This window comes from Bowmanella yangjiangensis (assembly GCF_017255015.1).
Taxonomy (GTDB): Bacteria; Pseudomonadota; Gammaproteobacteria; order Enterobacterales; family Alteromonadaceae; genus Bowmanella; species Bowmanella yangjiangensis.
In genome coordinates this window covers 537-115,879 of record NZ_JAFKCS010000010.1, presented here as the reverse complement: position 1 = coordinate 115,879, position 115,343 = coordinate 537, and the positions used below count along the sequence as shown (strand labels likewise).

Annotated in this window: 109 protein-coding genes and 1 pseudogene (1 of these 110 only partly in view); 43 read left to right on the top strand and 67 right to left on the bottom strand. The window is 49.3% G+C overall.

What is annotated here, in order from left to right; genetic code table 11:
• From J0A65_RS12005 to J0A65_RS11975, 7 genes are all read right to left on the bottom strand, one after another.
• Positions 1 to 1,789 carry the 5' portion of an efflux RND transporter permease subunit gene (locus J0A65_RS12005; RefSeq protein ID WP_206594427.1) on the bottom strand. The gene continues 1,316 nt to the left of window position 1, outside the view, so only the first 1,789 of its 3,105 coding nucleotides appear in the window; it begins with the start codon at positions 1,787 to 1,789; its stop codon lies off the left edge, out of view.
• 9 nt (positions 1,790 to 1,798) lie between these two features.
• The gene (locus J0A65_RS12000; RefSeq protein WP_232849912.1) at positions 1,799 to 2,962 is read right to left on the bottom strand and encodes an efflux RND transporter periplasmic adaptor subunit; all 1,164 of its coding nucleotides are present in this window, start codon (positions 2,960 to 2,962) and stop codon (positions 1,799 to 1,801) included.
• A 139-nt stretch (positions 2,963 to 3,101) separates the two neighbouring features.
• A complete protein-coding gene (locus J0A65_RS11995) occupies positions 3,102 to 4,091 on the bottom strand; it encodes a DUF3080 family protein (RefSeq protein WP_206594425.1) in 990 nt (329 codons plus the stop codon).
• Between the two features lie 6 nt (positions 4,092 to 4,097).
• Positions 4,098 to 4,298: a CPXCG motif-containing cysteine-rich protein gene (locus tag J0A65_RS11990; RefSeq protein WP_206594424.1), complete on the bottom strand. Its 201-nt coding sequence runs from the start codon at positions 4,296 to 4,298 to the stop codon at positions 4,098 to 4,100.
• Positions 4,299 to 4,319: 21 nt separating this feature from the next.
• Positions 4,320 to 5,045, bottom strand: a complete 726-nt coding sequence (locus J0A65_RS11985; protein ID WP_206594469.1) for a pteridine reductase — start codon at positions 5,043 to 5,045, stop codon at positions 4,320 to 4,322.
• Positions 5,046 to 5,101: 56 nt separating this feature from the next.
• Positions 5,102 to 5,962: a fructosamine kinase family protein gene (locus J0A65_RS11980; protein WP_206594423.1), complete on the bottom strand. Its 861-nt coding sequence runs from the start codon at positions 5,960 to 5,962 to the stop codon at positions 5,102 to 5,104.
• A gap of 56 nt (positions 5,963 to 6,018) precedes the next feature.
• The gene (locus J0A65_RS11975) at positions 6,019 to 6,702 is read right to left on the bottom strand and encodes an START domain-containing protein (RefSeq protein ID WP_206594422.1); all 684 of its coding nucleotides are present in this window, start codon (positions 6,700 to 6,702) and stop codon (positions 6,019 to 6,021) included.
• A 145-nt stretch (positions 6,703 to 6,847) separates the two neighbouring features.
• On the opposite strand from J0A65_RS11975, the gene thrS reads away from it, so the two are divergent.
• The 8 genes from thrS (at position 6,848) to J0A65_RS11935 (ending at position 16,547) form a co-directional block, all read left to right on the top strand.
• Positions 6,848 to 8,764 carry a threonine--tRNA ligase gene (gene thrS, locus J0A65_RS11970; RefSeq protein WP_206594421.1) on the top strand — a complete coding sequence of 639 codons (1,917 nt, stop codon included), beginning with the start codon at positions 6,848 to 6,850 and terminating at the stop codon, positions 8,762 to 8,764.
• A 17-nt stretch (positions 8,765 to 8,781) separates the two neighbouring features.
• The gene (infC, locus tag J0A65_RS11965; RefSeq protein ID WP_206594468.1) at positions 8,782 to 9,324 is read left to right on the top strand and encodes a translation initiation factor IF-3; all 543 of its coding nucleotides are present in this window, start codon (positions 8,782 to 8,784) and stop codon (positions 9,322 to 9,324) included.
• Between the two features lie 85 nt (positions 9,325 to 9,409).
• The gene (gene rpmI, locus J0A65_RS11960; RefSeq protein ID WP_102795353.1) at positions 9,410 to 9,607 is read left to right on the top strand and encodes a 50S ribosomal protein L35; all 198 of its coding nucleotides are present in this window, start codon (positions 9,410 to 9,412) and stop codon (positions 9,605 to 9,607) included.
• Between the two features lie 19 nt (positions 9,608 to 9,626).
• Positions 9,627 to 9,983 carry a 50S ribosomal protein L20 gene (gene rplT / locus J0A65_RS11955; RefSeq protein ID WP_102795354.1) on the top strand — a complete coding sequence of 119 codons (357 nt, stop codon included), beginning with the start codon at positions 9,627 to 9,629 and terminating at the stop codon, positions 9,981 to 9,983.
• A gap of 191 nt (positions 9,984 to 10,174) precedes the next feature.
• Complete coding sequence (locus J0A65_RS11950) at positions 10,175 to 10,681, top strand: sigma-70 family RNA polymerase sigma factor (protein WP_206594420.1); 507 nt, start codon at positions 10,175 to 10,177, stop codon at positions 10,679 to 10,681.
• Entirely contained in the window at positions 10,674 to 11,648 is a 975-nt protein-coding gene (locus J0A65_RS11945) for a FecR family protein (protein ID WP_206594419.1), read from the top strand. The genes J0A65_RS11950 and J0A65_RS11945 overlap by 8 nt, the downstream gene beginning before the upstream one ends.
• 90 nt (positions 11,649 to 11,738) lie before the next feature.
• The gene (locus J0A65_RS11940) at positions 11,739 to 14,045 is read left to right on the top strand and encodes a TonB-dependent siderophore receptor (RefSeq protein WP_206594418.1); all 2,307 of its coding nucleotides are present in this window, start codon (positions 11,739 to 11,741) and stop codon (positions 14,043 to 14,045) included.
• A gap of 126 nt (positions 14,046 to 14,171) precedes the next feature.
• Positions 14,172 to 16,547: a PKD domain-containing protein gene (locus tag J0A65_RS11935; RefSeq protein ID WP_206594417.1), complete on the top strand. Its 2,376-nt coding sequence runs from the start codon at positions 14,172 to 14,174 to the stop codon at positions 16,545 to 16,547.
• Positions 16,548 to 16,645: 98 nt separating this feature from the next.
• On the opposite strand, the gene J0A65_RS11930 is transcribed toward J0A65_RS11935, so the two are convergent.
• On the bottom strand, positions 16,646 to 17,803 hold the full coding sequence (locus J0A65_RS11930; protein WP_206594416.1) for a DcaP family trimeric outer membrane transporter: 1,158 nt from the start codon (positions 17,801 to 17,803) through the stop codon (positions 16,646 to 16,648).
• A 239-nt stretch (positions 17,804 to 18,042) separates the two neighbouring features.
• Between J0A65_RS11930 and acs the strand changes: the two genes are divergently transcribed.
• Both acs and J0A65_RS11920 read left to right on the top strand, forming a co-directional pair.
• A complete protein-coding gene (gene acs, locus J0A65_RS11925) occupies positions 18,043 to 19,986 on the top strand; it encodes an acetate--CoA ligase (protein WP_206594415.1) in 1,944 nt (647 codons plus the stop codon).
• Positions 19,987 to 20,073: 87 nt separating this feature from the next.
• Entirely contained in the window at positions 20,074 to 20,751 is a 678-nt protein-coding gene (locus J0A65_RS11920; RefSeq protein WP_206594414.1) for a response regulator, read from the top strand.
• On the opposite strand, the gene J0A65_RS28075 is transcribed toward J0A65_RS11920, so the two are convergent.
• The gene (locus tag J0A65_RS28075) at positions 20,701 to 21,138 is read right to left on the bottom strand and encodes a hypothetical protein (protein WP_232849910.1); all 438 of its coding nucleotides are present in this window, start codon (positions 21,136 to 21,138) and stop codon (positions 20,701 to 20,703) included. The two genes, J0A65_RS11920 and J0A65_RS28075, sit on opposite strands and share 51 nt — an antisense overlap.
• Here J0A65_RS28075 and J0A65_RS11910 point away from each other — a divergent pair.
• From J0A65_RS11910 to rmf, 22 genes are all read left to right on the top strand, one after another.
• Positions 21,137 to 21,817 (top strand): SIMPL domain-containing protein, encoded by a 681-nt coding sequence (locus tag J0A65_RS11910; RefSeq protein WP_206594412.1) that lies wholly within the window; start codon positions 21,137 to 21,139, stop codon positions 21,815 to 21,817. The two genes, J0A65_RS28075 and J0A65_RS11910, sit on opposite strands and share 2 nt — an antisense overlap.
• Before the next feature lie 130 nt (positions 21,818 to 21,947).
• Complete coding sequence (locus J0A65_RS11905; protein WP_206594411.1) at positions 21,948 to 22,412, top strand: GAF domain-containing protein; 465 nt, start codon at positions 21,948 to 21,950, stop codon at positions 22,410 to 22,412.
• Between the two features lie 5 nt (positions 22,413 to 22,417).
• Positions 22,418 to 22,702, top strand: a complete 285-nt coding sequence (locus J0A65_RS11900) for a hypothetical protein (protein WP_232849909.1) — start codon at positions 22,418 to 22,420, stop codon at positions 22,700 to 22,702.
• Between the two features lie 17 nt (positions 22,703 to 22,719).
• A complete protein-coding gene (gene proQ / locus J0A65_RS11895) occupies positions 22,720 to 23,415 on the top strand; it encodes an RNA chaperone ProQ (RefSeq protein WP_206594409.1) in 696 nt (231 codons plus the stop codon).
• 3 nt (positions 23,416 to 23,418) lie between these two features.
• The gene (gene prc / locus J0A65_RS11890) at positions 23,419 to 25,461 is read left to right on the top strand and encodes a carboxy terminal-processing peptidase (protein WP_206594408.1); all 2,043 of its coding nucleotides are present in this window, start codon (positions 23,419 to 23,421) and stop codon (positions 25,459 to 25,461) included.
• A gap of 163 nt (positions 25,462 to 25,624) precedes the next feature.
• Entirely contained in the window at positions 25,625 to 26,959 is a 1,335-nt protein-coding gene (locus J0A65_RS11885; protein ID WP_206594407.1) for a sodium-dependent transporter, read from the top strand.
• A gap of 108 nt (positions 26,960 to 27,067) precedes the next feature.
• Positions 27,068 to 28,522, top strand: coding sequence for a Na+/H+ antiporter NhaC (gene nhaC, locus J0A65_RS11880; protein WP_206594406.1), 1,455 nt, complete (start codon positions 27,068 to 27,070; stop codon positions 28,520 to 28,522).
• A 96-nt stretch (positions 28,523 to 28,618) separates the two neighbouring features.
• Positions 28,619 to 31,213: an aminopeptidase N gene (gene pepN, locus J0A65_RS11875; protein ID WP_206594405.1), complete on the top strand. Its 2,595-nt coding sequence runs from the start codon at positions 28,619 to 28,621 to the stop codon at positions 31,211 to 31,213.
• Positions 31,210 to 31,431 carry a DUF2835 family protein gene (locus J0A65_RS11870; protein ID WP_206594404.1) on the top strand — a complete coding sequence of 74 codons (222 nt, stop codon included), beginning with the start codon at positions 31,210 to 31,212 and terminating at the stop codon, positions 31,429 to 31,431. Before pepN ends, J0A65_RS11870 begins: the two co-directional genes overlap by 4 nt.
• A gap of 195 nt (positions 31,432 to 31,626) precedes the next feature.
• A complete protein-coding gene (locus tag J0A65_RS11865) occupies positions 31,627 to 33,711 on the top strand; it encodes a DUF1302 domain-containing protein (RefSeq protein WP_206594403.1) in 2,085 nt (694 codons plus the stop codon).
• Between the two features lie 13 nt (positions 33,712 to 33,724).
• Positions 33,725 to 35,089, top strand: a complete 1,365-nt coding sequence (locus J0A65_RS11860) for a DUF1329 domain-containing protein (RefSeq protein WP_206594402.1) — start codon at positions 33,725 to 33,727, stop codon at positions 35,087 to 35,089.
• Positions 35,090 to 35,202: 113 nt separating this feature from the next.
• Positions 35,203 to 36,183 (top strand): YCF48-related protein, encoded by a 981-nt coding sequence (locus J0A65_RS11855; RefSeq protein WP_206594401.1) that lies wholly within the window; start codon positions 35,203 to 35,205, stop codon positions 36,181 to 36,183.
• Between the two features lie 8 nt (positions 36,184 to 36,191).
• Entirely contained in the window at positions 36,192 to 38,507 is a 2,316-nt protein-coding gene (locus tag J0A65_RS11850) for an efflux RND transporter permease subunit (protein WP_206594400.1), read from the top strand.
• Between the two features lie 390 nt (positions 38,508 to 38,897).
• Positions 38,898 to 43,742 carry an NAD-glutamate dehydrogenase gene (locus tag J0A65_RS11845; RefSeq protein WP_206594399.1) on the top strand — a complete coding sequence of 1,615 codons (4,845 nt, stop codon included), beginning with the start codon at positions 38,898 to 38,900 and terminating at the stop codon, positions 43,740 to 43,742.
• Positions 43,743 to 43,873: 131 nt separating this feature from the next.
• Positions 43,874 to 44,881, top strand: coding sequence for a quinone-dependent dihydroorotate dehydrogenase (pyrD, locus tag J0A65_RS11840; RefSeq protein ID WP_206594398.1), 1,008 nt, complete (start codon positions 43,874 to 43,876; stop codon positions 44,879 to 44,881).
• Between the two features lie 131 nt (positions 44,882 to 45,012).
• Positions 45,013 to 45,540 (top strand): cell division protein ZapC domain-containing protein, encoded by a 528-nt coding sequence (locus J0A65_RS11835; RefSeq protein WP_206594397.1) that lies wholly within the window; start codon positions 45,013 to 45,015, stop codon positions 45,538 to 45,540.
• A 23-nt stretch (positions 45,541 to 45,563) separates the two neighbouring features.
• Positions 45,564 to 46,046: a GNAT family N-acetyltransferase gene (locus J0A65_RS11830; protein ID WP_206594396.1), complete on the top strand. Its 483-nt coding sequence runs from the start codon at positions 45,564 to 45,566 to the stop codon at positions 46,044 to 46,046.
• 113 nt (positions 46,047 to 46,159) lie between these two features.
• Positions 46,160 to 48,268, top strand: coding sequence for a bifunctional 23S rRNA (guanine(2069)-N(7))-methyltransferase RlmK/23S rRNA (guanine(2445)-N(2))-methyltransferase RlmL (gene rlmKL / locus J0A65_RS11825; RefSeq protein ID WP_206594395.1), 2,109 nt, complete (start codon positions 46,160 to 46,162; stop codon positions 48,266 to 48,268).
• Positions 48,258 to 48,488 carry a glutaredoxin family protein gene (locus J0A65_RS11820; RefSeq protein ID WP_206594394.1) on the top strand — a complete coding sequence of 77 codons (231 nt, stop codon included), beginning with the start codon at positions 48,258 to 48,260 and terminating at the stop codon, positions 48,486 to 48,488. Before rlmKL ends, J0A65_RS11820 begins: the two co-directional genes overlap by 11 nt.
• Positions 48,485 to 50,380: an ATP-binding cassette ATPase Uup gene (gene uup / locus J0A65_RS11815; protein ID WP_206594393.1), complete on the top strand. Its 1,896-nt coding sequence runs from the start codon at positions 48,485 to 48,487 to the stop codon at positions 50,378 to 50,380. Before J0A65_RS11820 ends, uup begins: the two co-directional genes overlap by 4 nt.
• Before the next feature lie 38 nt (positions 50,381 to 50,418).
• Positions 50,419 to 52,113 carry a DUF3466 family protein gene (locus tag J0A65_RS11810; protein ID WP_206594392.1) on the top strand — a complete coding sequence of 565 codons (1,695 nt, stop codon included), beginning with the start codon at positions 50,419 to 50,421 and terminating at the stop codon, positions 52,111 to 52,113.
• A 423-nt stretch (positions 52,114 to 52,536) separates the two neighbouring features.
• Positions 52,537 to 52,713: a ribosome modulation factor gene (gene rmf / locus J0A65_RS11805; protein ID WP_188694402.1), complete on the top strand. Its 177-nt coding sequence runs from the start codon at positions 52,537 to 52,539 to the stop codon at positions 52,711 to 52,713.
• A gap of 83 nt (positions 52,714 to 52,796) precedes the next feature.
• Here the strand turns inward: rmf and fabA are convergent, their stop codons facing one another.
• A complete protein-coding gene (fabA, locus tag J0A65_RS11800; RefSeq protein ID WP_206594391.1) occupies positions 52,797 to 53,315 on the bottom strand; it encodes a 3-hydroxyacyl-[acyl-carrier-protein] dehydratase FabA in 519 nt (172 codons plus the stop codon).
• A gap of 217 nt (positions 53,316 to 53,532) precedes the next feature.
• Between fabA and J0A65_RS11795 the strand changes: the two genes are divergently transcribed.
• Positions 53,533 to 53,778, top strand: a complete 246-nt coding sequence (locus J0A65_RS11795; protein ID WP_206594390.1) for a hypothetical protein — start codon at positions 53,533 to 53,535, stop codon at positions 53,776 to 53,778.
• A gap of 33 nt (positions 53,779 to 53,811) precedes the next feature.
• Here J0A65_RS11795 and J0A65_RS11790 read toward each other — a convergent pair whose 3' ends face one another.
• The 4 genes from J0A65_RS11790 to J0A65_RS11775 form a co-directional block, all read right to left on the bottom strand.
• Positions 53,812 to 55,338 carry a Na/Pi symporter gene (locus J0A65_RS11790; protein WP_206594389.1) on the bottom strand — a complete coding sequence of 509 codons (1,527 nt, stop codon included), beginning with the start codon at positions 55,336 to 55,338 and terminating at the stop codon, positions 53,812 to 53,814.
• Positions 55,339 to 55,347: 9 nt separating this feature from the next.
• Complete coding sequence (locus tag J0A65_RS11785; protein ID WP_206594388.1) at positions 55,348 to 56,751, bottom strand: MBL fold metallo-hydrolase RNA specificity domain-containing protein; 1,404 nt, start codon at positions 56,749 to 56,751, stop codon at positions 55,348 to 55,350.
• 144 nt (positions 56,752 to 56,895) lie between these two features.
• Positions 56,896 to 57,981: a rhomboid family intramembrane serine protease gene (locus J0A65_RS27825; protein ID WP_206594387.1), complete on the bottom strand. Its 1,086-nt coding sequence runs from the start codon at positions 57,979 to 57,981 to the stop codon at positions 56,896 to 56,898.
• On the bottom strand, positions 57,971 to 58,603 hold the full coding sequence (locus J0A65_RS11775; protein WP_232849908.1) for a hypothetical protein: 633 nt from the start codon (positions 58,601 to 58,603) through the stop codon (positions 57,971 to 57,973). Before J0A65_RS11775 ends, J0A65_RS27825 begins: the two co-directional genes overlap by 11 nt.
• A gap of 288 nt (positions 58,604 to 58,891) precedes the next feature.
• Between J0A65_RS11775 and hemN the strand changes: the two genes are divergently transcribed.
• Positions 58,892 to 60,247, top strand: a complete 1,356-nt coding sequence (gene hemN / locus J0A65_RS11770) for an oxygen-independent coproporphyrinogen III oxidase (RefSeq protein ID WP_206594386.1) — start codon at positions 58,892 to 58,894, stop codon at positions 60,245 to 60,247.
• A gap of 65 nt (positions 60,248 to 60,312) precedes the next feature.
• On the opposite strand, the gene moeA is transcribed toward hemN, so the two are convergent.
• The 7 genes from moeA to J0A65_RS11735 all read right to left on the bottom strand — a co-directional run bounded on the left by moeA (position 60,313) and on the right by J0A65_RS11735 (position 67,580).
• Positions 60,313 to 61,554 carry a molybdopterin molybdotransferase MoeA gene (gene moeA / locus J0A65_RS11765; RefSeq protein WP_206594385.1) on the bottom strand — a complete coding sequence of 414 codons (1,242 nt, stop codon included), beginning with the start codon at positions 61,552 to 61,554 and terminating at the stop codon, positions 60,313 to 60,315.
• A gap of 155 nt (positions 61,555 to 61,709) precedes the next feature.
• Positions 61,710 to 63,743 (bottom strand): TonB-dependent copper receptor, encoded by a 2,034-nt coding sequence (locus J0A65_RS11760; protein WP_206594384.1) that lies wholly within the window; start codon positions 63,741 to 63,743, stop codon positions 61,710 to 61,712.
• A gap of 78 nt (positions 63,744 to 63,821) precedes the next feature.
• Positions 63,822 to 64,235, bottom strand: coding sequence for a hypothetical protein (locus J0A65_RS11755; protein WP_206594383.1), 414 nt, complete (start codon positions 64,233 to 64,235; stop codon positions 63,822 to 63,824).
• A gap of 89 nt (positions 64,236 to 64,324) precedes the next feature.
• Complete coding sequence (gene cdd, locus J0A65_RS11750; protein WP_232849907.1) at positions 64,325 to 64,741, bottom strand: cytidine deaminase; 417 nt, start codon at positions 64,739 to 64,741, stop codon at positions 64,325 to 64,327.
• Positions 64,738 to 65,808: an MBL fold metallo-hydrolase gene (locus J0A65_RS11745; RefSeq protein WP_206594382.1), complete on the bottom strand. Its 1,071-nt coding sequence runs from the start codon at positions 65,806 to 65,808 to the stop codon at positions 64,738 to 64,740. The genes cdd and J0A65_RS11745 overlap by 4 nt, the downstream gene beginning before the upstream one ends.
• 112 nt (positions 65,809 to 65,920) lie before the next feature.
• Entirely contained in the window at positions 65,921 to 66,457 is a 537-nt protein-coding gene (gene mog, locus J0A65_RS11740; protein WP_206594381.1) for a molybdopterin adenylyltransferase, read from the bottom strand.
• 67 nt (positions 66,458 to 66,524) lie between these two features.
• Positions 66,525 to 67,580 (bottom strand): serine hydrolase domain-containing protein, encoded by a 1,056-nt coding sequence (locus tag J0A65_RS11735; RefSeq protein ID WP_206594380.1) that lies wholly within the window; start codon positions 67,578 to 67,580, stop codon positions 66,525 to 66,527.
• A 181-nt stretch (positions 67,581 to 67,761) separates the two neighbouring features.
• Here J0A65_RS11735 and J0A65_RS11730 point away from each other — a divergent pair, with 181 nt between their 5' ends.
• Entirely contained in the window at positions 67,762 to 70,086 is a 2,325-nt protein-coding gene (locus J0A65_RS11730; RefSeq protein ID WP_206594379.1) for an FdhF/YdeP family oxidoreductase, read from the top strand.
• A gap of 105 nt (positions 70,087 to 70,191) precedes the next feature.
• Here the strand turns inward: J0A65_RS11730 and J0A65_RS11725 are convergent, their stop codons facing one another.
• The 3 genes from J0A65_RS11725 to mobA all read right to left on the bottom strand — a co-directional run bounded on the left by J0A65_RS11725 (position 70,192) and on the right by mobA (position 72,202).
• On the bottom strand, positions 70,192 to 70,581 hold the full coding sequence (locus tag J0A65_RS11725; RefSeq protein WP_206594378.1) for a hypothetical protein: 390 nt from the start codon (positions 70,579 to 70,581) through the stop codon (positions 70,192 to 70,194).
• Between the two features lie 201 nt (positions 70,582 to 70,782).
• On the bottom strand, positions 70,783 to 71,598 hold the full coding sequence (gene fdhD / locus J0A65_RS11720) for a formate dehydrogenase accessory sulfurtransferase FdhD (protein ID WP_206594377.1): 816 nt from the start codon (positions 71,596 to 71,598) through the stop codon (positions 70,783 to 70,785).
• A 52-nt stretch (positions 71,599 to 71,650) separates the two neighbouring features.
• Positions 71,651 to 72,202, bottom strand: a complete 552-nt coding sequence (mobA, locus tag J0A65_RS11715) for a molybdenum cofactor guanylyltransferase (protein WP_206594376.1) — start codon at positions 72,200 to 72,202, stop codon at positions 71,651 to 71,653.
• Positions 72,203 to 72,872: 670 nt separating this feature from the next.
• Between mobA and J0A65_RS11710 the strand changes: the two genes are divergently transcribed.
• Positions 72,873 to 73,421 (top strand): DUF3653 domain-containing protein, encoded by a 549-nt coding sequence (locus tag J0A65_RS11710; protein WP_206594375.1) that lies wholly within the window; start codon positions 72,873 to 72,875, stop codon positions 73,419 to 73,421.
• Positions 73,422 to 73,502: 81 nt separating this feature from the next.
• A complete protein-coding gene (locus tag J0A65_RS11705) occupies positions 73,503 to 74,312 on the top strand; it encodes a hypothetical protein (protein WP_206594374.1) in 810 nt (269 codons plus the stop codon).
• Here J0A65_RS11705 and J0A65_RS11700 read toward each other — a convergent pair.
• The 22 genes from J0A65_RS11700 to J0A65_RS11600 form a co-directional block, all read right to left on the bottom strand.
• Complete coding sequence (locus tag J0A65_RS11700; RefSeq protein WP_206594373.1) at positions 74,301 to 74,549, bottom strand: hypothetical protein; 249 nt, start codon at positions 74,547 to 74,549, stop codon at positions 74,301 to 74,303. The two genes, J0A65_RS11705 and J0A65_RS11700, sit on opposite strands and share 12 nt — an antisense overlap.
• A 260-nt stretch (positions 74,550 to 74,809) precedes the next feature.
• Complete coding sequence (locus J0A65_RS11695; protein WP_206594372.1) at positions 74,810 to 75,199, bottom strand: hypothetical protein; 390 nt, start codon at positions 75,197 to 75,199, stop codon at positions 74,810 to 74,812.
• Positions 75,200 to 75,202: 3 nt separating this feature from the next.
• Positions 75,203 to 75,607 carry a hypothetical protein gene (locus J0A65_RS11690; RefSeq protein ID WP_206594371.1) on the bottom strand — a complete coding sequence of 135 codons (405 nt, stop codon included), beginning with the start codon at positions 75,605 to 75,607 and terminating at the stop codon, positions 75,203 to 75,205.
• Complete coding sequence (locus J0A65_RS11685) at positions 75,594 to 76,109, bottom strand: virion protein (RefSeq protein WP_206594370.1); 516 nt, start codon at positions 76,107 to 76,109, stop codon at positions 75,594 to 75,596. Before J0A65_RS11685 ends, J0A65_RS11690 begins: the two co-directional genes overlap by 14 nt.
• Positions 76,106 to 76,477, bottom strand: a complete 372-nt coding sequence (locus J0A65_RS11680; protein ID WP_206594369.1) for a hypothetical protein — start codon at positions 76,475 to 76,477, stop codon at positions 76,106 to 76,108. Before J0A65_RS11680 ends, J0A65_RS11685 begins: the two co-directional genes overlap by 4 nt.
• Positions 76,474 to 77,148 (bottom strand): hypothetical protein, encoded by a 675-nt coding sequence (locus J0A65_RS11675; protein ID WP_206594368.1) that lies wholly within the window; start codon positions 77,146 to 77,148, stop codon positions 76,474 to 76,476. Before J0A65_RS11675 ends, J0A65_RS11680 begins: the two co-directional genes overlap by 4 nt.
• Entirely contained in the window at positions 77,148 to 77,780 is a 633-nt protein-coding gene (locus J0A65_RS11670; RefSeq protein WP_206594367.1) for a hypothetical protein, read from the bottom strand. The genes J0A65_RS11675 and J0A65_RS11670 overlap by 1 nt, the downstream gene beginning before the upstream one ends.
• Positions 77,777 to 78,469 (bottom strand): hypothetical protein, encoded by a 693-nt coding sequence (locus J0A65_RS11665; protein WP_206594366.1) that lies wholly within the window; start codon positions 78,467 to 78,469, stop codon positions 77,777 to 77,779. The genes J0A65_RS11670 and J0A65_RS11665 overlap by 4 nt, the downstream gene beginning before the upstream one ends.
• Positions 78,459 to 78,851, bottom strand: coding sequence for a hypothetical protein (locus J0A65_RS11660; protein ID WP_206594365.1), 393 nt, complete (start codon positions 78,849 to 78,851; stop codon positions 78,459 to 78,461). The genes J0A65_RS11665 and J0A65_RS11660 overlap by 11 nt, the downstream gene beginning before the upstream one ends.
• Positions 78,826 to 79,035 (bottom strand): LPXTG cell wall anchor domain-containing protein, encoded by a 210-nt coding sequence (locus tag J0A65_RS11655; protein ID WP_206594364.1) that lies wholly within the window; start codon positions 79,033 to 79,035, stop codon positions 78,826 to 78,828. Before J0A65_RS11655 ends, J0A65_RS11660 begins: the two co-directional genes overlap by 26 nt.
• 157 nt (positions 79,036 to 79,192) lie before the next feature.
• A complete protein-coding gene (locus J0A65_RS11650) occupies positions 79,193 to 79,531 on the bottom strand; it encodes a hypothetical protein (RefSeq protein ID WP_206594363.1) in 339 nt (112 codons plus the stop codon).
• A gap of 39 nt (positions 79,532 to 79,570) precedes the next feature.
• A complete protein-coding gene (locus tag J0A65_RS11645) occupies positions 79,571 to 80,410 on the bottom strand; it encodes a major capsid protein P2 (protein ID WP_206594362.1) in 840 nt (279 codons plus the stop codon).
• A 12-nt stretch (positions 80,411 to 80,422) separates the two neighbouring features.
• The gene (locus J0A65_RS27660) at positions 80,423 to 80,554 is read right to left on the bottom strand and encodes a hypothetical protein (protein WP_269814660.1); all 132 of its coding nucleotides are present in this window, start codon (positions 80,552 to 80,554) and stop codon (positions 80,423 to 80,425) included.
• A gap of 149 nt (positions 80,555 to 80,703) precedes the next feature.
• Entirely contained in the window at positions 80,704 to 81,513 is an 810-nt protein-coding gene (locus J0A65_RS11640; protein WP_206594361.1) for an ATP-binding protein, read from the bottom strand.
• Complete coding sequence (locus J0A65_RS11635) at positions 81,497 to 82,027, bottom strand: hypothetical protein (protein WP_206594360.1); 531 nt, start codon at positions 82,025 to 82,027, stop codon at positions 81,497 to 81,499. Before J0A65_RS11635 ends, J0A65_RS11640 begins: the two co-directional genes overlap by 17 nt.
• An 18-nt stretch (positions 82,028 to 82,045) precedes the next feature.
• Positions 82,046 to 82,477, bottom strand: a complete 432-nt coding sequence (locus J0A65_RS11630; RefSeq protein WP_206594359.1) for a hypothetical protein — start codon at positions 82,475 to 82,477, stop codon at positions 82,046 to 82,048.
• Positions 82,470 to 82,637: a hypothetical protein gene (locus J0A65_RS11625; protein WP_206594358.1), complete on the bottom strand. Its 168-nt coding sequence runs from the start codon at positions 82,635 to 82,637 to the stop codon at positions 82,470 to 82,472. Before J0A65_RS11625 ends, J0A65_RS11630 begins: the two co-directional genes overlap by 8 nt.
• Positions 82,634 to 82,978, bottom strand: coding sequence for a hypothetical protein (locus tag J0A65_RS11620; protein ID WP_206594357.1), 345 nt, complete (start codon positions 82,976 to 82,978; stop codon positions 82,634 to 82,636). The genes J0A65_RS11625 and J0A65_RS11620 overlap by 4 nt, the downstream gene beginning before the upstream one ends.
• On the bottom strand, positions 82,978 to 83,169 hold the full coding sequence (locus J0A65_RS11615) for a hypothetical protein (protein WP_206594356.1): 192 nt from the start codon (positions 83,167 to 83,169) through the stop codon (positions 82,978 to 82,980). The genes J0A65_RS11620 and J0A65_RS11615 overlap by 1 nt, the downstream gene beginning before the upstream one ends.
• A 4-nt stretch (positions 83,170 to 83,173) precedes the next feature.
• Positions 83,174 to 83,473 (bottom strand): helix-turn-helix transcriptional regulator, encoded by a 300-nt coding sequence (locus J0A65_RS11610; protein WP_206594355.1) that lies wholly within the window; start codon positions 83,471 to 83,473, stop codon positions 83,174 to 83,176.
• Positions 83,474 to 84,593: 1,120 nt separating this feature from the next.
• Complete coding sequence (locus J0A65_RS11605) at positions 84,594 to 84,782, bottom strand: hypothetical protein (protein ID WP_206594354.1); 189 nt, start codon at positions 84,780 to 84,782, stop codon at positions 84,594 to 84,596.
• Entirely contained in the window at positions 84,779 to 84,994 is a 216-nt protein-coding gene (locus tag J0A65_RS11600) for a hypothetical protein (RefSeq protein WP_206594353.1), read from the bottom strand. The genes J0A65_RS11605 and J0A65_RS11600 overlap by 4 nt, the downstream gene beginning before the upstream one ends.
• A 249-nt stretch (positions 84,995 to 85,243) precedes the next feature.
• Between J0A65_RS11600 and J0A65_RS11595 the strand changes: the two genes are divergently transcribed.
• Positions 85,244 to 85,513, top strand: a complete 270-nt coding sequence (locus J0A65_RS11595; RefSeq protein ID WP_206594352.1) for an XRE family transcriptional regulator — start codon at positions 85,244 to 85,246, stop codon at positions 85,511 to 85,513.
• Positions 85,514 to 85,968: 455 nt separating this feature from the next.
• Here J0A65_RS11595 and J0A65_RS11590 read toward each other — a convergent pair whose 3' ends face one another.
• The 12 genes from J0A65_RS11590 to J0A65_RS11535 all read right to left on the bottom strand — a co-directional run bounded on the left by J0A65_RS11590 (position 85,969) and on the right by J0A65_RS11535 (position 97,441).
• Positions 85,969 to 86,586, bottom strand: coding sequence for a hypothetical protein (locus J0A65_RS11590; RefSeq protein WP_206594351.1), 618 nt, complete (start codon positions 86,584 to 86,586; stop codon positions 85,969 to 85,971).
• A 102-nt stretch (positions 86,587 to 86,688) separates the two neighbouring features.
• The gene (locus J0A65_RS11585) at positions 86,689 to 86,976 is read right to left on the bottom strand and encodes a type II toxin-antitoxin system RelE/ParE family toxin (protein WP_206594350.1); all 288 of its coding nucleotides are present in this window, start codon (positions 86,974 to 86,976) and stop codon (positions 86,689 to 86,691) included.
• The gene (locus J0A65_RS11580) at positions 86,969 to 87,259 is read right to left on the bottom strand and encodes a type II toxin-antitoxin system RelB/DinJ family antitoxin (protein WP_206594349.1); all 291 of its coding nucleotides are present in this window, start codon (positions 87,257 to 87,259) and stop codon (positions 86,969 to 86,971) included. The genes J0A65_RS11585 and J0A65_RS11580 overlap by 8 nt, the downstream gene beginning before the upstream one ends.
• Before the next feature lie 27 nt (positions 87,260 to 87,286).
• Positions 87,287 to 87,457, bottom strand: coding sequence for a hypothetical protein (locus J0A65_RS11575; protein WP_206594348.1), 171 nt, complete (start codon positions 87,455 to 87,457; stop codon positions 87,287 to 87,289).
• 48 nt (positions 87,458 to 87,505) lie between these two features.
• The gene (locus tag J0A65_RS11570) at positions 87,506 to 88,294 is read right to left on the bottom strand and encodes a M48 family metallopeptidase (protein ID WP_232849906.1); all 789 of its coding nucleotides are present in this window, start codon (positions 88,292 to 88,294) and stop codon (positions 87,506 to 87,508) included.
• Positions 88,291 to 91,653, bottom strand: a complete 3,363-nt coding sequence (locus J0A65_RS11565) for a type I restriction endonuclease subunit R (RefSeq protein WP_206594347.1) — start codon at positions 91,651 to 91,653, stop codon at positions 88,291 to 88,293. The genes J0A65_RS11570 and J0A65_RS11565 overlap by 4 nt, the downstream gene beginning before the upstream one ends.
• 124 nt (positions 91,654 to 91,777) lie before the next feature.
• Positions 91,778 to 92,665, bottom strand: coding sequence for a GIY-YIG nuclease family protein (locus J0A65_RS11560; protein WP_206594346.1), 888 nt, complete (start codon positions 92,663 to 92,665; stop codon positions 91,778 to 91,780).
• 263 nt (positions 92,666 to 92,928) lie between these two features.
• Entirely contained in the window at positions 92,929 to 94,134 is a 1,206-nt protein-coding gene (locus J0A65_RS11555; protein WP_206594345.1) for a restriction endonuclease subunit S, read from the bottom strand.
• Positions 94,124 to 95,674 (bottom strand): type I restriction-modification system subunit M, encoded by a 1,551-nt coding sequence (locus J0A65_RS11550; RefSeq protein WP_206594344.1) that lies wholly within the window; start codon positions 95,672 to 95,674, stop codon positions 94,124 to 94,126. The genes J0A65_RS11555 and J0A65_RS11550 overlap by 11 nt, the downstream gene beginning before the upstream one ends.
• Positions 95,675 to 95,699: 25 nt before the next feature.
• The gene (locus tag J0A65_RS11545; RefSeq protein ID WP_206594343.1) at positions 95,700 to 95,876 is read right to left on the bottom strand and encodes a hypothetical protein; all 177 of its coding nucleotides are present in this window, start codon (positions 95,874 to 95,876) and stop codon (positions 95,700 to 95,702) included.
• 20 nt (positions 95,877 to 95,896) lie between these two features.
• On the bottom strand, positions 95,897 to 96,547 hold the full coding sequence (locus tag J0A65_RS11540) for a peptidase M15 (protein ID WP_206594342.1): 651 nt from the start codon (positions 96,545 to 96,547) through the stop codon (positions 95,897 to 95,899).
• Positions 96,548 to 96,568: 21 nt separating this feature from the next.
• Complete coding sequence (locus tag J0A65_RS11535) at positions 96,569 to 97,441, bottom strand: helix-turn-helix transcriptional regulator (protein ID WP_206594341.1); 873 nt, start codon at positions 97,439 to 97,441, stop codon at positions 96,569 to 96,571.
• 236 nt (positions 97,442 to 97,677) lie between these two features.
• Here J0A65_RS11535 and J0A65_RS11530 point away from each other — a divergent pair, with 236 nt between their 5' ends.
• Positions 97,678 to 99,195 carry a phage tail sheath family protein gene (locus J0A65_RS11530; protein ID WP_206594340.1) on the top strand — a complete coding sequence of 506 codons (1,518 nt, stop codon included), beginning with the start codon at positions 97,678 to 97,680 and terminating at the stop codon, positions 99,193 to 99,195.
• Between the two features lie 18 nt (positions 99,196 to 99,213).
• Here J0A65_RS11530 and putA read toward each other — a convergent pair whose 3' ends face one another.
• Positions 99,214 to 102,951, bottom strand: a complete 3,738-nt coding sequence (gene putA, locus J0A65_RS11525; RefSeq protein WP_206594339.1) for a bifunctional proline dehydrogenase/L-glutamate gamma-semialdehyde dehydrogenase PutA — start codon at positions 102,949 to 102,951, stop codon at positions 99,214 to 99,216.
• Between the two features lie 23 nt (positions 102,952 to 102,974).
• Positions 102,975 to 104,312 (bottom strand): M64 family metallopeptidase, encoded by a 1,338-nt coding sequence (locus J0A65_RS11520; protein ID WP_206594338.1) that lies wholly within the window; start codon positions 104,310 to 104,312, stop codon positions 102,975 to 102,977.
• A 338-nt stretch (positions 104,313 to 104,650) separates the two neighbouring features.
• Here J0A65_RS11520 and J0A65_RS11515 point away from each other — a divergent pair, with 338 nt between their 5' ends.
• The 4 genes from J0A65_RS11515 to J0A65_RS11500 are packed head-to-tail and all read left to right on the top strand — an operon-like array spanning position 104,651 to position 110,241.
• Positions 104,651 to 107,500: a TonB-dependent receptor plug domain-containing protein gene (locus J0A65_RS11515; RefSeq protein ID WP_206594337.1), complete on the top strand. Its 2,850-nt coding sequence runs from the start codon at positions 104,651 to 104,653 to the stop codon at positions 107,498 to 107,500.
• A gap of 50 nt (positions 107,501 to 107,550) precedes the next feature.
• Positions 107,551 to 108,627, top strand: coding sequence for a sensor histidine kinase (locus J0A65_RS11510; RefSeq protein WP_206594336.1), 1,077 nt, complete (start codon positions 107,551 to 107,553; stop codon positions 108,625 to 108,627).
• The gene (locus tag J0A65_RS11505; RefSeq protein ID WP_206594335.1) at positions 108,620 to 109,369 is read left to right on the top strand and encodes a LytR/AlgR family response regulator transcription factor; all 750 of its coding nucleotides are present in this window, start codon (positions 108,620 to 108,622) and stop codon (positions 109,367 to 109,369) included. The genes J0A65_RS11510 and J0A65_RS11505 overlap by 8 nt, the downstream gene beginning before the upstream one ends.
• Complete coding sequence (locus tag J0A65_RS11500; protein WP_206594334.1) at positions 109,369 to 110,241, top strand: putative zinc-binding metallopeptidase; 873 nt, start codon at positions 109,369 to 109,371, stop codon at positions 110,239 to 110,241. Before J0A65_RS11505 ends, J0A65_RS11500 begins: the two co-directional genes overlap by 1 nt.
• A gap of 286 nt (positions 110,242 to 110,527) precedes the next feature.
• Here the strand turns inward: J0A65_RS11500 and J0A65_RS11495 are convergent, their stop codons facing one another.
• The 7 genes and pseudogenes from J0A65_RS11495 to acnA all read right to left on the bottom strand — a co-directional run.
• Positions 110,528 to 110,797 carry a hypothetical protein gene (locus J0A65_RS11495; RefSeq protein WP_206594333.1) on the bottom strand — a complete coding sequence of 90 codons (270 nt, stop codon included), beginning with the start codon at positions 110,795 to 110,797 and terminating at the stop codon, positions 110,528 to 110,530.
• Between the two features lie 143 nt (positions 110,798 to 110,940).
• Positions 110,941 to 111,462, bottom strand: a complete 522-nt coding sequence (locus J0A65_RS11490; RefSeq protein ID WP_206594332.1) for a hypothetical protein — start codon at positions 111,460 to 111,462, stop codon at positions 110,941 to 110,943.
• A pseudogene (locus tag J0A65_RS11485) lies at positions 111,431 to 112,015 on the bottom strand (serine hydrolase domain-containing protein); the annotation flags it as partial. The pseudogene J0A65_RS11485 and the gene J0A65_RS11490, both read right to left, overlap by 32 nt.
• Positions 112,016 to 112,083: 68 nt before the next feature.
• Positions 112,084 to 112,377, bottom strand: a complete 294-nt coding sequence (locus tag J0A65_RS27655; RefSeq protein ID WP_206594331.1) for a serine hydrolase family protein — start codon at positions 112,375 to 112,377, stop codon at positions 112,084 to 112,086.
• A gap of 90 nt (positions 112,378 to 112,467) precedes the next feature.
• Entirely contained in the window at positions 112,468 to 113,649 is a 1,182-nt protein-coding gene (prpF, locus tag J0A65_RS11475) for a 2-methylaconitate cis-trans isomerase PrpF (RefSeq protein ID WP_206594330.1), read from the bottom strand.
• A 25-nt stretch (positions 113,650 to 113,674) separates the two neighbouring features.
• Positions 113,675 to 113,854: a hypothetical protein gene (locus J0A65_RS11470; protein WP_206594329.1), complete on the bottom strand. Its 180-nt coding sequence runs from the start codon at positions 113,852 to 113,854 to the stop codon at positions 113,675 to 113,677.
• A 99-nt stretch (positions 113,855 to 113,953) separates the two neighbouring features.
• Positions 113,954 to 115,343 (bottom strand): aconitate hydratase AcnA (gene acnA, locus J0A65_RS11465; RefSeq protein ID WP_232849905.1); only part of this gene is annotated, 1,390 nt, incomplete at its 5' end.

Genomic DNA, 115,343 nt, shown 5'->3' with positions numbered 1-115,343 from the left:
CCTTACGTACAATGCCATCAATTTTACCCATCACATCCAGGGTGCGTTTGCTCGCAGCGGCATCGGGTAGTTGAACGTCAACAAACACAAAACCCTGATCCTCACCAGGAACAAAGGCAGTGGGAACTGTCTTTACCAGCCACAATGTCGTACCAAACAATAGCAAGGCAAACAGACCCATACGTCCAGCCCGTCTTAGGATCTGTTGTACCATCCCTTGGTAATGGTGGGTGCTAAATAAAATGCCGCGTTCAAAAAATGCCAGCCAGCGTACTGGATGCATGTCCTTATTTAGTAATAGGGTGCACAACGCTGGGCTGAGGGTCAGGGCATTGATAGAGGAAATCAGCACTGCGCAGGAAATAGTGACAGAAAACTGTTTATACAGCTCGCCAGTGATACCTGGCATAAAACCCACTGGCACAAATACAGCCAGCAACACCAGGGTGGTCGCAATTATTGGCCCTGTGACCTGCTGCATGGCTTTAGTTACGGCGTCTTTCACCGGCAACTGTTCTTCTTTTAAAATACGCTCAACATTTTCAATTACGATAATGGCATCATCGACCACGATGCCGATAGCCAGTACCAAGCCAAACAAGGTAATGGTGTTAATGCTGTAGCCCAGTGCCAGCATGCAGGCGAATGTACCAATTAGCGAGACGGGAATGGCAATAGAGGGAATAATGGTGGCCCGCCAGTTTTGCAGGAACAGGAACACGACCAGAATAACCAGGGCCACAGCTTCAAATAAAGTGGCTACCACTTCGTCAATAGAGCGTTCAATAAAGGCTGTACTGTCAAATGGTATGGAGTAGTGCAAACCTTCAGGAAAAGCTTTGCTGAGTTCGGTCATTTTTGCCTTAACCAGTGCAGCGACTTCAGTCGCATTGGCTTCTGACAGCTGATATATCACCAGAAATGCAGTGTCTTGCTGGTTAAGTTTGGCTTCAATGGCATAGTCTTTAGAGCCCAACTCAATTCTGGCAATATCACGCAGACGCACAAAATTTCCATTCGGGTTTGCTCTGATGATCGTCTGGCCAAACTCTTCCGGGCTTTGCAATCTGCCTCTGGCCTGAATAGCGTATTCAAATTGCTGTCCGGTGGTGGCGGGAGCAGCCCCTAGCTTACCGGCGGCGACTATGGTGTTTTGTTCACCCAGCGCCTGGCGAATGTCGCTAACGGTAATACCTAATGTTGTCATCTTGTCTGGGTTTAGCCAAATCCGCATGGAATAGGTTTTTTCACCCATCACGGTTGCAGCCGCTACACCTTTTAAACGGCCCAAGGGCTCGGTTAAATAGTTGGTGGCGTAATTGGAGAGAAATATCGCATCCAAGTCTTGGTTATCTGAATATAAGGTCACACCCATCAACATATTGCTGGATTGCTTTTTAACTGACACCCCTTGGCGTTTAACTTCTTCAGGTAAACCAGCTTCAGCCAGCGCCACCCGGTTTTGCACATTCACCTGAGCAATATCGGTATCAGTGCCAACCTTGAAGTAAATGGTGATATTTGCTGTGCCGTTGTTGGACGCTGTAGACTCCATGTACATCATGTTTTCCACGCCATTGACCTTTTCCTCAATCGGCCTAATAACGGACTCTTCAACAATTTGCGCTGATGCACCGGGATAGACAGCACTAATTTGCACCTGGGGAGGGGTGATTTGCGGGTACATGTTGACCGGCAATTGGGTTAGGGCAATTAAACCGGCCAAAGTAATAACAATGGATATAACCAGCGCAAACTTGGGCCGGTGGATAAAGGTTTTACTGATCATAGGCCAGCCTCATGGTTTATCGCTGACAACACCCGTGACGGGGTCGACGTGTTTCACCACACTTTGCACCAAGATGCCGGGCCTGACTTTTTGCAGCCCTTCAATGATCACTTGGTCGCCGGCATTTAGGCCCGATTCCACCGCCCACATGGCGTGAATACGGCGGCCGAGACTGACCGAGCGACGGCTGACTTCCTGATTACTATTAACCACTAACACAAACTTGCCTTGCTGGCTTTCTTGTACTGCAGCCTGAGGCACCATTGCTAACTGGCTTTTGTCTTTACTTTCCACCATCAGGGTGACAAACAGACCAGGCATCACGATCTGTTCCGGGTTAGCAAAGAACGCCCTTAATTCAACAGTACCCGTACTTTGGTCAATTTTAGTATCGGCAAAATCCAGGGTGCCGGTTTGGCCATACTCGGTATTATTCGGCAGTCGCAGTTTTAGTTCGAAAGGTGCTTGTGCCGGACTTTGCTGGGTTTGACTGTTACGCTGGCGGTAGCTGATATAATCCGCTTCTTCGACTTGAAAGCTAACGTAAATAGGGTCAATAGCAGTGAGAGTGGCAAGGGGGCCACTTTGTGGCCCAACCACATTACCTGTGCTGTAGGTTACCTTACCGATCAGGCCGGAAAATGGCGCACGAATTTCGGTGTAACTTAGGTTGAGTTTGGCTTTATCTAAGGCGGCCTTGGCAGCTTCTACGCCGGCTCTTGCTTGGGAGGCCATAGTGGTTAGCTTGTCCAGGTCAGATTGGGATATGTAACCCTGCTTTGCGACATCCTTGCCACGTTTCAGATCGCGCTCTGCACCTTCCGCCGCGGCAACTTTACTGTTCAGGTCTGCCTCTGCCTGAGCGACGCCCGACTGGTACTCGGCTGGATCAATACGCAACAACAAGCGGTCTCGTTCAACAAAGCTGCCTTCATCGAAGTTGCGTTCGATCAGTTCTCCTGCAACCCGGGCTAAAAGGTCAACCTCCTGATAGGCTTCAGTACGTGCGACAAACTCGCGATAGTTACCTACATCCTGTACTTCAATGGCATACACGGTGACCGAAGGTAAGGGGGAGGTTGCAGGAGCTGATGGTTGCTTGTCACAAGCGCTGAGTAGCAAAGTCAGCAGAATGACGAAAGGATAGGATGTGCGAAACCTCAAACACCTCATGGCAATCTCCCCGATAAACATAATCTACGGCTTGTTGTTATTGTTGCTGCCGTCATGCCATGACGGGAACAGTACAATACTAGAAGTGATTATGAAAAAGTGAAAGAAACCAACGTATTGGCTGAGTAGCAGAGTAATTTTAAGGGGTATGGCGGTGAGACGGTAAGCTTAATTTACATTGCTTGAACAGTGCTTGCCACCAACTTACATGGGACTGCAATGCCAATGCGAAGGCCCTTTGTTCAGCGTTCCGTTCGGCCAGCCAGTCTTGCATTGACTTTGGGCCATGGGCATATAACTGTTGTAGACGCGGGGCCAATTCATATTGATAGTGCGCAAGCTGACCGGCAATAGGTTGAATTTTTTCAATGAAAAACAGGGCGAATACATTACGCAGGTATTCACTGGTTTCAGTTCGGTGACAACTGATTGGTTGTGACTCCAGCCAGGGTGTCAGCGTTTGCAGGTAAGCAGTCAGTATGCGTCGAGTCTGAAACCACCTGGCTGGTAATTGGCCCTGATGCAGAACCTGTAAGTGTTGCTCTAGTTGTTCACTTTGAATGCCGTTGGATTGCGGCGCAATGCTTATCAGGTAGTCTAGTGCTGTGCGGCTACTATCCAGTAAAGCGGTTTCCGGAATCTGTTGCTGCCGGGTTCCTGCCAGGCTGCTGCGAAGCTCATTGGCATCCAGCAAGGCCGACCATAAAGGAATAACCCCTTGATATTTAGCTGCTTGCCATTCGCTAAGCCGGGTTATCAAATCTGGGTCACTGGTGTTGATCAGACACTCTTGTATAGCACTTAGCAGCTTTTGTTCATAAATATAACGTTGTGATAATCCCTGTAGTTTGCCAAGAGCGGTGTTTCGCTCTGCCACTAAGCTGTATAAACGGCAATGTCGCAGGGCATAGAATTCACTTAGGTTGATGCTCACTTCAACTGGCTGATAAGACTGTTTGGCAGGTAAACTCAGTGGCGGAGGCGATTCGAAAGCAGGTGGGCGTTGCTGGATTATGTTGCCGAGACGACTGGCGTATTCATCCAGCTCCCGTTGCAATACAGGTTGACAGGCCATAAGTAAAAACAAACCGACAAACAACCCGGGCACACGCAAACATCCCAGTCTCATGAAAATTCAGTAATATTGTTCGTCGTCTGCATCAACGTTATACGACAGCGTCTGATTAGCTTCATCCAACCGCATTCTAATATGAATGGGATTGCAGCAGTTACTGCAATCTTCAAAGTAATCCTGATCACCTTGGCTGTAATCCAAGGTTAGATGCATTAAGTGCCCGCAATGGGGACACTGGATGTTCACTGTTTTAATTTTCATACTACCTCCGATTGAACCGCGTCACGTCAAACTTCGTCCACCATCCACTTTGAGAATTTGCCCGGTGATATAACCGGCATCAAGTAAAAACTCGACAGCATGCGTAATGTCATGCTCTAGACCCAGGCGCCCCAACGGTATCTGGCTAAGGATCTGCTGCTTTTGCTGTTCTTCTATCTCCTCGGGCCACAGAATGGCGCCAGGGGCAATGGCATTGACTCTTACCTCGGGTGCCAGTTCGATGGCCAGAGATTCTGTCATACTGACTAATCCGGCTTTGGCCATACAATACAGGCTATAACCAGCGAGTGGTCGCAAGGCATGAATATCTACCATATTGATAATAGTGCCTTTGCACCGTTTCAGCTCATCGGCCAGATAATGACTTAAAAACAGCGGCGCTTGCATATTGCTGCCAATCAGGGCTTGCCAAGCTTGAAGGCTGATGTCGCTCACCGGTGTAGGGAAAAAGCTGGAGGCATTGTTGATAACTGCATCCAAACGGCCGAACTTAGCGAGAATGTTGCAGGCTAATCCCTCCAGTTCGGTGATCTCAGTCAGGTCACCTTGCACCAACTCTGCACTGTTTGGGCGAGCGAGGTTTAATGCTTGATAAAGCGCTATTGCCTCGGGGTAAGAGCCAAAACAGTGCAGTACCACGTTATAGCCACGCAGATGTAATGCTCGAGCAATGGCCGCTCCCAGGCGTTTGGCACTGCCGCTGATAAAAACTACCTTCTCCATCAGAATTCCGGACCGTAATAGAAGTATCAGTATGCCGGTGTCTTTAGTTTAGCTCCAGCCTAGTTGTCCAGATGTTGCAAGTGCAGTTTTGCCGTTTGGATGTACTGCCCACCAAACAACAGAGCATGATTAAGCAGGTGATACAGCTGATAAACGGGCTTGCGATATTGATAGTCGGGACTCAGTGGCCAGATTTCTTGGTAGCCCTGATAAAAAGGCTCAGGAAACCGCCCGAATAATTCCGTCATAGCGATATCTGTCTCTCTGTCACCAAAATAAAAGGCCGGGTCGAACATCACCGGTTGTGTTTTCCAGAAACCCGTATTGCCCTGCCAGAGATCGCCATGCAGTGGTGAAGCAGGAGGGCAGTGGCCAGCAAGTAACTGCTTAATGGAGGTTACCACTTTATCAATGGGTACCTTGAGAACGTCTTTTTCACAAAGCAACTGTAGCAGATAGCCAATTCGTTGTTCGGCGAAAAACTGACACCACTTTTTTTGCCAGGTATTGGGCTGGGTAGTTGCGCCTATATAGTTGTCTTCATCCCAGCCATACTGTTCTTGCATATTGGCGCGGTGCAACTTGGCCAGACCCTGGCCAAACTGAAACCACAAATCAACCGAACCCTCTGACATATTGAGGTATTCAAGTACCAGAAAACTGTATTGTGATACCCGACCTGAGCAAATCACGTGAGGCAGCTTGATGCTTTCCTCAATGCGCAGCCGGTCTAAGCCTTGTGCTTCGCATTCCAGTCGAGGTAGAGCGATGGCGTCAGCCACCTTGATAAAGTAACGCTGACGACCATCCGTTACACGAAAACTGCGGGTATGAAATTGTTGATGAATTTGGCGTATATCATCACAGACAAAATCCTGCCCCAATCTTTCGCTAATCTGTTCACTGATAAAATGCCACATGCTCGGATAACCGGTTGTCTGACACTTTCCTTAGTATGGAACAGCCCGAAGAATTGTTAAGTGTCGGTTGGGATTTTTTCTGAGGGTTCGCGGATATCTCTCAATGGCTTATTTTGGTAGGCGGGAGTGACAAGTATTTTGCGTAGCGCTACAAAGGTCTTAAAGGTACCCTCCAGTAGCATGCGATTGGCCAGCCAATGGGGGACATTGCCCGCTGCATCGGCACTTCCCTGATAACAGATCGCCAGTTGACCTGCTGGTAAGGGCGTCAGCGTCCAGCGAGCCCATACCCCTTGTAGCCTGACTATGCCCAGGATTCCTGGCAGCGCATCGGAGGCGTCTTCTACGGTAAGGGTCAGCACCAGGGTATCAGGGTCTTGTTCGTAGTGGGATAGGGTTACCAAATCCCGGTCATGTACTGGCCAAGGGGCATTAAAAACGCTATGCACCAGGTCCTGGTTTGATTGTGGGCGTTCCAGCAAGGTGATTTGTGTGGCGTTGGCTATCCAGTTTGGGCCTTGTTCAGTGTCCCGTAATAGCAGAATAAATGCACTTAAATCACTGCTGATTATCGTCTTTGCCATTACATCATTCACCGCCGAGTCAGTTTTACGGCGGTATAACTCAACCTGTTGTTTTGACTTTACTTGTTGCCAACTGCTATCCGAAAATTCGCAATCGGCGCGCAACGGCACGCTGAGAAAAAACAAACAGGCCAACAAAGGGATTGAAAATTGCATCCGGGGTATGAAATAGATATAGTTGCCACTGGTCTGATGGTAGCAGACCCTAAGCCTGAATAGACAGCACCCATCGAGGGTGTTTTTTTGTTTTTTTGACCAACAAGTGGCGCTTGGTTTGTGTCACCACTGTTAAGGAAATTTCATGCCTGTAATTACACTTCCTGATGGCAGCCAACGCCAATTTGATAATCCTGTGTCCGTGATGGATGTCGCCAATGACATCGGTCCTGGTCTTGCCAAAGCCACCATCGCCGGTCGCATTAATGGCCGTTTGGTTGATGCTTGTGAGCTTATCAGCACCGACGCGACCCTGCAGATTATCACTGCCAAGGATGATGAAGGCCTGGAAATTCTGCGCCATTCTTGTGCGCACTTGTTGGGACATGCGATTAAACAGTTGTGGCCGAACACGAAGATGGCTATCGGCCCGGTTATTGATAACGGCTTTTACTACGATGTGGATATGGAGCATGCGCTGAGCCAGGACGACCTGGATAAATTGGAAAAGCGTATGCAGGAACTGGCGAACACCAGCTACGACGTGGTTAAGAAAGTGGTGAGTTGGCAGGAAGCGCGCGATGCCTTTGCTGCGCGCGGCGAGTCATACAAAATTGAAATCCTGGATGAGAACATCAGCCGTGATGATACTCCTGGCCTCTATCACCATGAAGAGTATGTGGATATGTGCCGTGGCCCGCATGTACCTAACATGCGTTTTTGCCAGCACTTTAAAATTATGAAGGTGGCCGGTGCCTATTGGCGCGGAAACAGCGACAACAAGATGTTGCAACGTATTTATGGCACGGCCTGGGCGGATAAAAAACAGCTCAAAGCTTATTTACAGCGTTTGGAAGAAGCCGAAAAGCGCGACCACCGTAAAATTGGTAAGGCACTGGATTTGTTCCATTGGCAGGAAGAAGCACCGGGTATGGTGTTCTGGCACAACGATGGCTGGACTATCTACACTGAGCTGGAAAAGTTTGTGCGCGAAAAATTACGCACTTACAGCTACGGCGAAGTAAAAGGCCCATTGATGATGGACCGTACGCTGTGGGAAAAATCCGGTCACTGGGACAAATACGCGGAAAACATGTTTATTACCGAGTCGGAAAAACGTATTTATGCGATTAAGCCCATGAACTGTCCTGGTCACGTACAGATCTTTAATCAGGGATTAAAGTCTTACCGCGACCTGCCGCTACGTATGGCGGAATTCGGTTGCTGTCACCGTAACGAGCCGTCAGGCGCCTTACATGGTCTGATGCGTGTGCGCGGCTTTACCCAGGACGATGCACATATCTTCTGTACTGAAGAGCAGGTGCTGAGTGAAGTGGGTGGCTGTATCGACATGATTTACGAAACTTACCAAACCTTTGGTTTTGAAAAGATCGTAGTCAAACTGTCCACTCGCCCTGAAAAACGGGTGGGGTCTGAGGAAGCCTGGGATAAAGCCGAGAAAGCGCTGGCCGAAGCACTGGACAGTAAAGGCATTGAGTTCCAGTATCTGCCCGGTGAAGGGGCGTTCTATGGTCCGAAAATTGAGTTTACTTTGCACGATTGCTTAGATCGTGCCTGGCAGTGCGGTACCGTGCAGCTGGATTTCTCTATGCCGGGTCGTTTGGGTAGTACTTATGTAGCCGAAGACGGCGAGCGTAAAGTGCCGGTGATGATTCACCGTGCGGTATTGGGATCGCTCGAGCGTTTCATCGGTATACTTACCGAAGAATACGCCGGATACTTCCCGTTGTGGCTTGCTCCCATGCAAATGGTGGTAATGAATATTACCGATAATCAGGCAGAATATGCCGCCGATGTGGCAAAAAGGTTACAAGAAGTTGGCTTTAGAGCAAAGTCTGACTTGAGAAACGAGAAGATTGGCTTTAAAATCCGCGAGCACACTCTAAGGCGTGTTCCTTATATGTTGGTTGTCGGCGACAAAGAAATGGAAGCTGGCGAGGTGGCAGTAAGGACTCGGAAAGGCGAAGACCTGGGCAAATTCTCCCTTGAGGAGTTTATTAACAAGGCCCAACAACAGGTCACTAGCAAGATTATCGAATAATTTCGGAGGAAGAACATATTAAAGGCGCTAACACTCGGGGCCAAGATTCAGCGAAAGCCCGCATTAACGAAGATATAAGAGAAAAAGAAGTTCGTTTGATTGGCGTGGAGGGTGAACAACTTGGTGTTGTCCCACTTGCCCAGGCACTGGAGTCAGCTGCTGCGGTAGAGTTGGATCTGGTTGAGATTAGCCCTAATGCTGAGCCGCCGGTCTGTAAAATTATGGACTACGGCAAGTTCATCTTCGAAAAGAGTAAAGCTCAGAAAGAGCAGAAGAAAAAGCAGAAGCAAATTCAGGTCAAGGAGGTTAAATTCCGCCCTGGCACTGATGAAGGCGATTACCAGGTCAAACTGCGCAACCTGCGTCGCTTTCTTGAAGGGGGTGATAAAGCCAAAGTCACGGTTCGTTTCCGCGGACGTGAAATGGCTCACCAAGAGATTGGCATCGAACTTCTGAATCGTATCAAAAGTGATTTAGAGGACCTTGCCAACTGCGAGTCTTTCCCTAACCGGGTGGAAGGCAGACAGATGATCATGGTGATGGCCCCCACTAAACGGTAAGTAAGGCTCATCAAGTGCTTTGATGACTGCGCGTCAAAGTCGCCTTACTACTTGGTTGTAACTTAAACAATGCGGAGTTTTAGCAATGCCTAAAATGAAAAGCAACAGCGGTGCCGCGAAGCGTTTTAAAAAATCTGCTTCCGGTCGCTTTAAAAGCAAGCAGTCTCACTTGCGTCACATCCTGACCAAGAAGAGCTCTAAGCGTAAGCGCCACCTGCGTGGCAAGAAACTGGCCCATGACTCGGATACTGCGTTGATCCAACGCATGTTGCCGTACGCTTAAGCTTTAAGGAGACTGAAACATGGCAAGAGTAAAACGTGGTGTTATTGCACGTGCCCGTCATAAAAAGGTACTGAAGCAAGCCAAAGGTTACTACGGAGCCCGTTCACGGGTGTATCGCGTTGCCGTACAGGCGGTTACCAAAGCCGGCCAGTACGCGTACCGTGACCGTCGTCAGCGTAAGCGTCAATTCCGTCAACTGTGGATTGCACGTATCAACGCTGCGGCCCGTCAGAATGGTTTGTCATACAGCCGTTTCATCAACGGTCTGAAGAAGGCGTCTGTCGAAATCGATCGTAAGATCCTGGCTGACATCGCTGTACATGACAAAGCCGCTTTCAGCGCACTGGTAAATGCTGCCAAAGGCGCATTGGCTTAATATTTAACTATTAAGCTTGAGTTCTTTCAGGAAAACGGGAAGCCGGATGCTTCCCGTTTTTTTTATTTGCTTACATATCTCTCGTTAACTGGTGCTTTGACGCCTTGTCTTCATTTGCTGAACCAGCGCATAATACGGCGCAAATCAAATAGTGAAAGTCTCTGAAAGCAGGAAGGCCGGAGAAAAGGAAATTGAATCGTCCAGACATTCAGCAACTTTATCGTGCTCACCACGGTTGGATGAAAAATCTACTGGTTCGCAAACTACGTTGCCCTGAAGACGCGGCCGATCTGGCGCAAGATGCATTTGAACGTTTGCTGCGAAAGCCCCTTAGCTTCGATAACGTGATGGGTGGTCGCCACTACTTAAGCCGCATCGCCCACTCCCTTTGCATTGATTTATGGCGCCGCCGTCAAATTGAACAGGCCTACATGGAAAGCTTAGCGCTGTTGGCACCTGAGTGCATCCCTGATGTAGCTGAACAGCAAGTTATCATTGATGTGATAGTGAAAGTGGATCAGTTGCTGTCGCGTTTACCTCGAAAAATAAAACGTACCTTTATTGCTGTACAGATTGAGGGCCTTACTTACCAGCAAGTAGCCGAGCGGGACAAGATTTCTATTGGCAGCGTTAAAAATTATCTGGCTCAGGCCATAGTGCGACTAACCAGTTTCAGGGAAGAACATCATCTTGACTAATACATCGTCGATGCCAAAGCAAAGTCTGGAAGCAGCTGCGTACTGGTTTGTTGAACTGCGCGAACAGCAGCCAGACGCCGAAACCAGATTACAGTTTGAAGACTGGTTGTCGGACCCTGAACATCAATCTGCCTGGCAGAAAGTGCTGGATATGCACAGCACCTTTGAGCAGTTTAATCAGCATCAGCAGCAAAATCCGGCTTTGCACAGTGTTTTACAGCAACCTTTAGTGTCAAGGCGCGCAGTGCTCAAGTGTGTAGCGCTATTTGGCGTGTCATTTATGACCTACCTGGCCGCCAGAACACCTTTTGCTAAGTCTACCTGGTATCAGATGGCTGCCGATTATAGCGTACCGGTGGGACAATCTGCCCAGTTCCCGTTAGCCCAACACATTCAGCTGTGGCTAAACACCAACTCGGCAGTAGACGTCAATCTTGCCGATACGCGCAATCAAATTGTGCTGTTACAGGGGGAGGTGTTTGTTGAACATGCTGGTCGCGTTGGTGAAGGCGCCTTACAAGTTAGTACAAATTGGCAGGATCAGCCATTGGCCGTTGAGTCCGGTCACTGCCAGTTCAATCTGTATCAACACCAAGAGGGGTGTGAGCTGTCTGTTTATCAGGGAGAGGCGATTTTCCACGGGCGAACTACATCAAAAACCCTGCAGGCTGGCCAGCAAATAAGCTGGGGAGAAAACGGTTTTTCAGCTCTTGGCACGGTGAAGCATTTGCCCGGTTGGCGAGACGGTAAACTTATCGCACAAGGCATGTCGCTACAGGCTTTTGCATCAGAGCTTAATCGCTACAGACAGGGGTTTATCCGGGTTGAACCTGATGCGCAGGCGCTTAACATCGACGGTGTATTTCCGGCTTTTGATAGTGATAAGGCTTTGGAAATGCTGGCGAGCAGCTTGCCAGTGAAGGTGAGTAAAGTGGGGCCATGGTGGGTTCAAATCGCCCTGGCATAATGCAGCAAACCAAGTCTATCTATTGTGCGCCCTCATTCATCTAAGCCCGGACTTATACTTAGGCTGCTACCTGCGGCCTTAGCGTTTATTATGGCCAGCAAGGTCAGGGCTGAGCCGTATTATGCATTTGAGTTAAAAAAAGGCGATCTTAGACAGTGCCTGACTGCTATTGCACAAAGAGCGAACGTCTTTATCTCAGCGGATAGTCGTTTGATTGCGGATAAATCCTGTAGTGGTTTCACCTTAAGGCTGAGCGCCGAACAGGCGCTGGCAAAAGTGGTCACAGAAGCCGGTCTTCGTTATCAACAAGTGGGGGAGGCGCACTTTGTCATTCAGAGTGACAAGATCTCAACTGGCGAGCCTGGGGCTCCAACCGAAATCCGTTTGACCTTTTCGCTGCCAGATAAACATACCGCCCTTTTTACCCCGTTACCTGACTGGCAGGAAGCCACAAGCCAATCCTCAGGCATAACGCAAAGCCTTAAACAGACCCCACAAACGGTATCTTTGGTAGACCCCAGGGCATTTCAATCCTTTAGCCAAACTGATCTGGGTGAAGTGCTGCGCGCATCGCCGGGCATATACAGTACCTCCAATGCCATTACTGGCAACCGGGAGTTCCGCGCTCGCGGTAACTTGTTGAATCCTTTTTTGGTTGATGGGCAGCCTTTCGCGGAGTCCAACTTTGCGGTGTCAGAGCTGGATGCGGTGTATTTTGATTTGTTTGAAATCAACCGTGGCACCAACGGCATCCAGCAGGACAACGGGGTGAATTCTGCGTCGGTGAATTTACTACCAAAACCGGCCAGTGACAGCCGCTTTTTAGACCTATCTGCCGGGTATGGAGAGTTACTGTCGCGCAGATTAAGCGCCGACCTTGGCGGAACCTTGTTAGCCCCTAGCGGACTGACGGGGCGACTGGTGATGGTAGATCAAAAGCAACAGGATGCTGCAGAGTACTCTCGGAATATACGCAGTGGTGGCTATGGGCGGCTGACTTGGCAGCTCAGTGATGCCACCACGTTGGATTTTTATCATATTGAGCAACATGACAAGCAGCAGGAGCGGTCAAAGATAAGGCCTTTACTATATGCTGATCTCAGTCCTTACGATGGACCACTGTCGACCAATTTCTGGCCAAGCTGGTCGGGCGGGGCGCAGCGCTTGGCTTTCTCTCATCTATTGCTGGAACATCAACTGAATCTAGTCTGGCGGGTGAGGTTAAGCCTGAGTAAGGCAAGACAAAAATCAGATATATTGTTTCAGGAGTTTGATAGCTTTCCTGACCGTCAGAGCCTGTCACTAAGCTATTGGGCTTATCAGCAAAAGCTTCATTACAAAGCGGATAAGAGTGTACTGAGTTTGGATGGCGAGTTGGAGCTTTACTCGCTACCTGTGAGTATCAGCCTGACCGCCAGTAGTACCTACAGTCGCAGTCTGCAGCATTTAAATGAAATGGATTATCAGGGACAGCTTGTGATGCAGCCTGGCAGCTTTAAGGTTCTCAACCGTGACCAGCCTGTCCCTGATAGCGTCTTGGCGAGCTATATCAATGACCTGCGCGTTAAGGTGGATAGCATCAAACTGGCCAGTCTTATCAGGCTCAGCGAGTCCACCCAAATATCCGTGTCTGTGCGGCGTAATCACAGCCAATATGCAGCTGACAGCAGCATTTTTTTTGGTGAGACAGACAAAGACAAAAGCCAGTACAACAACCTGTATCTGGGTATCAGTCAGGCCATAGGTGATATACAACTTTATGCCAGCTATACCGATATCGTGGATTTTCGCAGTGGTTACCTGTCCATGTTAAATATTGGCTTGTTGCCGACCCGGCATATTTCTTCTGAATTGGGGATGAAAGCTGATTTATGGCAGCGTAAGGGCCAGTTTAGTCTGAGTGCGTATCAGAGCCGGCCGCAGAAGTTTGGCCTGGCCCCTGACCTCACTTACGCCAACCAGGCTGGGTGGGAAGCGGAATTTCGCTATCAAGGCCAGGCTGTGCAAGTCAATATGGCTTACGCGCGTCGACATTCACAGCAGCCGATGGACAATTTCAGCGTACAATTTCCTGATACCTTGTATCGTGCCAATTTGGCCTACGCCTTACCCTGGACAAGGCTGAATCTGGCGCTGGGCGCAGCCATTGAAGGGGAGTCCAGGCAACATTATCTGCTCAGAACCTTTATTGACAGCAATAGGGTCGAAGTTACTCAGCCTGCCAGTTGGCGGCTCAATGCTTATTGCACATGGCAGATCAACGGAGACAGTGCACTGACCCTGAGTGTTAAAAATGTGCTGGATAAGGGCTACTTTGATGGTGTGGATCTCGTTCGTGGCTGGGCTGCCTACGGCGCACCGCGGCAAGTCGCTATCACCTTTGATCAACATTTTTAAAAAAAATTTGGCTGCTTAACCACACTCACTCGTTTCCTTATTAACAGCAATGTCGCTGTCAATTTATTCGCACGGCCCGATTATTCAGAGGCGAAGTGTGAAATTGAAGCTAATAAGGAAGTCCAATTGAATACCCAGCTTAAGGTGCTTGCCACCTCCATTTTTGTTTTACTCTCTGGTTGTGGTGGAAGTGGTGGTGACGCGCCAGCGATAGAGGTGCGTCCTAATCAGCCGCCGGTAGCCAATCTGGTGACTAGTCATACTCGTGTGGAAGTGGGCGAATTGGCGCGTTTTGATGCAAGTGCTAGCCAGGATCCTGAACAGTCCACTCTGCGCTACCACTGGAAAATTCAGGATGCAGGTGGTCAGGATTGGAGCCCGGCAGACGCCAGCCAGGCAGTGCTTGAGTTTAATCCTCAGCAGGCGGGTTCATACCATATCACGCTGACAGTGACAGACAGTCAGGGCGCCACCAATAGTCAAAAAGTGCTATTGGAGGTGAGCCAAAGTCAGCGCCACAGCTTGTCCATCAAAACTACCAAAGCCGCGAAGGTAGGCGACGTCGTCGAGCTGGAGGCGGTTTTCACGCATATGCTCAGCGACCAGGTGACCCCAAAATACAACTGGACCCTGGTTGCCAAACCAGCGGGCAGTCTGGCCAGTATACAAAAGCGTCAGCAGATCCAGAGCCAATTTCTGGCCGATGTGGTAGGTGACTATGACATTATGTTGTCGATGCAACTGGGCAACATTATTAAACGCGAGGTTAAACAGCGGATCAGTATCCATAAAGCAGGCGATGTGCCGCCGCAGGCAAAGATTGATACCCGCAATCTTTCCCAGCTTTGGGTGGGGGACAGTTTAACCCTGACAAGCCTGAGTACTGATGCTGATAATGATGTCCTAAGTTATCAGTGGCAGGTAAAAGGGGCAAAGGCTCAGCCTCACCCTGCTAACTTGCCCAGCTTTTCGTTTGAACCTGATGCCCTGGCAATCTACCAGGTGTGCCTGACCGTAAATGACGGTAAACACCAGGATACGGATTGCGTAGATATTAAAGTAACAAATGAGAATCGCGCACCAGTGGCTTCATTTGATCTTGCCCCTGGTAACGGCGGCGGTGCCCTGAAACCTAACCAGAATATCGCGCTGATAAGCCAGGCCAGCGATCCTGACGGGGATAATCTGGAATATGAATGGCGTGTGTTAAGTAGTCCGGCAGAGAGTGTATGGAGCCTGGACAGCTCGAATGCCGATGCGCCGGTATTTAATGCCAATATGGCCGGAGAATACCAGCTGCAACTGCGGGTTTATGACCAAAAACAATACTCAGCAGCCTTTATAAAAGTGCTCAAGTTACACCAAAGCAGTTTGCCGACGGTACGTATTTCGACCACTGCGCCCTCTGTCACTGTAAATCAATGGGCCAGCCTGCATGCCTTTAGCGACGTGGAAGATGAATCGGTACGTTTTACCTGGCATCTGTTGAAACAGCCCGAGGGTGCCAATGCGCAATTGGACGGAAAAAGCCTGCGCACCTTGAACATTAAGACCGATTTGGTCGGGGAATATTTGCTCCAAGTCATGGCCACCACCAATCAGGGGCAATCGGCCCCTGCTACGATTTTACTGGTTGCGGATAACAATTTGCCGCCTGTTGCGCGTATGGCTGGGCAAAATGAGCGCAATGTCTTGGTGGGTGAGCTTTTGAGCTTTGACGCTGCTATCAGTTACGACCCCGAAGGGCAGTCACTCAGCTACAACTGGCGTGTATTCGAGGAAGCGACACAGCAAATTATTGAGAGTCAGCTAGACGGTGAAAACTTTCACTTCAGTCCCAAACATGTCGGCAGTTACCGTGTGTTTCTGACAGTGAGTGATGGGCTGAAAACTACCGAAACGGCCTTTGTTGTAAGGGCCGTTGAGACATTACCTGATCAGCTAGAGTTAACAGGTATTTTGCTGGACGAAGCGAATCAGCCGGTTAGCGGGGTAAGTGTGGCAACCAATTACATTAAAATTCGCCAGGGCTATACCGGTTTTTACCAAACCTATACCGACAAGTCTGGTCAGTATCGTCTGTCCTTTGATCGCCCCTCTGAAGGCGATTGGGAACCTGGTGTGCGGGTCGGGTTCAGCTTGGTAAATGGATATCAAGACTTTCCAGTGACCTTGGATTCCAGCAATGTGGTTAATTTAGGCGTAAAGAAGGTGGCGGTTTTTCAAGAGGTGATTTTCCAAGCGCGCTTTTGTGATAACGCTACATCAGATAATTATCAGACCTTACTCAGGGGCCGTGGCAGCGACAGCACTGACTTTGCGGTTAAATCCCAAATGATCCTGTCCGTTAGCCGTGATGCGCCAAATATTAAAACTAAACTGTTGGCACCGGCCATATTTAGATCACTGAATAGTCGCTTTACCTTCAATGGCAGCACCGAGTTTGAACATCTGTATGATGGTAACGGCACAAAAACCCTGTTCGTGGATATTTGCGAATAGTACTAAGGCACAAAGCAAGAGCCGGGCTCTGTGCCCGGCTTAAATTGAATAGAAAATGCCGGCTTTCGCCGGCAAAAGGCGTTTAGGCCAGAGAGCGCCTAGAACGCGTACTTAGCTGAAAACTGCAATCTGTCCATATCGCCGTCCAGACCATTTTCCAGCTCACGGGTGGAGTGAGAGTATTCCAGTCCAAAACTCAGTGCTTTAGTGGGTGCATAGATTGCATTGACCGCCATTCTGTTGGTGGTTTCTGTTACCCCTGTACCGGTCAGCGCTAGATCATTGTCAGCGTCGAAGAAGGAGTAGCTCAGCGTTGAACGCCATTGATCATTCCACCAGTGGCGATAGGCGACAAAACCACCGCTGGAATCGATAGCTTCTAGTTCGTTGTTAGCATTCAACACAGCGCCGTTGGCGGCGTTGATACCCAAATAGCGCCCCATGCCTGAACCTAGGTTATACATCACCTTTATGTCATCTTTACCAAGATTGAACTTGGCAGAGACACTAAATGCAGTGGCTGTCTCGGTTGTGTCAATATTAGTGCCATTGTCATAGGCTAACTGCCTGATAAGGGCGGCACCAGACACATGACCCCAATCGGCTTTATGAGTGTAGCGTAACACCAAATCAGGTACTGAGTTATCGTCAGTGACTATACGTCCACCACCACCATAGGGTGTTACTGTGGTTTCAGGGTTTTCAATAGCCACTTGAAAACCGCCGTGGCTATATCTAATCATGGCTTGACGCACGAAGATCGTACCGTCAGTGGTGCCGATGAAGTCAAGACTCTCTGGCAATACGGATACGTCCTGGAAGGTACTCCAGGTCTGACCAAACAACCATCCATCATACTCTATAGTGGCGATACGCAAGCGAGGGCTGTAAGAGTTGCTGACCCTTTCGTCACCATTAGGTGTGGCCATGAAATCCAACTCGATCTTGGTTGATAGTGTCTTGCCGTTTTCCAGGGCAGTTTTGGATGAGAAATTAAAGCGGGTTTGACGGGCGTGCATGTCAAAGGCGGTACCTTCATCATTGCCGCCAACAGGTGTGAGGCCTGGGATATAAAAATCACGTCCAAGGTTACCAGATGGCAAACTACCGTCAGAATACTGGCTCGCTATGGCATCAAGTTTAACGTAGCCACCAAAGGTGAATTTGGTGTCTTCTAATACTGACGCCTGAGCGGCAGTTGTACAAAGTAGGGCACTCATTAAGTAGGCAAGGGGACTCTTCGTTATGCTTTTCATTGCAGTTCCTCGTGTTCAAAGTCTGCTTAACAATTGTTCAGTCGGACAAAGTGCTCAATCAGACCATGGTCTAAGCGACTAAGGTCGAAGAATTACGGATAACGCCGAGAATCTTATTGTTAAAGGGGTGTAAAGCCTGTTTTAATTCAGTGTTAATCATATGTTTTACGACTATGGTCTAATACTTTAGCCGGGCCGGCTCCTTAGTATTGCAACGAAAATTACATGGAGATCTGACAATGTCGCATGCTACTTATCCTGTTTCATCCTATCCACATCGGGCCACCCATGCCGACAATGCAGAGTATCTGCGGTTGTACAAATGGTCAGTGGAAGATCCCGAAGGGTTTTGGGCTGAACAGGGCAAAAGACTGGATTGGATCAAACCATACAGTCAGGTCAAGGCGACTAGCTTTGCCCGCGGAAATGTTAATATTAATTGGTATGCCGATGGGCAATTGAACGCAAGCTACAACTGTATTGACCGCCATCTGAAAACCAACCCAGACGCTACTGCTATTATCTGGGAAGGTGACGACCCTGCCTCTGATAAAACCATCAGCTACCAGCAAATGCATGATGAAGTATGCAAACTGGCTAACGCTATGAAGGCTAAAGGCGTTAACAAAGGCGATCGCGTTATTATTTACATGCCGATGATTCCTGAAGCGGCCTATGCCATGTTGGCATGTGCGCGCATTGGTGCCGTGCATTCGGTTATCTTCGGTGGATTCTCACCTAACGCTATCGCTGACCGAATTGAGGATTGCCAGGCCAAGTTGGTGATTACAGCTAACTATGGTCGCCGCGGAGGGAACAAGGTTCCGCTTAAAGCCAATGTCGATAAAGCGCTGGAAAAAGACGGTACATCCAGCATCCAAAGCGTCATCGTTTGCCAATTGCTGCAGGAAGATACCTTGATGCAAGAAGGCCGTGACGTTTGGTGGCATGATGCCGTTGCTGGCTGTGCGGCAAGCTGCGAGCCAGAGGCCATGAACGCTGAAGACCCGCTGTTCGTATTGTATACCTCTGGTTCAACTGGCAAGCCTAAGGGCGTGGTACATACTACGGGCGGTTATCTGGTCTATGCATCCATGACCCATGAGTATGTGTTTGACTACAAACCCGGCGATGTTTACTGGTGTGCAGCCGATGTGGGTTGGATTACCGGACACAGCTATATCGTTTACGGTCCATTTGCCAATGGCGCCATTTCTCTGATGTTTGAAGGTGTGCCGACTTATCCTGATGTGCGTCGTATGGCGCAGGTGGTGGATAAGCATAAGGTTAATATTCTTTACACCGCACCAACGGCTATTCGTGCACTGATGGCGAAAGGGGATTTCCCTGCCGAAGGCACCAGCCGCGAATCCCTGCGTTTGCTCGGCAGTGTGGGTGAGCCTATTAACCCTGAAGCCTGGGAGTGGTACCACGACAAGATTGGCGACAAACGCTGCCCAATCGTAGATACCTGGTGGCAGACCGAAACCGGCGGCATAATGATCACACCTCTACCGGGTGCAACAGATCTTAAACCTGGTTCAGCCACACGTCCTTTCTTTGGTGTTCAGCCCGCTTTGGTTGATGCCGAAGGTAAGTTCCTGGATGGTGCAACAGAAGGTAACCTGGTGATTAAGGACTCCTGGCCAGGACAAGCAAGAACCGTATGGGGCGACCATGACCGCTTTGAGCAGACCTACTTCAGCACCTATGACAACCTGTACTTTACCGGTGACGGCGCGCGTCGGGATGAAGATGGTTATTACTGGATTACCGGACGTGTTGACGACGTGTTGAACGTTTCTGGTCATCGTCTCGGTACCGCTGAGATTGAAAGCTCGTTGGTTGGCCATCCGGCTGTTGCAGAAGCTGCAGTAGTGGGTTATCCCCATGACATCAAAGGGCAGGGCATCTATGTGTATCTGCTGCCTACCGATGGGGTGGAAATTACTGAGGAACTGACCAAGCAAGTACGTCAATGGGTAAGAGACGACCTCAGTCCCATTGCAACGCCTGATTTTATTCAATGGACACATGGTCTGCCGAAGACTCGTTCTGGCAAAATTATGCGTCGTATTTTGCGTAAAATCGCCGCCAATGAGTTTGAAAACCTGGGAGATACTTCGACCCTGGCAGACCCATCAGTGGTGGACTCACTGATTGATAAGCGTTTGAATCGCTGATTCAACTGGTGTCTGCAGCAAAAATAGCGGACACTGTCAAAGGCCGCCGCCAGGCGGCCTTTTGTTACTTGTCATAATGGAGTCACCATGGCTAAGTTTTTGATTGCTGATGACCACCCTTTGTTCAGAGAAGCTTTGGGGAGTGCACTGCAACTGAAATTTCCTGCATTATCGCTGGTTCAATCCGATTCATTGGATTCCACGTTGAAAGCACTTAGTGAACACGACGATGTGGACTTAGTGTTGCTGGATTTGCATATGCCGGGTTCCGGTGATCTGTACGGCCTTATTCGGGTCAGACAGGATTTTCCAACTGTTCCTGTGGCGGTGATATCCGGTAGTGAAAGTCTTGAAGTGGTGTCTAAAGTGATGGGCTTCGGCGCCTTGGGCTTTATCCCTAAATCATCTTCATCAGAACAAATCGCTGCAGCCATAAACAGCATTTTGGAAGGCGACAATTGGGTTCCGGAAGCCTTACGCGACAAGATCCAAAAAATTAGTGATGAAGATCGCGACTTGGCGCAGAAAGTCGCGGATTTAACCCCGCAGCAATACAAAGTATTGTATTTAATTCACAATGGCCTGTTGAATAAACAAATTGCCTACGAGCTTGGTATCACTGAGGCTACGGTCAAGGCGCATGTAACAGCAATTTTCCGTAAATTAGATGTATACAGCCGGATTCAAGCGGTACTGTTGGCCGAAAAACTGCAATTAGAACCACCAGGTAAAGGCACACAGGAAGAGGTAAGCAAGAACGGTTAATTCCCACTTAGTCTTTGAATTTTGTGCTATATGAATGGATACAACAGCACAAAAGGAAAGCCTATGAAACGGGTTATCGCGCTTTTCACACTCCTGGCGCTTAGCGCCTGCTCCAAGCTCACTATGTCCAACTACGACCAATTGAAAGCTGGCATGAGTTACCGTGATGTCGTGGAAATACTCGGCAATGCCGATCGCTGTGAGGACCTGGTTGCCAATCGGGAATGTATCTGGGGCAATAAAGATGGCCGCCACATACAGGTTAATTTTGTAGCGGGCGCGGCTGTCTATTTCAATCAAAGTAGTCTTTAGCCAGATTAAGTTCATACCTGGTTCAGGCTGACAGCGGATACTGACGTCAATTTCATACACCAAGGAAATTTGCATGAAAAAATTGATCGCTGTATTGCTGTTGGCTGGTGCGTCTCTGTCTGCTGTGGCCCAAGAGCCGGAAAATGCTATTAGTGTGGTGGGGCAGGCAAATGTCAGTGCGGTACCTGATTTATTTCAGTTCAGTCTATACGTTGAAGAAAAGGGGCCGGTTGTCTCCAAACTCAACGCCGAGGTAAGTGAAAAAACCAGTAAGTTGGTGAACTTTTTGCTAAAGCAGGGAGTGAAAGAGCGGGATATCCAGTCTTTACATGTTCAGCTTTATCCTTGGTACGAACATACCGAGAAAGGCTCAGAGCAAAAAGGTTTTGTATTGGCCAGACAGATCCGTGTCAGTCTGCGGGAACTTAATTTATATGACAAAGTACTCGATGGGGTGCTTAAACTGGGCGCCACCCGTATTGACGGCTTTCAGCATAATGTTGAAAACCAGCAAGCCCTTTATTTAAGTGCCTTGGAATTAGCGGTTAAAAATGCTGAGCTGCGCGCCGAAAAGCTAGCCAAAAGTTTGGGCGCTAAGGTGGGGAAGGTGTTGTCTGTTAGCGAAGCGTCTAATTATCAACCTGCTCCTATGATGCTGGAGTCACGTATGATGATGAAAGACAGTAGCGGAAGTATGGCCGGTGAGATGAATATTGACGCACAAGTTCAGGTTAAGTTTGAATTAATTCAATAACCTGCGATTAATCAAGCAAGGGGGCCTTAATGGCCCCTTTATTGTTCTTGGCAAACTGATACAACAAAGGGGTTTTATTTTTAGGTATTTAGCAGTACCTTGTGCGGCCTTGTATAAGAGTTTCGTTAACATGCCAAAGATAAAATCAGAGCTCTACCGGGAAGTAGTTCAGCAGGCGTCAGCGCTGATGGACGGCGAAAGGGATTTGATTGCCAACCTTGCAAACCTCAGCGCACTTTTATGGATGCAATTACCTGATATCAATTGGGCTGGTTTTTACCTGCTCAAAGAGGATGAATTGGTATTGGGGCCGTTTCAGGGCAAGCCCGCTTGTGTTCGAATCCCCATGGGGCGCGGCGTATGTGGCACGGCTGCCAAACTTGAACAACCACAGTTAGTTGAGGATGTTCACCAGTTTGAAGGGCACATTGCCTGCGATGCTGCATCTAACTCCGAAGTGGTTTTGCCTTTTTATCTGAACGGACAGCTAGCCGGCGTGTTGGATATTGACAGCCCCAGTCTGGCAAGGTTTGATCAGGACGATTTGCAAGGCTTACAGAAACTGGTTTTAGCCTTACAGGATGCGATGGGGTGAAGTCGATGATAGACATCCATGTGGTGTTGGCAACCCCAGCCGACATGGAGTTTTGGGAAGATTTGGCCGAAGAGGCAGCCGATAGGCTAAACGAGTTGCTGCATTATTTGTACGCTCAGGTTGATGAGGATATAGATACACATCAACTTGAACTGATGATGCAACATATCTGGGAAACCTGGCATCAGGACCAGTATTTATTAGATATAGACGAGCAGGAGCTCTACGACTGGGTTGACCAACTTGTGGCAACTTGGGATGATGAGCACCCTGGCGCACACTTAGATTAACCGTTAGAAATAAGCGAATGGATAGCCCACAGAAGTTTTCAAACAGCAAAGAAGTGATTAGTTTCTTGGCTGACACCTTTCCCGCCTGCTTCAGCCTAGAAGGCCAGGCTAAACCCCTTAAAGTTGGTATTTTTCAAGACCTGGTTGAGCGTCTGGAAAGTGACGAAAGGGTAAGTAAAACCTTGTTACGTGCGTCTTTGCGCCACTACACCAGCAGTTGGCGTTATCTGCATGCTGTCGTTGAAGGAGCGCATAGAGTTGACCTTGACGGTAATCAGGATGCGATTATCGAAAAGCAACATGCAGAACATGCGCAGCAACAGCTCGCTGAAAGTAAACAGCGTGTAGCAGATAAACGTAAAGAGCAGGCTAAGCATCGTCAGGATGCAAAACCTCGTTACAAAAAGTCTTCTGCTGGCAAAAGCGAGCAAAACCCCGATAAAACAGGGGGGGAGCAGAGTAAACCAGCTGGAAAAAACAGCCACCAGGGAACTAATTCCTCTCAGAGCAAACCAATTAAGCGACCACCACCAGAAAAATTGAGCGATACTGATCTGGTAGCTGGCACGCAAGTAACGGTTAAAATTGGTAAAACTCCTATGCCAGGGACCATTAATGAGGTCGGCAAAGATGGGGTACATGTCCAGTTGAACTCAGGTATGGTAGTAAAAGTACCTGTCGACAGCCTGAGATTGGCGCGTTCTAAGAGGTAAATTATGAAAAATGCGATTCACGTTTCAGTTGCCGCTGCATTATTGGCAGCAAGTTATGGTGCCGGTGCTGTAGCCACTACTCCCAGTGCCCATGATTTACCCAATTTGGAGCAGGAATCGCAACATGCGGTGGCGACGAAGCGAATTTCGTCGTTATTCACCCGCGCACATTACAAAGAGATTGAACTCAATGATGCGCTTTCCGAACGGGTTTATGACCGTTTTTTGAAAGCGCTCGACCCGAACAAGAACGTTTTCACTGCCGCAGACATTGCTGAATTGGAAAAGTATCGAGCAAGTTTTGATGATGCGCTCGAACGAGGCCAGTTGGCAGGGGTGTACGACATCTACCAACAGAACCTTAAACGTCGTGTTGAGCGATACGAATACGCGCTGTCCTTGCTGGATAGTAGCTTTGATTTCGAAAAGGCGGGCGACGCACTCGAGTTTAATCGTGAAGATGCCAGTTGGCCTAAAGATGTGGCTGAGCTGAATGAATTATGGCGCCAGCGCGTTAAATACGACGCTCTTAACCTGAAAATGGCAGGGAAAGACGAGGCTGGCGTTAAAGACTTACTGAGTAAGCGTTACGAGCGGGCCATCAAGCGTCTTCAGCAAACTGAAAGTGAAGATGTCTTCCAGACCTTAATGAATTCCTTTGCCCGAACTATCGAGGCGCATACCAGTTATCTTTCTCCGCGCAATGCTGAGCGCTTCCAAATGGACATGAACTTGTCTTTTGAGGGGATCGGGGCGGTACTGCAGTCTTTGGATGATCATACCGTGATTCGTTCCATTGTGCCTGGTGGGCCAGCTGATTTGTCTAAACAGATTAAGCCTGAAGACCGCATTGTTGGTGTGGCTCAGGAAGATGACGAATTTGTTGATGTCGTCGGCTGGCGTTTAGATGAGGTTGTTGATCTGATTAAAGGGCCAAAGGGCAGCGTGGTCAGACTGCAACTGCTTAAAGGTGCAGCCTCGGATTCAGCTACGCCTGAGGTGGTCAGCCTGACTCGCGATAAGATTAAGTTAGAAGATCGTGCGGCCAAGTCGGAAGTTTATGTGCCTGACACAGGTCCTAATAGGGGCCAGAAACTAGGTGTAATTTCTATACCCTCTTTTTACAACAACTTACATGAAGATGTTCGAAAAGAGTTGGATTCGCTAAAAAGTGAAAATGTTGAAGGTGTCATTGTTGATTTACGTGGCAATGGTGGTGGTTCTTTAACCGAAGCGACACAGCTCACCGGCTTGTTTATCGACAAAGGACCTGTAGTACAGATTCGTGACAGTGCCGGTCGTATCCGTGAAGAGCGTGATAATGACGGCATCGTTTACTACGATGGTCCGTTAACGGTGTTGGTAGATCGCTATAGTGCCTCAGCTTCGGAGATTTTTGCCGCCGCTATGCAGGATTATGGTCGGGCATTGATTGTTGGTGAGCAGACCTTCGGTAAAGGTACAGTACAGCAGCATCGTGGTCTGGGACGTATTTATGACCTGTATGACAATCCTCTGGGTAGTGTTCAGATCACAATAGCTAAATTCTATCGGATTAATGGCGGTAGCACTCAGCATAAAGGTGTGGTGCCGGATATCCTGTTCCCTTCCGCCATTGAACCCTCTGAGTGGGGCGAAAGCCGTGAAGAGAATGCCTTGCCATGGGATAGCATTCAGCGTGCGAACTACACCACTTTTGGTGAAACCGGCTCGACAGTCAGAGAAGTGTCGGAAAAGCACATGGCGCGTATTCAGCAGGATCCTGAGTTCGCTTATATCCTCGAAGACATCAACGAGTATCGCGCCCGTAAAGATGATAAAACGATCTCTTTAGTAGAATCTGAACGACGTAAAGAGAAACAAGAGAATGAACAGAAAGCCTTGGCCAGGGCGAATGAGCGTTTAACGCGCATGGGGCTGGCTAAGGTTGAGAATTTGGATGACCTTCCTGAAGCGCTGGAAGAACTTGATCCCATTCTCGATGAAGCGGCTGCGATAACCTACGATGTGGTGGGTACGGGCAAATACGCCATTCGTAGCAAGTAATACAACAAACGCGATTCACTAACAGGGCTATGTCATCATAGCCCTGTTTTTATCTAGGTGATACACAGGACTTGCCAGCCAGGCAAGGTCAGCAGACGATAGGGAATCCTGGGTCTGACTGACGATGACAGAAAAGACAATAACAATAACGAAGGTTTGAAAGATGAGTGTAAGAGGGGAGTTTTCTTCCAGGCTTGGATTTATCCTGGCTGCGGCAGGATCTGCTGTAGGGCTTGGAAATATCTGGGGTTTTCCAACCCAGGTAGCCAGCAACGGCGGTGCGGCTTTTGTACTGGTTTATATGATTCTGGCCTTTGTACTGGCATATCCGGTGCTGATGGCTGAATTATTGATAGGGCGTTCCACACGTTCAAATATGGTTGATGCGCTCGGACGCATTTCTGGCCACTGGTTGGGGCGTGCGACAGGAATCTGGGGCATAATAACCGTATCGTTGATCCTGGCTTTTTATGCCATCGTCGGCGGTTGGATGCTGGCCTACGGTTTTGAGTCTCTGGCGACTATTGCCGGTTTTGATGATTTTGCCGCCTGGCTGACTGAGTTTTCTACCCCTAGAAATATAATCTGTTGCGGCTTATTTATGCTGTTGACCGCTGGAATTGTGACCGGGGGGGTGAGTAAAGGTATCGAAAAATGGTCGGTACGTTTGATGCCAACCTTGTTCATTATTATCACCTTACTGATTGTTTACGTCATGACGCTGGATGGGGCAATGCAAGGCCTGAAAGTCTATCTGGTACCGGACTTTTCCAAAGTCTGGAGTCCTGACTTGTTAATCAGTGCCATGGGACAAGCTTTTTTCTCCATGTCATTGGGGGTCGGTACCATGTTGGTGTATGGCTCTTATGTTGGACGTCAGGAAAAATTGCCCAGCCTGGGCGCCTCGGTTGCCTTGGTTGATATTGGTGTCGCTATTTTAGCCGGATTACTGATTATCCCGGCGATGTATGTGGCTTTACACAATGGTGTCCAGATTTTTTCTGAAGCTGGTGAGCTGATTGATGGTGACACTCTGATTTTTACCGTGTTGCCCGCATTGTTTGACACCATGGGCGCAGCCGGCAATGTCGTAGCCTTGGCGTTCTTTGCGCTGATGATTATTGCTGCACTGACATCGTCCATTTCCATGCTTGAGGTACCTGTTGCCTACGTAGTTGAAAACAAGGGAATAGAGCGTCGCCGTGCGGTTTGGCTAATCGCTGCTGTTATCTTTATCTGCAGTATTGTTATTGCCCTTAACTTCAGCACTTTATTTGGCTTGGTCATTTCCCTAACCACTGAGTACAGCCAGCCTTTGCTTGGTATGGTGCTGTGTATTTTTGCTGGGTGGGTATGGAAGCGAAATGAAATACTCAAGGAGTTACAGGCCAGCGATCCTCAAGCACATCAAGGGCTTTTCTGGAAGATTTGGCCCTGGTATGTGCGCTTTGTCTGTCCGGTAATCATTATTTTGATGTTCTATCGGTCAGTACAATAGAATCACCCTCTCTATAAATGTTGAACGGCGGCTACCAAGTCGCCTGTTTATCCGGTTGCAGCATGTTCATGTCACTGTCTGTAAAGGATACTTGGAGTAATTATTAAAATGTCAAACCCAAGACAACCCTCATTGCTAGACGCCATGATCCCTATTGTGGTTTTGGTTGGTCTGCTGGCCTCGTCAGTCATTCTGTTTTCTGACAACTCATCCTACGGCCCTAATCAGATTGCATTGTTGATCGCCATGGGCATCGCTGCCTTGATTGGGATCAAAAATGGTTATTCCTGGCGTGAAATTGAAGCCGGTATCGTGCATGGTATTTCCCTGTCACTTGGGGCAGTGTTGATTTTGCTCGCGGTAGGTTCCTTGATTGGCACCTGGCTGTTGGCTGGTACTGTGCCATCCTTGATTTACTACGGTCTGGAATTGTTAAGTCCGTCGGTCTTCTACGCGGCAACCTGTTTAATCTGTGCCATAGTTGCCATGAGTATAGGTAGCTCTTGGACCACAGCGGCGACTGTTGGTGTAGCATTAATGGGAGTGTCCAATGGGATGGGAATGTCGGAAGCCGTTACCGCCGGTGCCGTCGTTTCAGGTGCTTATTTTGGCGACAAGATTTCACCACTTTCTGAGACGACCAACCTGGCACCCGCAGTCGCCGGGACCGAGTTGTTTGAACATATTCGCTATATGCTTTGGACCACTATCCCCAGTTTTGTTATCGCTTTGATCTTATTTTTACTTATCGGCTTGAATGCCACTGAGCAAGCATCGATGGCGAAAATCCAGGAAATGCAGACGATGTTGGCCGAAAACTTTAACGTTGGCCCCTTGATGCTCGTTCCTTTGATTGTGCTGTTAGTCTTGGCGATGCGTAAAATGCCGGCATTTCCTGCCGTATCTATTGGGGCCTTGTTAGGCGGGCTTTGGGCGGTGATTTTCCAACCCGATCTTATTGCTAAGCTCGCCAGCGAAGGTCGTGAAGGCTGGCTGGCCAATGTTACTGTAGTATGGCAAGCGCTCTATGATGGAGTGAGTCTGGATACCGGCAACCCTGATATGAATGATTTGCTAAGCGGTGGTGGTATGTCCAGTATGCTGAATACCATCTGGTTGATTGTCTGTGCATTATCATTTGGTGCCGTACTGGAAAAAACTGGCTTACTGAAGCGTGCTGTCGCAACCTTACTGCACGGTGCAAAAACAGCCGGTGGTATGGTGTCCCGCACGATTCTGACTTGTTTTGGCACTAACCTGATTTCTGCCGACCAGTACATGTCTATCGTTATGCCTGGGCGCATGTATAAGGATGAGTTTGCCAAGCGTGGTTTGCACCAATTGAATTTATCCAGAAGCCTGGAAGATGGTGGCACTATTACATCGCCGCTTATCCCATGGAACACCTGCGGTGCATACATGCACAGTGTATTGAAGGTGGATCCACTTAATTATGTGTTTTACGCGTTTTTCAATCTTATCAGCCCAGTCTTAGCCATTATTTATGCTTATCTGGGGATTAAGATTCTGCGTATCCCTGTGCCACAAGAAAGCAAAGCCTAATCTTCGTATTTAGATCAGTACGTCTTAACAAAACCTCCACCGATTTCGTGGAGGTTTTGCTATCCTCTGTTGCAAATTTAACGTTTAGGAGTCGTTATGTCCGCAGCCAGCCCTCAAGCCATGAAACTAGCCGATTATCGTCAGCCTGACTTTCTCATCCCAGAGTTGTATCTGGAGTTTGAACTGCACGAGACGCAGACCCTGGTTACCGCTGTCAGTAAAGTCTCTCGGCAGGGGGAGCATAATCAGCCTTTAGTGCTTGATGGTGAAAAGCTTGAACTGGTGCAAATACAGATTGATGGTCACAACGTACCTGCCAAAGACGATGATAAGGGCATAAGTATTGATAATGTGCCGAATGAATTTGAGCTTCGTGTTGTCACTCGCATAGATCCAAAAAACAATACGTCTTTGGAAGGGCTGTATAAGTCGGGTCAGGCATTTTGTACACAATGCGAGGCCGAAGGCTTTCGTAAAATCACTTACTTTTTAGACCGTCCTGATGTGATGGCAAAGTACAAGGTTAAGATTACTGCTGATAAGCAGGCCTATCCCCATTTGTTGTCCAATGGAAACAAAGTGGATCAGGGGGATCTGGCCGATGGCAGGCATTGGGTACTTTGGGAGGATCCATTCTTTAAACCTTGCTACTTATTTGCACTAGTCGCGGGTGACTTTGATCTGCTAGAAGACCTATTTACCACCGCAAGTGGCCGCCAGGTGGCACTGCAACTATTTGTCGATAAAGGTAATCTTGGTCGGGCAGGACATGCCATGGATTCTCTAAAAAAAGCCATGCTCTGGGACGAACAGCGCTATGGTCTGGAGTATGACCTGGATATCTATATGATTGTCGCAGTCGACTTTTTCAACATGGGTGCCATGGAAAATAAGGGCCTGAATGTATTTAACAGCAAGTTTGTGTTAGCCGATCCGGCCTCTGCGACGGATGAAGATTTCTTCAATATCGAGTCAGTGATCGCCCATGAATATTTCCATAACTGGACGGGGAACAGAATAACCTGCAGAGATTGGTTTCAGCTCAGCCTCAAAGAGGGGTTGACGGTATTTCGTGACCAGCAGTTCAGTGCTGATATGGCAGACCCGGCCATTGTCAGAATTAAACAGGTGCAAGTGATAAGGGAACACCAGTTTGCCGAAGATGCAGGCCCTATGGCACATCCTATTCGGCCAGACGAGGTCATGGAAATGAACAATTTCTACTCAGTGACAGTGTATGACAAAGGCGCAGAAGTGATACGCATGTTACATACTCTGCTTGGTGAAGAAGGGTTCCGCCGTGGTATGGATTTGTATGTGAGTCGCCACGACGGGCAGGCGGTTACCTGTGACGATTTCGTGCAGGCCATGCAGGATGCCAATAGCACAGATCTGAGCTTATTTCGTCGCTGGTACAGCCAGTCAGGTACACCAACCGTTAAGATCCAAGAGACTTACCACGAGGAAAGCGGCGAATATTCAATAGAATTAAGCCAATACACCGCGCCCACTGCCGATCAAAAAGACAAACTTCCTTTGCATTTGCCCATTGCTATCGAGTTAATTGACGGAAAAGGTGGTCAACAGCAGGTGTTATCGCTGACCCGAGAATCTGAAAGTTTTAACTTGGGTTACTTTAGCCAGAAGCCGACCTTGGGTGTCCTGGCTGGATTCAGTGCGCCGGTGAAGATCACTTTCTCACATGACAATGAAGCGCTGCTACAGATAGCACTTAATGGGCAGGATGATTTTCTGCGTTGGGATGCATGTCAGCAATTGTTAAGTGAAGCAATTCACCAGGCCGCGGGACAGCCTGGCTTAGGCCTTCCAGATATTCTTTCAAAGCTATTTGCCGGCATTTTGCTGTTGGCTGAACAGCGGCCAGCCCTTGTGGCTGAAATGCTGGCACTACCCAGCTTTGAAACCCTGGCACAGCAGCGCAGTCAGATTGATGTTGATGCCTTGCTGTCTGCTCGCAAGCAATTAAAAAAACAATTAGCGGTTGCATTTCAGACGCCACTGAAGGACTTAGTGACCGGCGCATTGGCCGATACTTATCGTTATGAGCAAGAGCAAGTACAGAGCCGCCGAATCAAAGCCGTCAGCCTGACTTACTTGGCAGAGCTGGCAGATACTGAGCAACTGTTACAAACGGCTTATCAGCACAGTGATAATATGAGTGATACTTTGGCGGTACTGAAAGCCTGTCAGGAGGCTAATCACGCTTTGTTCGTTCCACTCATGCAAGAGTTCGAGGCGCATTGGAGCAATGATTCGCTTGTCATGGACAAGTGGTTTGCGCTACATGGAAGCCGTCAGCATCGCGATAGTATCGCAACACTTGAGCTGCTTAGCGGCCATGCCATGTACAGCATCAATAATCCCAACAAGGTGCGCGCCTTGATTGGCAGCTTTGCCTTCTACAATACCGCAGGTTTTCATGCTGCAGATGGCAGTGGCTACCGCTTTGTTGCAGACTATTTACTGAAACTGGATGCAGTTAATCCTCAGGTGGCCTCACGTTTGATAACACCAATGCTGGGCTTTACTCATTTGGATAACGCGAGGCAGGACTTAATTGTCAAGCAACTGGCGCGACTACTAAATCACAAGTCGTTGAGCAGAGACCTTTTCGAAAAGGTAACGAAAGCGCTACATTTAGCTGCGTCAACGGATAAGGCGTTGAGTTGAAGACCTTTTTTTTTAATCTTCGGCTAAGCTACGAAGAGTGCCGTCCTCTTTATTTGGGGACGGTACAAAATTTAATTGTGCGCACAGACACTGGTGAAAGGGTTCAGTTGCCGGTAGTAAATTTGCGGCCTTTTGTTGAAATGCAAGGGCTTAAGGGACGCTTCCGGCTCATTGTCAATGAGTACAACAAAATCCATTCACTTGAACGTGTAAGTTGAGTTTTTATTCGATTTAAAAGTGTCAACATGATGATTTATATAGACATATTGATGGAATTCAACTGGTACGATTAGTTCTTGATAATAAGCTAAAATGATGTAATCATTTTGTAAAAATGCCAGTGAGATCACTGGTTACCTGCTTACATCTGCGGACCCTCACACACACTGCGGATACAGAGGAGAATAAAAACGATGAATAACGGGCCTCGTATTTTTAAAAAGTCAGCCTTGGCCATAGGCATGACTGCAATGCTTGGTGGCGTATGCAACCCGGCACTTGCGGTAAATTGGGAAGAGGGTGATTGGTCAATCAGCTTCGATTCCAGTTTTTCTCTTGGTACCAGCTATCGTATTGAAGATCGGGATTGGGCGCTGATTGGTAACAGTAATGACCCTCGTTTTAACTGGACTGGTTATAACGGAAATACCAATCTTGTCTATTCATCCGCCGATGTATGGGCACAGGGACAAGGGGCATATTCAACCAATAATGATAACGGTGATCTTAATTTTGATCCCGGTAAAGCTTTTTCAACGCAATTCAAAGGTACCCATGATCTTGATATAAAATACAAAAACATGGGTTTCTTCGCCCGTGGCATGTATTTCTATGATTTTGAGATGATGGATGGCGATCGTGCCTGGCGTAATCCTGTTTCAGCGTCCAATTATTCCCAGTTAGACAAGCCGTTTGACCCCTGTAAAGACAAGTATGCCAAAGAAGAACTGTGTGCTGATGTTCGTTTGTTGGATGCCTTCTTCTATGCTGATTTTGATTTAGGCAATGTGCCGGTATCTATTCGTATCGGTGATCAAGTGGTCAGTTGGGGGGAAAGTACCTTTATTCAGCATGGTATCAATACCACTAACCCTATTGATGTGACTCGTGCCCAGGCGCCAGGTGCAGAACTTAAAGAAGTCTTTATCCCTGTTGGTATGGTCTACGCCCAGTTTGGTTTGACCGACTCCTTGGGGCTGGCCGTGTATTATCAATACGAATGGGAAAAGAGCCGTCTGCCGCAAAATGGTAGCTATTTCGCCACCAACGATTTTGCTGGTGAAGGCGGACAAGATGCCAATATTCAGTTGGGCTTTACCGGCAACCCAGATATTGATCTGGATTTCTTAATGCTTAAGCTTAATGAGTTGCGTGGCATGTTGTTGAGTGGCGCGAATCCGACAACAGTCACACAGCTTTATATGGGCTATCCCACTAAAGTTGCGGTTCGAGCATACAGCGACGAAGCGCACAAGGACGCAGACGATCAAGGGCAATATGGTATCCGGCTGTCTTATTTCTCTGAAGAGCTGAATGATACTGAGTTTGGCTTCTATCATATTAACTATCATAGCCAACGTCCGCTGATATCTGGTATCGCCTCTGACTTTACCGGAGCCGGTTTAGCGGCAGATTTGGCTTATCTGGCAGCAAATGAAATTACCCGCGATAACATCACTGATCTGCGAGCCTTTACTAAGGCTGAGTTTGGTTACCCGGAAGACATTAAACTCTATGGTTTGAGTTTCAATACCAACGTAGGCGAAACGGCGCTAGCCGGTGAGATTGCTTATCGTCAAGACGAGCCCCTGCAGATTGATGACGTGGAACTACTCTATGCAGGTATGCCTCAGCAGCTCGCTGCGATGGGCGTACCTGGACCAATCTCCAGGCCCGATTTGGCTGGTATTTCGCAATTGGACAATTACCTGGGGTATACCGTAGGGCCGGGTGAAACAGCGGTTGGTTATGTCTTGTCTGACACAGTGCAGGCACAGTTTACCGCAACGCATTTGTTCGGTCCCACCTGGGGTACAGATAACCTAACCGTGTTGGGTGAGGTCGGCTATATAAAAATAAATGACATGCCCGATCCCAGTCTCCTACGTTTGAACGGTCCAGGTACCTCACGAAGTGGTCCTATTCCAGGTAAGGAAGGGTTGCATACAGGTATTTCAAATGGACCTGAAACCAATCCATTTCCAACCGATGATGCCTGGGGATACCGTTTGTTAGCTAAAGCCGATTTTAACAACGTATTTGCCGGCATTAATATGTCTGTACGCGCCACTTTTGCGCACGACGTAGATGGTATTACGCCCGATCCATTATTCCTGTTTATTGAAGATCGTAAGTCATCCAGCCTGTCATTAGACTTTGACTACCTGAGCAAATGGTCTGCGAGTGTCTCGCTGAACTCTTTCTGGGGTGGTGTGGGTAGCACTAATGCGTTGTCTGACAGGGACTTCGTCTCATTTAACATCAAGTATTCAATCTAGGGAGTAGTCATAGATGAAGAAATTAACCCTAGTCGCAGCAGCGATTGGTTTAAGTTTGGCCACAGCCTTTGTTCACGCAAAAGTGTCCGAAGCTGAAGCCGCTAAGTTAGGCACTGAACTTACTCCCCTTGGCGGATTAAAAGCGGCAAATGCTGATGGCAGTATTCCTGCGTGGGACGGCGGTATCACGACCCCTCCCGCTGGTTACAAGGTAGGCGATCACCATCCTGATCCTTTTCCTCAGGATAAAGTGGAGTTTGTAATTACGGCTGCCAACGTGAGTCAGTATGCTGATCTGTTGTCGGACGGCCAGAAGAAGCTGTTTGAAACCTATCCTGACACGTTCAAGATCCCGGTATATCAAACCCGTCGTACAGCATCCAACCCGCAGTTTGTCTATGACGCAACCAAGGCAAACGCTACACGGGCTGAATTAGTCGAAGGTGGCAATGGGATTAAAAATGCCGCAATGGGTGTTCCGTTCCCAATCCCGCAAAATGGTCTTGAAGCTATTTGGAACCATATCTTGCGCTATCGCGGACAGGCTATTCAGCGCTACGGTGGTCAAGCTGCCCCCACGGCTTCAGGTGATTATAACGTCATAGGCTTTGATGACATTCTGATGATCAAATATGCCGAAGATGGGGTAACACCCGAGAAGCTTGAACAAGAAAACGTGCTGATGAAGTTCAAGCAGAGCATCACTGAGCCAGCTCGTTTGGCGGGTACCGCATTGTTGGTGCATGAAACCATGGACCAGGTAAGGGAGCCTCGCCAGGCCTGGACCTATAACACGGGCCAACGCCGCGTTCGCAAAGCACCAAACATTGCTTATGATGCGCCCGGTACCGCAGCAGATGGCCTGCGTACTACTGACGATTTCGATATGTTCAATGGTGCACCAGATCGTTACAACTGGACGTTGAAAGGCAAACAGGAAATGTATGTGCCTTACAACAACTATACCTTGCACAGCGATAAGGTGAAGTATGCCGATATTCTTCAACCTGGTCATATCAACCCCGAGTTGACACGCTTTGAGAAACACAGAGTGTGGGTTGTTGAGGCTAACCTGAAGTCTGAATACCGCCATATTTATCAGAAGCGCGTGTTCTATATTGATGAAGACAGCTGGCAAATTCTGGTTGCTGATATGTATGACAACCGTAATGAGTTGTATCGCGTCGCCATGGCCTATGCTATCAACTATTATGATGTGCCGACCTTGTGGTCAACACTGGATGTTTACTATGATCTGAACTCCAGGCGTTATCTGGCGTTAGGCTTAGATAACGAAACTAGAATGTATGACTTTACAATTAAGCCAAGCGACAGTGAATTTACTTCACAGGCCCTGAGACGAGAAGGGTTGAGGTAATCGCAGTAAAACGGTTGGCACTGCCAACCGTTTTTATTTGTGCAAAGAGGCAAGGACATGCCGCAAGGTATAAGGACAACATCGTGCAGCAAACTTCCTGAGAAATTATCCACATGAAGCTTCGTTTTTCCCTGGCCCTGGCTGCCTTATTTATTCTGCCTGCACAGGCACAGACTACGCCGGCTTTTGTGGCCCCGCTGGCGAAAGAGTCCCTTTTATTGGATGTGGCGACAACCACAAATGGCTTGATTGCCGTTGGTGAACGTGGACACATTTTGTTATCTGAGGACGGTATAGATTGGCAACAACAACAAGTGCCTGTGAATGCCACCTTAACGTCGGTTGCCGTGCAAGGGCAGCGAATCTGGTCAGTTGGTCATGACGCTCTGGTCATTGCCAGTCAGGATGGTGGTCATTCCTGGCAAGTTCAACATTATCTCCCCGAGCTCGAAAAGCCCTTGATGGACGTGTTGTTCCTGGACGAGCAGCACGGCATGGCAATTGGCGCCTATGGTTTGTTTTTGCGCACCGAAGATGGTGGTGCGAGCTGGCTGCGTGAACCCCATATTGAACTGTTGGATGAAGAAGATATTCAATATCTGCAAGAGCTTAAAGAAGAAGATGAAGCCCTTTACGAGCAAGAGTTAGGCTCAATCCTGCCGCATTTTAATCGCCTGGCCCGGGTAAACAATATCCTTTATCTGGCAGGTGAAGCGGGGCTGTTGGCGGTGAGTGAAGATTTTGGCAAAAGCTGGCAGCGAATGGACGTGGATTACTATGGTTCGTTCTTTGATATTCGACAGGCAGCAGATGGGCGCTTGCTCGCCGCAGGGCTGCGAGGCAACCTGTTTGTATATGATGAGGCTGACGGCTGGTCACCTTTGCCCACAGGTATGAAATCTTCACTGAACAGCATTGTGCCTTTAGAAGGCAATCAAACGCTGGTTGTGGGTAATAACGGTTATCTTGTGTGGTTGGACGGCGAACTTAATGTGACCCAAACCAAAGAAGAAAAGGCCATTCTTAATGCGGTACGTTTTAAAGGCAACACGGTTGCCGTAACCGAAGCCGGCGTCAGGTTTATTCAGAGGTAGCCGCTGTGATGACCAAATTAATAGATTTTTTTGAACTCGTGATTTTTCGCCATCGTGCATGGGTAATGGTGTTGTTTGGTTTACTGAGTGGCTTTTTGCTATGGCAAGCGACGCAGTTAAAACTGGATGCGGCATTTACAAAAAATATCCCGCTGAATCACCCTTACATGCAGAATTACATGAAGCACCAGAAAAACTTCGGCGGTGCCAACAGTATTCTGGTGTCGGTCTGTGGTCGTAACGACACCATTTTTAACCAGACCTTCTTTACACGGCTTAAAGATGTTCATGATCAGCTGTTTTTTATCCCTGGAGTAGATAGGTCTCAGGTCAAATCCTTATACAGTGCTTCTACACGCTTTACCGAAGTGGTGGAGGAAGGGTTTTCCGGTGGTCCGGTTATCCCGGCAGACTTTAATCCAGCCAATCCTGCTGGTTTGAAATTAGTATCGGAAAATATTGTTAAGGCCGGCATTGTTGGGCGCATGGTGTCTGACGATTTTAAATGTGCCATGGTCACCGCCCAGCTTCTCGAACTGGACCCGCAAACGGGAGAAAAACTAGATACCCTGGCGTTTGCAGACAATTTGGAACAGCAACTGCGTGGTAAGTTTGAAGACGATGAAATCAGTATTCATATTATCGGCTTCTCCAAAATGGTGGGGGATGTGGCAAAAGGGGCGAAGGATGTGCTGCTGTTTTTCGCCATTGCTATCGCCATTACCGCGGTCATGGTTTACTTGTTCTGTAAGTCATTCCTGCTGACATTATTACCGCTGCTCTGCTCGATTATTGCCGTGATCTGGCAAATGGGGTTGCTTACCTTACTTGGCTTTGGCATGGATCCCATGTCTATTCTGGTGCCGTTTTTGGTCTTTGCCATTGGTGTCAGCCACGGCGTACAGATGATCAATTCCGTAGGTAAGGAAGTTATTGCCGGACAAACGGCCAAGCAAGGCGCGCAAAAGGCCTTTCGTACCTTGCTGATCCCAGGCGGTGTCGCTCTGTTGTCCGATACAATAGGATTTATGACGCTGCTGGTTATTGATATCGGCATTATCCGCGAACTGGCTATTACTGCCAGTATGGGGGTTGCCGTGATTATCCTGACCAACCTGATCTTGCTGCCAGTACTGATGTCCTATGTGAAACTGGGTGAAAAGTACAAGGCGCGATTTGCTAATAAAGAACAGCGTTCCGATCGCTTCTGGAATTATGTCGCCCACTGTTCAAATGCCGGCGTGGCTAAGATTATCCTGATCGTGGTGGCGCTGCTGTTCGCATTTGGCTGGTATCAGTCTGAACAGATGAAGATTGGTGATTTGCATGCAGGAGCGCCTGCTTTGCATGAGGATTCCCGCTATAACCAGGATACCTTCCTGATTACCGATAAATACGCCATCAGCGTTGACTATATGTCTGTGCTGGTAGAAACCACGCCATCGGCCTGTACCTCGTTTGACATTATGAATGCTATTGACGAATTCCAATGGAAGATGGAAAACGTGGAAGGCGTGCAATCTGCGGTCAGTCTGGCGTCGGTGGCTAAGCTTATCAATGCTGGCTACAACGAAGGCAACCCTAAATGGCGGGTGTTACCACGCAATCAACAATCCCTGGTGCAGGATATCTCCAGGGTAGATACCTCATCTGGTTTGCTCAACGGTGATTGCTCCGTGATGCCGGTTATTTTGTTTATGGCCGATCATAAAGCCGAAACCATCGACCGTGTTGTAAATGCGGTTAAAGAGTATCGCCAGCAATATGAGCGTGAAGACCTGCAATTTAAGCTGGCCTCTGGTCCGGTTGGGGTGATGGCGGCAACTAATGAAGCGGTGAAAGCGGCGCAAGCTCCGATGATGCTGTACGTATTCGGTGCGGTGATTGTTTTGTGTCTACTGAGTTTCCGCTCATTGCGGGCGACCTTGGCGGTCGTACTGCCGTTGTATGTGGTATCTATATTGGCACAGGCGCTGATGACTAAGTTGCAAATCGGTCTAACGGTTTCAACTTTACCTGTTATTGCCTTGGGTGTGGGGATTGGTGTCGATTACGGCATTTATATTCTGTCTACCATGAGTTTAAAACTGAAGTCGGGCATGGCAGTGCGTCAGGCTTATTTCGATGCCTTGAAAGAGCGGGGCAGTGCGGTACTCTTTACCGGTATCACCTTAGCTATTGGCGTCAGTACCTGGGTCTTCTCCAGTCTGAAGTTCCAGATGGATATGGGCATCCTGCTGACCTTTATGTTTGTAGTAAACATGTTAGGGGCTGTGGTGGTGTTACCTGCCTTAGCATCAGTGTTTTGGTACAAGCAAAAATAATTTCTTGCATAACTAATAGCCCCAGTGCATGAAAGTGAGCCGTGAACCTTACAAAGTGGGTTTCACGGCTTTTTCATTTATACATGGCAATCGACACCTTTTAGCGGGTTTTCACGCTTATTCACTCCACATTCGTGCAGGTTCAAATTTCCTCTCTGAACCACAGAATTTTCAGATTAGAAATTTTTATTAACTCCGTATGAATATGTATCCCGAAGCCGGGTCATATCAGGCAATTTAGCCCTTTCAAAGGCTTAGGGAATAGGGGACAATACTCAGAATTTGTATAGATCTCAGTTCTTTATTACTGATTCCGCTGAGCGAAAATTACTGAAAGTGAATTGGTATACTAAAATTCGCCCTACAAAGCCCGCATGACAAGGTATAAAAATGACGGTTGCAAATAGCCAGCACTCTGTACTCCTCGAAAATGTGTATTCATTGATCCGCAAGAAAGTCGACAAGGCACAGTCGCCACTGGTGGAGCAGTTCGCGCAAATTCTGTTTAAAAACATCTCAAAGGATGATTTACAAAACAGGGTGGACAGCGATCTGTATGGTGCCACGCTGAGTTTGTGGAATGAGTTTGTTGACTACCACGATAAAGAACCCTTTATTCGTGTATTTAATCCGGAAATTGCTAAGCACGGTTGGCAGTCTTCCCACACTATTATTGAAATCATCGTTGATGATATGCCGTTTCTGGTGGATTCGGTGCGTATGGCAATTAACCGCCTGAGCATCACCGCCCACTTGATGCTGCATACGCCAATTGGTGTAAAACGCGCTAAAGACCATAAACTGGAAGCCCTGCAAGACGCCAAGAGTAAAGGTGTTACCAAGCAGACCGTGTTCCTGATGGAAATTGACCGTCAGACCAGTAAGAAAGCGCTGCAAGATATTGAAAAAGAACTGCATTCCGTATTGGATGAAGTGCAGTTGGCGGTGTCTGACTGGATGCCGATGAATGAACGAATAGATGCTGTGATTGCAGATTACGCCAAGCAGCCCTGCCCAGCGGGCAGCGCGGCGCAAAAGGAGGTGCATACCTTCCTGAAGTGGATCCGCAATAACAACTTCACCTTTATGGGGTATCGCCATTATCAGGCAAAAGCCGTGGAAGGTGATCATCGCTGGATTGCTGACAACGACAGCAGCTTGGGTTTGATGAAAAACTCGGTTAGCAACCGTGACCGTTTATTGTCGCGTTTGCCGGTGTCGGCCAGGGAAGAAACCCTGAGTCAGAATCCGTTGATTCTGACCAAGACCAACACCAAATCCAGGGTTCATCGCCCTGCCTACATGGATTACATCGGAATCAAAGAATTTGATAACGAAGGTAATGTAGTGGGCGAGCACCGCTTTATCGGTTTGTATTCGTCGGCCTTCTACAACGCTGGCGCCAGTGATGTGCCCGTGTTGAAAGAAAAGATTTCCCGTATGTGCGATAACTCTGCATTCGACAAGTCGTCGCACGCCTACAAAGCCTTCCTGAATATTCTCGAAACCTACCCACGTGATGAATTGCTGCAGGCCAATGAAGATGAGCTTGGCAAGATTGCCCTGGGTATTTTCCAGATGCAGGAACGTGGTATTTCCCGTTTATTTGTGCGTCGTGATGTATTTGGGCGTTTCTACTCGTGCATGGTGTTTGTGCCCAGAGAGCGTTACAACACCCAACTGCGTAAAGACACCCAGGCTTTATTGAAAAAATCCTTCGGTAGCGAGCAGGATGTGGAATTCACTACCTTCTTCTCCGAGTCCGTTTATGCCCGCACTCACTATATGGTGCGCGTGAAGAACAACAACGTGGAAATAGACGTGAAGGAAATTGAAAAGAATATTATCGAGCTGTCTAAGAGCTGGAATGACAAGCTAAGCAGTGCGCTGCGTGCCAGCTATGGCGAAGCCAAAGGCAAGAAGCTTGATCAGAAGTACGATAATGCCTTTCCCCGCAGCTATACCGAACAAAATCTACCGACCACTACGGTAGTGGATATCGAGAAGCTGGAAAGCCTGGATGACGAGCGTACATTGGATATGCTGTTCTACCGTCCACAGGAAGAGTCGGACGATAGTGCGGTAGTTAAACTGAAGTTGTTCCACCGCAAGCAGCCCATTCACTTGTCTGCCGTATTGCCGATGTTAGAGCATTTCGGGTTACGCGTAATCGACGAGAGCCCTTATCAGGTCAAGGCTAGCGACGGTACAGTCAACTGGATCATGGATTTCTCCATGTTGCACAGTTCCAGCAATAAAATGAGCCTGGAGCAGGCTCAGGAACTGTTCCAGGATGCCTTCTCGAAAGTCTGGTACATGCAGCTAGAGGATGACTCCTTTAACCGTTTAGTTTTGGGTGCCGGCTTGCCTGGTCGTAAAGTGACTATTCTGCGCGCCTACGCCAAGTATATGCGTCAGACCGGTAGCTCTTTCAGCCAGGACTATATCGCCAGAGCGCTGGACAAGTATCCGCACATCGCCATTTTGTTAGTGCAATTGTTTGAACAGCGTTTTGACCCGGCGGTAAAACGTTCGGAGAAGAAAGAAGAAGCGCTGCTGTCTCAAGTGAAAGAAAGCCTGGATAACGTATCGAATCTGGATGACGACCGTATTATTCGTCGTTATCTGGATATGGTCATGGCTACGCTGCGTACTAACTTCTACCAGAAAGATGAGCAGGGTAACGACAAGCCTTATATCTCCTTTAAGATGCTGCCAGAGCTTATCCCTGATATGCCACTGCCGCTGCCTAAGTTCGAGATTTTTGTTTACTCACCGCGTGTTGAAGGTGTGCACCTGCGTGGTGGACGCGTTGCCCGTGGTGGTTTGCGCTGGTCTGACCGTCAGGAAGACTTCCGTACTGAAGTCTTGGGCCTGGTAAAAGCACAGCAGGTAAAGAACACCGTAATTGTTCCGGTTGGTGCAAAAGGTGGTTTTATCTGTAAGAACCTGCCAACTACAGGTGGCCGTCAGGCATTTTTGGAAGAAGGTAAGGAATGCTACCGCATCTTTATCCGCTCTTTGCTGGATATCACTGACAACATAGTGCAGGGCGAAATTGTTCCGCCCAAAGATGTGGTGCGTTTAGACGAAGATGATCCTTATTTGGTGGTTGCCGCAGATAAAGGCACCGCTACTTTCTCAGATATCGCGAACGGCATTTCTGAAGAGTATAACTTCTGGATGGGTGATGCCTTTGCCTCTGGTGGTAGCGTTGGTTACGACCACAAAGGTATGGGTATTACCGCACGTGGCGGCTGGGAGTCGGTTAAACGTCATTTCCGTGAAATCGGCGTGGATTGTCAAACCACTGACTTCACCTGTATAGGTATAGGTGATATGGCCGGTGACGTATTTGGTAACGGCATGCTGCTGTCCAAGCATACTCGCCTGGTGGCTGCATTTAACCATATGCATATTTTCTTCGACCCTGACCCAGACGCGGCCAAGACATACGAAGAACGTCAGCGTTTGTTTAATGACCCGTCGTTGAACTGGGCCGATTACAACAAAGATCTGATTTCCAAGGGCGGTGGCATTTTCTCCCGCGCTGACAAAGCCATTAAGCTGACGGCCGAAATGAAGAAATGGCTGGGAACCAAGCAATTGAGCATGACCCCCAGTGAGTTGATTCATAATATTCTGAAAATGCCGGTTGACCTGATTTGGAATGGCGGCATAGGTACCTATGTGAAAGGCTCCAAGGAAACCCATGCGGATGTGGGTGACCGCGCCAACGATGATTTGCGTGTAAACGGTAAAGACATCAAAGCCAAGATTATTGGTGAAGGCGGCAACCTGGGCTGTACTCAGCTCGGCCGGGTGGAATACTGTGCTGCCGGCGGACGCATGAACACCGACTTTATCGATAACGTTGGTGGTGTGGATTGTTCGGATAACGAAGTTAACATCAAGATCCTGCTTAATACCTTAGTGCAAAACGGTGATATGACCATCAAGCAGCGTAATAAGCTGCTGTACGATATGACCGATGATGTGGCGCAAATTGTATTGCAGGACTGTTATCGTCAAACCCAGTCCATCTCTATTACCGAAATTGGCGGTGGCTCGCGTCTTAAAGAACAACTGCGTTTCATCCATGGCTTGGAGCGCGAAGGTCGTTTGAACCGTGAGTTGGAATTTATTCCGAGTGATGATGAGTTGTCTGAGCGTCAAGCCTCTGATCGCGGTCTGACACGCCCTGAACTGGCCGTGCTGATGGCGTATGGCAAGATGGTGCTGAAAGACAAACTGAATATTCCTGAAGTCACGGAAAACCCGTATCACGCCAGATTACTGATTACGGCTTTCCCGAAAATGCTGCAGGACAAGTTTGCCGAGCAAATGACCTTGCACCCACTGAAAGGGGAAATCATAGCCACTAAGTTGACCAACAATATGATCAACGACATGGGCCTGAACTTTATGCATCGTTTGCAGGAAGAAACCGGCGCCAGTGTCTCTGAAGTGGTCAATGCCTATTCCGTGGTTAAAGGTATCTTTGGCATGGAATCCGTGTGGCGTGAGATTGAGAAGCTCGACAATAAGATCGACGCCAACATGCAACTGGCAATGCTGGATGATATGCGCCGTTCATTACGTCGCGCGTCTCGCTGGTATTTGCGCCATGGCAATAAAGGCTTGTCTATTGATGATGCGATTGCCTTCTATCTGCCTACCATGCAGGATCTGAGCAAGAATCTGCAGGACTATTTGGTCGAGACTGAATACAAGGAACTGGAAGAGAAGTGCCGCGTGATGACCGAAGCTGGCGTGCCTAAGGATATCGCCTATAAAGTTGCGAGCCTAAGCAACCTGTTCTCCTGTCTGGATTTGGCCCAGATTGCTTGTCTGGAAGGTAAGAAAGTGGCGCTGGTTGCCAGCTTGTATTACAAGCTGGGTAACAAGTTGCAACTGCACTGGTTCCTGGATCAAATCAACCGTCAGTCGGTCAGCAACCACTGGCAGGCACTGGCCAGGGCCTCCTACCGTGAGGAACTGGATTGGCAGCAACGCTCACTGACCTCGGTATTGCTGAAGTTTGATCCCAAGAGCAAAGACGCTCAGGCGTTGCTGGACAGCTGGATTGATACCCATCATGAATTGCTGGAACGCTGGTATCACATGATGTCTGAGTTCAAAACCAGCAGCACTCACGAGTTTGCCAAGTTCTCAGTGGCGCTGCGTGAACTGATGTTGCTGAGCCTGAACTGCAGTAATTCATCAGCTCACTAAGGGCTGCACCCGCCAAGGGCGGGACAGTCGCTTGAGCATACTCTATAATGCCCCGGTTTAGCCGGGGCTTTTTTTGTCCGTGGGTAGGCGATTGCCTGTTTTTAAGCCGCTATTAAGGAAACCACGCCATTATGTATTCTGTGTTAAGAGATCTGCTGTTTAGTTTAGATGCCGAACGTTCTCACGATTTTAGTTTGGCGTTTCTAAAGGCCAGCCAGCGTAATCTGCTGAATCGCATCTATGCGCAGCACGTACCGGAAAAGCCTGTGGAATTGCTTGGGCTGACTTTTCGCAATCCCTTAGGCTTGGCCGCCGGCCTGGATAAAAACGGCGAGTGTATTGATGCGTTTGCCGCCATGGGCTTTGGTTTTATTGAGGTTGGTACCGTAACGCCACGGCCACAACTGGGCAACGACAAGCCTCGCTTGTTTCGCTTGCCCCAGTCCCAGGCCATCATCAACCGAATGGGCTTTAACAATAAAGGCGTGGATTATCTGGTCGAGCAGGTCAAAAGGGCAGAGTACAAAGGGGTGCTTGGCATTAACATCGGCAAGAATAAGGTAACACCGGAAGAACAGGCTCTGGACGATTATCTGCACTGCCTGGACAAGGTTTATGCTCATGCCAGCTATGTAACAATCAATATCTCATCACCGAATACGCCAGGGTTACGGAACCTGCAATATGGCGAAGCGCTGGACAATTTATTGAATGGCTTAAAACAGCGTCAACAACAACTTAGCGATCAGCACGGTAAATATGTACCTGTGCTGGTAAAAATTGCTCCTGATCTCAGCGATGAAGAGATTATTGATATTGCCCGCTCATTAGTACAAACCGGCATGGATGGGGTAATAGCAACGAATACCACCTTGGATCGCAAGTTGGTGGAAGGGCAGGAGCATGCCAATGAAGCCGGGGGGTTAAGTGGTTCACCGCTCACTCAGGTCAGCTTGCAGGTTACACAAAAACTCAGCAAGGCATTAGATGGTGCCATGCCGATTATCGGGGTAGGGGGGATAGATTCTCCGCACGCAGCTAAAGCGCGGATCGCGGCGGGATCAGATCTGATCCAGATATACTCCTCACTGATCTATCAAGGGCCGGATTTGATCAAAGAGATCCTCGAATCCTTATAAAGATCCAGCGCGGATCCCACGCGTCTATGCGGATAAATTATTAATAAAATTAACCGCTTGGATGTAGGTTATTAATATAAGGCGGCGTCATTTGGCCGCCTTTGTTAACTAACCAAAAAGGGACCTTTCTGATGCTGCAACCTGATAGCAACTGGCGCTGGTATTACGACCATCAGCACGACCGCCTGGCGCTGTTGCTGGGCGACATGCTGTTCCTGACCCCTTATCGTACTAAGCATCTGGCCTATGCATTGGACGAGCAAGAATCCTTTGACCTTCAGGATCTGGAAGTCTACAGCCAGGTGGCCAATCAGCTTGAGCATTGCCCGCTTAGGCTCAGCGCCGCTCAACAAACACAACTCGCCATAAATGTCTGTGCTACGCAGCGCTTCCATAAACCCTTAATGCCAAAAAGTTGGTTCTTCGATCGCCACCAGCAGGGCGGACATCATCATCGACTGGCCTGGCTAACTTGCGGTGAGCAGCGCGCCAAAGTGTGGGTAGTCGAGGATAACCAAAGTAGTTGCCTGTGTTTATTGCTTGATGACCAGTTACCACTGACTAATGGCAAAGCACTGGGACAGTTTGAAGCGATTCGGGTTATGTTGGATTGTCTTGAACCTTGTTTTGAGCAGCAGCCCCTGCGTAAGCTCGCCTGATCAGCACGACAGGGGCGAATAAATTGCTTCCTACTTTGGGCGGGCACCGTCTTTATCTTCGCCATATCATTCCTTCTGACGTTGATGCACTGCTTGGTGTTTATGCTGACCCTAAGACAATGCGTTTTGCCGCTGATCCCGTATTTACCGATACCACTATGATGCAAAAGATGCTGCAAAGCGTTGCTTGTTTGTATGCTAGCGGCGAGTCTTTTGAATGGGCGATAGTGTTAAAAGAATCCGGGTTGCTAATAGGCACCTGCGGATTGCACAGTTTTAATACGGCACGTAATCAGTGTGAAGTAGGGTGTCTGTTAGGATCGGCATATTGGGGAAAAGGATTGATGCAAGAGGCCCTGAGCACGCTTATACCCTATGCCAGGGAAATAGGTATTCAGCGTTTACTGGCCGATATTGATCAACAGAATCTTCAGGCCCGACGCTTTTTCATCAAGCAAGGCTTTCAACTGCAGGGCGATAACGGCTTCTGGCTTGCGCTTGTGTAACACCACATTCGCTTATTGACCGGCAGAACCTTATTGTTAAACGGACAAATTGATCCATACAAAGTCTGACTTTTCCCTTATAATCCCAGCCTTTAATTTTACTCTGGTCCGGCATGTACGCATTTGTCATCACCACTTCCAAGGGCTTAGACGATCTCCTGGCGCAGGAAATTGCTCAGCTCTGTCCGCATTTGTCACTTAAAAATAAACCAGGTCAGATCCTGTTTGATGGTGAATTGAACGATGCCTATCGCATTTGCCTGTGGTCACGTCTGGCCAATCGCGTGCTGGTTAGGTTGGCAGAAGGTGATTGTCAGGACGCAGAGCAGCTGTATAAAGTCGCATCCAGTGTGAATTGGTCTGCACAATTTAATGTCACCGATAGTTTTGTGGTGGATTTCGTCGGTACCAGCAAGGCCATCAATAATAGTCAGTTTGGCGCGCTAAAAGTCAAAGACGCGGTGGTGGATCAGTTCCAGGAGCTGTTTGAGCGGCGTCCCAACGTCAGTAAAGACAGCCCGGCTATTCGTATTCACTGCCGTTTATGGCGCGACAAAATCGGGGTTTATCTGGATTTAAGCGGCGCCAGTTTGCACCAGCGCCATTATCGTTTAAAAGCGGGCAGCGCGCCGGTTAAGGAACATATCGCGGCGGCTATGCTGTATCGCAGTGGCTGGGCGGCAAATCGCCAGGCACCTCTGGCTGATCCCATGTGTGGGGCAGGCACTATTGTGATTGAAGCGGCCTTGATGGCGGCCAATCAAGCCGCGGGTCTGCTGCGCAATCAATGGGGATTCACTTACTGGAAAAAGCACCAGGCGGACGTCTGGCAAGGCTTGTTTGATGAAGCTGAGCGGGCAGTGACCAGCCCGGCCCGTCAGTTTTATGCTAATGATATTGACCCTGCCATGGTGCAATTGGCAAAACAAAACGCCGGGGCTGCTGGGGTTGCTGAGCTTATTCAATTCTCTACCGGCGATGCCAGTACCTGGCAATGTCCGGGTGAACCCGGTTACCTGGTCAGTAACCCACCTTATGGTGAGCGTTTGGGTGAACTGACGGAATTGTTACCCCTGTTTAACGACTGGGGATTGCAACTAAAGCGTCATTATGCCAACTGGCACTTGTCTATTCTGACCTCCAACCGTGACTTACTGCGCCAGCTTAAACTGGTGGCAGGCAAGGAATACCAGATCATCAACGGTAAGCTGGAATGCCAGTTAGTCAATTTTGTGCTGGATGAGAAAAACTGTGAGATTCGTGAGTCTTCTGCCGCTGCGGGTCAGGATTTTGCCAATCGCTTATCCAAGAATATGCAAAAGCTCAAAGGGTGGATTAAGCAATTAGACAGCGATTGCTACCGGGTCTATGACGCGGATTTACCTGAGTACAATATGGCCATCGACCGCTATGGCGATTGGGTGGTGGTGCAGGAATACGCCGCGCCTAAGAATATTCCCGAGAGCAAAACCCGTAAACGCCTGATGGATGCCATGCTGCATTTGCCTAAGATTCTTGGGGTGGGCCATGACAAGATCGTGCTTAAGGTGCGCCAGCAACAAAAAGGCAAAGAGCAATACGAAAAGCTGTCCAGCGACAAAGAGTACATCCAGGTTTGGGAACACGGCGCGCGCTTTTGGGTCAACCTGAAAGATTATCTGGATACCGGCTTGTTCCTCGACCACAGAAGCACCCGCCAGTTGGTGCGTCAGTGGAGCAAGGATAAAGACGTATTAAATTTGTTTGCCTACACAGGGTCGGTATCTGTGCATGCAGCGCTGGGCGGTGCCAAAAGTGTCACTACTGTGGATATGTCCCGTACCTATCTGGATTGGGCCAAGCGTAACTTCTCTTTGAATAAGCTGAATAACGTTTACCAGTTCCGCTTTCAGCAGGAAGATTGCCTGGCCTGGTTGCATACCCATCGCCAGCAATATGATCTGATCTTTATCGACCCGCCGTCGTTTTCCAATTCCAAGCGGATGCAAAATACCTGGGATGTGCAGCGGGATCACCTGAATCTGCTGGCCGATGCCAAGCAGTGCCTGCGAAAGGGCGGCAAAATTGTGTTCTCCAATAACCTGCGTCAGTTCAAATTGGATGAAGCAGGTTTAGCCGAGATGGGGCTGCAAGCTGAAAATATCAGCGCCAAGACCCTGCCGGAGGACTTTAAACGTAATCCAAAAATTCATCATTGCTGGGTGATTACCCATGCCAACTGATTTGATTTTGTACGGTACCATCGCCTGTCATCTTTGCGAGGAAGCCGAAGCGCTGGTATTGCAGACTGCCCCAGAGCTAAGCCTGACCAAGGTAGATATAGTGGACGATGAACAGTTATTCGCCACTTACCGCTACAGTATTCCTGTGCTGAAAGACCGCCAGGGCAGGGAGCTTTTCTGGCCTTTTGATGCCAACGCTTTAAAAGAGTTTTTATCTTGAGTTTGTTACAACTAAAAAATGCCCAACTGTCCTTCGGTACCCATGTACTGCTGGACAAGGCGGAGCTGGTGATTCAACCGGCAGAGCGACTGTGTTTGGTGGGCCGCAATGGCTGTGGAAAATCCACCTTACTGAAAATTATCAATGACGAGATGCAGCTCGATGACGGGCAGCGTATTGTGACTGGCGGCATTGTGATTGCCCGCCTGGAGCAAGACCCGCCGCTTTTGGCCGAACAAAGTATCTTTGACTACGTGGCAGAAGGTTTAGCGGAGTCTGGCGAGCTGCTTAAGGCGTATTTCCATCATACTCATTTAGTGGCGCAGGACCCATCGGATGCCAATCTGAATAAACTGGAGCGTTTGCAGTCTGAGCTTGAGAGCCTGGATGCCTGGCGATTGGAGCAACGCATTGAGCAGGTACTCAATCAGTTATCCTTGCCAGCAGAACAGCCTTTATCGTCCTTGTCAGGTGGGTGGCGCAGAAAGGCCGCCCTGGCACGCGCCTTGGTGACCGATCCAGATATTTTGTTGCTGGATGAGCCGACTAACCACCTGGACATCGCCAGTATCCAATGGTTGGAAAAGGTATTGGTGGATTTTAAAGGCACTGTGGTGTTTGTCAGCCATGACCGGGCCTTTATCCGTGCCATTGCCACTCGTATCATTGATTTGGACCGTGGCTTTCTGGTCAGTTACCCGGGTAATTATCAGCAGTACCTGGATAAAAAGGCCGAAGATCTGCAAGTCGAAGCGACGCACAATGCGTTGTTTGATAAAAAGTTATCTGAAGAAGAGACGTGGATACGTCAAGGTATCAAGGCCCGTCGAACCCGTAATGAAGGGCGGGTCAGGGCGCTTAAGGCCTTGCGTAAAGAACATTCTGAGCGTCGTAACCGTCAGGGCACAGCCAAAGTCAGCCTGGCAGACAGTCAGGCCTCAGGTAAGCTGGTGTTTGAAGCTTTAGGCTTAAATTACCGTATCGAAGGCCAAACCATAGTAGATAACCTGGATTTGACGGTATTTCGTGGTGACAAGCTGGCATTAATCGGCCCTAATGGTTGTGGAAAAAGTACCCTGATCAAACTGCTGTTGGGGCAACTTGCCCCCGACAGTGGCAATGTGCGTATGGGCACGGCATTGGAGCTGGCGTATTTTGATCAACATCGTCAGGCGCTCAACCCTACGGATACGGTTATTGATGCTGTAGCAGAGGGTAAACAAGAAATTACCATTAATGGCCGCACTCGCCACGCGATCAGTTACTTACAGGATTATCTGTTCACACCCGATCGCGTTCGAGCGCCGGTCAGTTCATTATCCGGCGGTGAGCGCAACAGGTTATTGCTGGCCAAGTTACTGGCTAAGCCAAGCAATTTATTGATTCTGGACGAACCGACCAACGATCTTGATGTAGAAACCCTGGAACTGTTGGAAGAAACGCTGGCTCAATATCCGGGTACGGTCATTCTGGTCAGCCACGACCGGGAATTTGTGGATAATGTGGTAACCTCTTGTCTGTTTTTCGAAGGTGAGGGCAAGATTAGGGAGTTTGTTGGTGGTTATGCAGATGTAACGGCCTGGTATGCGCAACAAAATCAGGCTAAACAGGAAACTAAACCACAAAACACCAGTCAAACTGCTGCGCCAAAGGCTTCTGTCCAGAAAAACAAGAAGCTATCATACAAGCTGCAGTTGGAGCTTGAGCAGTTGCCCGCCCAAATTGAGGCACTGGAACTACAGATCCAGACATTGGAAAGCCAGGTTAATGACCCGGACTTCTTTAAGCAGGATCCCAATGAAACCGCCACCATGCTGGAACAGCTCACCCAGGCCCAACAGGCGCTGGAAACGGCGTTTGCCAGATGGGAAGAATTAGATAGTATGTCGTAGCACATGAGACAAGTGCTTGTAGTAAAACAGGAATTCAGATGAATACAAACAGGTTACTGCCACTTTCCGCCCTGAGTTTAGCCCTTATTAGCTCAGGCCTCTGGGCAGCTACATATGAAGTGGTACCACTGGCAACTGCCGATAAAGGCATTTATAGCTATGCCAATGGTATTAGTGCAGATGGCGAAGTGCTGCTGACTGTGCAATCACCCTACAATCCTCCTATCGATGTCAGTCTGCTGGATCTGGAAAATAACGAGGCGCTGGTTAATCTTCTGGAGGCCCCGGATGATGTGAAAAACGGCATCATCAGTAAAAAAGATCTGGTTGTGCTTTATTCCTATGTCGAGGGAAATAAAGGCAATCCACTTTTTCAGCAATTGGGTACTTACCTAGGGTATATCGCTGACCAAAATGGCAGTGAAGAAGTAACAGGATTTGATGTATTTGATACCGAACTTGGCAGATTCACCCGCAGTATCGATGTATCTCCCGGACGCCTGAACGCTGATGGTGCGATGGCCGGTATTAGCTCGGCCCCTTATCACAAGATTAACTACACCAATGAGTCTGATACCGAGCTGACGTATCTGATTCGTGATTTTAATCGTCGTGGTTTTGTTAGTATCAATGGACAGGTAAGCCCGTTGTTACCGGCTGATGTCACCTTAGGTGGGTACAGTGAAGCGCGCGGCATATCAGACAATTTGTGGGTAGCTGGGGTAAGCTCAATCGACAAGCGTGAAAGCCTGGATACGGCGATTGAAAACTGTAACGACGATGAAAAACGTGGCGACCATCCCATCGAATGGTGTCTGACGAGCGCCAGACCGGCTTTGGCCACCGTGGACTCTTACTACAAGAATCGTGCAACGCTGTGGAAAATTGATAATCAAGGAACAGTGCTTGACACTAAGACCTTTGATCTTCCTTTCACTCCTAAAGAAGATGACACCAATTTTTACTCCAATCGTGCCATGGACGTAAATAGCAATGGAATCGCAGTTGGGATCAGCCATGCCAGCTACCCGGACTATGAAGACGTTATTCGTAATTACGCCGCCGTGTATGCGGAAGACAAGACACTGATTATTGGTAATGAAGAGCGGTATAGCAGCTATACCCTAAGTCAGCAGCCGCTGCTGAGCGCGGCTACTGGCATTAATAACCATAATCAGGTGATTGGTTATACCCTCAAACTAATAAACGGCTTTGAACGCACCAAGTTTTTCGTTTATGACTTTGATGAACAAACCATGACCTATCCGGACGATTTCTTCCCTGGCTCAGCCAGTGTGGCCAGAGATATTAACGATGCAGGTCAGGTAGTGGGTGATGGAGAAGTAGAGTCTACTATCGGTGGCAGTGTCCGTCGTCGCAATGCGTTTTTATATGATATCAATGATAAACAGTTCCAGAATCTGAATGATCTGATTAGCTGCAATAGCCCTTACACCTTGGTGCAAGCCAATGCCATCAATGAGTCAGGTGAAATTGCTGCCACAGCAACGTACAAGCGTGCCTCTTTGGATATCACAGGTGAGCCTCAGTTAGATGATGCGGGTAACCAGATTATGGAAGAAGCGGTGGTTGCGGTGAAATTGGTGCCTGTTCCAGGTGGCGATATCGATGATTGCAGCGCCAGTGAAGATAAGGTTGAGCGTCAGGGCGCAGGATTCGGCTGGTGGCTGCTAGGGCTGCTCGGCGTAAGCGGATTGCTACGTCGCCGTTAATGACCCAATAGTTGCACCTGATTGATGACGATCGGGTGCAACGACTTCTTATCTACCAAGCTCGATTTTTCCAACCTTTTTACCCCTTGCGCCTTAACGCAGGGAATAATCATAAGTCTTGCCTTTCCTCTACACATCTTGTTATTGGCATTCACTTTGGGTGTTTTACGCCTTTTACCTTCGTCATTTTAATCAAAAATAACCGAACGCTTTGAAATCCCTTGTCAAATCAGCGTTATGCCTCACAGGTCAGTATATTCGTCTAATATGACAAAATGATGTAAGAAAAATTTCAACGAATATCATGCGCTTAACAGCATATGAAGAATAGGTGCGATAAGTGTCATTGAACCAAGCCGCAGAATTCGATATCACATAGGGGTGGTCGTTCGATCACACTTTAAATTACGGATGAGGTATCTAATGAAAAGACAGAAGAGAGATAAACTTTCACGTGCACACGCAAAAGGGTATCAAGCTGGCATCTCAGGTCGTTCCAAAGAAAATTGTCCTTATCAAACAACAGATTCCCGGTCTCAATGGTTAGGAGGTTGGCGGGCAGCGCAAGAAGATAGAAGTGTCGGGTTAGCAAACCGCTGACATTCAATTGAATTTGCCGCTTTTTCGCGGTCTCAACCATTAAAAAAGCCCCTGATATGGGGCTTTTGACGTTTTAAGTGCAGTTAGAAGTTGCTGGTGTCCTGGAACAGTCCAACCTTCAAATCTTTCGCTTCGTAAATCTTACGACCATCTACTTCAACACAACCATCAGCCATACCCATAAACAGCTTACGCTTGATTACACGCTTCATATCGATGCGATAGGTAACCTTCTTGGCGGTAGGCAGGATTTGGCCGGTAAACTTCACTTCCCCCACGCCCAGCGCGCGACCTTTACCCGGGCCGCCAGACCACCCAAGGAAAAAACCAACGAGTTGCCACATGGCGTCCAGTCCCAAACACCCAGGCATGACCGGGTCGCCAGGGAAGTGGCAGTCAAAAAACCACAGGTCCGGAGAAATATCCAGCTCAGCAATAATATGGCCTTTGTCAAACGCACCACCTTCCTCACTGATGCTGACAATTCTGTCCATCATCAGCATATTAGGGGCGGGGAGTTGGCTATTACCAGGACCGAATAAATCGCCGCGGCTACAAGCCAGCAAATCTTCTTTGGTAAAACTGTTTTTACTAATAGTCATAATTCACTTGAAGGTTAGTGCATAAATTTCGCGGCTTAATTTAGCGAACAGTTGTGCGCTAAACAACTCTGAACAGTCGTTTTATTATCAATAACCTATACCCTTGGCTTATAACCGGGGTATTTTCCGGGTAAACAGATGGATAACATTGCCCGGCCATTGAGCTTGGCGGACGAATAGCTGATACTGGCTCTCTTTTGTTTGACGATGTTGTTCCATGTCTGCTTCAAATATTAATGCCGAAAAACAACGCCGCTTCCGTGAGAGACAACGCCAGAAAGGCAATAAGGAAGTCAGGGGCTATGTCAGCCCCAAAGGTATGCACTGTTATAAAGAATTGTCGGAAAAAAGCGGCTGGACGGACGGTGAACTGTTGAATAATGCGTTACGCATAACCTATGCTGCTTACCGCTGCGGGCAGATTAAACTGCTGAATGAGTGGTTAAAAAGCAACGATTGTTAAGTTATTCCTTGGCTAGGGGCCTGTTATAGCCCCTCAGGCTGCCTCAGGGACGACAGTTAACCTGTCATCCTGTCCTACCTCCAAAATACGGCGCTGGCAGCGCAGACAGGCACTCAGTCCTCGTAACACCTGTTCCAGGGCAGCGGCATCGAGGTGCTGGCTGATACTGGTACGAATTAACCTGTGTCGCAGTTGCTGGTATGCCTGATTCAATGCCCGCCAGGGTTCATCTAATCCTTGCTCCATCTGCCGTTGCAGGTCGGCAAATTGCTGAACTTGTGCTAACCATTCCTGTATATCTTGCCTATATGCGGGGTTACTGAGGGCGTCTGCATGTTGAACAAACTCCGCATAAGACTCCAGTGCTGTTGCAAAGCCGTGTAAATCGGCCACGGCGGCTTCAAAGCCTTCACCCTGTAGCTCTGTCAGGGTATTGCGGCCAGCTTTATTGATAAAATCACGGGTTTCTTCCACACGTCCCAGCAAGCCATCGAGTTTGGTCTCTGTTGACGGCTGCTGTGGCAGCTCAAGGATGGCTAAGCGCAGCATGGCGACTTCTTTTGGCACGCCGCTTAGGGCCAGTTCAGGCACCGAGGCCAGGTTGGCATCCAAATGCGTATAGCGGGAAACACGACGAAACTTTTTCAGCAGCCAGGCTGACATTTTCGGTTCTATCGGTAACATCAGGAGTATACCAAGCAAATTAAAACCGGTGTGAAATAGCGCAAGGAACATCGGCATATGTTCGGGGGAGCCCAGCCAGTCGTTCAGTCCCCAGGTAAGAACGGGTAGCAGACACAGGGCAACCACGCCGGTAAGCAGGTTAAACAAGACATGCGCCATCACCAATCGTTTAGCCCCACTGGAGGCGCCCAGGCTAGCTAGCAAAGCGGTGGAAGTTGTGCCTATGTTGGCACCAATAACCGCGGCGGCAGCCAGCTCCCAATCGCCCATACCACTGGCTGAAGCGGTCAGGATGATGGCAATGGCGGCACTGGATGACTGAGTGAGGACAGTTAAGACGACACCAAGCCCCAATCCCACCAATATTGGGCTGTTGATCCATTGTGTGAGGGTTTGCGGGTCAAATTGTATAGCACTGAAACTGGCCTGCAGTGCATCAATGCCCATAAACAAAAGCCCGAAGCCCGCCAGCGCCATGCCCAGAGACTGCCCTCGTACTTTGGGCGAAAACACCTTAAGCAGGGCACCGATACCAATCAGTGGATAGGTTACTGCCGACATATTGAGCTTAAAGCCGATAAGGGTGACTAACCAGGCTGTCAGTGTGGTACCGACATTGCTACCGAAAATCACCCAAACCGACTGCGAGAAGCTCATCAAACCTGCATTAACAAAGCCGATCGTGGCAACCGTTACCGCACTGGATGACTGCACCAGGCCGGTCACCACAATACCGGCTATAAATCCACGCAGACGACTGCTTATCCATTTACCCAGCATATGTTCCAGGGCTTTGCCGCCAGCAATTTTCAACCCTTCGGTCATTAACCACATGCCAAGCAAAAATAAGCCAAGCGCACCCAACAGTTGCATCATGATTACGCCCTAAAACACCATGCTTTGATTTTTTTGCGGGATTTCAACCGCCAATTGTTGCTCCTGCCAGAGTTTATCTGCCAGTGCTTGTTGTGCCAGTGGTTCACCATGTACCAGCACCACTTTAGGCTGAGGTTTAAATTGACCTATCCACTTAATCAGGCCGGATTGACCTGCGTGGGCAGAGAAACCGCCGAGGGTTTCTATGCGGGCCTTGACCAGATAGGGCTCACCAAACAGTTTGATGTGCTTGGCGCCATCCACCAATACCCGCCCAAGTGTCCCCCGAGCCTGGAAGCCAACGAAGATAAGGGTATTGTTTTTATTCCAGATGCGCTGTTTGAAGTGATGACGAATGCGCCCACCGTTACACATGCCACTGCCGGCAATCACAATAGCACCACGAGCAATCTTGTTGATGGCCATGGAATCTTCCGGAGTGACGGCCATAAACAGGTTGGGCAGAAAATCTTCCAGCGGTTTGTGGTGATCTAAATGCAGATGTGCGGTGTCTTTAGGATCGAGCAGCTCAACCCACTTTTCATAAATGCGGGTTACTTCAATGGCCATGGGGCTATCGAGGAAAATCTGCCAATTGTCCAGTTTGCCTTGCTGATGCAGACAACCTAAGTAAAACAGCAATTCTTGCGTGCGCCCTACGGCGAAGGAGGGGATCATCACATTGCCGCCGCGTTGCCAGGTTTCAGCCAGAATACCCTCTAATTGCTGCAGGGTGTCATCTTCGTTTTTATGCTCACGATCACCATAGGTGCTTTCCATCAATACCAGGTTAGCGTGTTTAAGGTAACTGGGATCGTTCATCAGTACAGCATTGCGTTTACCTAAGTCGCCACTGAATACCAGACACTTGTTTTGGCCCCGCTCATTAAAAGTAATTTCAACAATTGACGAGCCAAGGATATGGCCGGCGTCGTGCAGACGAAGCTTGGCATTTGTGCCCAGCAACACCTGTTCGCAGTAATCCAAACCGACACAAAGGCTTAATGTATGCTCCACATCCTGCATGCGATATTGGGGTTTCAGTAACTTTTTGCCCTGACGCTTACGACGCAGATTTTCACGCTCTAAATCCCGTTCATACAAACCGGCGGAGTCTCGCAGCATAATATCTAACAGGTCGACGGTAGCTTGAGTGCAGTATATAGGGCCGTTAAAGCCTTGATTCACCAACTTTGGCAGCATACCTGAGTGATCAAGGTGGGCATGGGATAGCACCACGGCGTCTATGCTGTGGGGATTAAACTCAAAGTCTTCATTTTCAAGACGATCGATAATGTCGCCGCCTTGATGCATGCCGCAATCAAGCAGTACTTTGCCTATTTGTTCCGATTCAAGCAAATGGCAACTGCCGGTTACTTCCTGCGCTGCCCCTAAAAACTGAATTGTCGCCATGGATTCTTCCCTTCTTGTTTACTGGCTTTATCACAATGTAGCGTGAAATACCGCTGGCATGCTAGCGCATAAGACGGAATGACTGCTTGATGTGGATCAGAGGGAAGAGGTGGGCAGCTGACACAGCCAACTACCCGATTGTGGTTAGCGACGGATGACGGTTTCTTGCTGATTTAGTAACGAAATCATTGGATTGGCGGCAAGCACTTTGTCTTTCAGCCACCAGCCAATTAACAAGCCGGTAGCAAATCCGCCTAAATGGGCACCGTAGTCGACTTCAGTGTCTCCTAAAGCCATGCCGAGGATATTAAAGGCTACCCAAATGGCGAAGAACCAGACTGCCGAAAGCTTTTTCTGGAAAATCACAAACATAAAGGTCAGGCTGGCGTGGCGGAACCACATCAGGTACATACCAAATAACCCGGCTATGGCACCACTGGCACCCACTGAGGGAATATCGCTGCCACTTCTGACCAGTGCGCCCACGACGCTCGCAGCCAGGCCACACAATAAATAAAGTCCCAGATAGCGTTTATGCCCTAAGGCGTCTTCGAGGTTGTCGCCGACCACATACAAAAAGTACAGATTGCCTGCCAGATGCAGCAATGATCCATGCAAGAAAATGCAGGTCAGCAGGGTCCAGGCATGTTCTCCGGCTAATACCTGACTGGGTACGGCTGCCAGGTGCTCAAATGTCCAGATAAAGCTTTGCTCATCGAAATAGTAGAGAGCAAAAATCAATGCGTTGAGCAACAGCAATGTCCAATTGACCACAGGGCGGATACGCGGCTTAAGGTTATACTCCACCGGCATCTGCGACAGAAACTGAAAAAGGTAGGTTTTCCAGTTAATTTTCTCATTTAGTTTAGCCAGTGCGCTTTGCAGGGCGGGACTCTGCTGAACACCACGTAGTTCGCTGCGGTCAATCCAGCTACCGTCACAGGTATGACAATGGTCAATCTCGGCATGATAATCGGCCAATAAATGGTAACGCTGCAAAGATTGATGACAGTCCGGACAATTGAGTTCGCTGTCACCCAGATGTTTACCGAAGTGATCCGTATACTGACAGTCGGACACATCCTCATGCAGCTCGTTAATCATGCGGTTGACTTCATCCTTCTCAAACCACAATCCACCGCAAGCCTGGCAAACATCGATTTCGTCTGTTTTATAGCATGTGGGTGTGAGCATTTTGTCCTTACAACGAGGGCAGGGTTTAATCGGCACGATTTAGCTCCTTTAAACTACCAATCACTACACCTTCATCGGCCAGCGCTTGTTGCAGTGATTCTGCACTATGGGCTAATGCTGGCAATACATTTTGCTGCATATGATCGGTGAGAAGCTTTAATTGCTCACCAGCGTATGCCGCGCCTAAGTTGCGCTTTTCGGCCTTGTCCATCAATTGCCTGGACTTACCATAAAAGCGCCTGACTTCGGTCAGTATTTCACTGGGGGTCTCTAATGTGGCAGGGTGGTAGCGCATGGTCTCCCACACATAGAGATCCATGGGCGGCCGGTTGTCTTTGATGATTTGTAAAGCCGGGCTTTTTGCCAGCACTTCGGTGGCGTAGTGTTCTACTTCGCCTATGTTGTCTTTCAATTCTTCATAGAGAGACATTCTCAGGTAGTAGTTGTCTTCCATTTTAGAGTAAGTGTCAAAGGTCAAAGCCTGCTGTAAACCACTTTGAGCAGCGAGATAAACACCTACTATGGTGGAAACAATCATAAATACCTGATTAAGCCAAAAGCCGGTTTTGCGTAGCTCCTGATTATCCAGTGGAACTTTGCGATGAGAGGCCAATGAGGTGTCGGCGACCTGTACCGACTTTGCATCTGAATGGGACAAAACACACTTCCTGTCGTTAAAAAGGCGGCAATGGTAACGGAATAGCCAGGCGCTGATAAGCTACAACTAATTTCTATCGTTTTACCTGGCAGGATGGAAAGTTAAACCATAAACATGACCGTTTGGTTGACCAATAATTCACCATTTAACGCCTGTTTACACGCTTCTTTTTGTATTGAGCGATTCGTCTGAACGATGTTAAAGCTACGCGGATTTGTGATAGATCAAAACCCGATTGAAAGAGCTTTCGTACAATGCGGCCATGAAAAATAGAAAAGCAGAGACAGAATGCAAGGCTGGGATCCCAAACTAATTGCCAAATACAACATCAATGGACCGCGCTATACCTCTTATCCTACTGCGCTGGCATTGACCGATGAGTTCGATCTTGGCAAGGTGCAAGTGGCGATAGACGGTAGTCGCGATGATCTCAGTTTGTATATTCATATCCCGTTCTGTCACAAGCTTTGCTATTACTGCGGATGCAATAAGGTCATTACCCGTCACCAACATAAGGCAGACAACTATTTGGATGCCTTGGAGTTGGAAATGGCCTTGTATGAGCAAAAGTTGCAAGGTAAGCGTATCCATCAGATCCACTTAGGTGGTGGCACCCCAACATTTCTGACCAACAGCCAGTTAAGTCGTTTGTTGTTAGCGCTGCACAGACACTTTGATATAGCGGTGGATGCCGAGCTGAGCATTGAGATAGATCCCCGCAGTTGTAATGACGATAAACTGCGCCATTTACGCAAACTCGGCTTTGGTCGGGTTAGTTTTGGTGTGCAGGACTTAGACGAGAAAGTGCAGATTGCTATTAACCGGGTGCAGGAAACTGACTTAATTCGCCATCAGGTGGCACTGTGTCGGGAGCTTGGCTTTGCTTCAATAAACCTGGATTTGGTTTATGGTCTGCCTTATCAGCATCCAGAGAGCTTTGCCGAAACTCTGGCTGAGATTGTCAGACTAAGTCCGGATCGCATTTCCCTGTTTAGCTATGCACATCTGCCGGCACGTTTTGCTGCGCAGCGTAAAATTCCCGATGCCAGCTTGCCCACCTCTGCCACTAAGTTGGCGCTACTGCAGCAGTCTATCGAAGCCTTCGAGCAGGCCGGTTATCAATTTATTGGCATGGATCATTTTGCCAAACCTGATGATGAGCTGGCCAAAGCCCAGCAGCAGGGCAAGTTGCAGCGCAACTTCCAGGGCTATACCACCCATGGCCAGGATGCGCTGATTGGCTTAGGGGTGTCGTCTATCAGTCAGGTAAACGGTGTACTGTGGCAAAACGCCAAGGAGCTGCCAGCTTATTACGAAGCTATGCCGCAGCGCAGTTTACCGGTGCAAAAAGGCTTCAGTTTATGTGATGACGACAAGATGCGCGCAGCACTGATTAGCCAGCTTATCTGTCATTTTAATTTGGATATTCCAGCGTTTTGCCAAACCTGGCAGTTGGCTGATTTTTGGCGCACCTTTGCAGATGCCTATGACAGCCTTCGTCCTTTTATCGATGACGGTTTAGTGCGTGTTACTGACAGCCAGCTCGAAGTTTTACCTAAGGGCAGATTCTGGGTGCGCAGTATTTGCGCCTGTTTTGACGCCTACCTGCAGCAAGGACAAATGCGCTACTCCAAGGTGGTGTAACGGAATAACGATAATAACTAAGTCAACATCAGGAAAATTTCGGCCCGCCTTGCGGGCCGCTTGTTTTAAAAGGGCTGAATGCTGACTTGCTCACCCGTTGTGACATAACCGCGCTGTTGCTCCAGCACAATATAACAGTTGGCGTTGGCAATACTGGTCAGCACTCCAGAGCCCTGATTACCAGTGCTTTTAACTAACAACTCACCGTTTTCATCCTGCCAAAACCAACCGCGCTGCAAATCCATCCGGCCTGGACGCTTTTTCAGATTATCCGCGGCTTTTGCCAGCAGTCTAACTTGGGTGTTTTGAATCTGACCTGACAGGTTGGCCAGGGCAGGGCGAACCAGTTGATCGAAGGTGACGAAAGCCGAGACGGGGTTGCCGGGCAGGCCGAAAAACACGCATTCACCTAAGTTACCGAAGGCAAAGGGTTTGCCTGGCTTAATGGCCAGCTTCCAAAAGCCAATTTGGCCAAGCTCAGCCAGAATCTCTTTGGTAAAATCGGCTTCGCCTACCGACACCCCGCCTGAGCTAATTAGTACATCACACTCTGCGGCTGCCTGGCTTAATGCCAGACGCAGGGCCTGTTTGCTATCCGGCACTATGCCAAGATCCAGCACCTCAATGCCCAGTTGACTCAGTTGGGCACGAAGCACCGCGCGATTGCTGTCAAATATCTGCCCTTCTTTGAGCTTGCCACCCGGTGCCACTAACTCATCGCCGGATGACATAATGGCCACCTTAAGTGGTGTATAGATGCTGACCTCTGCAATACCTAATGAGGCCAAAAGACCTAAGTCCACGGCGCGAATAAGATGACCTTTGGCCAACAGCACTTGTCCTTGACGGATATCTTCCCCAGCGCGGCGAATATTGCTGCCGGTGTCGGGTTTGTTTAAAAAACGTATGTTGGTATCGTTCGCCTCAACCTGTTCTTGCATCACCACCGCATCTGCACCAGTGGGAATGACTGCACCTGTCATAATGCGCACGGTTTCACCAGCCAGCAGTTCGCCTCTAAAAGGCGCGCCGGCAAAACTACTGCCGGTTAATGTCAAACTGTCAGTGGTTTGTAAATCTGCGGCACGAACGGCATAGCCGTCCATCGACGAATTGTCATGGGGCGGAATATTCAGCTCGGCAATCACATCTTCTGCCAATACAGCGCCCAGGGCGCTCTCCAGCGCTACTTTTTGCACCTTTTGGCGGCAGGTCAGTGATGCATGCATCTGCGCTAGCGCCTGCTCAACGGGCAGCAAGGCCGGAGCCTGATAGCAAGGTGAGGGCTCCTCAGGGTGATGTGACATAATGTTCTCCTACTATTCCAATGGCTTAAGGGTAACCAGTTAGCGCATTGAAGCCAATACAACCAAAGGAATAGAAAAGGGATGATGGTAAAAGATTTCGTTGCGGCTATGCCGGGAATGTAAAAAGCCGGCGCTAGACCGGCTTAATCATAGGCTTAGAATCGATAATCCACTTTGGCCCACAGAGTGCGCCCCGGTTCGTGGACACGACCACTAACCACATAGCCAGGGATATCCGCGGCACTTTTGCTGAGGTATTCCTGGTATTGTTTATCCAGCAAATTATCGATACCCAGACTCACCTGCCACTGGCTATTGGGCTGCCACATGGCATTGGCTGACAGTACACCAAAGCCAGCGGTAGGCAGGGTATCCAGGCCTACAATGGTGCCCTGGTTTTGCGCCACCTTATCCTGACGCTGCACCAAACGCCACAGCGCCCCCAATTGCCAGTCCTGCCACTGATAGGCTGTGCTTAACCGCAGCTCCACCGGGGGTTGCTGAGCAAGGGCAACATTATCACTATCATTGCTACCACGACTGACGGCCAAACTCGACTCCACACGCCACTGAGTAGTAACTTGCCAGGTCAGACTGGCCTCGCCGCCAAAGGTATGGGCGTCGATATTACGCACGGTTTCCGGCAGCATTGGATTGTGCTTATCCAGCAAAATAAAATCACTGATGTCGGCGTAATAGCCCGACAAGCTTAGCCGTATATCCTGCCAGTTGCGGATCCAACCTATATCCAACTGATGGGTAATTTCTGCCTCGGTGTTAAAGGCCGACGCGCTATTTTCACCGCCGCGGTTATTACCCAGTAATTCCCAATAGTCTGGGAAACGTGCCGCCCGGCCAATACCAGCATACCAGGTCTGATTGTCGCTTTGCTGCTCCATACGCACAAAGCCGCTGGTCAGGGTATCGGAGCGTTTTTGCCCATAGCTGGGGTTAGGTATGGTCATCATCATGGTTTTACGCAAACTCATGCGACTATCCTTTGCTTGCCAGTCATCCAGCCGCACACCGCCATGCAGGCTCAGGTTGTCTGAATAAGCGTAACTAAGCTCGGTAAACAGGCCCCATTGCTCGAAGCGACCATCTTCCACATAAGGCTTATCCTGATAAGGCATCATAGGCTGATTCATGCTCATGCGGTTGCGGTGGGTATTTTGGCTGGCATCCAGGCCGACTTTAGCCTGTAGCTTGCCAAAGGCCAGATCGGCCTGAATACGGCCGCCGCGGTTATAGCGATCCGGGTTCATGGCGGCTGGCGTTGGCATCATCATACTGGGGGTAAAGTCACGCAGGCTGTAATTATCCATCACATGATCTACATGGTTGAAATACAACTGGCCTTCCAGGCGGGTTAACCAATCGGCGAGGTTATCTTTACGGCCTTTTAAGCTTAACTGGCGACGGTCGAACAATGAGCCATCCATAGTGCGGTCCGCATAGGCAGCTTCGCCATCACTGCTACCCAGACTTAGCATCAACAGACTATCGGCATCTGGGGTCCAGGCCAACTCAGCATTGGCGCTCCAGCGATCATAATGGCTGTTAATTTCATTTCCTTCACCGTCCTTATAGTTGTCCGCTTTGGCTTTGGCGGCATTTACTCTGACAAAGCCACTGGTGTTGCCCAGGGTCATATCGGTGTTTATTTCGCGGCGTCCGGCACTGGCAAGGGTCAGGCTGGTGTCGGTGGTAAAGCCGCTTTCACTTAGCTGATAGCTGTTACGCTCGAACAGCACGGTGGCATTGGCTGGCAGATGCAACACCGATTGGGGGCCCTTGATCACCCTGATTTGGTCGAAACTTTGTGGCGATAAATAAGCTGTAGGCGGGTCCATACGACTGCTACAGCCGCCAAACAGCAGGTTGCCGTCGTTTAAAATGGTCAGCCGTGACGCAGCCATGCCTCTGAAGACCGGATCGCCGCTGGCCCCGCCTTTACGTACCATAGAAAAGCCCGGAATGGTTTTCAGATAATCGGCACCGTCGTGGGCTGGCAAGGGCTGGCGCGGCTGCTTGGCATCTGTGATTACCTGGTTGGGTAGGCTAAGAGCTTCGCCACTGACGATAATAGTTTCTAACTCGTCATTTTGTTGTGCTTGTTCGCCGTAGGAAAGCGCAGAGAAAAGGGCCAGGCTCAGAGCGCTGACAGCAAAAGTGGTGTGTTTTTTCATTGTTTGATCCCGTTTACATAGGGGCACGCTGGCCTAAGCCAAAGGCCCAAAGCTAAATATTGATTAACAGCAGGGGAATCAAACGGCCGGTGGGGCGCGGGATAAGGCTTTGGCGTATTGGGCTTGTAAGTAGGGCGCAGTAAGGCGCTGGGCAATCAGGTCAGGGTAGTTTAGCTGAGCGTCAATAAGCTCAGCGTTATACGCGAAGTTTTTTAAGTCCTGGGCAAATAAGTCGCCGCATTTGATATTTTTAAGTTGCTGGGGAAGGTCTTCTGGTGCGTCGACAAACACGAAAGTGCCTGCTTGCCAGGAGGCTGACATGGACACCCACTTCATATCCCGGCCGGTACAAATCAGTACCTTGTCTTCGTCGCTGAAGCTGCGTGCCTGGGCCAAATGCTGGGATGCCTCAAACGCCAGGCTCAGGTTGTTGAGTATAAACAGCAACAACAGCAGAGGAGTAAACCAGATTTTGGTGCGGCGAATGAACAAGTGCCTGTCCAGATTGGAAAAACTGCCGTTAGTGTATGAAAACAGCCAACCTAGGGCAATATCCCTTTGGCGGTATTACTTGCGCTGGATCAGTCAAGTGTGAATGCCCCGGGTAGCAGTTCATTAACCTTCCAGTGCTTACAGAGTCCGCTATCACAAGTGGCAAAGATCTCGGCGTCAGGGGCAAAAAATTCCACTATTACCTGGCGGCAGGCGCCGCACGGGGAATATAAGGTCTCACCCGGCATATAAATCAGTAAGCTGTCAAAATCCGCCGCTTGTTTGCCCTGGGCAATGGCGCTGAAAATGGCCGTGCGTTCAGCACAGTTACATAAACCGTAGCTGGCATTTTCCACATTGCAGCCACTGATCAGACTACCGTCTTTTAACCTCAGTGCCGCACCAACCGGAAAACGGCTGTAAGGTACATAGGCTCTGGCTGCCGCCTGTTTAGCGACGCTATACAGCGGCATAAACGCGCTTGGCAGTGTTGGGGAATGGCTCATAAGGACACCTCGTCGCCTTCATTTAAAATAAGCAGGGGCACCTGGCTGTCTAACCTGTCGTACATGGCTAATAACCGCAACAGGGGGGAATGCGAACTGATGTCACCCATACCCCAACTGGCATTGCCATAGCCCCAGGGAAGCATGCTTTTACAGCCTAATTCTTTAGCAGCAATCAGCGCATCCTCTGGCGTGGTATGCACATAGCGATACCAGGCGCCGTTGTCTTCGTGGTGGTAAGAGGCCACCGGGATCAAACAGATATCAATATCGCCAAAACGCTGATGAATATCGCTAAAGTGTGGTGAATAGCCGGTGTCGCCAGCAAAAAACAGGGTTTTGCCCTGATGCTCAATCAGCCAGGCGCTCCAGAGTGCCTTTTCATTGTCATCATACAAAAATGGCACCCAGATACGGCCATTAAAATGATGGGCAGGCACAGAATGAATCCGGGTTTCGCCTAAGGTTTTACTGGCGTACCAATCCATTTCATTGATGGTATAACCGCCCTGGTCAAAATACTCGGCGCTACCTAAGCCAACAAAATATTCAGCCTGATTACCAATGGCCTCAATATCCGCCTTATTGAAATGGTCATAATGCAAATGCGAGTAAAGCACCGCGCGGGTCTGACTCAGTTGCTGGGCATCTGGCCAGAAGCCAGGCTGCCGACGGGCGTCGGCAAACCAATCGGCGGCCCAGTCTATCGGCCAGTCAAAGCCATCACTGACAGGGTCGAGCAAAATTTGCTGGCCATCCGGTGTTTGCACGACAAAACTGGCATGGCCTAACCAGCGCAAGCTAAAACCTGTGTTTGTGGTGACTTTTTGCGGGCCGGTATAACGACAATGCTGGCCAGGGGTTTCGCATAGAACGTGTTGATGGGCCGGATAGCAGTCATCCTCACAGGTCACCGGGTAAGTTTTTTTGCCTGGATAGAGATTATCGAAGCGGCCGTCTGATTGGATTTTAGCAATCGGCGTTTCTCCGCTTATCTGCTGCACATGGTTGCTTGCACAGGCAGACAGCAAGATGGTCAGGCCGATAAGAGGGGTTCTATACTTCATCTATGACTGTCTTGATTCTCGGCCAGCCAGTCTAAGGAGCGGCTGACCTTCTGCCAAGTTTGCTGTTTTAAAAAAATGTAACAAGCAGTGCAGGTAAAAAGACATTTTAGCCTTAACTGGCTTTGGGCCTGAAGGCATTAATCACGGACTCGTTGCACTGCAAATAAGGGCCATCCATCAGGTCCAGGCAATAAGGCACCGCTGGGAATACCGCATCCAGGCACTGGCGAATGGCTTTGGGTTTTCCAGGCAGATTGATAATTAAAGACTGGCCGCGCAAGCCTGCCGTCTGGCGTGACAAAATGGCGGTAGGCACATATTTTAGGCTTTCCATACGCATCAGTTCGCCAAAGCCCGGCATCATACGATCACATACTGCTTCGGTGGCTTCGGGGGTGACATCACGCTGGGCCGGGCCGGTACCACCGGTGGTTACCACTAAAGCACAACCTTCTACATCCACCAAGGCTTTAAGCGCATCTTCAATCAGCGGCTGCTCGTCTTCTACCAGACGATACACTGGCTGCCAGGCGCTGGTTAAATAGTCGTTTAGAGTGTCAATAATGGCAGGGCCGGATAAGTCCTCATACTGACCGCGGCTAGCCCGGTCGCTGACCGTCAGTATGCCGATTTTGGCAGGTAGTGACATAAGATTTCCTTGAATACGCTTGCGAGCGCTAAGCTTACCTGCACCTGCCACCTCTGCCAATATTGCGTTACTTGGACAATGCCATGGAGGTAATTTTGTTTGCCAACTCGGCGCTCGGAAAATCCTCGTCGTTGGACAATACCACCACAAAATAATCAAGGTCGTCGGAGCGGAGCAGGTAACTGCTAAATCCATCAATGCCGCCGCTATGCTGGTGGAATTCGTCACCCTTATTATTGGTGCTGATACTCCAACCTAGCGCATAGCCCGCCAGAAACGGAGTGAACATCAGGTGAGTTGACTGTTCAGAGATCAACAATCGCTGGTTAAGGGCGATGTGCCACTTGTATAAATCTTCCGCGGTAGAGGCCAAGGCACCTGCAGCATAAGGGATGGTCATATTGATCTTGTTAACCGGTTTTCCATCGGCATAACCCAAAGCAAACTCTGGATTAGTGGCCATATAGCCATATCCGCTGTTAGCCATACCCAAGGGTAAAAAGATCTCTTGTTCTATAAATTCGGCATAAGATAGACCCGTAACGGACTCAATAATAAAGCCCGCAATTACATAGTTTGAGTTGGAATATTGATACTTTGAACCGGGCTCAAATTCCAAATCATGACCACTGAATTTGGCAATCAATGCCTGGGGTGTCAGTTCGGTATATTTGTAATCCGCAAAGTTTGGCAGGGCAGTGTAATTAACAATACCACTGCTCATGTTGAGCAAATTCGTCAGGGTTATTTTTTCTGCTTTGGGAAAATCCGGCAGGTAAAGTGATAAGGGGTCATCAAGGGATAGTTGCCCACGTTCCTGTAAAATTAGCATGGCCATGGCGGTAAATTGCTTGGTAACAGACCCTATTAAGAAGCCGGTATTCGCACGATTTTCGGTGTTTTTCCCGCGGTCAGCTAAGCCAAAACCACGACTTAGCAGAATCTCACCGTTTTTGACCATCATCACAGAGCCAGAAAAAGGTTGAGACTCAACATAGTCTTCAATACTTTGTCCTTGCACTGGATCAGGCAGGGTAAGGTGTTTATCACTGTTACAGGCAAATAAACTCAGACCGAAGGCCAGAGCAGTGAAGATTTTAAAAATTGAATTGGTTTGCTTCATGTCATTCTGCATTAAGTAAATCAGTATGCTAGCAATCAAGACTGTTCAGATTCTTGGGGGGATTTGTTAAAAGCTGTAAAACTATATGTAGTTGGCGCACTTGTTGGCGTTCTGTTGAGAATCTCCGGCGCGCAACGTAAGCTTAGGTCACATTTTTTCATAGCCCGAGACGCTGCCTGCCATGAGCAAAAGTGACAATATTAAAGCCTATTCGGCACCCGCTGCTGGTTGGGGGGCGCTGAAAAGTGTCACTAAAGCCTGGGTCAGCAGTGAGAAACCACTGAAAAATCTCAGGGCCATGCTCAAAACCAACCAGGATCAGGGTTTCGATTGTCCCGGCTGCGCCTGGGGTGAATCCCCAGACAAGCATATGGTCAAGTTTTGTGAAAACGGCGCCAAGGCGGTGAACTGGGAGTCTACCGGGCGTTTGGTAACCCCGGCATTTTTTGCTAAATACACGGTCAGCCAGTTACGTAAGCAAAGCGATTACTGGTTGGAGTACCAAGGCCGTATTACCCATCCCATGCGTTACGATGCGCTCACCGATCATTACATACCCACCAGCTGGGATGACGCCTTTGCTTTAATTGCCCGTCATTTAAACGGCTTGGAGTCGCCCAATCAGGCTGAGTTTTACACTTCAGGCCGGGCCAGTAATGAAGCGGCTTATTTGTATCAGCTATTTGTGCGAGCCTTTGGTACCAATAACTTTCCTGATTGCTCGAACATGTGCCACGAAGCCAGTGGCCAGGGTATGGCAAGTACCATAGGGATAGGCAAGGGCACGGTTGTATTTAGCGACTTTGCCCTGGCCGATGCCATTTTTGTTATAGGTCAGAATCCTGGCACCAATCATCCACGTATGCTTGAGCCTTTGCGTGAAGCGGTTGCCCGGGGTGCTCAGGTGGTGTGCTTTAATCCGTTAAAAGAACGTGGATTACAGCGATTTCAGCACCCGCAGCATCCTTTTGAAATGCTTAGCAACGGCTCAGAGCCGACGAATACCGCCTATTTTTGCCCGAAGTTAGGCGGTGATATGGCCGCGCTACGCGGTATGGCCAAGTTTTTATTAGAGTGGGAGCGCGAGGCGCAAGTAGGTGGTCAACCTCCAGTATTTAACCATGACTTTATTCAAACTCATACCCAGGGGCTGGATGCGTATCTGGCCGAGGTGGATGGTACATCCTGGCAGCATATTGTTGAGCAGTCTGGGCTGTCTAAGGCCGATATTGAACTGGCAGCCAGGATGTTTTGCCGCGCAGATAAGGTGATTATGTGCTGGGCCATGGGCATTACCCAACATAAGCACTCAGTGGCCACAGTGCAGGAGATAGTTAACCTGCAGTTGCTGCGCGGTAATGTGGGTAAACCCGGCGCCGGATTATCGCCGGTACGAGGGCATAGCAATGTGCAAGGTGACAGAACCATGGGCATCAATGAAGTGCCGCCCGCCTGGTTTTTGGATGCCATTGAACAGCGTTTTCAGTTTCAGGTACCACGCCAGCGTGGCCACAATACAGTGCAGGCCATTCAGGCGATGGAGGCCAGGCAAGCCAAAGTGTTTATCGGGCTTGGCGGTAACTTTGCCCAGGCTACACCAGACACTCCTCGTACTCATGCCGCGCTGCAAAACTGCGATCTAACCGTTCAAATCAGCACTAAGCTAAATCGCTCGCATCTGACAACCGGTCATGACGCCTTGATCCTGCCTTGCTTGGGCCGCACCGAAGTGGATATGCAAGCTGCGGGGCAGCAAGGCATTACCGTGGAAGACACTTTTTCCATGGTGCACCTATCATTCGGCCAATTACCGCCTTGCTCTGAACAACTTCGCTCAGAGCCCGCCATAGTAGCAGGTATGGCAAAAGCCACCTTGGGCAATCAGCCGGTGGACTGGGAATATCTGATTGCCGATTACAGCCGCATTCGCGATCTTATCGCCGATACCATTCCCGGCTTTGCGGACTTTAACGCCAGATTACAACAGCCAGGCGGCTTTCATTTGGGTAATGCCGCGGCCGAGCGGCGCTGGAATACCCAAAGTGGCAAGGCCCAGTTTGGCCATAGCCCGTTACCCAGCCAATTGGTGAATGACAAAATTCTCGCCAGAGGCGATAAGCCGGACTTGATCCTGCAAACCTTGCGCTCACATGATCAATACAACACCACCTTGTATGGGCTGGATGATCGTTATCGGGGTGTATTCGGCCTGCGTGAAGTGCTGTTTGTAAACGAGGACGACATCCAGTGTCTGGGTTTTGCTGCTGGCGATAAAGTCGACATTATCTCGTTATGGGAAGATGGCCGGGAGCGGCGAATTTGCGGCTTTGAGTTGGTGGCTTACGATACGCCAAAGGGGCAGGCCGCCGCCTATTACCCGGAAACTAATCCATTGGTGCCGCTGGAAAGCTATGGCGATGGTACTTATACGCCGACCTCCAAATTTATCGCCATTAAACTGGAAAAAGCCTCACCCGATAAGCAAATCCCATCGAACCAAGTGTAAAAAATTAAAGGTTACTTTTTATATTACCCACTGGCAAACATTCACATGAATCTGCAAAATTTTAACGCTAGTTGTTCAAAGATTAGGATATGAAATTTAAGAATATCAATGTCTTTTTAACGACAGATATATATACACCTTCGGTTGTGCACTTATTCTACCTGCAGAACCTTTTCCAGTGTTCAAACACCTGTCAGGGGCATTTTTAATATAATGTTCATTTAGGTTACTTTCGAGATTGTTAATCAAATAACTACAGTTAGATTCAAACAGCGCCCAAACCTCTGTTAACTCCCATTCGGATTTTTTGCTGTCATATCTTCGGTAAATAGCATCAGTCGCATTTGTTCCACTCGCTTTCCCTATGTAGAACTTTGTAACCCCTCGCCCTTCTCGACAAATGGCGGAAATGCTCCTTTTCAGATGTTCTAGCAATTCATCAAAATTCTTTCCCGCCTTCAGGAACTCTCCAAACTCGACTTTGAGATTATTCATAGCCATATCCCTAACAATGAAGATTAAAAAATATCTCACTGAAGCAAAAACTACGAAATTTTAGTATATGCATTTGATGGTTGCTAATTACTACTTAAATCCTGCTTTTTTTGATGCATAGTTTATGTAGATAAAAACGTATTGTGTAAGGTACAAAGCAGAGTATGGCAGCATCTGACTACGCTCACCTTTTTCTATCCGTCACCCCTTAATCTCACTCAAAGGACTATATAGCCTGGGCGGACTACGACGGGGAAGATGGATAAAATTCAGCTGATGGCGGCGTGCCCAATCCACGGTTAACGCGGTGGGGGCTGACAGTGTTACCAGGGTGCTAATGCCAGCGCGTATCGCCTTTTGCACTAGCTCCAGGCTACCGCGACTGGTCAGCACTACCATTCCTTCCTTAGCAGAAAGGTTTTGCCGTAGCAGCGCGCCAATCAGTTTATCCAGGGCATTGTGACGGCCAATATCCTCCCGGCACAGCTGAATATTTCCCCCAGCATCCAGATACAGTGCCGCATGCATGGCACCCGAGCTTTTTGTCGCCTGTTGAACCTCGGTTATCTTATCCCTAAGCCCAATGAAATGTTCCATGGGCGGCAGTGGCTGGGGTGTGAGTGGCGGTAGCTCAGGCAGCGCCTGGGCTATAGCCTCAACACCACATAAACCACAGCTGCTGGTGCCAGCCATCTGACGGCGCTGTTTTTTCAGCTGCCAAAATGCCCGGCTGGAAAGTTCCACCTCGACAACTGCAGACTCATCCCCAGGTTGGATATTGACGGCATAGATTTGCCCGGCAGCATTAATAATGCCGCTGGTAAAGCTAAAGCCCAGTACAAAGTCTTCAAGATCTTGCGGTGATACCATCATCACTGCCTGACTGATGCCGTTGTAACTGATGGCAAGGGCGATTTCTGCCGCCAGAGGAAACTGGCTGCATTGTTTTTCGCCATTGAGCTCCTGGTAACGATAAGGCGTTGGCTGCTCTGTTGTTTTAGTTAAATCCTGAGACATATTTCACTTTAAACTGGGTTGCTGAGCTTTGGCCTTTTACTGTTTATACCAATCACTGTGGCGACTGTCCTGTGGCTTGTTGCCACTGGGCTGGCGTATTCAGATTACGGAGTTGTGGCGCTAGATCAGCCGGGCAGGGTAGCGCTATGGCATTAATGTGGTGTAGTAGCGCTTTGACCCGCCCTTGCCCTTGCGTAGCAAGTAGGTGCTGTAAAAAATCTCTGGCAGCCTGAGTAACTGGCAAATACATGGGTAAATAGCAATCTGCAAAATAACAAGCACTGGCCCGGGCCTGGCCAGCATTGATTAAGTGTTGTAACAACTCAGGGCTGGCAAAAGGCATATCCACAGGCAGCACCACTAAACTGCTGCCTATCGTTTGGTGCATCAGCGCTGAATAAATGCCGCCAAGAGGCCCCGCATCTGGGTAAATATCCGCTAAGAAGCCAGGCTGATTTCGACTCACCAGCACCTCTTCGCAACCACTTTGGCGCAGCAACGCCTCAGCCCACGTCAATAAAGACGTTCCAGCAAAGGCCAGAAGTGCTTTATCTTGTTGCATACGGCTAGATTTGCCGCCAGCCAATACCAACCCAACCAACATTTTTACTCCTGGTAGAGAAAAGCGCGAATGGTCTCGCGCGACCCAAACAGTTTCCACTAATTCACCGCCTTTGGCATCTTTCAATTAAGGCACGTATGAATAGCGAAGGAACAGAAAAACTACCTTGGGAATAGATCTATGCTCTTGGCCATATTTGATTCTGTTACCGGATTCAAATGGCAAAATGCTTTCGATCACAAACCCAACTTCCTTTCAAGTAGGAAAGCATAAAAGCGTGACAGGACATTTTGTCCAAGCTAGATTTGTCAGGCTGCTAAGAGCAACCTTAGATAGGTAGACTTTAAGCCTGCAAGACGACTAAGTTAGAGTTAGATTTACTTATCCTTATACTGAGGTTAACCAAGAAGCAAAGCATAGCGGTTTTGTGAAGCACAGATCAGCTGCACAGCTTATTGCCGAACGTCTTTGCCCATCCAGACCAGGTATCTGACTGGCCAGAATACCAAGCGCAACTGAACACCTGGCTGCAAACAATCCTCACAAACTAATCCATATAAAGGGGCATAAGCGCCCCTTACTCTCACAATTCTCGAGTTCCTATAATGTATATTATGTTAAATAGACTTTATTGGGATAAAAGGTGTAAAAGGCATGGTTGGCGCTTACTCAGTAGCCTACGCCCTATTTCCAGAAGTTTTGGGAAATCACTATGGATAAGAAAAATTCAGTAAAAAAATTTTCAAAAAAATTGCCTTCAGTTAGTAAAAGTTTTCCATTAGCGCTCAATAATCTTCCACCTGATGCGCAATCGTTTATCGATTCACCTTTTGATCGTCAATGCTGGCTTGCTGGAATCATCCACGGCGGTATGTCACGTACAGAAGCATTAGAAAAAGTATGTGAAACTTTGCTTGTTAGTGAGTCCACGGCTAAGCGCTGGCTGTCTGGCCGTGCTCAGCCTCACCCATGCGCTGTGCTGTATTTGTTGGCTCATTACCGAGGGGTTCCCCCTGGCAAGGATTGGACTGGATGGCGGTTTGTTGGCAATGCCTTGGTTAGTCCTAACGGTGAGTCAATCACCCCGGAGATTCACAGACGGTTGTATTGGCTTACCAATGAGATCCGAATAATGCGGGATGAAACTGGGACGGCCAGAGCCAAAGTAAGAATGTTGGAATCTATTGGCGCTGCCGACCGTTTAGATAAAGTTCGTCTTGCATCCAAACTTCTTAGTGAAGTTATGTCTGTTGGAGTGTGACAAGTCACGTTTTTTAACCTTTGGCTGTGTTCAATCTTGTGAGTATGATTGGCACATCGCCAAGGTCTTATGGAAATATTTATGAAAGAAGAAAGAAGTATTTTTAGGCTGAAATTGTTTTGGTTTGCGGTTGCAGTCCCTGCCGTTGTTTCTTTAGTTTCATTTTGGTGCATATTTAAACATACTGATTTAATACCAGACCCTTCATCGGCTGGATGGAATAACTTTATAGAAATTTTTAAGTTTCCAATCGGTGCATTAGCCGCTGCCATCCCTCTAACAGCTTTGGTTGCAGCAAACCACAGATCTAAACAAACCGCTGAGTCACTTAGAAGAAACTCTATTAATCAGTCTTTTTCCAACTATTTTAAGCATCGAGAAGAGTTCTTTAAGTTGTTAGAACAGCTAAGTAACGAGCATGGAATCGAATTCTACGAGTCATCTAGGTTTTACAAAAACTTGTTCCCTACTAACTCTGTGCACTATGTTGACCCTGTATCTAGGATTATATTGGAACCGAATAACTCTCTGTTGAACTTTCAAGCTAAGAAATTGAATGAAATAATGGAACTTACTGAAAAATATGATGTAAATGAAAAAACAGTACAAGACTTTTATACTGAGCTTTTCCTAATTTCAACCGCTCTAAATTTCACAGTTAAGGAAGGAATTAATATCAGCTTTCTAGGACATGAACGTTTTAAAAATATGAAAGAATTCAACGTGGCTTATACTATTGATTCTCCATTAAAGCACTGTTACATACTTAGTTCCGTCATCATATCTTTAGCTGATTTTTGTCATGTAAACCTGGAGCAGTTTGTTGGAATGTATATGTCTCCTGAGTTTAAAGAGAAGGCTTATGAAGTTCTAAATCCTTCAATCATTTAAGCTGGCAAGCACAGAAAGCGCGTTTTTTACCTGCTGCACTTTATCGGAGAGTTCCCGGTTGGCCCGCTTAAGTGCAGCTATTTCGCTTCTTAAGTCCTGCTCTGTTTTGCACATGTTGGGATAACTTAACACAGCATGAAGTGCTGCTTTGCTGGCCGTGTTGGTTTGAGTGGCGTTCTTGATGGCATTAATTGCCTGCTCGAACTCTGGTGTGTCGTTTGAGATTTTAACTAGCATTGGTACCATTCTGCTTGTTCCTGGATTTCTGCAGAATACCTTTTTAGTACCAAAAAGAAAACCAAGTTCAGCTGGCCGGCTTAACTTTTAGTACCATAATTGGCGACGTCATTTACCAGGTAAACATAAAAAAGGTACCAATCAGGTACCTTTCATTTCTAGCCTCGTTATCCGCATATGTAGCTTGAACATCAGTAACAAAATCAAAGCCGTGTTTATGTCCAGGCTCGACAGCATATCAACAACTAACTTATCCATACTTACCCTTTAATCTTCCTAATGCCATTTACCAGGGCCGGGGCAGCATGTTTAAGCTCTACAATTCCCCATACTCCACCGTTAATAGCGATAAACGTTTGTACATACCAATCCGGCGCTTTCTCCAAATTGGTGAATATCTGCGCCCCGGTGTCCGGCCAAATGACCGTGACAACCAGGGGAACAGAAAACAATGAAAAGCTCACAATGCGTAAAAATCTGTCCCTGGATTCAAGGCTTGCCATTTCCCAGTCGTGGTTATAGTCCTGTTCGCTCTCGGCCAGTCGCTGCTTGTTCTTCAGAACAGACAATTTAACCTGGTGTTTTTGCTCCTGGCGTTCTTTGAAGTACGTAACGCCTTCTTTAACGATGTCCATAATTAAGCCGAACATGGGTTAGTCCTCTATCCTGATTTCATCAGGCAGCACGACCAGGGAACGCCCCTGGCTGATTGCATCGCGGTATTGGGGCAGCAAGTAGCCCCCAACGCTCATAACCCGATTAATCAGTCCCTGGTTATCAGGATGCATCTTGGCCCATGCAATTTCCCAACTGTCCATCAGTTGCCAGTCTGGATCAAAGTGCTTCTTGAGCATCACAATTCCAGCGCCCGACGCCTGTATGCTGTCCCCAAGGTGCAAATCCCAGTTAGCTTTGATTGTGTCTATCCCCTGCCCGATTTTGTCCGCTACGGGCTTTAGCGGCTGCAATAGCTTTAAGCCCTTGTGGGCGGCATACAGCACACCCAGGGAAAGCACACCCAACACCGCAAAAGACGCCTTGTCGCTAAGCAATGCCATAATTGACCACCTTAGTTAAATCAAAATAATCAGGTAGCGGCTTGCCGCTGGTGAGGCCCGCAAGTACCGCATCAGCAATCAGCTCCTTGTCATAAGGCTGCTGCCCGTTCTCATGCAGGATCATTGTGTCGACCATAGCCGTTAGTTGTCTGGCGCTGGTAATTGGATCATGCGGGCCAATGCCGACCTTTTGGCTAATGTGGGCAATGTAAGCGCTGGTGTTGTTCTCTACGTCCGGGGCGAATTCATCCAGCAAGGCAGCGATAGTGTTCTTGCCTTTCAGATAGTCATTTTTAATGTCATTGGCAGCGGCCCTGATGCCATACCAGGGCGTTTCAAAAATACTAAAAATACCATCGTCGCCGACTTTACCCCGCCAAGGAATATCAAACTCCTTCATGTTAAGGGGGTTGTTGTTACGGATGCCTCTCGGCATGCGTGAGTTGTTCATAAGATAGATTCCTGTAACGGTTGCAATTAAGAGAACGGCGGCCAGCTTCATCGCCCAGGCCGCTCTTGGTCTGTACCATCTGCGAGGATTTCAGCGCTACGGCCAGCGGCGATAATGCCGACTTGCTCTAAATAGCCGATGCCCTGGACGGTTTCGGGAAAGTCCAAGTCCACATAGGTGGACGCCATCAGACGCTTCTCTAAAACGCGCACCTTTGGATCCGTGCTGGTTTCAATCAAAACATCTTCATCCAGGGTGAACCGGCGACGGAAAGAACCGACACTGATAACGCGGATAGGCTCGGGCGCTGCCTCTTGTGGTTTGATTCTGTAACCTTTTTCAACTTGAGTAACTTCGCCTGTCTCAGGGTTAACAGAAGGCCCATAGATTTTTTCGTGAATGTCAGGATTAAAGCTCATGAATAAATCCCTCCGAAAACAGTTGCACCTACATCTGTTCCGCCGTTTTTCCTGGCACTGATAACAATGCTGGTATCAAAAGGCACACCCAAAATTGACTCAGAGTTAGTAATGTCAACAGGAGCAACTTGGTTACTCCCGTTGCCTTGCCCAAGGTCATCTACCACGGTTACCCCATCGGCAATGATTCGCCAGCCAAGGTTGCTAGTGCTCTTACATTTGGTTATCAACCCTGAGCCGCTATAGTTGAAAATTTCAATGTGACTGCTACTTGATACAACTCCATATGCAAGGCGTGACGAAGCGGCATTTAATAGAGTTTGTGTTACCCCGAAGCGCTTAGCTGATTTATCAGCAAGCCCATTGATTAGCCCGCCCAAGTAGTTGCGGTTGTCAAAAATGGCATCGTTGTTGTAACTGATGCGCTCCAAAATGCTACCCGGCTCGGTACTTTGCAGCTCGGCCATCAGATTAGAAATCCAGACGCGGACACTGTTAGGTGAATCGGCGCGGGTGATAAAGTTGTATATCTGTGACGATAGTTCGTCCCTGATGTTGTCCCAAAGGCTGGCACCGTCAACCTTTGACATTAATAGCGCCTCGACAGCGGCAAGCAATGCATCAAATAGAGGCTGGTTTACAGATGGATCTTGCGGATTGTTAAACGCCATTATCTATCTCCCCACATCACGGACACCGTGGCGGCCACGAGTGACGTGTTATGCACATATACCGCGCCCACTGTTTCAACTTCTGCAGAAGCTATCGAATCGATAGAACCACGAAGGATCGCGCCCCGGTTCGCGGCCACGGTTGCCCCGCCAACTCTTAGCGTTGTTGGCTCGGTGCTTATGTTTTGCAGCGTCACAACGCGCCTTGCTTTGGTTGTTGAACCAAGTATTTGCACCTTGGCCCCGGCAGCAACCGAAATATCTATGGCATCACTTACAGCATTAGGGCTTTGACTGGTCATCGTGCCGTTTTCAACTGTCGCCTGTGCGGTTACCTGGATAGCGTCACGGATACTGTCAATGCTGCCGCCGCTAATCGTCACCGCGCCGCCATCACTGGAGGCAATAGGAATAGTGGTGGACTGCAAATCAAGGGTTACTGGCGCACTGTCCAGGTTCTTGACGTAAATCAGCCGCACGGCCTCCAGGGTGACAACATCGGCCTGTTTAATGCGGGTTTCCGGCAGGCCAATATCAGGATTGGAAATCACAATATGCCCCTCTACCCGGCGACAAATCAGATATTTGCCGGACAGGTTAAAGGGCTGGATTTCTCCAGGTTGTAAAATCATGCTCTGGCCCTCCGTCCGCTAATGGCATACGTGACACCGCCCACGGTTAGCGCAACGGCTACGCCGATAAGTACCTTTTTCACCATATCAATCATGAGATCCTGTCCGCCCAGGGCGGTGGTTTGAATCAGTGCCGCGTTACGCTCCATTGCCGCTGTGGTGGCTGCAATGGCCTTGTCGGTGTTCTCCGTGCTTGATTTTGTTACACCAGCAATAGCGGCCTCGCTGCCTTCAAGTAAGCCTTGCATCGCTTCGGATGCAGTGTCACGCATTCCCGCTATAGAACTTTTCGCGGTGTTCTCAGCGGTTATCATGGCGTCACGGCTTACCCGTTCGTTACTGGCAACCGCATCCCGACCAAAGTCCATGGCCTCTCTTGCGGTGTTCTCGGCTACCTGGGTAGCCAAATAGGTTTGCTCGGTGGCTCCTTTAATGGCTTCGGTGGACACATCGCGCATAGCTGATATGGCCCCGCCATCCACAATGGTGACGTTGCCCCCGATATTGGAACCGGCCCCCCATCCCTCATTGCTGATCTCAACTATGGAGTTATCCGAATTGTCCTGGTTAAAGTCGAAACTGGAGTTATCCGAATTGTCCGTGAAGTGTTCAGAGTTATCCGCCCAGGACACTTGGGTATTCTGGTTCGACGTATGCTGTGTTTGGCTGCTGCGGCTGCTACTGCCCATGGCCTACAGTCTCCCGTAAAAAACAAATGTAATAGTGCGTCTCGGCTTCCCTATAAAAGCGCACCGACACGCCTGCAATTCTGGCTAAGGCCAATCCGGCTAGCTGATTTTTGGGGTGGTAACGGATGCAATCAAAGCCCATGGCCCTGGCTTTGGCGATGATGGCCCGAAGAGGTGATCTGAGCTGTTTACCCTCAGCACAGACCACAACCAGCTCTTTTCCCCTGGTGGTCACTTCATGCCGAAGCACAAAATGACAGCTACCCAGGGAAAAGAACTCAGCCAATCCATCGGCCACTTCGGCGGCAATCTCGGCGGCGTCCGTGCCTGCCGCTTTGCTAACCAGGGCTATCTGTTCAGCGCTTCTTTTTACTAAACGCATACAGCGCAAGCCCCGCTAGCAGAAGGCCGCCCCCAATCATTAACTGTTGATTGGTTAAGCCGCTGCCGCCCTGGCCGTTAAACGTGCCGATGTTGAAGCCGTTATTACCAGCCTGATCACCTGTACCACTACCCGCGCTGGAGCTGTTAGACAGGCCGCCGCCCCCGGTCAGACTGCCTATCATTTCACTGTCCTCCGGCGTGGGTGGAAACGCTCAGCGGGAATGCCCTGGGTATTCACCGTGGGCGTGTACGCTGTGACCGCTTGGCGGCCTGTTTGCGGGTTGTGGCGGGTAATCTGGCTCACTTCCCTGGTTTGTTGAGATCGTGACTTGTAGCCCATCAGCTCACCGCCTTATAGGCCAGCCCGGCCAACAGTAAGCCGCCCAATACAAACCCTGCGGTTTTTAGGGTGGACTTGTTAAAGGACTGTCCGGCAAAGGTAACGGTTTCCGTCAGCGTCGCGCCGTCTGCGTCTTTGCCCTTTACCGGGGCAAGACTGTCCTGCACTTCCTTGTTGGCGCTGGCTTCGCGGTTGCGTAGCTCTTCGGTTTTGGCTCGGTGGCGAGCCATTTCCTGCTCTAGCTTAATCCCTGCATACTCTCCAGCGCGGTCAGCAATGGCCCCGCCGAAGTTAAGTAGAGATTGATACCAGGGCTGTTCGACTGCGGTAGTCTCCATTTTATAGCCCTCTCCTAGTTGAAAGCTGGACATAGCGGCTTATGCCGCTTGTCCAATAGGTGCCACTTGCTCGATAGTTTCGCGCAAGACCTTCACATTGCCGGTACTGCCTGCCCAGTAACGGAACTCCAGAGACTTACGGGCGATAGTGGCAAACAGCCCTTGCAACTGATAACCCATATGCGCCGGATCAAAGTGGAAAATACCCGCCTGTGGTGCGTTGTCGTTGCCTTCGGCCAAGTCGGCGGCGTTATCCACGTCTGAGGCTTCAAACACACGCAAATCATCGCGCCAGACTTCCAGGCGCGTCATATCAGCGCGATAGAAGTGCAAACGACGGATATGCAAGTTAGGGCTGCGGTTGTCCCAGCTAAAGCGGTTCATGCCTGTTGTGGATGCGTTGATGTTCACGCTGTCCAGTTTGGGGATGAAGACACGTACAGACTGAGCAGGCGTTACCAGGGCGCGGGCGCGCATTTCTGGCTCTGTGACGCCCGTATCGCCAAGCTTCACATAAACCGTGATGTTGTCGGTGGGCAGTGTCACCAGCTCGCCGGTTCTTGCACCGTCCAAGGTTTTAGCTTCGGTACGGCAAAACGGAATGACATAACGGCCATTGGCGCGGTTGCGCTTGGTGTAGCCTTCAATCATTTTCAGCTCAGTGCCGGTCACGTCCACAATCATGGTGCCGTTTAGCTCAACCTGTACGGTTTCAATCAGTGCCGGGTCGGTGATGTTGGTCACCAGCTCCATGTTCTGGAACGTCGGGCCGGTGGTGACCTTCATTTGGTTACGCTGGTTCTTCTTTACCGTAGCAAAGGCGTCCAGCTCGATAGGCGTGGGTTTATAGCCGTTAATGGCCAGATCCAATAAATTCATCGGGGCAGCTCCTTAGCGTACCGCACGGCGAATTGCAGAAACGTTATTGGCTGCCCAGGTGACGGCCAGCGCTGTCACGGCTGAAATGCCGATAATCGCGATCAGTGAGTGAGACTTCTTCGCGGTGAGTTCTTGAGTGTTCATATCATTACCTGTAGTGAGTGAAATCCAGGGCTGTCCCTGGTGCGGTTAATACAGGTATCAAGGGATTTAAAATGGCCTCAAGCGGCGTTTAATCTTGATTTAATCTGACAAAGGCGGGAAAACCGGCGCAGAACCGCGCCGGGACTGGTCTATTTTAAAATCTCCGGGTTAACCAGGGTAAAGCGGCTCTCCTGGTGTAATCGCTTCTGTTCAGCGCTCCAGTTCTTCACTAAATGCCGGTTGGGATACACCAGGGCCGCTTGGCGGCTGAAATCCATCAGCCCCCGCGCTACGAGGTAATGACACTTGGTCTTTACCCTGTCGTCATAGGCCGGAACATAGGCGCTAAACGCTTGGTTTAGCCTGCCCAGGTCGGCCACATCGTCAGCACTACAACCAAGTTGGTCTTGGATGCGTTTAACGTCGGCGGTGTACTCCTGAGCGCCAATAACCTTTATCGGGCAGTTGCCCCAAATGGTTTTAGGCACTTCCGCGCTACGCTGGAACACGTAACCGGCAATCATGCCGAACTTACGGCCCCCGGTGGCAATCTCCCCGGCGATGGTGTCATCCTTCGAAATTGACTCAGTGCATTTGCCGAATTCTTCAAACAGCACATGCAATACCCGGTTACCGTCTGAGGCCATCCACATCAATTGCCCGAACCACTCCATTTCTTCCAGGCGGTCACGATCTGCTTGGGGGTGATAGACCACCACAAAGGGCTTATGACTTTTCCATGCGGCAGCAAAGGCACGGGCAAAACCGCGCCTTGTGCGATAGCTAAACGCCTTTCGACGGCCAAAGCGGCCTTCGTATTCACCATAAGGATCAAACACGGCCAGACAGGACGTAGACGGGTAAACCAGGGATGTCACAGCAATGCCCTTACCGTTGCCAGTGGCGCACGTTATACAGGCATGGCGGGCGCTGTGGCGGTTACTAGCGTTGATTGCCATCTGTGTTCCCTTGCTGCTGTCTGGCCTTGCGAAGCTGGAGCCATAGCGGAATCCCGACCGCTGCCACGCCGCCCACGGCCATGACTTCAACTAAATAGCTGTCTTCGGGTATCTCGCGGGTCTTACTCATTAGGCGCTTGATAGTCGGCCCATGTTTCATGATGCAAGGCGTGACCAGGGACGCATAGGCCATTACGGCCACTTTGGGCAACTCGGTCTGGGTGCCGGTTTGGTCTTCTACCCAAGCGACCACTGCATCTAATCCCTGGATAGCGAATTCTGCTGCTTCATCTTCGGTAAGCTTGGCGGCCAGCGCGGTCTTTTCTTCCTGCTCGGCCTTTTTAACATCGTCCTTAGTTTCCAGGGCCGCATTTACCATTTGGTCAAAATCTTTATTTTCGACCTGTGGCGGCTGGTTTTCGGGCGGCTCTGGTACCGGCTCGGTTTTAACTTCAACTTTATCCTGGTTAATCAGGGTTTCATCTTGGCTTTCTAACTGCTGTTCTTGCTGCATTCGGTGTTATTCCTGGTGTTAGGAGGTGGTACGGGCAAAACCTAGGGCGGCGAGCACGCCAAGGCCCAAGACGCCTAAGCCGACAAGCCAGCCTTTGCCGGACTTTTTATCTTTATCCGGTGTTTCCTGGTCTGGCGCGGGTTTTGGCTCGGCGTTTTCGGGGGCCAGCTCGGCGGGTGGTACCCAATCGGTTTTAACCTGATCTTTAACTTCACTTAAAGTTGGTACCGGCTCAGATTCCGCGCTGGTGCTGGTTCCTGATGCTTTTTCGCCATAGGTACCAATGCTGGGTTGCATCTCTGCCAGCCAACGCGCCCTTACCGGCGCTTTGCCTTGCTGGACGCCGCAATGCTTGCAGGCTTTAAACGGCAGGCGCTGGCCGTTGCGCCGTAACCGTATCTCGGCTACATGGCCGCATTCACAGACAATCTGACCGGCTATGTTATTCATTGGGTAAGGCCTCCACTAACAGACGGTTTAACTGGTCTTGTTTTTCGGCGGCAGCGGCGACCAGATCAACCGCTTTCCAGGGCAAGGCGCACTTGGCCGCTTTCAGGCGTAGCTCGGTAATCTCCTGGGTAAGTGCGTGGGCTTTTTGCTTGAGTGTCATTTGGTACTTCTCCGCTCCATTTGTTTAGTTTCTTCATTCCAGACTGATGGCTCTTCTATCCAGCTTTTGTTAAGCATGGTTAATAGCTCTGCCTGCCGCTGTTCCAGTATTTTTGTCAGTCGGTGCAGCTGCCTTGCCTTCCTCCTACCCCTAACTGTTAGCTCCATTGGCTTTCTATCAATCATCTCCTGAGTAATGCCGTGCTTTCCTGGCTTTAGCACTGAATTAACGTGGCTTTTACTCAGCAGTTCCTGTAGTTCATAGTGCCTGGCCTCTATCATCTTCAACAGTTTGGTCAGGCGCTTAACCTTTAGCATCGTTACCGCTTTAACAATTTGCATTACTCAAACATCGCCGTTAGCTTGTGCTTGGCTCTGATGGCCCGATCACGTTCCATCTGTGCGGATTTAAGCGCGGTTTGGGCGGCGCTAAGGGCTTCGGCTTCGCGCTGAATGCGGGCGTTCTGCCGGGCAATAATGCGCTCCATAATTTTGTTAAACATGGCTGAGAGTCTCTCGACTGTTAGAAACATGGTTTTATCCTTGTTGGTTAAGTTTTTTCTGTTCTTTTCTGTGGCTCAGGTATCCCCTGATAGAGCCCCCGGCATCCAGCAGTTGCCACACATCGCCATCGAAGTATTCGCACAGATCAAGCATCTGCCCCAGGTTCATTAGGGCTTTGCCAGACTCGATTCTGGAATAAGTCGCTTGGGCAATGCCGACAGCCTTAGCGACATCCTCCTGGCGGCATAACTGGCCGGTATAGTGCTGCCGTCTTAATCGCCACTCTTTGAGCCGATAGCCAACGTCGGCGGCTATCTGATGGTTTGTTTTCATGTGGTTCCTTTGGCCGGTTAGAAATATGCGTTGCTACGTGAAATCTGCGCGGCTTTGGCGGTGGTAGCCAGGAACGGCGCACGTAGAAGCGCGCCTTTTGAAAGGGTTGGCGGGTGTTATCACAACAAGCCGCCTGATTGGATAGTTCAATCATGTAGGGTTCCTTGATTCGGACCATATCGCCATCACGGCGAGTTTTAAAAAAGGACCAAAAAATGGCCTATCGGCCAGATACCGACCTGTGGAAAACAGGAATTGCCCTATGGGCCGGTCACTACCTATGGACAAGTCTATGGACAGCAGAGCTGACCACAGCCATTGCCCACAGTCGTTCCCTAATTCCCGTTTACTCACAGGCCCAGAGCAACAAGCATTGTATTTCTCGCTTGTTTTTTCTTTTTCCGCCCTTCGGGCGCCGTTAATGCTGCCGCTTGCAGCGGCGCTAATATTCCGCGCTAGTAAAAGGCTGTCGGCTTTGCCTCCGCTAATCCCTGACGGGATAAGGCTAAAGGCTTTTTTACCTTCTCTTGCTGCGCTTGGGCGCAGCAAGCCCCTAACCACGCTCCCTTAAAAAACCGCAATCTCTTGCGGTTTAGGACTCTGCGGCCATGGTCGGCTCACTGCCCCAATGCTCAGCACAGCCGGTGCTTTAACATTGTTCACTAATGCGCTAAGCTTTCAGCTCTCACCTTGAAAGGGCGCACTAGCGAGGTACTCTCTCGCGTCGTTCGTCTTGTCGACCTTGGGCATTGCACAGGGGACTATTCGAAATAGGCTAAGGCCTACCCCCACACCAACGGCTCCCCCGAATAAAGGCGCGTTGAACCACTTACACGGCGTTTTTTACGTGGTGCCGGCATTCCTCCTAACCCACTGTGGTTTGTCCGGGGCGCGACTCCCGAAACCCGCCGCTCTCTATTGCTTCGTACCGTGCCGGACTGTTTGGCGCTATCCCTTGTACCGGCTTGCTGCCTCCGCAGCCTTCCCCAGTTAACCCCCAACGCCCAAAGGCATCTTGATCCAAACGTCAGGGCTTTTTGTTAGCTGGATGCTTTAACGAGCTTTGGCAATGGCCGACAGAAGAAACTATTAAAACCCCACCGACCATTGACAAAACCCGCTATAAGCGGGAATTAAACTTGGCTAGTAGGGTTTCCAGGATGGAAAGCTCGTGCAGGAACATTTGTGGCGGTCTCTGTTTCCTGATTTTGAACTGTTCAACTAAAGCGGCCATGTTTCGGTGCATGGCATCAACGGAGGCGTAGGAAATTTCAATTTCTTTTGTGTCAAAGGTGATCTGATGTTTCATGCGCGGCCTCCCTGTACCACTGCTGCAAAGTAGCCTCGCTCACGGCTGGGCCAGCCTTCTAATTCACGTTCAACTACCACAGCAGCAAACGCTCCTGGGCCGACCTGTACGGCGTCAAACCCGGTTGGCAGCACGCTCTGTGCTGCCGCCCTTAGTGACTCAGCGACAACCGGCCTCTCCTGGTTCTCGTGTAAAACTTGATAAGTGTTCATGTTGTCCCCTGAGCTTGTCTTAGGTGGTGGCATCCATCGGCACTGTGCGGACAGATGCCACCTGGGACAAGCTGATAACTTACAGAAGTTGCCCTGATGATCGCTTGAAGTGCTGCGAGTAATTCAGTGATCGTTCAGGGCCAAATCAGACTAGTCTACTACCATGATACATGTCTACCCCCTGAATACGTTGCAGGGCGTTGACGCATTAATTATTCTTAGTAGGCGAGTAATTTGGAGTGTTGCGAAATGTTGAAAACCATTGAACTGCTAGAACAGGTCAAAGCCGCATATGGCCTGCCTTCCGACTATGCGCTTGCTAAGAAATTAGGTTTAACTAGGGGTGCTGTAAGCAAGTATCGCTGCCAAGGCACAACTTTGGATGACAAGGTTGCAATTGAGATTGCAGAGCTTTTAGACCTCAATCCCTTGACAGTCGTGGCTTCCATGCACATTGAAAGGGCCGAACGCCATAACGACGAAACTTTAATTTCATTCTGGTCTAACTACGCTCACTAATTAATCGTTTCTAGGGTCATTCTGACCTATATAAACCAGTGAATCCCCCGCCCCGCCTGACCTGCGGGGGGATAGCTCAAGTACACTGTATATTATGTTAAATGATATTTATTGCTAAATATGGCCTCTCTTTTATGCAGGTGTTTACTTCGTTTTTTGCCCTCTTCGGATATTTGGGTGTTCTTGTTTGTTTGCTTATGCAGGTTTATGGATAAGGATTGCTGCAGATGGCCTGCTAGATTGGCTACCAATTGGTGGGATTTATTTAGGCGTCGCTACGTGAAATCTGTGTACGTTTGGTTGGCACATTGCCCTGCAGATTTCACCACAGCGCGTTGTTAGGATTTGCTCTATTTCGAGCCTTAAGTCTGATGGTTTGATATAAACTTGCGTTAGTTTAGCTAATGCAAACTGGCCATCCGTGGCCAGCTATTTGGATGGAATATTTGCTGCTATTACTGGACTTTGATGTTCTGCATAAAGTCTTCACAGGCCTGGTCGCGGTGTTTATCGCTACGCTGTTTTGCGGCTTTACAGGCCAGCCAGCCATGGCCAAAAGCATGCTCTAACTGACTGTGAAAGTAACGTTGGCTGCTTGGTCTTAGTTTGAGTTTGGTTTGCAGCAACTGGCCCTGGTCCTGGGTGTTTAATCCGCTCGGTAGTTCGGCCACCGCTTGTTTGGCGCTCTCCAGATCTTCTTCAGGGTCTAACAGGTATTCGAGCACAAGGTCGTAGTTATCCCCGTCTAGCCCCGCCTTCGCCGCAAAGGCTCTAAGCCTGTCCAGGGTTTCGGCCTTAATGGTTAAGCTGGTGAGATTGCTTAAATGGCGCTGCTTATACTTACGCCATTTGGCATTTAGGCGCTTATAGCAATCCGCCACTATGCTGTGCTTCAGTAACTGCATGGCCTCGCTAGCATTAAGCTGAGTAAAATCCGGCAATACGCTATCCGGCTCAATCATATCTAACGGCTTAATGGCTTTTTCAATTAACCCGCTTTGCACAAAATTCTGCCAGAGTGCCTGGTTGGCATCCTGGGTGGATGAATTTGATGTGTTTTGTTTTGAACTCAATTTCGTGACCTGTCACAAATAAAATGCATGCACCCCACTCTATTCGAGTTGTTGGTTGGTTGCAATAGCGTGGTTGTGACATGTCACGCTTTTGCCGCCACACTATTCGTCCAAAGGTGGCCACTGACGTGCGGCATGTAGGATACGGAGAATCCGGATCAACTCGGGTGTGCATTGATAAACTACGATGTAATTTGCCTGGGCAACTAATTCCCGGGTATTTGCAACCCGGCCAGTTCTGCCCATTTGTGGAAATGAGGGTAACTTCTCTACTTTTCCGACAATATCGTTAATAAGGCTTTGCGCTGCGTCGGGATTATCCTCAGAAATGTACTCAACAATTGCACTCAAATCAGCGTGGGCTAATTTGGACCATGCAATTTTAGGCACGGCGTTTCCTGTTAACTAGCGCTTGTAAGTCGTTAACAACCTGATTATGTGGCACATCCGCCTGATTGCTGGATAGTGCTTCCTGAACTTTGGCTTTAAACCACGCATCATGTGCATCAGGATCAACGGTCAGGCCAGCCGGTAATCCCCCTTCTTTGCTTACCCGAGTGAGTAATATGCGCACAGCATCTGACAAGGTCAGACCCACATTGGCCAATTTTTCTGTTGCATCTGCTTTCAACTGGCTATCGATACGAACGTGCAGCATTGATGTTTGTGCCATTTCCACCTCTGGTTTATCCTCGTTCACTTAAGTATGTATATCAAAAGCGATACGGTCAATGGCTTTGCTGCTCTCCAGCAAGGCAACTTCTTTACCTATGAGTTCTTCAGCGTGGTAGGTGCTGCTGGAATCCTGATACCAGTAGCCGAGTATGAATCCGAGGATGAGGAAAACAGAGCCAATAAGCCATTTATTCATAATTGGTCCTTATAAACAACCACCCTACTCTACTTATATGCTGTCTGGCTAAAAGGCATCTGGCAGAAGGGCAAATGCCATCGAATCCAGCCTTTCTTTGGTCTTTTCCCACTTTGGCATTACCTGGTTCATTAGCCTATAAAACCGCTCACTATGGTTATGCTCGGCAATGTGACAAAGCTCATGCAAAATCACATAGTCAATACAGTCGCGGTGAGCTTTGACCAAGTAAGGGTTGAGGGTGATGCGACCGTTAGGTGAACAGCTCCCCCATTGGGTTTGCATGGTCAGTATGCGCAGCTGTGGTCGTTCTTCTACCCAAAGGGCTTGCTCCAGCATGGCATCAAGGCGCTTGGCAAAAATTTCTTTAGCGCGAGCTTTGTACCAATCCGTCAGCAGTGCTTTCACCTTTTCGGTGGACTTCGCTCTTACTGATACCTCCAGTTTGCCACGTAGCAATTTTACGCCTTGAACCTGCTCAGGTGCCTCAATCACTTTCAGCAGATACTGTTTCCCTAGATAGTAATGGCTCTCGCCGCTGATGTATTGACGTGGAGAGGTAAACTCAAGCTGTTTGCGAAAATCCCTTAATTGCTCGTATATCCACCGGCCACGCTTTTTAACCGCCCATAGAATCGCTTCGCTGTCAGCGTCTTCGGGAGCGGATGCGACTACCCGGCAATCGGGATACACCTTGATCAATACTTTGCCAGTGGCTTGCGGGCGCTTGACTCGCTTAAACGTAATCTGCTCGTCACCGTAGCGAAAGCCCATGGTCTCGCTCGCTTTGGTGGATCTAGGTTTAATCGGCACATTCATTTGGTTAAACCCACTCAAGCACCGTTTAATCCAACCCGGGTGATCTGAACAATCATCTCAACTATCTTCTTGGCCTGATCCATACCGCCACCAATGGCTTTGCACTCCTGGAATATTCTGGGAAGTAGCTTTTTACGAATATCGGCTTCGATGTTCTGTGGGTTGATGGAGTTTTCCGCGACAGAGGTTTCTACCGCCAGGTCAATTTCAAAAGCAACTTTGACCCACTTGTCCTGAACCTGGCTGTCGGGTACAGCCAAAGCTTCAGGCAACATTTTCTTGAAGACTCCAAAATAGGCCTGGGCATGGCGATTACCGGCAAATGCATCTGGTATGTCATGCAATCGTCTGTCCTGTACTTGCTGTTCAAATTCACGGAACAGCATGTACTGTTTCAGTGGGTGGTCGAATAGCCTTTCCGCTTCTTCAATGGCCTGGCGCAGCAGCTTGGAAAATGCTTCCTGAGCATAAGGGTCATCCCGCAGCTCTTGTTCTATCGTGCGGGTTACGCGGGTTTTAATAATGTCGGTTTCGTTGCGGGTTTTATCTTCGCTCCAGTCTTCTGGCTGTTGCTTCTGGCCCATCTTGCCCACTTCATACACGCCACCGGGTTCTTTAACCTCAACACCCACCACATGCTTATCCAGCAGCTTTTTTACTTGTTCGGCGTATTCGTCGTAATCAATCTTCTCGCCCGCATCTTGCTGCACCAGTTGGCGCAGACTGGAAAATTGCTTCACTGTTTCTTTGTAGTGGCGGCGATCCTGGTCGCTAAAACTCTTGTCTTCAAAGAATGTGGCTGATTGCAGCGCTACCTTCAGGCAGCTTGCGAAGGCCGTTAGGGCTTCATAAAAATCCTCCCGTACTTTCAGGTGCACGTCAACCAGCTCACCGCTCTCTCCAGCCTCTAAAGGCTTTTGCTCTTCAATCTTTGGAACCAAAACCTGACGCAATTGTTCAATGTCGTTCTTGTTTTTCACGCCATCGAATATGGCCCATAGTTGCTTATAAAGCTGTGGCAAGCGCTTGTACTCGGTGCTCATCTGGTTGTAAAGGCCAGCAATATCATTAATGTCGTAACCGCCCTGAGTGCGGGAGGCCAGATCCTGATATTTCTGAATGGTGGTATCCAGTTCCGCCAGAATGCCGCGATAGTCGATAAGTAAGCCAAATTTTTTCTTAGGGTGCAGACGGTTTACCCGTGCAATCGCCTGGATCAGATTATGCTCTTTCAAGGGTTTGTCGATATACAGCACTGCGTTTTTCGGCTCATCAAAGCCGGTGAGCAGTTTATCGACCACGATGAGTATCTTCAGTGAATCGTCTTTGTCGAAGCGTTCGATAATATGTTTGGTGTATGCCTGTTCGTCCTGGCTGCCAATATTGTCCTTCCACCACTGGGTGACTTCGGGTGTGGTGGCCTCATCTACAGCAGTATTGCCCTCACGACTATCCGGCGGGCTCATCACGACGGCAGATTCAAACAAGCCTGCTTCATCCAGGTATTTTTTGAACTTAATGGCAGAGGCTTTACTGTCGCAGGCTAACTGGCCTTTCAAACCTTCGTCGATGTTCTTCACGAAATGGTTGGCGATATCCAGGGCAATCAAACGAATGCGATCATCCGCACCGTAAACCTGGCCTTTCTTGGCAAACTTGCGCTTTAGGTCGGCCTTTTGCTCGTCTGAAAGCCCTTCGGTAATACGCTCAAACCAACTGTCGATGGCGCGTTCATTCACATCCAGGTCGGGAATGCGCTCTTCATACAGCAGCGGTGTAACAGTCTGGTCTTCCACTGCACGTTGCATGGTATAAGCGTGCACAATGGGGCCAAACTTATTGGTGGTCTTGTCGTCTTTTAACAGTGGCGTGCCGGTGAAGGCGACAAAGGCTGCATTGGGCAGCGCCTGCTTCATACGGATATGGTTTTCACCACCTTGGCTGCGGTGGCCTTCGTCGATCAGCACAATGATGTCAGCGCTGTGGTTTACACATTCAGGCATTTTGGTGGCGGAATTAAACTTCTGAATAAGCGAAAAGATAATTCGCTCAGTACCTTTGCCAATCTGCTCGGCCAGGCGTTTTCCAGAGGTGGCCATGGCGGTCTCAACGTCTTTCTTGCCGGCCAGCTCGCCGCCAGAGGCGAAGGTTTTACTCAGTTGGGTTTCCAGGTCTACCCGGTCAGTCACCACCACAATACGGCATTGCTTCAGGCTTTCGTGCAGGATCAGCGCCTTACTTAAAAACACCATAGTGAATGACTTACCCGACCCGGTGGTGTGCCAAATCACGCCACCTTCACGGCCCCCGGAGACGCTGCGGGTATTGATGCGTTCAATCAGGCGCTTGATGCCAAACACCTGCTGATAGCGTGCGACGATCTTGCCAGCTTTTTTATCGAACAAGGTGAAGTAACGGGTCATCTCCAGCAACCGTGCAGGGCTTAACAGGCTGATCAGCAATCTATCCTGACCGGTCACTGCCAGCTTGCCGGAAGCTAACAAGCTTTGATACCAATCCAGATCTTTAGCTGGTCGGTGGCTGAACAGACTGGTTAGTTGCGCGTTGTTCAGCGTTTGGTTTTTAATGGCGTGCATCTCAGCGTCAGAAATATCCTCTTCCCGCCAGGCGGCCCAGAACTTAGCAGGCGTACCGCAGGTGCCATAACGGCCTTCGTTGCCATTAATGGAAAGCAGCATCTGGCTATAGGCAAACAATAACGGGATTTCATCATGGCGCTGGTTACGCAGGCTTTGCGAAATGCCTTCGTCAATGGTGGGGCCTCCCCCTTTTCCAGTTCGGGCCTTGCCATCCGGGCGCTTGGCCTCAATTACCACCAGAGGAATACCATTTACAAAGCAGACAATATCGGGCCTGCGGCTCTCGACTCCGCCCGAGCGGGTAACAGTAAACTCTTCGGTAAACACAAAGCTGTTATTGGCCGGGTTTTGCCAGTCAATCAGCGCAACGGTCGGGCTGGCCTTTTTACCATCCACAAATTCAGTAACTGATATGCCATACAGCAGGTGGTTGTACAGGCGCTCATTGGCAGTTAACAGGCCTTCGTTAAGTGCAGGGCTGCATACCTCGGCAATCAGGTTGTCGATAGCCTTTTCAGACAACGGGTAGCTGTTACCAGCAAAGGTAAAAGTGCGCTTTTGAAGCTCACTGCGTAGCACCTGGCGCAAAACCACTTCATCGGTGGCGCCACGCAGGGACGCGCCAGTGTCGCGGGAAGCAGGATGCTGGGAGCGACCACCACGGGCGGCTAAGGCGAGTTCAGGAGAGAGGAACGACCACCCGAGGTTGGTCAACAACGTCAGCGCCGGTAACTTGGCACTGTATTCTTCCTGAAATTTGGGTGTGAATTTTGTCATACGCTGTCCTTACTTACTCGATGTCTGCCGACGCCACCATTAAATGCATAACTGACTGTCAAAAGGAAACTTTACCAATTTTATTGCCGGTATTGTGCTGCTTCTGGTTGTCAGCCATAGTGAGCTACTCCCCACCGCTTAGCTGCTTACTGGCAGACTCCAGCGCCCGCCCCTGATAATCATGCAAGGTCACGCCCTGCTCTGTTTTCCAGTCCAGCCAACCGTTTGATGTACCCAACAGCAAAAACATCGACGCCCCGCTGGGGGTTTGAAACAAGTGATCGCGTTGAAACACAAAACGCTCTCCCTGCTCTGCAATCACGCCTTTGGCCAGCAGTTGGTCGCGCTTATCAAAGAAGCGCTGCTCGGTTTTGCGCTTGGTAGTCATCGGCGCTGAAGAGCCTTTTAGTACCACCATACCCTCATTGGTATAAATACCTTTGGCCTCAACTCCGGTGCGGCTGCAAATAAATAACGGTTCGGCGCTTGCCTCAGTCGGCCCGGTAAGGGGTTCAAATAACGGATAGCCAAGGGTGGCCAATAATAAACTGCCAATGTCATGCAGCTCATCACAATCGGCTTTTAGCGGCACAGGCGTATGCGGTTTTTGACCGCCATTGCCATTTAACAGATTATAACGCTGGCAGCTTTTGGCTTTTTCAATAGACAGCGATTCTAAATACAATACATGGGTTTGGGTCAGGTTGTTGGTGAGTGACACCAACACCAGGGCACGCTCCCAATCTTTATTTTCATCCTTATGGTGCTGCATCAGGCGGCTACCCACCGCGCCCGACTGGCCAATATACAATTCGTCTTTATTGTCACCAGAAAGCAAAAAATACAGCCCCACCTGTTTGGCTTCGGGCATAGTGACAAACTCGGCAATATCACTACGAGGCACTTCAATCAGGCGGATAATCGAGGTTGTTTGTTCGGTAATACGAATACCGGCAGGATCGCCGCCAGGCAGAAATATCTGAATCATACGGGGGCGTTTTTGTATTGTCATACCAGTTCCTTCGCCTTTGCTGTAGCGAAATATATACTGTTAATATTTGCAGAGCCTCATCTTGCATTCCGATCTTTAATCACTATGATCAGCAACGGATTCACTGCCTATCGGCAGTTGAACTTACCGAGGCTTCTGCCAGCTGAGCCAGCGTAGCGAATCAGCTGGCAACCATAAAGAACCAATCATCAGATAATCTGCGGTCGGCTTTTGTGATGTAAACCGCTCTGGGTGGTTTTCGTCACAGTAGACTTCAAAGTCCATTATGCCGCCTCCTCAACTTTTACCCTTCGCTTACCCGTTAACAACTGCTGCATCAGGGCTTTTTTCTCTTGCTTTAATGCATCGAGTTTTTGTTGCAGAGCGGTGATTCCCTGATCGGCGTTCGAAAGCGCGGCGGCGATTTTTTGTTGCTCTTCCAAACTTGGATAAGGCAGTTTTAAAAATGAAAAATCGCTGTAGCTAATCTGTTTCCCGTCTCGAATTCCGATTACTGCTACAGCGAGGTGCCCGATGAAATCATAAGACTTGTAATAATGCTTGAAGAATTCATCATTAATCGTCTTGATTGGCGCTAAAACAGTGTATGCGGGACTCACCAAGCCTCGGTAGCTTGAGTACTCCAATCCACCTTGGAATGACCTCAGGCTAATGATGAAGTTACCAGGCACGACCAACTTATAGCCTTTTGTTGAACCATCAGGCATAACAACACGTCTTTCGAGAAGAGAACGTGGCAACACCCCTAGATCTTGTGTTACAGCTAATAGTTCTTCAGTTTCGGAGTTGTTCTTGGTTGATACTGTTTTGAACAGCTCGCTGGCCTTCAGCCATTTCCACTCCCCACTAAACCTAACCCCGTTCTTATCCAGCAGGCGCTTTTTGCCGGTGAGCAGTTGCTGCATCAGGGCTTTTTTCTGCTGCTGGCTGTTGGCGAGCAGTTGTTCGGTGGTGGTGATGGCCTTATCCCAGGTGGAGAGGATTTGGGCGATTTTCTTTTGTTCGGGAAGTGGGGGGACAAGCAACTCCAACTTCTTAAGATTTGTACCAGACAAATTCTTTTGAACGCCACCAGATGCAAGGTTTTGTATCTTGATCTGCACTTTCTCAGACTTTAGCAACGCATGAAGAAATGTTGCGTCGGCCTTCTCGTTTAAAACAAACCGAATCAAGAACGCTCCAGCGATGACTGGTTTATCCTGCCTTACAAAAATACACGGTATACCGCATGAGCCAGATCTAGTGATTAATAGATCTCCATCATCCAAAAAATGACTTTTGAACGAATCAGGTACGTTTGCATAAGGAATGGTAGAGTAATTAATTTCGCCTTCATCATTAAGGTCAGTGGTTCTAATGGTCCCTACGTTTCCATTTTCAGAATACAAATCTGATGAGAAACGGGGGCCAAAAGCACTGTAATGCGTTAGATCACCAAGAGTTTTCACGCTCCATCCTTTAGGCACCATATCCCAACTCCTCCAGATACTTAGCCATCTCGATTTCCAGCTCGGTCAGTTGCGCTTTAAGCTGCTCACGCTCGGCACGCACCGCCATCAGGTCGATTTCTTCCTCTTCTTCAAAGGTATCGACGTAGCGCGGGATGTTCAGGTTGTAATCGTTCTCTTTGATTTCTTCGAGGCTGGCGACGTAGGCGTATTTGTCCACCGTGTCGCCGGCCTTATAGGTGGCAACGATCCTGGCTATATTTTCGTCAGTCAGAAGGTTCTGATTTTTACCGGCTTTAAAGTCACGACTGGCATCAATAAACAGCACCTTATCGTCGTATTTATCCTGACGAAACAGTAAAATTGCGGCCGGGATGCCGGTGCCGTAAAACAGTTTTTCCGGCAGGCCAATCACGGCATCCAGCAGGTTATCGTCAATCAGTTGCTGGCGAATTCTGCCCTCGCTGGCCCCCCTGAATAACACGCCGTGCGGCACCACCACGCCCATGCGGCCGGTTTTTGGTTTCAGGGTTTCAATCATATGCAGGATAAAGGCGTAGTCGCCTTTGGTTTTGGGCGGTACGCCACGGCGGAAGCGGCTGAACTTGTCGTGTTCGGCTTCGTCATGGCCCCATTTATCTAAGGAAAACGGTGGGTTGGCGGTCACGATATCAAACAGTATTAAGTCGCCGTTTTTATCCAGCAGCTTGGGGTTACGAATGGTATCGCCCCATTCAATTTTGTGGTTATCTTCGCCGTGCAAAAACATATTCATTTTAGCCAGCGACCAGGTTGAGCCAATGGCTTCCTGACCGTACAGGGCATAATTTTTACTGTGGTGCCTGCTGCGTATTTTGCTGCCGCACTTCATTAATAATGACGCAGAGCCACAGGCCGGGTCGCAGATGCTCATGCCTGGCTGTGGATCTAACAGCTCGGCAATAAGATCAGACACCTCTGGCGGGGTATAAAATTCACCGGCTTTCTGGCCGCCGCTGGCGGCAAAGTTTTTAATCAGGTATTCGTAGGCGTTACCGATGACATCCAGGGTGCCAACACGGCTTGGCTTAAGGTTAAGCTCGGGCTTGGCAAAGTCTTCCAGCAGATGGCGCAGAATAGTGTTTTTTTGCTTTTCTTCCCCCAGTTTGTCGGTGTTAAAGCTGATGTCCTGGAACACGCTTTTACCGGCGTCTTTCAGTTTAGTGCCGTTGGCTTCTTCAATGGCGTGCAGCGCTTGGTCGATGCGCTCACCGTTACCGGGTTCGTGACGGCGTTCAAACAGGGCATAGAAACCGGCCGCCTTAGGCAGTACAAAACGCTCGTTTTTCATTAGTTCTTCGAGCAGTTCGGGCTCATCACCATGTTCGGCCCGATAGGCTTCAAAATGGTCCTGCCATACATCGGAGATATATTTCAGGAACAACATGGTCAGAATAAAATCTTTATAGGTATCGGCGCTGATGGTGCCACGGAAGGTGTCACAGGCGGCCCACAGGGCTTTGTTAATGGCATCCTGACTAATGGTATTCTTAGTGGCCTGCGTGGCTGACTCTGGATTCATTGACTCTCTCATTGTTCTTTATCTGTTAATGCGGCTTGGCATCACTGACCAAATGGCCAAACACCAGTTCTACCGCTTCGCTTTGTTGCATACCCTCGGCCATCAGTGACTCCACTTTGTCTACCATGGCTTTTTGGCCTTCTATATCCGGGCTGTTGGCGAGCACAATACTTAAAACCTCAGCTAAATCCAGTTCAAACATGCGGTTTCCTTGTTATTTGGCTACTTTGCCAGCATTGGTAAGCAGGCTTGATAACGCTGCTCTGGCGGCATACTGGCGTAAAAGTCACTGGCGTTGTTATCGAGTAAGATGGCCTTTTGACTATTACTGCGTGGATCGGCAATTTTGGTTTTGATCTCTTTGGGCTTGGCTGGGTTCTCGTGCCAGCGAATATTAAAAGCGCAGAGATTCCGATAAAAGGTCATTTTCTGATAGCCGGGAATATGGTGGTGTAGCCACCAGGCCAAGGATGTCCAATCGCCACTTTGCTGGTAATAATCCACATAGGCCGGGATCACGATGCAAGCCATGGCCCCCATAAAACCGTCTTTATCGCGCCTATCCCAAATATGGGCGGCATAGTTTTTCTCGTTGGCGGCGCAATTCGCCCCCAACTCATTTCCTGCCTGATTCACCACACAATTACGATAGGCCGAACGGATATGAATACGGCCCCAGGCGGCCTGGACAGGCTCCAATACCTGCTCGCAAAGCTGCTTTCCTGCCTGTATCGCCAGTTCCTCATCGTCAGGTATATTAGCCAATCCCAGCGCTACGGCAGTTTCTGAATACAAAAAGTCACGCATAAAAAAGTGCTTGGATAAGCGTGTTCTGCTGAGGGTATCCAATTTGTCGATAGTGGCCTTAGTCACATTTTATCCTTACTGCTTTTCTCAGCTTTTATACCCAGGCGCGATAGCCAGATTCTCAGCGCCATACAGGCTTTGCTGGTTTTCCAGCCAGAGTTGGTATTCCCCTCCCCTTAGGCTGGCATCTTCGGTGCAATCCACATTCCAGCGCCTTAGCAGATAACCGGCCAGGGCAGCGCGCACGTTAAGTTCCAGTGCGCCGTTTTGCATACCGTAGTCCAGTTCAATGGCGGTGGGGTGTTTAACATTATGCGGATGCGGTACCAATTTGATCGGCATCTGGCGCTGCCACTGATGATCTTCGCTTGGCTCTTCATTGGGCTGCGGGGCTTTGTCTAGCAGTGTCACTGAGCTTAAGCGGGTCAGCACAAAGTCGCGAAAGGTCTGGGTTTTACGGTCAAAGCCGCGTACATGCCAGCGCAAGCCGTTATCGATAATACTATGCGGCACCATTTCCCGGGCCGCCGAACCGCTGGACAGTGAGGTGTAAATCACCTTGACCGCCCGGCCATTTAAAATCGCCTGAATAATACGCGCAACGACAAAAATATCCGGCACATTAAGCTGGCTGGGCGCTTCAACCGGAAAGCTGAGATCGCCAATGGCGTCAAAGCCGTCACTGATATCAGCGGCAAGCTTGGCCAGAGTCTTTTTGGCGTCATGGGCAAACAGCGGTTTAAAGCCCGGGGTTTGAAAATACTGCTTTAAGCGGGTGTCGTAATGGATATTGCTGGGAGCCAGCTCTTTATACAGATTAAAGTCGCGGGTACCGGCAGATAAGCCCACCTCGAAGCGGTTAATCAGATCCTGGCGGGTCAGATGGCCTTTAAATAACAGCACAAAGTCGATATAGGCCAGGCGCTGGCGCTGGGCAAAAGGAATGTCCTTTAAATTCATGTAACACCTTGATTAGGCTTTTATACTTTTCGAGTGTGCTTTATTTTAAATTGGATAACAAGGCGTATTTTTAGGTGTTTTTTTGGCAAGCCCGGCATGGCGCTTCTATGCTCAAGTGAGCCATGTTTTATCTTACTTAGACAGCGGTCATCTTGGTGGCAACAAGTTGATCTTAAAGGGCCGCCTGTTAATAAGTACGCGTTTATGCCCAAATTTGTCAGCGAACAGGAGTTGCCATGAAAAAGCCGACACGGAGCAGGTTAGTCAAAACCCCTGGTGTGTATATCAAAGAAATAAATCTACCGTCTGTGGTGGTGGGTGTACCTACTGCTATACCGGCCTTTATTGGTTATACCCGCCATAGCAGTTGGGATGGCCAGTCATGGTTGAATCAACCAGTAAAAATTGGCAGCTATCAGGACTTCATCGCCCATTTTGGTGCCAGCCAACCGCCCTACTTTTACTTTAACCCTGAACACCGCGCTACTAGCCATACGGTGCAGATAGCCAATCAGTACTTTAGCCTGTTGCCATGTGCAGACAGCCGTTACTATTTGGCCGATGCGGTAAAGCTGTTTTTTCAAAACGGTGGTCGGCAGGCTTATATCGTTAGTGTCGGAGAATTTGGTAAAGCCTCAAATCAGCTCCTTGGCCTTGAGCCTAACCGGCATATTCAGCTTAGTAGCCTGATGCAAGGGTTGGCGGCCCTTAAGCACTGCCCTGAACCCAGCTTGTATTTATGCCCGGATGCCATTGCCCTTAGCGACAACGATTATGCCAAACTGGTACAAGCGATGCTGGCGCAGGCCGCAGAGCTAGATTCTGCATTTTGTGTTTTCGATGTACCAGGCGGCGGTTATGACGCCATGCCGATTGATGATGTGGCCAGTCGTTTTCGCCCTTTAGTGGGCCAGCAGCACCTTAGCTATGGTGCCGCTTATTTGCCATTTATCAATACGGCATTATATGGGCAGGATGATATTACCTATCGCCAGTTTCAGGGGGGCAACAGTAAAGGCCTGGGAGAATGGCTGAATCCAGGTGTTGAACCTAAGCTTCAGGTTCTGATTGACAAGCTTCCCTATGCGGATAAATCTGAACAACTTAATTATCATCGGGCCCTGCTGGTACTGAGTCCGATTTACTACCGCTGTATTGAGCTGGCCCGTCAATGGGCTAATTTACAACCTGCTAGCGGCGCCATTTGCGGTTGTTACACTATGCAGGACAATAACTACGGTGTGTGGAAAGCCCCTGCCAATATCTCTCTTAGCAATGTGGTCAGCCTGCCAATCAATATTACTCACCAACAGCAAGAAACCCTGAATCTTGATGCAGTAAGTGGTATTTCCATTAATGCCCTTAGGATCTTTGTTGGTCAAGGCGTGCTTATTTGGGGAGCACGTACTTTGGCGGGTAACTCTGAATGGCGCTATGTGCCGGTTCGGCGCACCGCTATTTATGTGAAGCAAAGTCTGCAAACGGCTCTTAAAGCCTTTGTATTTGAGAATAATGACGCTCATACCTGGATCAGCATACGCGCCATGATAGACAGTTTTTTGCAAGGGATGTGGCGCCAGGGCGGCCTATGTGGGGCGAAAGCTGAAGATGCCTACTACGTTCAGGTCGGCCTCGGCCAGACCATGAGCGCCCAGGATATCCTGGATAAGCGCCTGATCGTGCAAGTGGGGTTGGCACTGACCCGACCCGCGGAGTTTTTGCTTATCAAGGTTGAACAACAGCAGGCCGGGTAATCCCGGCCCGCGAATAAATTAGACCCCAACTGCGGCTTGCCACTGCGGCGGCGCAGCGTGCTCAGGCTCGTCATCAAGTAACATTAGTGACGCATTTCCGCCTATGGCTGTGGTATTCACCGTAATGGTTTTCTCCAGCCACATACGTTGCAACAGCCGCAGCCCGGTTGGTTCACAAATCAGTGGCAGCAAAGGCCCGGCTCTGGAAGCCAATGCCTGTTGTACTAAAGTGTGATAGCCGCCATCCGGGGCACAGATAACCCCTTTTATGTCCGGATGCGTCAGTAGCTTTGGGGTAAATTGGGTAAGCTCTATAGGTAGCTCTGATTTTCCCAACGTTTTAAGGGCCCCGGTCAACTGACCCAAGCCGGCAATCAGCAGACCATTACCACTGATCAGTGCACTTACCAGCGCATCCTGTAAATGTGCGTCGAATCTCGCATCATATAAGTACAGCAGCCAGCCTCTTGGCTCAAAATGCAGTTCGTTACGCTCCCCGGTTGGACCCGGCAGGCAATTGGCTTTAGCCAGATACTGCCTGGCCTGAGAATACCGCTGCTCAGTTTGTTGCTGTGCAATGAATAATCCCTCCCCCATGGGCAGCAAACCAGATAATACGCCACTAAGCTTAGTCTCCCTGACCGATAAGGTCGTGGCTTGCCAGCGCAACAGTCTTTGCTTATCAATGACCGGCGCGGGTACATCCAAAGGCAGAGCATCGGGCCAGCTTGTCTGCACATTGATGCCGGTAGCCGCGGGTCTTAATAAACGACTTAAATACAAAGGCCCCCCAGCTTTAGGCCCGGTTCCCGACAGCCCTCTGCCACCGAAGGGCTGAACCCCGACCACCGCACCCACCATGTTACGGTTAACGTAAAGATTACCCACCTGAATTTGTTTGGTCAGTTGCTCCGCTCTATTGGCCAGACGTGAATGAATGCCGGCGGTTAAACCAAAACCTGTGGAGTTAATTTGCTCGACAACTTCATTGAGCTTGGCGGCCTGAAAACGAATCAAGTGTACGCAAGGGCCGAACACTTCTTCCTGTAGCTGGGAAATGTGCTTGATTTCGTACAATCTCGGGGCAAAAAAGTAGCCTTGATCCATCTCGCTGTCTGGGTTGATTTTAGCCAGTAACACCCCTTCGTTGTCCATGCGGCGGGCGTGGCGCTCCAGATTATCCAATGCCTTAGTATCAATCAGCGGCCCAATATCTGTGGCCAACAAAGCCGGGTCGCCCACTCGCAGTTCCTGCATGGCGCCTTGCAACATAGTAATCAACGCATCGGCAATATCGTCCTGCACGTACAACACCCTGAGCGCAGAGCAGCGCTGACCGGCACTTTTAAAACCTGACTGGATAACGTCATCCACGACCTGTTCTAGCAAAGCCGTAGAGTCAACAATCATCGTGTTCTGGCCACCGGTTTCGGCGATCAGTGGAATCGCTTCTCCCCGTTTAGCCAGCTGTTTAGCAATATGCGCGCAAGTGGGGTTTGAGCCGGTAAACATCACGGCCTGGATCCTGGGATCCGGCAGGGCTACCTGCCCCACTAAAGATCCTTTAGCTAAAACTATCTGTAAGGCGTTGGGGGTAAGTCCCGCCGTGTACAATAACGCTGTGGCACGAAGGGCTATCAAACTGGTTTGTTCTGCCGGTTTAGCCACCACTGTATTGCCCGCTACCAACGCGGCTACTACCTGGCCGACAAAAATAGCCAATGGAAAGTTCCAAGGACTGATGCAAAGCACGGTACCCAGCGCATTAAGTTCAGGTTGACTGGCGTATTGCTTTATCTGTACGGCGTAGTAACGGCAGAAATCCACGGCTTCGCGCACTTCTGCAATGGCGTCATCCAGGGTTTTTCCTGCCTCTTTAATGCACAGACCCAGCAACTCATCCTGATGCGTCTCAAGCAGCTCTGCAAATGCTTGTAATACCTCCGCCCTGTCGTCCGCTGTGCGAGCTGACCAGCTTTCGAATGCCGCATTGGCTTGCGTAATGGCTTGTTCAATCCCAGCCTGGTCATGTGGGATAAGTGTGGCCAGTAGTTGGCGACGATCGGCTGGATTTCTGATCTGCAGCGTCGGCGCGTCTGAGACGTTGTCGACCTTGTGCAGTGCTTGTGTCGATTGGGTTTGCCACCAGTTCTGCAAATTCACATTGAGCGCGATAAGTTCATCATCGTTATGGCTGTCCAGCCCCCGTGCATTTGGCCGTTCAGGCCCGTAAATATCAGCCGGTAAGGGAATGTGCGGGTTGCGTTTGTGAGTTTTGTTTACCAGGGCGTCGACAGGATCAGCCAGTAAACAACTCAGATCCAACTGTTTGTTTTGCACCAGGTTAACAAAGGAGGTATTGGCACCGTTTTCCAATAAGCGTCTGACAAGATAAGGTAACAAATCAGCGTATTTACCCACGGGAGCGTAGATACGGCAATGGGCTTTGCCACTTTGTACTAAATCGTTATACATGGCTTCGCCCATTCCGTGCAAACGCTGAAACTCAAAGTTGCGTCTGTCCTGGGCCATTTCCAGAATACAGGCCAGGGTGTAGGCATTGTGCGTGGCAAATTGCGGATAAATCCACTGGGCATTAAGCAGTTCCCTGGCGCAGGCCAGGTAGCTGACATCTGTACTTTGTTTGCGCGTAAAAACCGGATAGTCCGCGAGGCCTTGTTGCTGTGCCAGTTTAATCTCACTGTCCCAGTACGCGCCTTTTACCAACCGCACGTTCAGGCGACGCTTGGCTTGTTGTGCCAAGTCGGCCAGCCATTTAACCAGTGGCAATGCACGTTTTTGATAAGCTTGAACGGCCAAGCCAAATCCATTCCAATCAGCCAGCTCCGGCGCCAGGAAAACCGCTTCGATAACATCCAGTGACAAGTCCAGCCTATTGGCCTCTTCTGCATCCACCGTCAGCCCTATCTGTTGCTGCTTAGCTAACATCGCCAGGTTGAGCAAACGGGGGACCAATTCTTTCATGACCCGGTCTTTTTGTGCCAGTTCATAGCGCGGGTGAATGGCTGACAGTTTGACCGAAATACCAGGATTGGCAGCAATATCACTATGTTTACCTACCAGGGCCTGTATTGCATGTTGGTAACTGGCAAAATAACGGTCTGCATCCTGTTGAGTGCGGGCACCTTCACCGAGCATGTCATAAGAATAACGATAGCCAAGCTGCTCTTGTGATTGGGCGTTTTGGCGGGCTTTCTCGATACTTTGCCCAGTCACAAATTGCCCGCCCAGCAAGGTCATGGCAAAACCCATGGCGCTGCGCACCAAGGGGCTACCCAGCCTTTTAAGCATGCGATTGAACAGGGCTTCACTGCGTTTCTCATTGAGCATTTTCTTGCCGGTCAGTAGCCCCAGGCTGGAAAGATTTACAAACCCAGATGCACTGTTGCCCAGGTGAGCCTGCCAGTTACCCTGCCCCAGTTTTTCTGCAATCAGGGCATCGCGAGTCGCCTTGTCAGGGATACGTAATAAGGCCTCGGCGAGACACATGAGGATTACTCCCTCTTCGCTTGATAAGGCATATTCCTGTAACAGACTCTCCATCAAACCAGCGGCGGCTTGCTGCATTTGCTTGACTAACTGATGGGCCTGACATTTGGCACTGGCTTTGGCGCTATCATCGAGCCGGGCAAGTGGAATAAGCTCGGAAACCAAATCGGCTTCATCACAATGAAAATGGTCACGGATCAGTTGGCGACGCTCACAAACGGGGGGGAACGGGGCGGAAAAAAGCATGGCATTTACCTCAAAAATCGGAACTAGCGCATTGCCGCAGCATGAGCTGCAGGGCGCGGTTTATTGGGTCTGGTTGTGGCATTGACAGCCGCCTCTACGACTTCACGTATGGCGTGTGCGCAAATGGGGCAGAACTGGTTGTTTCCACCATCTCTAAACATCAGGCAATTCAGGGCTGGTCGGTAAAATTGGGTGGGGCTGTAATTCGCCCCCTGAAAGGCACCAACCTCGCCGGCAAAAGGCGCATCTTCCAACCAATGCTGATCGTTGCGCGGATTCTGCATAAAGCGTTCACGATCCCATGGGGTGGGAATGGGCGTGCCTGGCTTTATCCATTTTTGCCATTTAAGAGGCTTGCCTTTTAGTGCAGTGACATTTGGCTCGTGTGGCTCAATCACCTCGGTTGCCTTGGCATAGCCCGGCGTGTCATGAAAATACTCATCGGCCAGGCCAGCCAGGTGGTGGCCGAGTTCATGCACCAACAAAAAACGCAGGCGCGGCTCAAAAGCCGGTACCACGGTATAGGCGGCAAAAATGCCGCTGGCACTGTAGGCGGCGGAATTGGTTAAGATCACAATGTTGTCGTATGGCACTTGCATTGCGGCATTACGCAGCCTGAAATTCTCCAGGGTCAGGGCATATCGCGCCATGCCTAGTGCATTAGGGTTAACTTTTAACGCCGTATCACCGCCCAGTCCGGACGCCTTTGAAGGTAAGAACATGGCGCGGATGTTAAATGCGTCCTGCAAACTGCGGTAAGGCTCTAGGCTGAACAGCGCAGCTTTGGCCTTGTCTGCTGCAGTAAAAAAGGCCTCCTGCTCGTCTTCGATAAAACCTTCGGCAATAAACAGCAGATCCAGTTTATGTTTTGGATCGCCAGTGTGTTGCAGGTCTCGAATAACAGACTTGGCGGGCGGTTCGGCTTGTTTAGGTTGACTGTTGGCATAAATCTCGGTGCGCCAAATAGGCACAAATGGCTGGCCTTGCTGATGCAACTGACGGGCGGAGATGATCAGGGTTGAATCCTGACTGGGTGCGGGAAAGCGCACTGACTCTTCAAACCGCCCTTTCTGGCGGGTCGCTTCTACCCCTCTGGCCCAATCGGAATACACCGAGTTGAAGCTTTGTGCAAACCACGGGGTGTCGCTCCCTTTGGCAAAAAGCTCCAGCTTATAGTCGCCACGCAGCAATTCGTCAAACCAGGCAGACGACCAGGAGCCGGGTTCTTTAACCAATTTCAGTTCGCTAAACTGTTCAGGTTCACTGTGACCACCGGAATGAATAAAATCCAGTCTCCAGATGGGCGTGGCTGACGCACTGAGTAAATACAGCGAGGTAAGAAGGCCGAGCAATATACGCATAGGAATACCTTGAAAACAAAATTCAAGGCGCACGCTAAATACATTGCCCTAAGCACACAATGTCACTGGCATCCGGCGGCGGTAATCGGGGCATGAGCCCCCCGGTTGCGGTCATCAAGGGACGGGGACTTCATTGCGCAAATGCCAGGTTATTTACAATGTCGGTCAAACTTGCATTCAGTTAATAACCAGCAAGGCAGCATTGGATACAAGCATTCTACCATTCATGCACAAGACCATTTTTATTGCGGGTTAAATGTTATCAAGTTGTGATGCCGATTCCGTGCTTGCCTAAGCCTGATGATTGGCGAAATACAATAACAAACGGACAACACAACATGCATCAAGTGAATTACACCGCCAGAACCCAGCCTTTTCGCTACTCACTGCTCGTACTATCCATGATGGGGCTCGCCCCTGTTGCGCAAGCACAGGACAGCGACACCGATGTGAAGAATGAAGATCAAACTGTCGAGGTTATCGACGTTACCGGCAGCCGAATTCGCCGCACCGACATCGAAAGCCATACCCCTGTGGTTAGCTTTGATGCTGGTGATATTGCCAAAACAGGTACAGTGGACATTAATGAGCTGCTCAATGAATTGCCAAGTATGACGCCAGCTGGCGGTACTGAAACCAGTAATGCCAACGGCTATGCCGGAATAAGTCGCCAGGACCTACGCGGACTGGGCTCAAATCGAACCCTGGTGCTGGTAAATGGCCGCCGTCATGTACCTTCTTTGCCTGGTACCAGTGAGGTGGATGTGTCTTCCATACCCACGGCTCTGATCAAGCGCGTTGACATTATGACCGGTGGCGCATCGGCCATTTATGGCGCAGATGCCGTGTCTGGTGTGGTTAATATTATTCTTAAAGACGATTTCGAAGGTACTGAAGCATCAGTGTCTTATAACCAGACCGGAGACGGGGACGGTAAACGTTGGTACGGCACTTTTACCCATGGTCAGAACTTTGAAGATGGCAAAGGTAATTTTAATGTCCATGTGAGCTATCAGACATCAGACGCCGTGGAAGCCAGAACCCGAGACTATGTGGCTAATGATCTGACTTATATCACCAATCCCAACGGCGACAGCCCTGCGCAAATCCTGGCCCATCGTTCACCGCTTTATGCTACCAACGAGCGGGCCTTTTTAATTGATGGGCTACCCTATCGTTTAGATGCCAGCGGGGCATTGGTGGCCATGACCGCAGAAGGCGAAGACGTATTCGGTACCAGTACCACACAGTTAGCCGCGTTGACCGTAGATAGCAGCAACCCGAATTTTTACACCCGTTACAATTGGGGGCGACTGGCTGTTCCGGTGGATAAACTCAGCCTGAACCTTAATCTCAGCCGGGAATTGGGCAACGAGGTGCAACTAACCAGCGAATTTAAGTACGTAAAAACGGAATCAGAAAGTCGCACCGAGCCACTGGCAGAATATGGTGTTACCCGTTTGGCCCGTAACTACCCCTTTTACACCGCAGAGCAACAAGCCGAAGTGGCACGAACCGGCCAGGGCCTTTTGTTTGGTGGCTATTTTCCAGAAGTGGGACGCGCAGGCTCTGATTATGAATACGATTTATTTCAGGCCGTGGTGACGCTGGAGGGGCGAATTGGCGACGGCTATCGCTGGCAGCTAAGTGCACAGCATGGGCAAACCTCTGTGGATACCACCTATGTAAATGACTATTCACAAAGTTATTGGGACAAAGAAGTCTGGGGCACACAGGGATGGGTATGGACGGGCACTGAATGGTCCTGGGAAAGCAGTTGTGACGAAGGCTGCTCGATTAATGTCTTTCAACCTCTGAGTAGCGACACCTTGGCGGCTTTGCAGCTGGATCCTCACACCAGCAAAGCCAAATTAAAGCAAACCGTGGTCAGCGCCAGTATCGATGGCGATCTGTTTGAGCTGCCGGCCGGATACGCCAGTTTTGCTGCGGGTGTTGAGCACCGCCGCGAGCAAAGCACCAGCACCCCGTCGGACACTCAATTAAACGGGATAGGCGCAAACTATTACACGGCTAACCCCTTATCCGGTAAGTACGATGTTACCGAAGCCTTTGCTGAAGTGCGGGTACCGCTACTCAGTGACATGCTGCTGGCGGATTCAATGGTATTAAGTGGCGCCTGGCGAACAGCCAAGTACAGTACCGCTGGCACGAACCACAGTTGGATGGTTGGATTGGATTGGAATCCCTTTGATTCACTGAAACTCAGAACCAGCCGCGCGAAAGCCGCCAGAGCACCTAACATCAATGAGATCTATCAGGAAGAGAGTCAGTACTGGAACTATGTTTATGAGGTATGTTACTCCGCGTACCGTAAAAACGGCTCTGAGTACCGTGAAGCGAACTGTAATGCCCGTGGATTGGAAGACCCAGCTAACTATTACAATGACGCCCTGATTGTGTACTCCGGAAATGAGGATCTGAAAGCCGAGCGCGCATACACCTTTACGGCTGGTATGGTGTACTCACCAGAGGTGCTACAAGGCCTGAACCTGATCGTGGATTATTGGGATATCAATCTGGTTGACAAGATTGGCACCATTAACTGGAGCAGCGTGTATCCCAATTGTATGGACAGCCAGAGCTTGGATAATGTGTTCTGCGATATGTTGGAATTTCATGATGACTACACGCAGGTCAACGTGGCTTATCTGAATCTGGCCAGTCATAAAACCCGAGGTATAGATTATGCGCTGGACTACAGTTATCACTTCGCAAATTTGGGATTCAGCCTGGGACTTCGCAGTAACTGGAGCAGGCTAATGCAACGTGATCTGCAGTCGGATCCCAATGCAGAAATTGTACAAACCATGGGCGAACTGGCCTTTCCTAAATGGCGCGGTAGAAACACGCTGACCCTTTGGACAGAGGATCTCAGCCTGTCGATGGTAGGACATTACATTGGCTCGCAAACCCCGGACAACAGCAATGACCCTGCAGACTACTCTGTTTATGATACTGGCAGGCTCTGGTACCTGGATATGGGATTGAATTACCACTTCAATGACCACACCAGTGTGAATGTCTATGTGTCAAACCTGACCGGCAGAGAAACACCGCAAATCCCTGCGGCCAATACTGGCGGTGCCAGTTGGGAACAAGGCTATACTGCAGGTCTGTACACCACCCTGGGTAGATATTACAGCCTGGGTATCACCCATAAGTTCTGAGTTTGATAATAAGAAGGCCCGCCGCTTAGGCGGGCTACACGGATAATTCAATGAAGTACCTGAATTTACTGCGCGATAAATTACTGTCGATTTACACCACCATTGGTTGGCGCGACCTGGTGGTGGTATTACTGCTCAATACCCTTGGTGCCGTTTTAAACGCGTTACATTATCTGATCGCTGATGGCGCGGATTTTTCGGCTTTCTATGCCAGCATTACTGAATACATCAAGGTGTATAACCTGCTTGGTTTTGCCCTGATGTTTTCCTACCTACTTTTATCGCCAGGCCCGGATGCCAAATTAGGTTTTCTGCGCGTGATGTCAATCGGCGGCTTAGCCTTCGCCATAAGCTTGCCTGTCAGCTTCTTAATGTTCGGCTGGAGTGGTAAGGCTGTCCCGCCGTTACTGGCAGCTTCCACCTATTTGTTGGGCAACCTGCTGCTGGCTGCCTGGGCCATTTTTGTGATCATTTACGTCAAACGCCGGGAATCGCAGATTCAATTTCAAAACTTGCGCAACCAGATTGCCCAAACTACCGAGCAACGGGATAAAGCCGAGCTGGAACTGCATCTGTTACAGGCCCAGCTTGAGCCGCATTTCTTCTTTAATACCCTGGCTAATCTGCACAATCTGATAGATATCGACGGTGAACGAGCCAAACACTTGTTAGAAGAATTGACCCGTTACCTACGCTCTACCATTCCCCAATTCCGGCAACGCTTTATCAAGCTCAGCGAGGAATTGGAGATTGTCAGACGCTATCTGAATATCCAAAAGATCCGTTTTGGCGACAAATTAAATTTTCAGATTGATAGTGATGACAATTTAGCGACCTGCCCGGTGTTGCCTATGTCAGTGTTGTCACTGGTTGAGAATGCCATTAAGCATGGCATCGAAAAGACCCGACGGGGCGGTACCATTCGCATTGTAGCCACGCAGCAAGGACAAAGCATGTTGCTGACGGTTAGTGATGATGCGGATCTATTACAGGACGAACCCCAAGGAACCGGCCTGAGTAACCTGATTGCACGCCTGGAAAAAGCCTATGATGGCCGGGCCAGGTTCAGTATGTCCTGCCAGTCGCCTCTGACCGTTGCCACCTTGGAGTTACCCTTACATGGTTAATCTGATTATTGCCGATGATGAACCGATATTGCTCGATAGTCTGGCCGTTAAGCTTGGCAAATACTGGCCTCAGGCAAATATCGTAGCTAAGTGTCAGTCCGGCGAAGAAGCACTGGATGCTATACAGGAGCATGATATCCAGGTGGCATTTTTGGATATTCAAATGGGCGACCTGACGGGCATTGACGTTGCCCTTAAAGCCGGCGGTCAAAGCCACTTTGTGTTTGTCACCGCCTATGACCAGTATGCGGTATCGGCCTTTGAAACCGGGGCCATTGACTATCTGCTTAAGCCTTATTCTGATGAACGTTTGCAAGATTGCATCAAACGCGTGCAAGAGCGGCTCAACAGCCAGCCCATGGATATCACGCAGACTCTTTTGAACCTGCAGGGCGACACCAGGCAATATCTCAAACGCATTAAGGTGCAGATTGGTACGCGGATCTGGTTAGTGGCGGTACAAGATATTTTGTATTTTCAGGCCAGTGGACGGTATGTGAAAGTTGTGACCGCCGAGCGGGAGGCGCTGGTGCGCATGCCGCTTAAAACACTCTTGTTACAACTTGATCCCGAGTGTTTCTGGCAAATCCATCGCAGCATAGTGATCAACCTTAATCATCTTGATCATGTGAGCGCCAGTGAGCCCGAACAATTACAAGTATTTATGAAAGGTGTCGCCAGCGGACTGCCGGTAAGCCGCAGTTCTCAGCACTTGTTTCGCAGTATGCCCTCGGAGCTATAATGTTTAAAAGAATGTTTCCACTTGTGCTGCTCGTGCTGGCAGGCTGTGCAGCTAAACCTGAATTTCAGCGTGCCAGTCTGCTAGACACACAACATCAGCGCACTGGGGTGTTTTTTACCATTGAAACCCAACCCCTGATCGCTTCCCCCTGGGACATCCGATATCAGGCACTTCAGTTGGACAGTGATCCAAACCTGATTAACTATTTAGGCTTGTTTGAGCAGGAAGTTAATAAACTGCCTTCAGCCCTGCTCCACCTATCTGGCTTAGCTACTGTGGCTTTTGTGCGTAAGCTGGCTGTGGGAGCTCAACCTCGAGCGGCCGTACCCGATTACATACATGAAGTGTTGTATTACGATGTGGATGCGCCTGGTGATGCCTATCTTCGTCATGTTGTTCATCATGAGTTTTACCATATGCTGGAGCAGCAGCTCTATGGCAGCGCCTACTACAAGGATCCTAAGTGGCATAGCCTCAATCCTGCCGATTTTACTTATGGTAAAGGCGGTGCTTCTGCCAGAGACAGCAGCGTATCAGTGTTTAGTCATCCGCATCCAGGCTTTGTAAATGGTTATGCTATGAGTGGCCTGGAGGAAGATAAAGCCGAGATCTGGGCAATTATCTGGGCAGAAAAAAGCTGGCTGAAGGTTGCGCCACTGGTTGAATCTGACCCCATTTTGCAGCAGAAAATTCGTTTGCTCACTGCGCAAATTGAATGTTTAGCCCCAGAACTGGCCATGGCTTGGCCTGCTTACATCCAAAACTATCTTGCAGCAGGTGCAGTTTGTGCCCATGTGGACTCCATTAACGTCTCCGTAGCCCCCACTGAGACAACCCAATCCGCTGTTGGTAACCAACGAGCTGGTGAATAAGACCGCTGTGCTTCAGTGTTATTACCTGCTCATTCCGGCAAGGTAACTAATAAGATGACAACAAAAGATAAGCACAAAGCACAGCCAGATAACCAAGACGTACCTTTGCCCACGCAAAGGTACTTATTAACGCTTTCACAATTAAAGTTGCTAAGAACACCAGTTGGCCAGCAACCTGATGTGCAGGACGACGCGAGAGAGAGTTTCAGCTTTGTATTAAGTGAAAACTAACCTCAGCAAATCCGTTTCAGGCCAGCAGCCATGCATCATTGAATATGTTACACAATCAGGTTTTAACCCGGGTTTTAACAGAGAGGAGAATGTCGCGGTTGTCTAAATCCTGGATGTGCAGACTAGACTCGAGTTGCGGGCAGTCACGCTGCTCGTCCAGATGTGCAATGAGCGTATCTATGGCTTCGGCGTATTGCAGCGGGATACGTTTTACCAAGGTTTTTCCGCGTTTTGCTGGTCGCCCTGCTCCAGGCCTGGCGCCGCCTCTGGGGGCTTTTTGTTCCAGCCAATCGAGCTGAATTTCTTTTCGAATCGGTCGTCGCATCCAGTTGATTCCGTTACATAATCATGGCTTTATCAATTTGCTATTAGTCATGAATTACGTAACAAAATCAACTTTTTCTCAGCGGATACAAGCAATACTATATGTAACGAATTCAAATTCCCGCGGACACATTATGTATGACTTTAGTGTTCAACTTTGGGGAAATCATTATTGTAACCTGAGGCTTCGGTCACTCTAACCCAGCCAACAGCCTCATCTCTACCTTGCAGAAATTCAAAAGTACTGCTGGACTCAGGGTCAAAAAATAATGCTTTACCGACAGGAATAAGTGGTCGCTTTGGCTGATATTTTGTAATGAGCATCAATGTATCGTTTAGATGCAGAAATTGCATAGCGGTATCAGGTTGGGAAGCGGTAGCAAATGTGCCAACGTAGGCCGAGAGTTGTTGAGTGGCTAACGTGACGGGCTCCAATTGCCGGGGCTTAAGTACAGGCCAGTTGTAATGATGTGCCAAGGTGCGTGCAATGGCTGCCATTAAGGCAAAACCATTATCGCTATTTGTCATCAGTACCAGTCCCTGACGCTGCGCCAGCGAGCCTACCATATAACTGGTAAAACCGGCGTTACTGCCCCAATGTTCAAAAATAGTTCCCTGATCATCATGTTTTATTCTAAAAACACAACCTGTCATCTTTGTTGGCAAAAATTTGTGCTAACAAGCCTTTGGATAAGAAATCGTCGCCCTGATGGTGAAAGCTTGTCATGACTTTGTCCATGAAATGAGCTAGATCTGTTGGTGTGGTCCAAATTCCACCGGCCGCTTTAAAGGGGAACAGTTGGTAGGAGTATGGCTGCAAATCCTCGCTATAGCCCGTTGCCAATTTTTCCCGCAACCTGTCTGGCACAGGTTGCCCAAAAGAGCTATCAAGCATCCCTACTTCCTCGAGTACTAACTTGTCTAACGCAAGTTCAAAAGGCTCACCAGTTACATCCTCTATGAGTTTTTGCACAATGGCGTAACCGCTATTGGAATATCTCTCACGTTCGCCTGGACGGAATTGAATCTCTATTCCTGGCTCATTAGCTTCACCAGCCAAAAGCACAGACAGCTCAGGAATAGTTTGTCCTGGTTGGATACTCTGCCATATATGATTCTTTACCCCGGAAGTGTGGTTGAGCAAATGACGAAGCGTAATTTTTTGCTCCGAGGTATATGGACTGGCAGGTATCTGCCAATTTTTCAGCCATTGGTTTACATCACTATCAAGTTATATTTTGCCTTTATCAACCAACCTAAGGGCAGCGACAGCGGAAACCGGTTTACTTAATATGCACCGGTAAATACCGTACTGGTAGTAACAGGTTGTCTATCTGACAGATTGGCTTCACCGTAGGCTTTAACCCATAGCAACTGACCATTATCGATAAATGCCAGACTCAACCCACTTACTTTATGCGCTTCCATCATCTGTTTAATGGAATAAGTACGGGGTGTGCCCTTTAAATATTGTTGTGGCAGCAAATGTTGTTCGATAACCGGAAGGGAAGAATTCGCCAGTACTTGAAAATTGGCGAACATTAAAGAAATTGAAAAGATGCAGGCGTGTAATTTGTGCATGGTGTAGCTGTCCGTGTTAACCCATATCGGGATCTATGACGATCCCTACATGGGTTTATAGCAACACAAACATACTGTAATCGGCAAGCTCTATGATGAAGGCACTCTTACCCAGCCTTCCATCAGCACCCGTGCGCTGCGACTCATGATGGCTTTAGTGACTAGCCACTGGCCATCCAGCTGTTTCGCTTCTGCGCCGACGCGCAAGGTGCCGGAAGGATGCCCAAACACCACACTTTGCCGTTCTTTACCGCCCGCGGCCAAATTCACCAAGGTGCCGGGTATAGCGGCGGCAGTGCCAATAGCCACCGCTGCTGTGCCCATCATAGCATGATGCAGTTTGCCCATAGATAAGGCGCGCACCAGTAGGTCGATATCGCTGGCGTGCACGGCTTTACCGCTTGATGCCATATAGTTAAGCGGTGGCGCAACAAAGGCAATCTTTGGTGTATGGGCGCGGGTTGCGGCTTCACTGATATCGCTAATCAAACCCATTTTCAGCGCACCATAAGCGCGGATCTGTTCAAAGCGCGCCAGCGCCGCAGGGTTGCTGTTAATGTCATCCTGAAGTTCAGCCCCGGTATAGCCAATGTCTTTGGCATTGACGAAGATGGTGGGAATACCCGCATTGATCAGGGTGGCTGGAAAGCTGCCCACGTCAGGTACATCCAGGGTGTCCACCAAATTTCCGGTGGGAAACATTGCCCCGCCCTCACCGTCTTCATCGGCGGCTGGGTCAAGAAACTCAATCTGCACTTCGGCGGCGGGAAAGGTCACGCCATCCAGTTCGAAATCGCCGGTTTCCTGAACCTGACCAGCGGTGACAGGCACATGGGCGATAATGGTTTTTTGAATATTGGCCTGCCAAATACGAACGATGCAGTGCCCATCTTGCGGGATCCGACTGCTATCCACCAAACCGTTACTGATAGCAAAGGCCCCCACCGCGGCAGTCAGATTGCCGCAGTTACCGCTCCAATCTATAAAAGGCTTATCAATGGCGACTTGGCCAAATAGATAATCCACATCATGATCCGCCCGGCTGCTTTTACTTAAGATCACGGTTTTTGAGGTTGAGGAGGTTGCCCCGCCCATACCGTCGGTATGTTTGGCGTAAGGATCCGGACTGCCAATAACCCGCAGCAAAATCGCATCGCGGGCGGCGCCCGCTACCTGCGCCGCCTCAGGCAAATCATCCAGCTTAAAAAACACACCCTTAGAGGTACCGCCGCGCATATAAGTGGCGGGAATACGAATCTGGGGTTTGAACATAAATTTCTCCAACGATGCAGTGATGCTAACTGGCGGTACCTCTGTTGCCCTGGAATGGGCAACCAAGCATGGCAATGCTTGCGAGCATGGGAAAATCACATTTTCCTGCTGCGACGGGTTTGAATTTAAGGAGAAATTCAAACCTAAAAGATCGCCATCCGCCACGCATATAAGTGGCAGGAATACGAATCTGGGGTTTAAACATAAATATTCTCCAACGATGCAGCCAGTTGTCTATCCCCCGCAACAAACACCAAGTAGAACTTTGGTAAACCGATGTTGTTGCGGTGGGATAAGGCTTTTATCAGGCGTTGCTTGCTTCCAGGAAGTCCTGGGCAAAGCGTTGCAACACGCCGCCGGCCTCGTAGATAGACACCTCTTCGGCGGTATCCAAGCGGCATTTCACCGACACGCGCTGTGACTGGCCATCCTGACGATGGATGACCAGGGTCAGGATCGCGCCAGGCTCACGCTGGCCTTGCACATCAAAGGTTTCGGTGCCATCAATGCCCAGGGTGTTACGGTTAGTGCCGGGTAAAAACTCCAGCGGCAATACGCCCATACCAATCAGATTGGTACGGTGAATACGCTCAAAGCCTTCGGCCACTATCACTTCAACACCGGCCAGGCGCACCCCTTTGGCCGCCCAGTCCCGGGAAGAGCCCTGCCCGTAATCGGCACCGGCAATAATGCACAGTGGCTGTTTGCGCTGCATGTAAGTTTCAATAGCCTCCCACATGCGGGTAACCTGCCCTTCTGGCTCAATGCGCGCCAGTGAACCTTGTCTGACCTTGCCTGCATCGTCTTTGACCATTTCGTTAAACAGCTTGGGATTGGCAAAAGTAGCACGCTGGGCAGTCAGATGATCGCCCCTGTGGGTGGCGTAGGAGTTAAAATCTTCCTCAGGCAAGCCCATCTTGGCCAGGTATTCACCTGCGGCGCTATCCAGCAATATGGCGTTGGATGGTGACAAGTGGTCGGTGGTGATGTTATCGCCAAGTACTGCCAGCGGACGCATACCAGATAAGCTACGCTTACCCGCCAGTGCCCCTTCCCAATAAGGTGGACGACGAATATAAGTGCTCTTTTCACGCCAGTTATACAGCGGGTCGATATGGCTGCCATAGTCGACGGTTAAATCGAACATGGGGTCGTAGACCTTGCGGAAATGTTCGGGTTTCACCGAGGTGGCGATAACCGCATCAATCTCTTCATCGGTGGGCCAGATATCTTTGAGGGTAACCGGATTACCCTGGGCATCCACACCGAGCGGGTCTTTTTCAATATCAAAACGCACCGAACCGGCAATGGCATAAGCGATTACCAGGGGCGGTGAGGCTAAAAATGCTTGTTTGGCATAAGGGTGAATCCGTCCATCAAAGTTACGGTTGCCCGAGAGCACCGCAGTAGCATAGAGATCCCGATCGATAATTTCCTGCTGAATAACCGGATCCAGCGCCCCGCTCATGCCATTACAGGTGGTGCAAGCAAAAGCCACAATGCCAAAGCCAAGTTTTTCCAGTTCCGGCAATAGCCCGGCTTCTTCCAAATACAGCTGCACGGCCTTTGAGCCCGGGGCCAATGAAGTTTTTACCCAGGGTTTTCTGAGTAAACCTTTGGCGTTGGCATTGCGGGCCAATAAACCGGCGGCAATCACGTTGCGTGGATTACTGGTATTGGTACAGCTGGTGATG

Coding starts and splice junctions, on each gene's coding strand:
- J0A65_RS12000 (WP_232849912.1), bottom strand. CDS start 2,962: ATGAGGTGTTTGAGGTTTCGCACATCCTATCCTTTCGTCATTCTGCTG.
- J0A65_RS11995 (WP_206594425.1), bottom strand. CDS start 4,091: ATGAGACTGGGATGTTTGCGTGTGCCCGGGTTGTTTGTCGGTTTGTTT.
- J0A65_RS11990 (WP_206594424.1), bottom strand. CDS start 4,298: ATGAAAATTAAAACAGTGAACATCCAGTGTCCCCATTGCGGGCACTTA.
- J0A65_RS11980 (WP_206594423.1), bottom strand. CDS start 5,962: ATGTGGCATTTTATCAGTGAACAGATTAGCGAAAGATTGGGGCAGGAT.
- J0A65_RS11975 (WP_206594422.1), bottom strand. CDS start 6,702: ATGCAATTTTCAATCCCTTTGTTGGCCTGTTTGTTTTTTCTCAGCGTG.
- thrS (WP_206594421.1), top strand. CDS start 6,848: ATGCCTGTAATTACACTTCCTGATGGCAGCCAACGCCAATTTGATAAT.
- rpmI (WP_102795353.1), top strand. CDS start 9,410: ATGCCTAAAATGAAAAGCAACAGCGGTGCCGCGAAGCGTTTTAAAAAA.
- rplT (WP_102795354.1), top strand. CDS start 9,627: ATGGCAAGAGTAAAACGTGGTGTTATTGCACGTGCCCGTCATAAAAAG.
- J0A65_RS11940 (WP_206594418.1), top strand. CDS start 11,739: ATGGCCAGCAAGGTCAGGGCTGAGCCGTATTATGCATTTGAGTTAAAA.
- J0A65_RS11930 (WP_206594416.1), bottom strand. CDS start 17,803: ATGAAAAGCATAACGAAGAGTCCCCTTGCCTACTTAATGAGTGCCCTA.
- acs (WP_206594415.1), top strand. CDS start 18,043: ATGTCGCATGCTACTTATCCTGTTTCATCCTATCCACATCGGGCCACC.
- J0A65_RS11920 (WP_206594414.1), top strand. CDS start 20,074: ATGGCTAAGTTTTTGATTGCTGATGACCACCCTTTGTTCAGAGAAGCT.
- J0A65_RS11910 (WP_206594412.1), top strand. CDS start 21,137: ATGAAAAAATTGATCGCTGTATTGCTGTTGGCTGGTGCGTCTCTGTCT.
- J0A65_RS28075 (WP_232849910.1), bottom strand. CDS start 21,138: ATGCAAATTTCCTTGGTGTATGAAATTGACGTCAGTATCCGCTGTCAG.
- J0A65_RS11905 (WP_206594411.1), top strand. CDS start 21,948: ATGCCAAAGATAAAATCAGAGCTCTACCGGGAAGTAGTTCAGCAGGCG.
- J0A65_RS11900 (WP_232849909.1), top strand. CDS start 22,418: ATGATAGACATCCATGTGGTGTTGGCAACCCCAGCCGACATGGAGTTT.
- proQ (WP_206594409.1), top strand. CDS start 22,720: ATGGATAGCCCACAGAAGTTTTCAAACAGCAAAGAAGTGATTAGTTTC.
- prc (WP_206594408.1), top strand. CDS start 23,419: ATGAAAAATGCGATTCACGTTTCAGTTGCCGCTGCATTATTGGCAGCA.
- J0A65_RS11885 (WP_206594407.1), top strand. CDS start 25,625: ATGAGTGTAAGAGGGGAGTTTTCTTCCAGGCTTGGATTTATCCTGGCT.
- nhaC (WP_206594406.1), top strand. CDS start 27,068: ATGTCAAACCCAAGACAACCCTCATTGCTAGACGCCATGATCCCTATT.
- pepN (WP_206594405.1), top strand. CDS start 28,619: ATGTCCGCAGCCAGCCCTCAAGCCATGAAACTAGCCGATTATCGTCAG.
- J0A65_RS11865 (WP_206594403.1), top strand. CDS start 31,627: ATGAATAACGGGCCTCGTATTTTTAAAAAGTCAGCCTTGGCCATAGGC.
- J0A65_RS11860 (WP_206594402.1), top strand. CDS start 33,725: ATGAAGAAATTAACCCTAGTCGCAGCAGCGATTGGTTTAAGTTTGGCC.
- J0A65_RS11855 (WP_206594401.1), top strand. CDS start 35,203: ATGAAGCTTCGTTTTTCCCTGGCCCTGGCTGCCTTATTTATTCTGCCT.
- J0A65_RS11850 (WP_206594400.1), top strand. CDS start 36,192: ATGACCAAATTAATAGATTTTTTTGAACTCGTGATTTTTCGCCATCGT.
- J0A65_RS11845 (WP_206594399.1), top strand. CDS start 38,898: ATGACGGTTGCAAATAGCCAGCACTCTGTACTCCTCGAAAATGTGTAT.
- pyrD (WP_206594398.1), top strand. CDS start 43,874: ATGTATTCTGTGTTAAGAGATCTGCTGTTTAGTTTAGATGCCGAACGT.
- J0A65_RS11835 (WP_206594397.1), top strand. CDS start 45,013: ATGCTGCAACCTGATAGCAACTGGCGCTGGTATTACGACCATCAGCAC.
- rlmKL (WP_206594395.1), top strand. CDS start 46,160: ATGTACGCATTTGTCATCACCACTTCCAAGGGCTTAGACGATCTCCTG.
- J0A65_RS11820 (WP_206594394.1), top strand. CDS start 48,258: ATGCCAACTGATTTGATTTTGTACGGTACCATCGCCTGTCATCTTTGC.
- J0A65_RS11810 (WP_206594392.1), top strand. CDS start 50,419: ATGAATACAAACAGGTTACTGCCACTTTCCGCCCTGAGTTTAGCCCTT.
- rmf (WP_188694402.1), top strand. CDS start 52,537: ATGAAAAGACAGAAGAGAGATAAACTTTCACGTGCACACGCAAAAGGG.
- fabA (WP_206594391.1), bottom strand. CDS start 53,315: ATGACTATTAGTAAAAACAGTTTTACCAAAGAAGATTTGCTGGCTTGT.
- J0A65_RS11795 (WP_206594390.1), top strand. CDS start 53,533: ATGTCTGCTTCAAATATTAATGCCGAAAAACAACGCCGCTTCCGTGAG.
- J0A65_RS11790 (WP_206594389.1), bottom strand. CDS start 55,338: ATGATGCAACTGTTGGGTGCGCTTGGCTTATTTTTGCTTGGCATGTGG.
- J0A65_RS11785 (WP_206594388.1), bottom strand. CDS start 56,751: ATGGCGACAATTCAGTTTTTAGGGGCAGCGCAGGAAGTAACCGGCAGT.
- hemN (WP_206594386.1), top strand. CDS start 58,892: ATGCAAGGCTGGGATCCCAAACTAATTGCCAAATACAACATCAATGGA.
- moeA (WP_206594385.1), bottom strand. CDS start 61,554: ATGTCACATCACCCTGAGGAGCCCTCACCTTGCTATCAGGCTCCGGCC.
- J0A65_RS11760 (WP_206594384.1), bottom strand. CDS start 63,743: ATGAAAAAACACACCACTTTTGCTGTCAGCGCTCTGAGCCTGGCCCTT.
- cdd (WP_232849907.1), bottom strand. CDS start 64,741: ATGAGCCATTCCCCAACACTGCCAAGCGCGTTTATGCCGCTGTATAGC.
- J0A65_RS11745 (WP_206594382.1), bottom strand. CDS start 65,808: ATGAAGTATAGAACCCCTCTTATCGGCCTGACCATCTTGCTGTCTGCC.
- mog (WP_206594381.1), bottom strand. CDS start 66,457: ATGTCACTACCTGCCAAAATCGGCATACTGACGGTCAGCGACCGGGCT.
- J0A65_RS11735 (WP_206594380.1), bottom strand. CDS start 67,580: ATGAAGCAAACCAATTCAATTTTTAAAATCTTCACTGCTCTGGCCTTC.
- J0A65_RS11730 (WP_206594379.1), top strand. CDS start 67,762: ATGAGCAAAAGTGACAATATTAAAGCCTATTCGGCACCCGCTGCTGGT.
- J0A65_RS11725 (WP_206594378.1), bottom strand. CDS start 70,581: ATGAATAATCTCAAAGTCGAGTTTGGAGAGTTCCTGAAGGCGGGAAAG.
- fdhD (WP_206594377.1), bottom strand. CDS start 71,598: ATGTCTCAGGATTTAACTAAAACAACAGAGCAGCCAACGCCTTATCGT.
- mobA (WP_206594376.1), bottom strand. CDS start 72,202: ATGTTGGTTGGGTTGGTATTGGCTGGCGGCAAATCTAGCCGTATGCAA.
- J0A65_RS11710 (WP_206594375.1), top strand. CDS start 72,873: ATGGATAAGAAAAATTCAGTAAAAAAATTTTCAAAAAAATTGCCTTCA.
- J0A65_RS11705 (WP_206594374.1), top strand. CDS start 73,503: ATGAAAGAAGAAAGAAGTATTTTTAGGCTGAAATTGTTTTGGTTTGCG.
- J0A65_RS11700 (WP_206594373.1), bottom strand. CDS start 74,549: ATGCTAGTTAAAATCTCAAACGACACACCAGAGTTCGAGCAGGCAATT.
- J0A65_RS11695 (WP_206594372.1), bottom strand. CDS start 75,199: ATGTTCGGCTTAATTATGGACATCGTTAAAGAAGGCGTTACGTACTTC.
- J0A65_RS11690 (WP_206594371.1), bottom strand. CDS start 75,607: ATGGCATTGCTTAGCGACAAGGCGTCTTTTGCGGTGTTGGGTGTGCTT.
- J0A65_RS11685 (WP_206594370.1), bottom strand. CDS start 76,109: ATGAAGCTGGCCGCCGTTCTCTTAATTGCAACCGTTACAGGAATCTAT.
- J0A65_RS11680 (WP_206594369.1), bottom strand. CDS start 76,477: ATGAGCTTTAATCCTGACATTCACGAAAAAATCTATGGGCCTTCTGTT.
- J0A65_RS11675 (WP_206594368.1), bottom strand. CDS start 77,148: ATGGCGTTTAACAATCCGCAAGATCCATCTGTAAACCAGCCTCTATTT.
- J0A65_RS11670 (WP_206594367.1), bottom strand. CDS start 77,780: ATGATTTTACAACCTGGAGAAATCCAGCCCTTTAACCTGTCCGGCAAA.
- J0A65_RS11665 (WP_206594366.1), bottom strand. CDS start 78,469: ATGGGCAGTAGCAGCCGCAGCAGCCAAACACAGCATACGTCGAACCAG.
- J0A65_RS11660 (WP_206594365.1), bottom strand. CDS start 78,851: ATGCGTTTAGTAAAAAGAAGCGCTGAACAGATAGCCCTGGTTAGCAAA.
- J0A65_RS11655 (WP_206594364.1), bottom strand. CDS start 79,035: ATGATAGGCAGTCTGACCGGGGGCGGCGGCCTGTCTAACAGCTCCAGC.
- J0A65_RS11650 (WP_206594363.1), bottom strand. CDS start 79,531: ATGGAGACTACCGCAGTCGAACAGCCCTGGTATCAATCTCTACTTAAC.
- J0A65_RS11645 (WP_206594362.1), bottom strand. CDS start 80,410: ATGAATTTATTGGATCTGGCCATTAACGGCTATAAACCCACGCCTATC.
- J0A65_RS27660 (WP_269814660.1), bottom strand. CDS start 80,554: ATGAACACTCAAGAACTCACCGCGAAGAAGTCTCACTCACTGATCGCG.
- J0A65_RS11640 (WP_206594361.1), bottom strand. CDS start 81,513: ATGGCAATCAACGCTAGTAACCGCCACAGCGCCCGCCATGCCTGTATA.
- J0A65_RS11635 (WP_206594360.1), bottom strand. CDS start 82,027: ATGCAGCAAGAACAGCAGTTAGAAAGCCAAGATGAAACCCTGATTAAC.
- J0A65_RS11630 (WP_206594359.1), bottom strand. CDS start 82,477: ATGAATAACATAGCCGGTCAGATTGTCTGTGAATGCGGCCATGTAGCC.
- J0A65_RS11625 (WP_206594358.1), bottom strand. CDS start 82,637: ATGACACTCAAGCAAAAAGCCCACGCACTTACCCAGGAGATTACCGAG.
- J0A65_RS11620 (WP_206594357.1), bottom strand. CDS start 82,978: ATGCAAATTGTTAAAGCGGTAACGATGCTAAAGGTTAAGCGCCTGACC.
- J0A65_RS11615 (WP_206594356.1), bottom strand. CDS start 83,169: ATGTTTCTAACAGTCGAGAGACTCTCAGCCATGTTTAACAAAATTATG.
- J0A65_RS11610 (WP_206594355.1), bottom strand. CDS start 83,473: ATGAAAACAAACCATCAGATAGCCGCCGACGTTGGCTATCGGCTCAAA.
- J0A65_RS11605 (WP_206594354.1), bottom strand. CDS start 84,782: ATGAAACATCAGATCACCTTTGACACAAAAGAAATTGAAATTTCCTAC.
- J0A65_RS11600 (WP_206594353.1), bottom strand. CDS start 84,994: ATGAACACTTATCAAGTTTTACACGAGAACCAGGAGAGGCCGGTTGTC.
- J0A65_RS11595 (WP_206594352.1), top strand. CDS start 85,244: ATGTTGAAAACCATTGAACTGCTAGAACAGGTCAAAGCCGCATATGGC.
- J0A65_RS11580 (WP_206594349.1), bottom strand. CDS start 87,259: ATGGCACAAACATCAATGCTGCACGTTCGTATCGATAGCCAGTTGAAA.
- J0A65_RS11575 (WP_206594348.1), bottom strand. CDS start 87,457: ATGAATAAATGGCTTATTGGCTCTGTTTTCCTCATCCTCGGATTCATA.
- J0A65_RS11565 (WP_206594347.1), bottom strand. CDS start 91,653: ATGACAAAATTCACACCCAAATTTCAGGAAGAATACAGTGCCAAGTTA.
- J0A65_RS11560 (WP_206594346.1), bottom strand. CDS start 92,665: ATGACAATACAAAAACGCCCCCGTATGATTCAGATATTTCTGCCTGGC.
- J0A65_RS11555 (WP_206594345.1), bottom strand. CDS start 94,134: ATGGTGCCTAAAGGATGGAGCGTGAAAACTCTTGGTGATCTAACGCAT.
- J0A65_RS11550 (WP_206594344.1), bottom strand. CDS start 95,674: ATGAATCCAGAGTCAGCCACGCAGGCCACTAAGAATACCATTAGTCAG.
- J0A65_RS11545 (WP_206594343.1), bottom strand. CDS start 95,876: ATGTTTGAACTGGATTTAGCTGAGGTTTTAAGTATTGTGCTCGCCAAC.
- J0A65_RS11535 (WP_206594341.1), bottom strand. CDS start 97,441: ATGAATTTAAAGGACATTCCTTTTGCCCAGCGCCAGCGCCTGGCCTAT.
- J0A65_RS11530 (WP_206594340.1), top strand. CDS start 97,678: ATGAAAAAGCCGACACGGAGCAGGTTAGTCAAAACCCCTGGTGTGTAT.
- putA (WP_206594339.1), bottom strand. CDS start 102,951: ATGCTTTTTTCCGCCCCGTTCCCCCCCGTTTGTGAGCGTCGCCAACTG.
- J0A65_RS11520 (WP_206594338.1), bottom strand. CDS start 104,312: ATGCGTATATTGCTCGGCCTTCTTACCTCGCTGTATTTACTCAGTGCG.
- J0A65_RS11515 (WP_206594337.1), top strand. CDS start 104,651: ATGCATCAAGTGAATTACACCGCCAGAACCCAGCCTTTTCGCTACTCA.
- J0A65_RS11510 (WP_206594336.1), top strand. CDS start 107,551: ATGAAGTACCTGAATTTACTGCGCGATAAATTACTGTCGATTTACACC.
- J0A65_RS11505 (WP_206594335.1), top strand. CDS start 108,620: ATGGTTAATCTGATTATTGCCGATGATGAACCGATATTGCTCGATAGT.
- J0A65_RS11500 (WP_206594334.1), top strand. CDS start 109,369: ATGTTTAAAAGAATGTTTCCACTTGTGCTGCTCGTGCTGGCAGGCTGT.
- J0A65_RS11495 (WP_206594333.1), bottom strand. CDS start 110,797: ATGCGACGACCGATTCGAAAAGAAATTCAGCTCGATTGGCTGGAACAA.
- J0A65_RS27655 (WP_206594331.1), bottom strand. CDS start 112,377: ATGCACAAATTACACGCCTGCATCTTTTCAATTTCTTTAATGTTCGCC.
- prpF (WP_206594330.1), bottom strand. CDS start 113,649: ATGTTCAAACCCCAGATTCGTATTCCCGCCACTTATATGCGCGGCGGT.
- J0A65_RS11470 (WP_206594329.1), bottom strand. CDS start 113,854: ATGTTTAAACCCCAGATTCGTATTCCTGCCACTTATATGCGTGGCGGA.